Below are 94138 nucleotides of genomic sequence, written 5' to 3'. Positions count from 1 at the left end.
TGGATACCGCGAACAAGTCGCGGCACGTTGGCAGGGATTTGCCAATGGACTTTGTGAGCATGAGTGCTTTTCGTCTTACCCAGTTTGGATACCGCGAACAAGTCGCGGCACGTTGCAGGGAGTGTTCTAAGGGGCTTTGTGAGCAGGAGTGCTTTTCTTCTAACCCGTTGGATACTGCGAACAAGTCGCGTCACGTTGGCAGGGAGTGTGCCAATGGGCTTTGTGAACAGGGGTGCTGTTCGTCTTACCCAGTAGGATGCCGCGAACAAGTTGCGGCACGTTGGCAGAGAGTGTGCAATGGAGACAAGTTGCGACAGGTTGGCGGGAAGAGTGCAAATGGTGCTGTTAGTAGAGTACTTTTATCTAATCCCATTGGTTGTTGCAATCCAGTAGAAACATGTTAGTAGGCGGGATAAGTAAAGATAACCCTTCTTCTACGTGCCGCGACTTGTTCGCGGCATCCAGATTGATCAAACTAAAAACCAAAATGATATAATGCCATAAAAATAGGATTACATGTTAAGTATAGGATATCATGATGCAACTATTCGACGCCCATTTCCATATTATTGATCATCATTTTGCTTTAATTGCGAACCAATCTTACCTTCCTGAAGAATTTACCGTTGATGATTATCTAAACAGGGTAAAACCGTTGTCCATCATAGGAGGGGCTGTAGTATCGGGATCATTTCAAGCTTTTGATCAAACGTATTTAGTCCACGCTTTACGCAGATTAGGGCCTTATTTTGTTGGCGTGACCCAATTACCGGCTACAAGCAACAATGAGGAAATTATCCAGTTGAACAAACAAGGTATTCGAGGAATAAGATTTAATATAAAACGGGGTGGTTCAGAAACGATAAGCCATTTAAAGGATATGGCTTATCGTATTTATGATCTGGCTCAATGGCATGTGGAATTATATGTTGATTCTTCTGATCTTTCCGAACTTACTGAAGTAATTTTCCGATTGCCTGCTGTCAGCATTGATCACCTAGGATTAACAAAAAAAGGGCTGCCTTATTTATTTAAGCTTGTCGAAAAAGGAGTTAAAGTTAAAGCATCAGGCTTTGGACGAGTTGATTTTGAAGTCATTGATGTATTAAAAAAGGTTGCAGCAATTAATCCAGATGCCTTAATGTTTGGTACCGATCTACCTTCTACCAGAGCCCCTGAACCCTTTAATAACACAGACATCGTCCTAATTTTAGACTCTTTTGATGAATCAATGGCCAAAAAAATTTTAATGACGAATGCTTTGGATTTTTATAAGTTGGAAATAAAAGAGGTATCATGATGTTGGATAGGAGTTCTCCGGGATTGCTTCAGTTTCCCGGAGAGATATTAATAGTCGTATAGGTTTGTTTAAGCGGATACTCGTGAAAAACGGGTGATATCGAAAGCTAGTAGCTTAAAGTAGTCATAAGACATATAAAACTCGCCATCATCCCCAACTGAGGTACCCCACGAGTTGCGTATAAATAATAATCCCTTGTGTTTGACGCCATGATTGTCGACTGCAACAGCATTATCATCATACCCAGTGATAACCATTTCATGAGCGGCATCAACATTTTCAGCCCCTTTGATAATTTCTGGAGTTAAAACCCAACTGTCTTTATAAAACCATGTTTTATATTTGCCTACTGCACCGGCAGTGCCCAGATCCGTACGGGGGAGTAATACAGCAAATACCATACGATCCCCAGCATAAAGCGCTTGTTTTACATCATTTAAATTTTTTTCAGGATCATTTTTCTGAAACATATCAGACCAATTGACTTCTTTACCGATGATGGGTTCACTTAGCGCACTGAATTTTTCCGGCTCCATATAGGATTGATGATCGGAGTAAGTGGGGTAATTTTTCATGCCGCCACAACCATATTTCAGCTGTTTTACTTTATTGATGATGCCGTATTGATTGATTTGTTCAATGACATTAACCGCATAGCTACCATCCCAGCCACTTAAGCCATATCCTTGTTTTTCCAAATAGCTCCCTAACTGTAAATTACACAATTGGCTTATGTAATCACCTTTAGTCATTGCGGCATCAATTGCGGCGGTAACTGCAAATGTGACGCAGGTTCCGTGTATCCCTTGATCTAAAACAGGTACATTACTCATTCCTAATGTGACATTATTGGGTATGGAGGAAGTTACTTTATATGAATTTTTCATTGCAAATTGATGCGAATGTGCTAAAGCATCCTGAGCCCGGCTGGCTAGGAGAGCCTTTGCTTCATCAGAAAGTTGCACGTGCAATAATGTGATGGTTTTTTCTTCTGATCCAGGAACTTTTTGTAACGATTTTGTACTCTCTTGTTTTAGTGTTTGTTTCAGAGTTCCTACAATGGAAACATCTTCAGCATAAGCACCGTTAAGAAATAATGAACTGACAGCCAATGCTTGCATTGATTTAATTAAAAATTTTAAATCCATATTGTCATTCCTCAAGTAATAGTGGATGTTGAATTGTTATTCCTGTTGTCTTTAATGTCAACAATAATCCAACTCTTGTGGTAATAGAACCTGGCTTGATGTCCTTCTTAACTTTATTAACCCTAATTGAATGGGTACAATTAAATTAAAATATTTAGGGGTTGATAGGGATATGTCAATTTTAGATAAAATTTTAGGGAAACCTCTTTCTATAAGATCCAAAGGAAAACAGAAATTATCCGTATTAATTGGCGTCCCAGTCCTTGGACTTGATGCATTGTCATCAACGGCCTATGGGCCAGAAGCCGCACTTACAGTGTTATTATTAGCAGGAGTAACCGGATTACACTATTTCTTTACTGTCTCAATTTTTGTCGTTCTTGTCCTTATGTCTTTATATTTTTCTTACATGCAAACCATCGCCGCTTACCCACAAGGAGGTGGCGCATATGTTGTGGCCAGCGATAATCTTGGCAAAAAATATGGAGTGGGGGCGGCGATTTCATTGATATTGGATTATTTATTGAATGTGACTATTGGCATATCCGCAGGTGTTGGGGCCATAGTCTCGGCTATTCCTGAATTACAACCTTATACATTAATTCTATGTCTGGTTGTTCTGTTACTGCTCACGTTAGTTAATTTACGAGGAATTCGTGAAACAGGAATGCTTCTTGTCATACCAGTGATTCTTTTCATCGCATGTATACTCATCACTTTATTTATTGGATTATTCAAGGTATGGATGACCGGTGGCCATCCCCCTCTTGTTCATCAGATACCAAGTACGGTTTCGGACTCTACCCAAACACTAACTTATTGGATGCTGTTAACTGCTTTTGCAAATGGCTTAACTGCGATGACCGGTGTTGAAGCGGTGAGTAATGGCGTACCTTTATTTCGAAAGCCAGCTGTTAAAAATGCACAGTGGACTTTAACATTTATTGTAGTCACACTTGCTGTTTTTTTAATTCTTATTGGCTATTTGTGTCCGGCTTATCATATACAAGCTATGGATCAAGATAAGCCAGGTTACCAAACAATACTTTCACAGTTAGTAGAAGCTGCAGCAGGTAAAGGTATTTTTTATTATATTGCGATTGCCAGTATTTTTGCAGTCCTGGTTAATTCAGCACAAACCAGCTTTTCAGCATTTCCAAGGGTTTGTCGTTTTCTAGCTGAAGACAATTATTTGCCTCATTTTTTTGCTGAGCGGGGCAGACGATTGGTATATTCTGTTGGGATCATCATACTGTCTTTTTTTTCTGGCGTTCTTCTCCTTGTATTTAAAGGAATTACAAATAATCTCATTCCGTTATTTGCAGTGGGCGCATTTAGCGCTTTTCTATTTTCTCAGATTGGTATGGTAAAGTATTGGCTAAGAGATGAAAATCGAAAATCCAGATACAAATTAATAATTAATGCAGCGGGCGCTTTGACTACTGCTATTGCGCTACTTATTATAATAGTAACAAAATTTCTCCAAGGTGCTTGGTTAATCATTTTGCTGGCGCCTCTATTAGGCTACTTAATGCATCGTATTCAGCATCATTATGAAAAAATTGCCTTGGAAATTGAAAAACCCATAAAGATTAATCCCCGCTCCCTAGAAATACCTGTCGTCATTATTCCAATACATGGGTTGGATTTAATGGCAGAGAAGGCCATTCAATTTGGAATGTTGCTTTCAGAAGATATAACTGCTGTCTATATCGATACAGGTAATAATGAGGTTGGGCATTTACAACAACTTTGGCATGAAAAAATAGAACAACCCGCCATAAAATCGGGCAAGAAAAGCCCTCAGTTAAAAATTATAAAATCACCCTACCGGCGCATTTTTTTACCGTTACTGAATTTTGTGAGAAAAGTAAGAAAAGAGAGGAAAAATAGTCTTATTGCCCTTATTATACCCGAGTTGGTTGAACCCAAATGGTATGAGTATTTGCTTCATAATATCCACGCTCCAGGATTACGGGCTTTACTCTTTTTAGAGCGCGATCCTCGTACCATAGTGATAACTGTTCCATGGTACTTACGTGAAAAATAAGGATGAATTGATGAGACAATTTGAAACTTTATTTCAATTGATGAAAAAACCCCTGGTTATTATGCTCTATGCAATTTTGGTTATTTTGGCCTATTATTTTGTAGATAAACCGTTAGCAAACTATTTTTATCAATTGGATCTAAGAACGAATTTACCCTTTTTAGCACTATTGACTGCTTTGGGTAAATGGATTGCTTATGTTGTTTTGTTTTTTTTCGCTGGATTGTATTTTCGGTACATACGTGTAAATGCAGTATATGAAGCGCGCTCTTGGTATTTATTTGGTTGTGTACTTTTAGCGAATTTAGTTATTTTGGTTTTAAAAGTTGCTCTAAGCCGTGCGCGTCCTGAATTGTTATTCTCCCATAATGAATTTGGATTTTATTGGTTTCAATTCAAATCAAATTATTGGTCATTCCCTTCAGGACACACGACAACACTCATTAGTCTGGCCGCAGGATTGGGCGTTCTCTTTCCTCGATATTTCTATGCGTTCCTTGTTGTGGCCCTGTTTATTGCTGCAACAAGAATTTTATTATGGTTTCATTACTTAAGCGATGTATTAAGTGCTTTTTATATAAGTCTGTTGGTTGTAGGATTTTTTACTGAATATCTTAAACGGAAGAATTGGTTCAATAAAATGGATTGTGCTATGCGATAACTAAAACTTTTTAGTGGATGAGTTTTAACAGTATCGATCCAGAATAACCAATCTAGGGAGAGGTTATGACTATAGAGACTGAATTAAAAACTCTGGTTAGCATTTATGCCAGTTATGACAAAGAAAAGAATAATTATCAAAGCGATTTGAATAAAGAAGCACTTTTACGACTGGATGCTGATTTTATTAAATTAATGAATAAATTATTACTTAAAGATGGTCCCGAAAAATCAAAAATAAGAAAAAATTATAAAAGCTTATCTTTATATCTTCATCCGGATTTGATAGATAAATTCAATCCGGAAGTGAAATGGTTAGAAGAAAACCTATCCGAACACCGCAATGATGGATCTTGTTTCAAAACATTGTCGCTTTGTTATGGAAAATTAACCTCTCCCCAAAGTTTTAAACCCATCCAATTTGATGAAATCACAACACGGGAAGATCTTCAAAAATGGCTAGAAAATCTAAGAAACACCTCCAGAACATTTACGGAGCGTAATTTTTATGTAAGTCTTTTAGGTTTACTCGACAAATCGACTGGTTATTTTGATGAGGTAGGAAAAATCAAACCTAAGGGACTAAGAGCATTAATATCATTTCTCCCCATGGTTTTTATCAGTTTTGGAACATTTGTTTTCGCGGAGGAATTATTTGCTGTTTATGCATTGTATTTTGCTTTATTAAAGAGCGGTCAATATTTAGAGGGTAGTGATTCGAAACAATTGCAAAAACTGGGTCATACTTTACAATCAATTAGTATTGTTTCTGCTACAGCGACAACGACATTATTGGCTCGTTTAATGGAACTGACGTTTTGGGCTTCTCGACAATTTTATGAAACGAGTTTGCAAATCGGTTCTACCCTCTTAACTCCTTTACTGTGCGCTCCATCTGATGTAAAAGAAGAAGGTATCGCAGAGGAAAATCTATGTCGTGAATTGATTCTTGCAAGTCAGAACCAGGGTTCAAGCGCGACTTTTAAAACACCTCAATTAAAGATGATTGCAGCACCTATAGAATCGTGTTTGGGGTTGTTAGAACAGCAATTTTTTAGAAATTGGCGAGCCGGAGGTGAAAAGTTTCGTGCTTTAGATGCATTTTTGCTCCGACTACGGGTATTTGATAAAGATGAGGATTTAAAAGTTGATGAAAAAATTGTGAAGGCACACGAAGCTTTAGAAACAATTAAAAAAAATTCTCTTGTTTACACTGAAGGTGGGAAAACTGCTTTAGCAGTAGACCGAGCCTCACGCGTGATCAGTCTTCTGAAAGAAAATTCTGTGACGCAGGCCGAGGGAGGGTATGTTTTTTAAAACAGGAATTGTCTATTTATTTATCAGAATTTCTTGTTCTTAATACGTAGTTATTTCGAGCTAAATTAGAAATAAACCTTGAATTGAGCAGGGAATCTCTGGCAAGATGCGTTAGTTTTGATTATCCAGTGAGGAATTATGAAAATTCTCGTGGCAGTGAAGCGTGTAATCGATCCCTATGTAAAAATAAGGGTGAAATCGGATCTTTCAGGAGTTGAAACACAAAATATTAAAATGGCAATGAATCCATTTGATGAAATTGCTGTAGAAGAAGCCTTACGTTTACGTGAGAAAAACTGGGCAACAGAAGTAATTGCTGTCAGTATAGGTAATGACAGCGCGCAAGAGACCTTACGGCATGCCTTAGCATTAGGAGCCGATAGAGCAATTCTGGTCCGGACTCAGGATTCACTTGAAAGTCTAAGTATTGCAAAGATTTTAAAAAAAATAATCGATGAAGAGAACCCTAATTTGGTCCTGATGGGCAAACAAGCCATTGATGGGGATAACAACCAAACACCCCAAATGTTGGCTGCTTTATTAGATTGGCCACAAGCTACCTATGCTTCCAAGATAGAAACCAAAGACAATCATTTAGATGTCATCCGCGAAATTGATGGGGGTTTAGAGACAATAAGTGTGCATTTACCAGCGGTGATAAGTACTGATTTACGTCTCAATGAACCACGTTATGCCAGTCTTCCCAATATTATGAAAGCGAAAAAGAAACCTCTTGATATCAGGGAATTAGATACTCTTGGATTGTCACTCAAAAAGCACATTGAAGTAGTAAGTATCACCGCACCTACGACACGCAGTGGAGGCGTGATGGTTGAATCGGTGACCGAATTATTAGATAAATTACAGCATGAAGCCAAAGTGCTTGATAAGGGGGAGTAATGAGCACTTTAATACTCGTAGAACATGACAATAAAAAATTACATGCATCCACTCGTAATGTCTTGGCTGCTGCATTGGAATTAGATAATAAGCCGACATTACTTGTTGTGGGGCATCAATGCACTGCAGTTGCAGAACAAGCCGCTACGCTTGCAGGAGCACATGCAGTTCTGTGTGTTGATCATCCTTGTTACGAGCACATTTTAGCAGAGCCTATGTGTGATTTAGTGCTTTCAATGGCACACTCTTATAATGCGATATTAGTTCCTTCCAGTACTTTTGGAAAGAATATAGCTCCGAGAATCGCGGCACTATTGGATGTGGCACAAATTTCTGACGTGATCAAAATTATAGATAAGGACACTTTTGAACATCCAATCTATGCCGGAAATGCTCTGGAAACAGTTCGATCTCTTGACCCAATGAAAGTGTTAACCATTCGCACAACTGCATTTAATCCTATCACTGGAACTCAAGACCCTTGCTGCATTGAAACCATCAATAAAGAATTTAATTCCAATAAAAGTGAATTTATCAATCATGAGTTAAGTAAATCGGAGCGTCCTGATTTAGGAAGTGCAAAAATTATTGTTTCTGGAGGAAGAGGACTGCAAAGTGCCGAGAAGTTTAAGCTAATTGAAGAATTGGCTGATGCACTCGGAGCTGCTGTGGGAGCATCCCGTGCTGCTGTAGACGCGGGTTTTGTTCCTAATGATTATCAGGTGGGGCAAACCGGAAGGATAGTTGCACCAATGCTTTATATTGCTGTAGGAATTTCTGGAGCAGTTCAGCATTTAGCAGGGATGAAGGACTCTAAGATCATTGTTGCAATTAATAAGGATGAAGACGCCCCTATTTTTCAAATTGCTGACTATGGTTTGGTTGGTGATTTATTTGAACTCGTGCCCGAGTTAATAGCACAATTAAAAAACCGATAGAGGGGAGAAAGTATGTTAGTAGGTGTTCCAAAAGAAATTAAACCTCAAGAAAACCGGGTAGGCCTTGTTCCTTCTAGTATTAGGGAAATTATAAGAGTAGGAAGCTCTGCTATAGTAGAAAAAGGTGCTGGTCTGGGGATTGGTATCTCCGATGATGATTATCGACATGCTGGAGCAGAGGTAGTTGATAGTGCGGATGAAGTATTTGCTAAAGCGGATCTCATTGTCAAAGTAAAAGAACCTCAACCCATTGAGTGCAAACGTCTTCGTGAAGGCCAAACCTTATTTACTTATTTGCATTTAGCACCAGATCCTCATCAAGCACGTATGCTGAAAGAGTCTGGGGTAACTGCCATTGCATATGAAACAGTAACTGAGGATGGAGGTGGTTTACCTTTATTGGCTCCGATGTCCCAAGTGGCTGGGCGTATGTCGATTCAGGCTGGAGCACATTGCTTAGAAATGGCTCAAGGTGGGAGTGGGATTTTATTAGGAGGAGTTCCAGGTGTCGCTGCGGCAAATGTGGTTGTTATTGGTGGCGGCGTAGTAGGTACTAATGCGGTACGTATGGCTATGGGTATGGAAGCTCGGGTGACAGTTCTTGATCGATCCTTGCAACGTTTAAATGAGTTGGATTTTCAATTCGGATCAAAAATCAACACCGTTTATTCTACCGCGGATGCAATTGAAAAATATACAACTCGTGCGGATTTGGTTATAGGTGCAGTATTGGTGCCTGGTGCCGCTGCTCCAAAATTAATGACCCGTTCAATGCTCAAATCAATGCGGCCTGGTTCTGTACTGGTGGATGTAGCAATTGACCAAGGTGGATGTTTTGAAACAAGTCGTCCTACAACACACCAGGAACCTACCTATGTTGTTGATAATGTGGTTCATTATTGTGTCGCTAATATGCCTGGCGCTGTACCAAGAACATCTACTTTTGCGTTAAATAATGCCACGCTGCCATTTGTTTTAAGCATCGTTACAAAAGGAGTGAAGCTGGCTTTACTCAACGACCAGCATTTACTGAATGGATTAAACGTTCACCAAGGTAAAATTACCTTTGAAGCCGTTGCTCGTGATCTCGGATATGAGTACACACCTGCAGCAATCGCGTTAGCGGGCAGATAGATCGATTATTCTTTACATTCTATAGCCTAGGGGAAGCTCCCGCAGAACCCTAGGTTTCAAAACGGAATTCTCCAGTCTATTCAAAAGATTTCTTAGACTCAATATTATAGAACTTACATTTCAAAAGGATGTAACGCGAGAATTCGAGCCAATTATTGGTAGAAATTTGTTCTATTTTCTATTCTATATTAATTCAATTCACGTGATAAAAATCTTGTTCCAATCTAAACTGATCATGCTCAGCCAAATAGTATTTTAATACCGTCTCTCTTACCCTCTCCCCCTTAGGATAGAGGGAGAGGGGGGAGCGACTTACATCAGTTCATGCTACTATGACGATAGGGGATCAGAACAAGCTTTCCTCAACAGCAGGAAGTTGTTGCGAATCATTACTTGCATTAAATACGGGAGTGGGATCCTCTTCAGCTGGAACTTCTTTATTACGAAAATACTCAATGATTCCGTTTGCTTGATTAGGACGTGCTAACAAGCCGCTATTTGGATCGATGCGGACTGCTACCACATTTTCCGGTTGTTTTAGGTCATGCTCAGGTTTTCCTTTCAAAGCAACCTTCATAAAATCGATCCATAAAGGTAACGCAAGCCCGGCAGCATATTCATGTAAGGACTTGGGATTATCAAAACCTACCCAGGCAGTCGCTACAAGATCCGAGTTAAATCCAGCAAACCATGAGTCCACTTGATCATTGGTGGTACCCGTCTTACCTGCGATGTCCTGGCGATTAAGTACTCGAGCTGCGCGTGCAGTACCATGCTGGATGACATCTTTCAAAGCAGTATACATTAAAAAGTTAATGTCTTCAGGGATGACGCGTGGGGCAAGCGTGGAGTGATCTACATTACTGTTGCAGTTATTACAAACAATGGTTGGTTTGGCTTGCAATAAAATCTTACCTTCTGTGTCAGTAATCCGATCAATGAGATAGGGTTCGACTTTATAACCGCCGTTTGCAAAAACGGCATAAGCCGCAGCTAAATCCATGGGACTTACTGATAAACTACCTAAAGCTAAAGACAGCCCTTTAGGGAGTGTCTTCTTGTTAAATCCAAAACGTGTCAAAAAATCAATGGTGTAGTTGATACCAATATCATCAAGAATACGAATGGAAACCAAATTTTTGGATTGGACCAGGGCTTGCTTTAAGCGTGTGGGGCCATTGAATTTAAGATTCACATTATGAGGACGCCATAAATTAGGCTGACTTGGATCATCAACGACAATAGGGGCATCATTAATCAAGGTTGCCAGAGTATAGCCATTATTTAAAGCCGCAGCATAAACAAAAGGTTTAAAACTGGAGCCGGGTTGCCGACTTGATTGCGTTGCGCGGTTAAATTTGCTTTTTTGGAAATTAAATCCACCAACCAACACCTCTATCGCACCATTTTTTGGATTGAGTGCGACCATTGCTGATTCAGCTTCAGGAATTTGTGCTAATTCCCAATGATCTTTAGTTGAATGAACATAGATAATATCTCCCACTGCAACAACCTGCATGGCCTTGGAGGGTGATTTTCCTACCCAACCATTTTTAAGTGCAGGCCTTGCCCAAGATAAACCTGACCAAGGGATAAGAATGGTTCGTCCGCTTTGCAAGATAGCTGTTGCTTCTTTTTCTTTTACTTCAGTAACTACTGCTGGCAGAAGATGGTTAAGTTGCGGATATTTTTCCAAATTCTTTTGAATGATCTCTAAGGATTTACTGTCTTTCTCACCGATAGTGGCGACAGGCCCCCGGTAACCATGGCGGTGATCATAAGCAATTAGATTTTTTTCGACTACATCGTTCGCTGTATTTTGTAGATTTCCATCAATGGTGGTGTAAACTTTATAGCCTTTAGTATAGGCATCGGGGCCAAAATTATCATATAGGGACTGACGGATCATTTCAGCAACATAAGGTGCTTTTACCTCGATAGGTGTGCCGTGATACCTTGCAGTGATGGGTTGGTTGATGGCATTTTGGTACTGTTCTTCGTTAATATAATGTTCTTCCAATAAGCGCTCTAATACATGATCCCTCCGTTTTTTCGCTGCCAAGGGATTTGCAATGGGATTTTGTGTTGATGGTGCTTGAGGAAGGCCTGCTATCATGGCCAATTCAGATAAGTTTAATTCTTTGAGCGGCTTGCCAAAATAAACCATAGCCGCTGCACCCACGCCATAAGCACGATTTCCCAAATAAATCCTGTTTAGGTAAAGCTCGAGAATTTTTTCTTTACTCAATTCTCTGTCTATTTTGATGGCCAGCATGATTTCATTAAATTTACGTAAAAAAGTCTTTTTACGACTCAAGAAAAAATTACGAGCGACCTGCATTGTAATGGTACTGCCGCCTTGCGATTTGGTTCCTGTTTTTACCATACGTACAGCCGCACGGCCCAAACCTAAAACATCCACACCAGGATGTTCAAAAAAACGCTGATCTTCAGTGGCAATTAAAGCATGAACCAGCATAGGGGGTATTTCATCATAGGTGACGGGAATTCGCTTTTTTTCACCATATTCTTGAATAAGCAGGCCGTCCTTACTGAAAATTTGTAAAGGCACTTGCAACTGGACTGTTTTCAATGAATCGACATTGGGGAGTTGGCTTTCAAGATAGAGGTATATCAGACTTCCTGCCACAATTAAAACAAAAGACAGGCTCATCAGCGCCCATAGACCTTTACGCCAGAAGTATGCCATTTTCATAGAGTCATAAGCTTTTAAATGAAATTTGGCGGGTATTATACAGTGATTCTTCTCAGGATTGCGAGTTTTGTGCAAAAAAGAAGATAGTTTGAACCTGTTTTTGGTATTTCATCAGAATTTTAAAAAAATCTATGAAACACCAAAAATGCAGATTTGAGAATCAGTCTATTGTCTTTATTCTTTGATCATTTTGGAACGATTGTCTTCGATGTCTTCTTCTGTGGGCAAGGGTTGAGATGTGGAAGTCATCTGTTGGTTAGTTTGTTGGGGAAAAAATCGAGGATTTCCTGTTCTTTGGAGCATATGTAATCCAGCAAATGATCCTAATAAGGGACTATAGGTTGGGAAGCGTCTCGCAAAAGAATCAATTTGAATTTTTTGCAATTGTACTTTCGTTTGCTCTAATTCTTCTTTTGTTTGGGCCAATTCTTCTTTAGTCTTAACTAATTCCCTGGATTGTTCCTCTAGCATAACTTGCTGGGTTTTATTTTTTTGAGTTAATTCCTGGAGGTGGGGCTCTAAATCTGATTGAGAAGCTCTGAGTTGCTCAAATTCTAGTGTGCGTGCTTCTGTCTTTGCATTTTGCGTTTCTAATTTTTGCTTGTAACTCTCTAACTCAAGTTTTAAAGCTTCTTTTTCCGATTCTTCTGACGTTTTTTTTAATTTTTCATTTTGATACTCCAGATAAATTTGCTGTTCCAAACAAATATTGGCAGCAATTTCTTTAAGTTCATCATTTGAATCGTCAGTCGTCATATGAAGGACGAAAAGAACCTCATCAATGAGTAATTGACCTGAGTTACAATATTTACCCCCTACATAACGATCGTTTAATAAACCATTTAAATCTTGGGTCTTCGATCCTTTGGAGTTTGTTAAGGTGACTGTATATTTTGTGTTTTTATATATCGACAATAATTGACGGAAATCAATAAATAACTGAGTTAAATGTTCTTGAAGCCTTTGTAGCTCTTTCTGTTCAAAGGGAATTTTTCTATCGTATTGCTCTTTTAAATAACTAATTTCAGTTAACAAAAAAGACAGGAACTCTTTTCGAGCTTGATATCCTCCAGTACACGCATTAATTCTCCCTTCTAAAAATAAAGCGAAATTGGTCTTTTTGTCTTGTATAATTTCTATAGCGCGTTCGTGAGATTTTTTTTTCCGCAATGTAGGTCCAGTTGAAGCAACAAGTTTGTCTTTAACTTCGATATTGTCTTGGCTGTCATGATAGCGGACTATAACAGTTGCTAATGCATAAATTAACTCTTCTAACCTAGTCATGAAAATCTCCTTTTCAAATCATAAATGCGAAATCCCCTAACAAGTTGGTTTTTCACTATATTAAATGTTTTTGATGAGTGCAAGTTGTAATGACTAAATGTTAATGATGATAAAATATCATCATTTTTTATAATTTTATAAAGCAGAAAACAGTGTAATTTTTTAAGAGGTTACGTTAACATCAATATATGGTCCAAGTGGAGTCTTTTGCATGCAGGGAAGTATCAAGGGAATAAGAAACATGCTTCAATTGTTTCAGCCCAAGCATCGTTCAATTCTCGGAATAGACATCACATCTATGGCTGTTAAAGTCTTAGAAATATCAGGCCAAAACGATTCCCTAGTCATAGAGAATTATGGTCGAGAAGTATTGCCCGCTCATGCGATGGAGGGGAATACCATTAAAGATATTGATGCGGTTTCCCAATGCATTAAAAAAGTAATTGATAGATTACATACGTCGTGCACGCAAGCTGCCCTGGCAGTTCCTGACTCTTCAATAATAAGTAAAGTAATACAAATCAATGAGGGATTAAGTGATGCGGAAATGGAGGAGCTCATTGTCACAGAGGCGGATAAATATATTCCCTATCCCATAGATGAAATTAACCTTGATTTTGAAATCCTGGGTCATTCTGAAAAAAATTCAAATTTGTTAGATATATTAATAGTAGCTTCTCGAGCTGAAAATGTGAATCAGAGGGTTGAAACTGCAACGCGAGCCGGCTTGAATGCTGTAGTGATCGATGTTGAATCTTATGCGGTGGAACGGGCAGCACAACTTTTGGCAAAGGATTTGCCTGCATCTGGTCAGGACAAAACCATTGCCATTATTGATATAGGGGCCTGTTATACGCATTTATTTGTGCTTCATGGAATGAAATTAGTTTATTCTCGGGAAGAAAAATTTGGGGGTAAACAATTAATTGATTCAATCGCAGAACATTATAATATGACATTGGAACAAGCAGTTCTTGCAAAGGAAAGTGCTGATTTACCCGCAGATTATGAAAAAGAAGTTCTGGAACCTTTTAAAGAAGATATTTTACTGCAAATCAAACGAACTTTGCAGTTTTTTTATTCTACAAACCAGGATGGGGATGTAGATCATATTTTATTATCTGGAGGATTAGCCACTTTACCTGGTTTGCTGGATCTCGTCCATGAGCGGTTGGGATTGGGTACCACAATTGCTAATCCATTCCTATACATGACTCCAGGTAAAATGGTGCACTTGGATTCTTTGAATCATGATGCACCATCTCTTTTGGTAGCTTGCGGCTTGGCATTAAGGGATATAAAGTGAGATCATATGACGCAAATTAACCTCCTTCCCTGGCGAGAATTAAAGCGGGAGCAGGAGAAAAAACTGTTTACTACGATGTTATTTGCCTGCGTTGTCATAGCTGGGGTTGTTGTTTTTTTAATTAATTCTTATGCTTCAGGTCTGGTAAGCAATCAAATCACACGTAATCAGATGCTTCAGAAAGAAATAAATGCCTTGAGCGCGCAACTAACGGAAATAAAAAATTTGCAAAAAGAAAGAGAAATGCTGATATCGAGAATGTCTATTGTTCAACATTTACAATCCACGCGAACTTTAATGGTTCATTTATTTGACGAGTTGATTAATGTTTCTCCCTCAGGTATTTACTTAACCCTTGTCGAAGGTAAAAGCGATTTGATTACAGTTTCAGGCTTTACCGAATCGAATACTTTTGTTTCTATATTAATGACTAATATAGAAAATAATGATTGGCTTCATAATCCCGTTTTAAGTGAAATTAAGAAGGAAGAGACAAATAAAGAAAAAAACAAAGATAAAGATAAAAAAGAAGTCATTGCCAATGAATTTAAATTGAATTTTTTACTTGCTCCTCAATTTCAGATCGGGTTAACGCTATGAATGGAATTAACCTGAACGAATTAACTCTGGAAAATGTAGGCCAATGGCCTTTTATAGTAAAAATTTGTGTCTACATCGGTGTCAGCCTATTAATCATTGCTTTAGGTTATTGGCTCATCATAGAAGATAATTTTACTCAATATAATAAATTACAAGGGCAGGAAGCCACCTTGAAAACAGATTTCGAAAACAAACAACGCCAATTGTTTAATTTGCCAGCTTATCGAGTACAACTGCAAGTGATGAAAGAAAAATTTGCACTGATGCTCAAGCAGCTACCAGAAAAAAACCAAATGCCTGGATTATTGGAAGAAATTTCCAAAACTGGGGTCGCTTCAGGCCTAAGATTTGATTTGTTTGCCCCACAACCAGAAGTGGTGCACGATTTTTATGTTGAATTACCAATTAAAATTGCGGTAGTTGGTACTTATTTTCAATTAGCCATGTTTATAAGCAGGGTGGCTCAAATGAACCGAATTGTAACCTTGCATGACTTTACAATTGAAGGGGTGTCTTCCAAAGATCAAAAAGCTGCTTCGGGAGATGAATTAGTGATGAATATCACAGCTAAAATATATCGATATCGCACACAATGATGAACCAAAAACGTAGAATTGGTTGTATTTGTTCGTTAACGTTCTTACTGATCGCATGTTCCGACGGCAATGAGGACCTGGTACGATATATCAAGGAAGTCAAACATAGAAAAACTCGAGATATCGAGCCGATACCTTCATTTACGCCTTTACCTTCATTTATGTTTCCTGATAATGGCAATAGAAGGAACCCATTTAAACCAACAACACAGCCAAAGCAAGAAGTGGATTTGAATGCACCCGATCAAAATAGGCCCAAAGAACCTTTGGAATCGTATCCCCTGGATGCTTTAAAATTTGTGGGAACATTAAATCAGGGTAATGACATATGGGCTTTAATTAAATTGCCTAACTCAGACATTACTCATATACGAATTGGGAATTATATGGGACAAAATTATGGGCGTATTGTGTCTATAAAAAATAATGCAATTCAATTATTAGAAACAACGAAAACTTCAGGGAAGTGGGAAAAGCATTTAACAACAATTGAATTGTACACTGGGAAGTAGGAGAAAAAGTGCGGAGAATAACTGCTTTATTTATATTATTTTGTTTAAGCCTTGGGGTAGCTTTTGCGCAAGCGAACCCTCTGGTTTCTGTTAAAGTCATCCCTTTACCAGAAGATAAGGTGCGAATGGATCTGGTATTTTCGCAACCATTGAAGCAAGAGCCTGCAAGTTTTGTCACCCAGACTCCACCCCGTATCATTCTCGATTTTATTGGCTCCAATTTAGAGTTGCCGGTCAAACAGAAAACAAAAGAAATTAAAGTGGGCTCACTAAGTAAGTATACTGTTGTCGCAGTAGGAAGCCGTGTTCGGGCAATATTGGATTTAAAATATGCGGTTCCCTTTGTAGGCTCAATTTCTGGAAGGGTTTACACCATCATTTTAAATGGCAAAAACAACGAATTATTCAAACCCACAAGTGAGCTTCTCATTACACACCGTAATGTCAGAACACGTTATGAAATCAATCACTTTGATTTTCGAGGTATTGAACGCCAGGGTGGAAGGGCAATTGTCGATATTTCCGATACGAGCGTCCCAGTCGAAGTCGAAGAGCATGGTCAAGAAATTCTCATTAAGTTCTTAAATACCAAAATTCCCCAAGGTTTAAGAAAACGCTTCGACGTTTCTGATTTTCGTAGTCCTGTACAATTTGTTTCTTTTCAACAAGCGGGAAAAAATGCCCACATGACTTTATTGAATCGTGGAGGGTTTGGACAAAATGTTTATCAGGTCAACAAGCAATTCATGATCGATGTCTTACCTTTGACTGCCGAAGAAATACAACAGCAAAAACTAAAAAATAAAGTGTTTTCTGGGAAAAGAATTTCTTTGAATTTTCAGAATATTAGTGTACGGGCTATCTTGCAGTTATTAGCTGATTTTACGGGCCTTAATATTGTGGTAAATGATCAAGTTCAGGGAAATATGACACTTAGATTGAACAATGTACCATGGGATCAAGCCTTAGATATAATTTTAACCACACAAAAATTAGAAAAGCGCCAAACCGGAAATGTAATATTGATTAGTAATGAAGGTGTCTTTGAAAAAATGGAAGCCGATCAATTGGCAAGGCAACAAACAATTAAGAAAAACGAACCTTTACGCTCTGAATTAATTCAAATTAATTATGCAAAAGCAAGCGAGCTTGCGGTTTTAATCAAAGACAAACAAAATTCTTTATTATCGAAAGATGGCACCATAAGTGTGGATCCACGTACTAACACACTTTGGATTAAAGATACTGGAAGCCAAATCGAAGTAGTCCGTGAATTATTAAAAGAGCTGGATGTCCCTGTAAAACAAGTTCTGATTGAAGCTCGTATTGTGGAGGTAACCAAAGATTTCGCTCAAGACTTAGGTATTCGTTGGGGTGTATCTAAACCACCACATTTAAGTGGAACATTATCTGGGGCTAATCAATTAGCCCAAGGTGTAGCTCCTGCAGACGTGACACCATTTACTGATCGATTAAATTTGGATTTGGTTGCTGCTCCTCTAACCGGTGCAAATCCGGCTTCTGTTGGGATTGCTTTGGCTCAATTGGGAGATGGTATTCTGCTTGATTTAGAGCTTTCCGCTTTGGAAAGTGAAGGACTTGCTGAATTGATTTCCAGTCCAAGGCTTATTACCGCAAACCAACAAGCCGCTGTAATTGAGTCAGGACAAGAAATTCCTTATCAGGAATCTACTTCCAGTGGGGCCACAGCAGTAGCATTTAAAAAAGCAGTATTAAGCTTAAGGGTAACTCCTCAAATTACACCTGATGGTAAGGTACTTATGGAGTTGAAGGTTAATCAGGATAGGGCCTTGCCTAACTTAACCTTTAACGGGGTTCCAGCTATTGCAACCAAAGAAATTCAGACAAATGTACTAGTAACAAATGGTCAAACTATAGTACTTGGGGGTATTTACGAACAAGATAAAAGTAAGACAATCACTAGAGTTCCATTTTTTGGCCAATTGCCTGTAGTGGGTAATTTGTTTAAAAACACTCAAATTGGTCTTAGGAATGATGAGTTGCTTATATTTATAACACCAAAGATTATAACCAATTCATTATCCATTACGGCTATAGAGGGGAGAAAACCGATTAGGTTTGATGAAAAATAAATTAATAACCTTTATACTAAGAAAAGATGCGAATTATTCTTTAAGGTTAGTTTAGCAAAATGACTTTATCTCTATTTTTTAATAAGTTATTTGGCTATTTTTTTTGCTGATTGGCTTTATAGGTTGATTTTTGCAGCGTTTTTTATTTATGTAGTTATATAATTTAAATGATTAAGAGTAAATAGTTATAAAATATGTTCATTTGTTGTAGAATAATGGGCGGGAATTTCTAACTGCGAGAAATACAGTTAGGATTGGGCCCCAAATATCACTACTTTGGCTACAGATTAATTTAATTTTCTTGCTAAGTGAGAAGTTATTTCGGACTCAATCTTTAATTAACATGACATTTCAGTTAAAGAGGTATGTAATAAAAAATGAGCATAGTTAAAGTACGAAATATTTTTCTCATCGGACCCATGGGTGCAGGTAAAAGCACTATAGGTCGTGCTTTGGCAAAGGAGCTCAAATTAGAATTTTTTGATTCAGATGAAGTTATAGAAGAACGCGCAGGCGCTGATATATCCTGGATATTTGATATTGAGGGTGAAGAGGGATTCAGAAGGCGCGAACAAAAAGTCATTGAAGAATTAACTCAAAAGACCAATATTGTTCTGGCCACAGGTGGTGGTGTCGTCATTACTCCAGAAAATAGAAATGCACTCGCCGGACGAGGAACTGTAATTTATCTTAAAACCTCATTGCAACAACAATTCGAAAGAACGAAGCGCGATACCAAACGTCCTTTACTGCAGACTAATGACCTAGAGGGACGATTAGAATTATTAAGGGATGAGCGTGAGCCCTTTTACAATGAGTTAGCTGATGTTAGTTTTGAAACAGATAAATTAACTGTCAAAGCTGTTGCTAATAATATTATAAAATACATTTATGGCGAACTTTGAGCAATATGGCCAAATTGATGTTTCCTTAACGGAACATCAATATCCCATTATCATCTGTCGCAATGGCTTGCAAAATCCAAATTTACTGCGAACCATTGTCACATCTTCACAGATTCTAATTGTGACAAATAAAACCATCGCCCCTTTATATTTAGAGCATGTTCAATCTGCTTTTAAGGGGACGCAATGTGATAGTTTGATTTTAGAGGATGGGGAACAGTATAAAAACGAAAAAAGCCTTTATGCTATTTATGATGTATTAATCCAAAAAAAACACCATAGAGATACGACGCTTATCGCTTTGGGCGGCGGTGTGATTGGTGATATCACAGGATTTGCAGCATCAACATATCAGCGTGGAGTAAAATTTGTACAAATCCCCACAACTTTACTGGCACAAATCGATGCTTCTATTGGCGGAAAAACTGGCATTAATCATATTTCTGGTAAAAATATGATTGGTAGCTTTTATCAACCTCAGGCAGTAATTACTGATTTGATGACTTTAGAAACGCTACCCGAAAGAGAGTTTCGAGCTGGTTTGGCAGAGATGATAAAATATGGTCTTCTTTCTGGAGGTGATTTTTATAACACACTCCAGAGGGCACTCCATGAGGGGTTAACGGCCCAGAGTCCTCTGTTAGCCCAATTAATCCTTGAATGCTGCAGGATTAAAGCTCAATATGTAGAAACCGATGAAAAAGAAGCAGGTCAGCGCGCTTTATTGAATCTTGGCCATACATTTGCTCATGCTTTGGAAACCTACACGCATTACAAACAATGGTTACATGGTGAAGCTGTAGCGATAGGGTTATACTGTGCGGCGGTGTTATCCCTGGAAATGCAGTTAGTTGATAAGGAATTTGTATTACAAGTGGAACAGGTATTACAACTGGCGGGGTTACCCCATAAAATTCCAAAAAATATTGATTTGATCCTTTTAAAAGATTTAATGAAATCAGATAAAAAAATAAAAAATCAATGCTTACGTTTCGTTCTGATTAAAAAGGCTGGTGATTGCTATCTGGAAGCTGGAGTAACAGAGAACTGTTTGTATAATGCACTTGATGCAGCTGTAGAGGAGAATAAAAATGAAAGAGGGAATGATTCAGTCTGAAGGAACGGCTGTAATTCAACCAAGGATATTGTTTAAACCTGGATCTTGGTTATCGAAGATTGATTTCATTAATCATTTAATTCTATTCAACAATGTGCTCATTACCGTTCTAGCAGAGAAAGAAGGCGGCAAATCCTCCTTTAATACTTTGCTACAAAGCAATTTAGATCCACAAGTCAAATCGGTTTCAATCACAATGAAACCCTCGTTAAAGCTGGAAGATATTCTTAAAGACTTTGCTCATCAATTGGATCTTGATTCTGAAGAAAATCCTCGATTAAGTTCCCTGGTCAATCAAATTAACGAGCGAAAAGCACATGTATTATTGCTCATAGATGATGCCCAAAATATACCTGAGTCATTCATTAAAGATGCAATGCACGAGATAAAGAATCAAGAAAACTTTAGTTTTTTTCATCTTTGTCTTCTATCTGATTATTCCATTGTTGCAACTCTTAATAATTTGGTAAGTTCCTTTTTTGATAATTTAGTTCATACCATTGAATTGGGTTCTTTAAATGAAAGCGAAACAAGAACTTATGTATTGCAGCGGGCTATGGCAGCACATCTAATTCACAAGCCTTTAACTGATGCCCAATTGAAGCAATTTTATCAATTGACTAAGGGAAATGTTGCAAAAATTAACAGCAACCTGGAGCCTTTCATTTATAATTGCACCAATTCTAAGAAAAAAGAGCCGTCTAAATGGTCAAAAAAATTTGGGATTGCGGCCAGTGTCACTTTGATTGCCGGATTTATTGGTTTTTATTTTGCTCAAAATTATGATTTACTCGCTTTATACCGAATGAAAACAACCTGTCTTAGACAACATGAGGCCGCCAGTCAATTAACAAAACTGGAACCACAACCTGAAATTTTAGTCAGTCAAATTCCTTCTTGGGAAGATTCTTCTACTCGCCAAATAGTCTTCAATTCTTTGCCGAAAAAACAAGTTTTAGGCGATCTTGAAGAGGAGCTGCCCAATAATACTGTGGCAATTATCGATAAGGTGGTTGTAATTCCTAAACTGGAATTGAAAAATCTAGCCCAACAAGAGCCCAGGATACCTGATACGGAAATAAAGCTGCAGAATCCAGAAGCGGATCTCAAACGAGAGTCAAAAGCCGTCGAAATACCCACGCCCAAGCAACATAAAAAAACAAATTCCAAATCAGTACTCAAATCGAATCGATACACAATACAAATAGCCGCAAGCCATAATAAAAAGTATATAGAACGTTTTCAGAAGAGTAATCAAATGCTTGCCAGAAATGCTAAAGTCAGGCATTTCACCAATGCAAAGGGCATTTGGTATGTGCTTACTTTAGGAGAATATGACAATAGAATGGAAGCGCAGCGTAATCTATCAAAATTACCATTGCCATTAAATCAATTAAATCCCTGGGTGCGACCTGTATCAAACTTTGGCTAATTTATATTGATCATTCTTTATCCGAAATTCATTCTTTAAAAGAATTTCAAGGGTGTAATTGGAGATATTAATCAGATTTTCTTTGAATTAAATTTACTTATTTAACAAATACTTGTAATTTATTCATTGAAATACATATTTATAAATAAGTGTCTTTCGAAAATCCCAATTTCTGATTTAAAGGGAGTTACGCAGAATCACTGAGTTTTAATAAGTTGACTCATAAACTAATTCAATTAATGAAATAGTAAAAACAGGGAAGTTTTTATGAGCTGGATGGTTAATGAAGATTGTTATCGTAGAATTCACGAGACTTATCGTGGTTATCGTCTTCATGGCGCATCCGCATATGCATCTTTCCTGTCTGCTTTTCTCATTGCTTTAGGAACAATATTCCTCAAATTTGAATCGACTTCCTGGCAATGGGTATTGCGCAATCGTAAAATATTATTTCCCCATATCGTTCCAGAACTACCTCGTTTTGCGAATCTGATGCGCTATGTGTTACAAGGGATATGGCTTATTAGCATATATCCTCAACGAAAAAAAATATTCGCAATTCATTTTTTACACCGATTCAAATTAATTAAAAAAGCTTATTACAACTGGATTAAGTCTTTGCCTCAAAAAATTGAAGACAATCGGGGGTGGAGAAAAAATGTTAGATTTTTTTATCGATTGAATAAAACCACCCAAAATTTTCTGTTTTGGTTTATAAGCCTGATAGCTATGATATTGGCTGTAGTTTGTATTACTCAGCCTTTTAAACCTGAAGCCCAATTTATATTTCTAATTATTTTATGGTTGACGGCTCTAAGTGTTCGAAATATACCGAAACCTGCAACAATAATCTTTTTGGTCGTTTTGTCATTGTTGGTTTCTTTTCGGTATCTATGGTGGCGTTATACAAATACATTATACTGGGGTGACCTACCCAGTCTTATTTTGGGTTTACTTTTTCTTTTTGCAGAAACATATATTTGGATAATGCTGACCTTTTCCAATATTCAAAGTATTTGGCCATTACACAGAACTCCTATCGCATTACCTGAAGATAGATCAACGTGGCCAACAGTGGATATTATGATAACGACCTACACTGAGGATCTAAACATTATCAGACCCGGAGTATATGCATCTTTAGGTATGGATTGGCCTAAGGAAAAATTAAATATTTATATCTTAGATGATGGGGATAGACAAACCATTAAAGATTTTGCGGAACAGGTAGGTGTACATTATATCGCCCGAAAAACTCATGAGCATGCCAAAGCAGGAAATATCAATCATGCTTTAAAACTGACAAAGGGTGAATATATTGCGTTTTTTGATTGCGATCACATCCCAGTTCGAACTTTTCTGCAAGTCACCCTTGGGTGGTTTTTAAAAGATCCTAAGCTTGCAATATTGCAGACACCGCAGCATTTTTTCTCACCAGATCCCTTTGAGAGAAATTTGGGTATTTATGGCGTTTCTCCTAAAGAAAGCGCTTTATTTTATGGAATAGTCCAAGATGGTAATGATACTTGGAATGCTACTTATTTTTGCGGATCATCGGGTGTCATACGACGAAATACTATTGAAGAAATAGGCGGCATGGCCGTAGAAAGTGTTACCGAAGATTTGGAAACGACCTTGAAGTTACAACGATTAGGGTATAACACAGCCTATCTTCGAATCCCATTAGCCGCAGGTTTGGCTACTGAAAGTTTATCCGTTTTTATAAAACAGCGTATCCGCTGGGCTCGAGGGACAATACAAGTGTTCCGCATGAATAATCCTCTAACGGGTAAAGGACTTACCATCATGCAGCGGCTTTGCTATACCTGTGCTATTCTTTATTTTTTGGCAGGGATTCCCCGTCTCATTTTATTCTCCATGCCTGTTTTTTTTCTGTTATTTAATGTTTATATTATCTACGCATCACCCCTGATGCTTCTATTGTATGCTTTTCCTCATATCGCACACACTTTATTAGCCAGTACGAGTATACAAGGTAAATACAGGCACTTTTTGTGGAATGAAATATATGAAACGGTGGTATCCTGGTATATTGCTGTACCTACAACCTTAGCACTAATCAATCCGAAAAAAGGAGCTTTTAATGTAACTGCCAAAGGGGGATTGATAGAAGAAACTTATATGGATTGGGCTTCTACCCGGCCTTATGTCATTTTATTAATTTTTAACTTTGCAGGCTTGCTTGGAGGTATTTGGCGGTTATCTTATGGTATTTCTGAGGAGATTCCTGGATTAATTATCAGTATGATCTGGATTTTAAATAATCTTATGACTTTGGGTGGCGCTTTTGGTGTTGCCATTGAAGCCAAACAAACACGTAAGTCTCCGCGTGTTAATTTCTCTATGCCTTGCTCGATTATCAATGATCAAGGCTACTCCATTCCATGTACCTTAATCGATTATTCTGATATTGGTGTAGGGGTGGAAATGTTGGAAACCCATCAACTACAAAAAGGTGAAAAGGTTTCCTTAATCCTGTCGCAACTTCAGGAAGATTTTTCTTTTCCATGCGACATTGTTTTCATTTCAAAATCAAAAATAGGATTACGATTAGAAAATTTAAGTTTGAAAGAGAACATAAATTTTATCCAATGTACTTTTGCGAGATCTGATGCCTGGGCAAATTGGCAAAGTGGTTTTGCACCGGATCAACCAAAAGAAACATTTAGAGACATTATTAAAATGGAATTCAATGGGTATCGGAAACTGATTCAATACACACCTTTTTTAATTCGTAATTTTTTAAACTTAATGATTAATTTCTTAGTTTGGATTTTTTCTGTTTTACCCCATCCCATAAAAATAAGCCAGAAAAAAAGGATTTTAGAATGTTAAGAACTGCCGGTTTTATGATTTTTCTCTTAAGCGCAGTGAGCGTATTTGCGCAAGATAACGCGAATATATCTTTGGGCTCCACTCCTAATGCATCTACCACTGGTTCTTTACGTACAGTAAAAATTTATTTTGAAAACTCAAGAAAGAAGAAAAATAAAGTCATTCTTAAGGGTAACTCGACCACAAAAACGATTGAATTTACAATTCGCAAGGATGAAATTGTCACAAAAGCGCAAGTTCATTTATCCTACATACCTTCACCTTCACTACAACCGATAATATCTCAACTTAAATATTATATTAATGAAGAATTATTAGGTGTCATTCCCATTACTGCAAATCAGTTAGGAAAGTTAAATCATTTTGAGCTCACATTAGATCCACGTTACATCGCTGATTATAATCGCTTGACTTTCGAGTTTGTAGACCAACCTATTATTAAATGCCAAGATGTTAATAGTGACACACTCTGGTTAGAGGTAAGTCAATCTAGCGCATTAGAACTGGTGGTTCAAAGCCTTCCTATTAATAATGACTTATCAAGTTTCCCAAGACCTTTCTTTGATTACCTTGATTATGGATTGCTGAAATTGCCCATGGTCTTTGCCGAACAACCCAACATAACACAACTACAAGCCGCAGGTCTCTTAGCCTCATTTTTTGGAAGTAAATCTTTATGGCGAGGGCAGTCCTTCCCCACATATTATAATCAAATACCAAAGAGCAATTTTGTTGTATTTGCAACCAATTCTTCACGTCCAGATTTTCTTAAAAACTATCGGACTGTTGATGCACCAACAATCGAAATCATCAATAATCCAAATAATCCTATGAAAAAGGTATTATTAATACTGGGACGAGATGATAAGGATTTAAATTTGGCTGTTCAAGCAATTGCTCAAGGAAATATTCTTTTTCGTGGTACAAGTGTTCGTGTGAATAAAATAGAATCGCTTGAAAAGAGAAAACCTTACGATGCACCCAATTGGGTTCCAACAAACCGTCCAGTGCAGTTTTCAGAGCTTGAACAATTTAAAGGACAATTAAGAAGTAAAGGGACAATCCCTTATCCAATAGTCCTTTATTTTAATCTACCCCCTGATTTATTTTCGTCCAAAGCTACAGGTGTTCCGGTTCACATGAAATACAGATATTCAATACCTCCTGCTTTGGGCTTTTCTTATGTTACAGTGAACTTGAATGACTATTTTGTGACTGACTATAGATTATCTGCAGAAGGACAAAAAAAGGAACCCCACTTAGAAACTAAATCCATTTCAAAAGGAGGCAGTGAAACCTTCACTATTCCCAACGAAGCATTACAGCCAAGCAACCAATTGCAATTTAGTTTCAATTATGTGACAGAATACTGTGGCAATTTGGCAATAAACAGTGCTGATATTGATAGTACCTCTACAATTGATTTCTCAAATTATTACCATTATATGAAATTGCCTGACTTAAGTGCCTATATTAATTCGGGATTTCCATTTAGTCGGTTCGCTGATTTATCCGAATCTATGGTTTTGATAGATAAAGATCCTGAACCTAAGGAAGTAACCACATTACTCAATGCTCTGGGTAATATTGGTTCTCAAACAGGTTATCCAGCCACAGCTTATACGTTAACAAATGATCCTTCCCTTATAAAAAATAAAGATAAAGATGTTTTAATCATCGGGAGAATTCCGGCAAAATTTTTAGATGAACACAAGTTAAATTTACTCATTGAGCGAACTCAAAGTTGGGTTCGGGAGCCCATGCGGAAAAACGAATTAGGCGGTCCGCCAGAAAACTCAAATACCATCCCTGCGACTTTAACCAGCGTCAGTTCATCCAATCCTGTTGCAGGAATGATTCAAGTCCAATCTCCTTACCACAGTCAGCGCAGTATCATTGCTTTATTAGCCGAAGGTCCTTCTGGATTTGACTTACTCAACAATGCCCTTACTGATCAAGAAAAACAAACGAAGATAAATGGCTCTGTTTCAATATTCAGAAATTCTGGAGTGAATAGCTTACTCGTAGGAGATATTTATCACATAGGATATATACCCTTATGGACACAATTTTGGCTTGTCATTCAAAAATATCCGATAAGTTTGTCTATCGCAGCGTTATTGGTGGCAGTGATTTTTACTTTCATTTTGTGGCGGGTCATTAAAGAAGTAAGGCGACGTCGTTTGAAAGTAAATAATTAGAATAGGACATTAGCGGAACCACATGGAATTGAGCCGTCATATATACAAAGCATGCACTTTGATGTTCTGTACCAATTTGTTATGGACACATGGTGCATTTGCAGCTTTTGGACATAAAAACCATGGAAGCCCCAAGCTCAACTTTTGGGGCCAGAAGAATGTTGATAAACAAATTAATCATTCTCCAGTCAATGCAAAAAAATTTCTTTTCCAACAATTATTTTTGAGTGAGGCCCTTGATCGTTATGATTTATTTTCTCAGATATTAGAACGTCTCGAATGGATTGCCCCAAACGATCCGGAAGTAGTCGCGGCTCGTATCAGGTTTTTAGTTCAAAAGGGAAATTTTGTCCAAGCTGAAACACAGCTCAAAAAATTAAATCAACTGGCTCCTGGATCTGCAATTTATCGTAAAGCCCTTGTCAGTCTCAATTTAGCCAAACCCGTTGGAAAGCAAAAGTTGATACAAACCCGCTTACTTGCCTTAACGAATCATTTCAAAGAAGCAAAACAACAATATGATCTTCTTTTTCACGGTGATTTCCCAACTCCGAAATATGAGTTTGAATATTGGAAGCTTTTATTAAAAATTCCAAAACAAAAGGACTTGGCATTTCAAAAATTACTTGCCTTGTATCGCTATTTAAAGACAGAGAATATTCTCCAAAATAATTTGGAAGCGAACTGGCAAACAGAGTTGGGTAAAACTCTTGCTTCATTACTTGTTGATAAAGGACAAATACTACTTAAAAAAAATAAATTGGCTGAAGCTGAAAAACTTTTTATAGAAGCCAACCAGATAGATAGTAAAAATGCTGATGTGTGGGTGAAGTTTGGTGATTTAGCATATAAAAGGCAAAAATTTACCGAGGCAGAAGGATTATATAGAAAAGCTTTAAAAATAAATGCCTATAATGAATCTGCGATCTCGGGATTAGCTGATATTTATAAACGTAACTCGCCTCAAAAAGCCTTAAATTACTTGGTAAGCTTGCCAACCGACCTGCAAAATGAAGTAAAAAAGCAAATAAATGAATTAAAGGGCTCGATGTTACAAACAAAAGCCGATGTTTTTTTAAAACAAAATAAATTGCAGCAAGCACTGGAATTATACAGAAGCGCTAAAGCGTTTAAACCTGATGATATTTGGGTCAATTATAAAATTGCTAAAATATTATATGATACGGGAAAAAGAGAAGAGGCAGACAAACTATTTCGTGACATTTTGCATATGAAAAGCACTGATCCAAATCATATCTATGTCTATGCAATTTACTTGGCCATTCAAAAGAAAAACAGACAAGCTTTGAAAATGATGCTTGCCATTCCTAAAAACAAATGGAATTCGGATATGCGGCAGTTCGCAAAAAACATCCAAATTCAGGTTGCTCTAACTACAGCGCAAGATATTTGGGATTCTGGTAATAAAGAGAGCGCGAGATCTTACTTGCTACAGCAGCCCAATAACAATCAAATAAAAATGAAATTAGCTGATTGGGATTTTCAGGATAAAAACTACAATGAAGCACTTCAATATTTTAAAGAAGTTCATATTCAAGAGCCAGCAAATTTGGATGCTTCTGTGGGGATGATAGTAACCTTGGTGGCTTTAAAAAGGCTGGATGAAGCCCAAGGACTTTTACTCGCGTATTCGTCTCTTGCAAAACAGATAGAATCTAAAAGACGTATCGATTTGCTCCGTAAAGTTGGCGATGCTTGGGTGGAAATTGGTAATCACAAAAAAGGGTATGCTATTTTACAAACTGCAAAAAAACTTGCAAATTTGCATAAACCAAGTATGGATAATGCGCTAGTATTCCGAGATGCTGCGGAAGTGGAAATAAAATTAAAGCAGAGGAGATTGGCCCAGGAAGATTTTAAAGAAGCAATGGTTCAGAGCGAAATTACCCCTTTTTTCCCCAAGGACACCATCACCTACTCTTATTTAACGAGAAATGATCCAAAAGATGACTGGTTAAAAAAGAGTATTCGAGAAAGAGCTGCATCTTTGTATCGCGATTTAGAAACCAATGTTACTCTGGATTATGACTATTGGTCAGTCGATGGGACACCCGGTTTCTCAGAACTCATCGCAAATGATACTATTTTAAACGCAAGATTTCCTTTATATGATGGCCGTGCATTTGTAAGGAATGATACAGTTTGGATGACAGCAGGGAATTTTACTCCTTATAAAGGGAAATATATTGCTGATTTTGGGACCTGCCCAAATGGTTGTACTAGCGGTTTTTCGCAAACAGCCATTGGAGACAGCATAGCATTGGGGTGGCAAAACGATCATTGGTCTATGGATATAGGCGAGACCCCGCTGGGTTTTCATGTCCCTAATTTTTTGGGCAGCCTCGCCTATAATAATGAGTTTCACCATCTGAATTGGGCTCTTATTGCTTCCCGACGGCCCATGACGAATTCTTTGTTGTCCTTTGCTGGAGCTAAAGATCCCAACACAGGGATTGTCTGGGGAGGAGTCGTATCCGACAACATCATCTTAACTTTAAGTTATGATCGGGGCTGGCCTGTTGGATTCTGGGCGAATATAAGCGGAGGTTATCTGACGGGTAAGAATGTACCCAATAATCAAAGATCCCGTTTCATGGAGGGAGCCTATTTAAAATTGTTGAATAATACCAATCATTACGCATCGATTGGCATATTAAACATGTATTGGCATTATCAAAAAAACCTGGATTTTTATACACTAGGCCAAGGCGGTTATTTCAGCCCTAAAGATTTTGTTGGCTTTATAATGCCCATAAACTACAGGCAACGTAAAGGTAATTTGACATTTGAAGTAGGGGGTACTGGTTCCTGGACTCGAAGTAGAAATGCGGCAAGTCCTAGATACCCGATACCCGAGTTAATTCCTGATACCTTCGAGGATAAAAATGAGACTTTTGGAGCGGGAATAACTCAGGGATGGGGGTATACTTTATTTGCTACTGCAGAATACCGCCTGAGCTCACATTTTATTTTAGGCGGTATCTACGACTTACAAAGAACCCAGTATTATACACCCAGCCACGCATCAATTTATATTCGATATTCGTATGAAGGCTGGCAAGGAGACATGGATATGCCATTAAATCCCATGATTCGTTATGCGGAGTTCAGATAGAGGGAACATAATCCTGGAGATCATCATTGTACTTTTGATGCCACTGAATTTTATAGTTACTGCAAGCGGTTATTTTTTATTTGGGATAGGGGATCCAATGTTGATCTCCTGACAAACGTATAAAATACGTACCATAATAATCCACTACTGTGGCTGCCTCAGTTTCTGAAATTGAGTTGGTTTGGGGCAGATTTCTTGTTAATGCCTGCCAATCAACCTTGGGTTGTTCAAAAACCAAGCCTTTGAGGGTGCGCGATATTAAGTCAGAAATGGCAAGATAACTACTTGGATTATTGAGGATTAAGGGTTTATCCTCGTGTGGGGATTTCATACCGACAAACTTAAGCCCAACTGGAATGTCAGTAATACTCGGGCTTGGAATATCTCTTAATCCAGATATTTGCAATTTATCGCCTGGAAGGTTTGCTCCATGTTCTGGAATAAATAATATGAGTACTTTGCGCTGCGAGTTTTCTAATTCAGCGAAAAGAGTATCAATCTGGTCAAAAAACTTCTGGGCTCTTGCACGGTAGGGTGCAGGGCTTTTATTCATATATAAATTGCCATCATGTAAAGAGATGACATTGAAAAAGGTAATATTTTTGTTATTTTTTGAGGAGTTGGTTTGGTTCATCCATCTTTCAAATAATTGGCCATCATTAGAAATGTTATGTCCGTTGAAACCAATAAGGTCGGGACTAATACCCTCTCGTGAGAGCATGGGTACATTTTGCAAATCTCCGTCTTCGCGGATATCCTGCAGGAAATCTCCAAATATCCCGTCATGATCCATCATCAATTCTGGCTTATATCCAAGTGAAGTTAGATTATTGAATAGGTAACACTCTGGTGAAGCAGGTTGGGTCAAATCCGATTGTGTTGTTTGGCCACAGCTTGAACGCAATAAACGAAGTGCTGCGGGGCCACTATAAGATGTGGCTGAATTAAAATTTTTGAATAAAATATCAAACTTCTTCCACATGGGGTGATTTTCTAATTGAACTGATTTGATATCCGCCCACGCTAATGAGCAAATTTGAATAATAAAAATATCAAAAGATTCGGCTCCAGAGGGTAATGAGCTTGGAAAATCGACACGTAAAGTTTTTTGTTTTTTATAAAAGTCATTTAAAAAATTATTCAAATTGTCATCCGTTGGCGGGGGAATTTCGTGACTACTCACTGGAGAGATTTCAATGGATTGGGGATTCGTTTTTATTTCCTCAGCTTGTTCATGTTGAGGTAATGCAATAGAGGGAGATTTAAGTGTAAGAATATTAAGCCAACAAAGTATGATAACAGTAAATACAGTCACCCTGAGCCATTGAGATAGAAATAAATAACCGACTAATAAAACAAAACTCAATGCAATCAGATTCCAGTTAATGAATCGATTGAGCAACATAAGCAGATATTGGGGACTGAAATCAAATAAGTTGCCCCCTTGATGCATTATGGTGTCAAATCCCGGTAACCAGGTATCATAATACAACAGAATAAGTCCAATGGGGATGGCAATCCAATTTCTGATGCGATGCATTAATAGGGAGGGCAGAGGAAATAATAAATACGCTAAAAATGTCAAATTATATAAAGGATGAAAATTGAGGTATCCATACCAAAGAAACGCAAATTTAAGAATGAAATAAAAATTCCAGGCGCCAAGACCACGCCAATTACCCCAAATATTTGGCGTATTCTCAATGACACAAACATCCTGTTTCACTTCCGTCATGGCAAATTATTCAATTTGAAAGATTCACTATACCATAAAGAAATTATCAGAAATATTCTCCCACTAGAATTCTTAACAATTTAAAACAGAAAGATCACGACTTAAAAATTAATTATTGTTTTTTAATGTTTCGGTAATTTGATCAATCCGCTCCTCAACCGCAGCAAATACTTCTTTGAAGGAGTCAAACAAACCAGGTAAAGAGAGTTTTTTCAGTGAGTATTCTGTAACCCCATTTGGAGTGGTCACTCCTTGCCGCAATTGTGCAAAAGAACGTTCTGATTTTTTTGCCAGTTCTGCAGCACCTAACACAGATTCTAATGCAACTTTCGCAGCAAGCTCTTCAGGAATACCTCTACTTATGGCTGCCCCTTGTAATGCCTCTAGAAAGAGGAAAGCATAAGCTGGAGCACACCCTATAGGCGCTGTTAATGTGTCCAGCATGGTTTCCTCATCGACCCAAAATGCAAGTCCCAAAGTCTGGAATAAATCTTGGACCAATAATTTTTGCTCGTGAGAAATTGATGAATTTGCAAAAAGTGCAGAGGTTCCTTTACAAAATTCTATGGGTGTATTACTCATGGAGCGGACAACCCCTATATGATTAACACCAAGCCATTGAGTCATATTGCTGATGTTGATAATACCCGCTAGGGAAATGATTACAGGAAGTTTTTTTCTTATGGTTTGCGAGATGTCACGACACACGCTTTGCATGAACTGAGGTTTTACTGCAAGAACAATAATATCGGCATCCTCAGCAGCTTGAGCGTTGTTTTGTGCCGATAATATGTTCAATTCCCGCACAAGTAAAGCAGGTTTACTCGAATCACGACTACTTACTTTAATCAAATTTTCAGGGTAGCCGCTGCGAATAAGCCCTCGAATAAAAGCACTTCCTAAATTACCGGCGCCAATGACTGTGATTGAGTTAAATTTGCTCATATTGATCTTTAATTTGAAAACTTGACAAGATATCAATAGCGTATGATTCTTGTCAAGAGTTGCCTTTGTTTTTAGATACTGAACAGTTTAGTTGAGCCAACCATTCTTCCGAATGATATCTTTCGAGCACTCCACCCCGGGTTGATCAAAAGAATTTATATTCCAGATTATTCCTTGCACAAAAATCTTATGTTCGTATAAAGAAATCAATGATCCCAACGATTGAGGTGAACAATCGACTAGGGAGAGGAGATTTATTGGCATTTTTCCTGGAATGTAACTGTGAGGATTGTCATTATTTTTGCCTCCCTGAGTCAATACTTCTCTATGAGCATGGCACATTTTATTAATGACATCCCCTTCAAAGGCATGCACGTTGATTAAATCTGCTGCTATCTTATGGGTTCCTTGACATAAAAGCTGATAATAACTGTGTTGCGCATGATTACCTAAACCGCCCCATATGATAGGACCTGTTGCATAATTAATGCATTGGCCTTGTTTGTTAATCGACTTTCCATTACTTTCCATATCCAGTTGTTGGAGATAGGGAACAAAGTATTGTAAATCTTGGGAATAAGCCATCACCAATAAATTATGTATGTTTAGAAAATTAATATTCCATATCCCTAATAAAGCTATGAGTACCGGCAAATTCTTGGAAAAATTTTCTGTTTGAAAATGCTGGTCCATTTTATAGGCACCAGTAAGAATTTCTGAAAAATGTTCAAAACCAATGGCAATACACGAAATTAAATTGATTGCAGAACAAAATGAAAAACGCCCACCTACCCAATCCCAAATAGGTAGAATAGTACTAAAGCCCATTTCTTCTGCTTTTTTTACATTCGCAGTAACCGCGATAAAGTGTTGATTTAAAGGTTTGTCCTGGTTTATCCAGGATAAAGCTTTTTGTAAATGTTTGTCCTGGTTTATCCAGGATAAAGCTTTTTGTAAATGGGATAAAGTTTCTGGAGTGGTGAAAGATTTTGAGGAAACTATAAATAAGGTAGTTTCCTTATTCAGTTTTGCAGTAGTGCGTACAAAAGCATAGGGATCAATATCTGAAATAAAATGAAAATTTAATTTATCAGTAACCAAATCGCTTAAAGCATGGATACAAAAGAATGGACCTAACATGGAACCGCCGATTCCTATATTCACCACATCAGTAATCGGTTTGCCGGAGTAACCCAGCCATTCACCATTTCGAATTTTTGTAGAAATATCTTTCATGGATTGACGGACACGCACGATCTCAGGAATGACATTATGTTCATTCACCATGATGACTTTGTTCTCTGGAGCACGCAGCGCGGTATGTAACACTGCTCTATTTTCGGTATTATTAATAGTCTTTCCGTCCATCATGTCATTAATATGGTCTTGAAGATGGCATTCAGAGGCAAGTTCCATAAGAGAATCGAGAATTGCGGCATTCATGTGTTGCCCACTATAATCTAAAGAAATATTGTGGGTAGAAATGATATTATTTTTTGTATCGGTTTTTGGATGGATGTCTGTTTTTGCCAATTTTTGAAGTTGTTTCCACGAATTCATTTTTGTAAGATCTGACATTTATATTTCTCTATCTATTATTATTATTTAAAAGCCATTGAGAAAATTTCTTCCCCTCAGGAGAATGCTCTTTTCCTAAATCGACATTCGCTTTAAGAAATCCAAGGACACTGCCGCAATCATAACGTTTACCCTCATAAGGTAAGGCAAGAACAGTCTCTTCTTTGACTAGTTCGTTAATTGCATCAGTTAACTGAATTTCTTTATGCTCCTCTTGAGGCAGTGACCGAATGTGTTTAAAAATACTTGGGTTGAGAACGTATCGTCCCACTATGGCAATATTTGATGCCGCAAGGTGTGGTTTCGGTTTTTCTTCAAGATGATGTACAGATAAAAGATTTTTATCCCAAGGAGCACCCTGAATAATACCATAACATTCCGTAAGTTCTTGAGGAATTTTTTCTACTGCAACAATGCTGTGTCCATATTGATCATGCCTATTAATTAATTGTTGAATCACTGGCGTTGTATGCGTCATTAAATCATCAGCCAGAATTACTGCAAAGGATTCATGACAAATAATTTGTTCCACACATAAAACGGCATGCCCCAAGCCGAGAGGTTTTGCCTGGCGAACATAAAAACATTCCATATCTTTTGGGGTCACCGATTGCACCAGAGATAATAGTTCATGTTTATTATGAAGGTGCAGTTCATTTTCAAGTTGATAGGCGTGATCGAAATGATCTTCTATAGCGCGCTTATTATGACAGGTTACAAAAATCATTTGCCGTATACCGGCAGCATAAGCTTCTTCTACTGCATATTGAATTAAAGGTTTATTCACTACAGTTAACATTTCTTTGGGAGCTGCTTTCGTCGCAGGTAAAAACCGGGTCCCTAAACCTGCGACGGGAAATACTGCTTTACGTATTCGTGGAAATGAAGCATTCATTGTTAATCTATCCATTTAGTAACAATTCATATAGATTTAGCCTTTTATTTAAGTATGCACTTAAAATAATCTGAATTATAGACTTTTTTATCCTGATTAAGGTAAAAAGTAGGGTTAGAATTAAAGGGTTATTCATGTATTTTCTAAATTGGTCCTATGCGAATGGTTTACCAAAATCCATTTCGCGTTTTAAAAGCGATCCTGATGATTTTCAGGTAAATGAGTATTTTAATGAGCCATTTACCGGAGAGGGCGAGCATATTCTCTTAAGAATAGAAAAAACAAACATGACCACTGCGGAGGTCATTCGTTCTTTAGCAAAAATAGTAAATAAGCCTGTGAAGTCAATTGGTTATGCAGGGTTGAAAGACAGACAGGCAAGGACTACTCAATGGTTAAGTATTTATGCGCCCGGCGAACACATTTTAGGTTTAAATGAACTGACAACCTCTGGCTGGCAAGTTTTGGAATGTACTCGCCACAATAAAAAGTTAAAACCTGGATTTTTATCAGGCAATGAATTTGTCATACGTCTACGGGAAATTAGCCATCAAGATGATTTTTTAGATCGTATCCAATCTATTAAAAAACAGGGTGTACCCAATTATTTTGGAGAGCAACGTTTTGGTCATCAGGCTGGCAATTTGTTTCGAGCCGAAGAATTGCTTGTGCAAGGGAAACGATTTAAAGATCCTTTTTTAAAAGGAATGTATTATTCCGCGGCACGTTCATGGATTTTTAATTTAGTTTTATCCCAGCGTGTTTTGGAAAAAAGCTGGAATAGACCTCTAATTGGAGATGTGATGCAGCTTCAAGGCTCCAATAGCATTTTTGTCTTGAATCAAATAAATGATGAAATCATTCAAAGAATCATAAATAAAGATATTTCTCCAGCAAGCCCTTTACCCGGAAAAACCAAAAATAAGGTGAAAGACGAAGCCCTAAAATTAATTAATGAAGTCTATCTTAAGTGGAGACCCTGGGTCGTTGGTTTAGAACAGCATGGATTAAATGAAGATTGGCGTCCCAATATTTTGCATGTGGAGAATTTTTGCTATTCCATTAAAAATGATGTGGCAGAGCTAGCTTTCAGGCTTCCTGCTGGAGCTTATGCTACAGCTGTTCTACGTGAGTTATCACTATATCAAAATGGATAAGACACTTCTATATATTCTAAATTCCAATTGAGGCAGCTGATGGTCTAAAGAAGGAAGTTTGAGGAAAGCGCGTCACAACATACCCACCAGGACTAAAATGCAATCCTGGTGGGTGTGAAATTCATTTATTTACAATAGGTACCAGCCCATGTTTGTTTACAAAATGTTGCAAACTCGGGTTCTGTATGATAAGTGGTATACCACTCAGTCCATAACTTTTGATTTGCAGGCTCTGCATACCAGGCTTCAAATTTTTGTTGATCGTAAGTTACTGGCTCCTTCCATGTTACGGTTGTATCAGCAAAAGCTGAAGATATCATAGAAAAACCACCCACCAAGATGCATGTGGCTAATATTTTTTTAAACATAACTCTCTCCATTTAGTTTATGAAAATCATTTTAAGTGTATTTTAAATATTGCAAAAAAGAAATAAAGATCGATTATTTTGTTATTGTTCATGTAATTGGTTAGAACTTGGCCAATTTTTAAGGTGCTTGATTTAAGGGGTATGATTCCATAGAGCCATTATTGCTAAATACTTATTAGTCACACCAAGTTTTTTGTTGGCGTTTTGTAGATGAAAATTTACTGTGCGCTTACTGATTTTTAATAATTGTGCAATTGTTTCCAAACGAAATCCTTCAGCAGTTAGACTCAAACATTCTAGTTCGCGTTTTGTTAAAGGCACTTTGCCTATATTTTTTTCATTTAACAGCAGCCTTAAAAAATGAAAATAGGTGTGTAAGATGCCGAACCAGGCATCTACCTGATTTTCCCAATTTTTTAAACAATTTTCATTAATTCGCTGATGTAAAACCAAAATGACAAACTCACCTTTTGGACCATGTAAAGGGATGCATAACCCTTTATCTAACCCAAAGATAAGAGACTCTTGTTTCAATCGCCGCACTCTTTTATTTTTAGTTAATCGTAATTGTTCGTTTACGTCCCAAAAAATGGGTAATAAAGATTGTTCTGTGGATTCAAGGGTACGATCAATATCTGCATAACCTTCTTGCAGATAATATTTATGCCACGCGTCAAGGGGTGTGGTTGCCCACTCATAGACCAATTTGCTTCCTGTTTTGGTGTGCTGGTTATAATATGTGAAGGCAAAACTTTTTATATTGATGTGCCAAAAATAGTTTTTTAACAGAGAATTTAGCTCATCGATTGTTTTTACTTCTGCCATTCGTTTTTTTACACACTGCATCATTTCATCCTCAATCACATACCAATTTTGACTTATTGAAAATTTTTTGGATATTAAAATAAGGAATCAAACTATAAAGCCACCTATAGAATTACTTTACTGTTAAATTCTTAGTGAAAGAGCTTTTTAGAATTTGGCTCATTCGAACTCATTTTTATTTAAATACTAAATCGATTGGCTATTGATGTCTTAATAGCCAATCATAATAATGGTTCACATGAAGTTACTGTAAATTGCCATAAAAGGCCGTTAAATTAACGGAACCCGCAGAAATCCCCTTGATTAAAATATGATAATTACCTGAGACCGGTTTTTTAATGTTAAAATATTCATTGCCCAGCGTTAGCACTTTTTTTAAAGTTCCATCTTCATAGCGAACATACAATTGAGCACTATTTCTTGCATTATCTAGATTGTTGGTTACTTGAATGGAAAGAAGATCATATTGATAAGGATAATTATTTAGTACGGGTACATTAATGAGATATCGATGCTCATCCCCTTCACTTAATTTAATGTTATTTACAATGGTTCCATTGGATATTTCTATTTCATCGTTTGTTTGTGGATCATCCACGATGCAATGAGCATCCACACCCACCCCGCGAAAACTGGCGAGAACATCATTCACGGCATAACCAAGATCAGCAGCTGCCTTCGCTACCCCACATGCTGCACTATTGAATGTGGCTTCGGGTTGCCAATATATTTGATTCGCAAGTAAAAAAGTGCCAAAAGCCTTCCTTATATCCCAGTTTGGTGTTGTAGATAAAGTATAAAATGCTTTATTAAATACTCCTGATGTATGGTGGACATTCATGGAGTCGTTGTAATTCCTAGCGTTATCTATAGAGATGCCATCTAGAGTAGGATTCTTAAAATAACGCATTGCAACTTGATTTTTCATGATGGTTGCCCCTCCTAACCAATCATTTTCTTTTCCTGATTGGAAATTCAAATAATACTCAGCTGTTTCTCCGGCCATATCCGAGAATGCCTCATTGATTCCTCCGGACTGGCCTTTGTATAGAAGTCCCGAATTAAATTCAGTGACGCCGTGACTTACCTCATGAGCCATTACATCGATGGCAGTAAAAGGATATGTGTTAACCCCCCCATCTCCAAAAGTCATTTGTTGACCATTCCAGAAAGCACCCTCATAGTTTGTCCCAAAATGTACGCGTACCTGGAATTTGGATTGAAGCGGATTGAGAAGAAACCAATTTCGATACATGTCAAGGACCTGGCCTGCAAAATAATGGGCATCATTTAGGGGAGAATAGGCGCCATTTACAGCTTTTCCATTATTTACCGGTCGGTCTGTAGTACGGGCAGGACACAAAAACTGATAAATAGTTCCTCCTGTGATCTGATGATTCATATCATAGGTGTCTACATCTGCATTGGTCATTTGACAGTTTTCCGAGACATTTAAAATGCCATAGTCTCGACCATAATAATAAGCCCCTGTCTTCTGGTTTCCCCCCGGTCCTTCTGCATCACGTGTGGTGAGGCCATCCCAGGATTTTATGATCTCACCTGTGTGTGCATTAATCATATAGTAAGGTCTTTGCACGTTATAACCTTCTACATTAAACGAAACTAAATAAATCAATTCTGCTTTGTTGTTCTCATTAATACGCACATAAAGCTGTGCGTTTTCATTTTTAACAGAATCATTTTTTTTTAATGAGGTATTCTTTTTCACAATGTTTAAAACTTCTTTAGAATTGATATTAGGTACGGTATCAGGAATGTCTTTCTCAATGTCAATCATCATTTGACCATACCAGTTGTTTTCTACCCCATGCAGTTCAGAGCTCGTTAAAATCGCATTAAAAACCGGAGTTCTTTTATAAAAGAGTTGGTATTTTTTTTTAATTAGCCCATTGGATAATGTAACTTTCCTGGACAATGCGAATTCATAATCATTATTTTTACCAACCAGGGAGTTATTATTTTTTGTTAAATAATGGTTCATATTGTTCTCATCAATATAAACATTGGATGCAGCTTGGGCGCTTATCGAAAATATAAAAGCACTTGAAAAAAAAGAGTAAAATTTTAACTTGTTCATCACTTTCCTTATGTCATTTTAATTAGATTACAAAATGTTCATAAAAATAGTAATTTATTCACTTAAACAAAAAAAACCTGATATTTATTACAGGTTTAGGCTTTAAACCACACATGGTGGATTATTTCAAAGAAAGAAGCTTCCAGAGCGCTGACGTGTCATATTGATGTAAGCCATGAAAAATGTTTTAACAATATATTTGCTAAAATCATTAAATGGGGGGTTAATATAGTTTGCTATGAGATTCATTTATTTATTTGTTCTTAGCTTGGTTTCTATGAATACATGGAGTGCAGATGCTGCTTGCAGTCCTCAAGGTGATTTCAGAAAAACCTACGGATGCATGCCGGTCGTCTTTGTCATTCGCCATGCAGAAGATACCCAAGCTGGCCCTCATGATTTAACGGATGTGGGGCAAAAGCATGCCGAGTTATATATTCAGCTCTTTCAAAACTATATTTGGGGAAATACCCATAGTGTGGGTAAAAACAAGGCCCAGGCTTGTGTATGTCCCCTAGGTAAAATTATAAGTATTAGCAATATAGGAGGGAATGTTTTACCTCCAAATCCCAATTCGAATCCAAGTCCCAATCCCTATAAAACAGTAGTGAAGTTGAGTGAGAAAGGCAATATACCAATTCAAACAGATAATGGTATAAAGCAGTATTGGAGCAGTTTTCAATGGACAGCAGAAGAGAAGCTTAAGCTATTTGATAATATTGGAAATACAGCCCCTTTTTCTGTAGTTATCTCATGGGATAAGCAAGGTTTGAATCCTACAAAAGAAGAGTATGATGGACTCATGCGCTGGCTTAAACCTCCCGAATCTCATATACCTTTTCATGGATTTATACCTTTACTTCAATCTTTTCCGAATACACCATTTAATCAGGACTCTATAGCGTTAGTTCCTCTAAGAACGCATTTATGGGTGTTTTCTGATCAAAATGAACAGGGTAAATTTATCAATGTTAGGTTCTACCAACAAATTTTTTACGCAAAAGATTGTCACAGTAATCCCTCCTTTACACCTACTACATACTCAGAATGTATCGTTCCTCAGCAGCGTAGTTTTTAAAAGCTGGGAAAAGTTGACAATATCGTTGATGGGAGATTTGCAGACCTTGGAATCAATGAGTGCTCTCATTGAGTCGTGCATCTGCATGTTCCACAATTTCTTGCAAATGAGATTTTTTACTCGCTGAACCACCAAATAATCCTAAGGTTTGTGCCTCGCTTACAGTGAATTGAAAATTATATTGGACTTCTTGTTTTAACAAATCCAGCGCTACTAATAATTCAGATCTCGCTACTCGGTAGCTTTTACTCTCATCTGTATACTCATCGCAGTTAATATTTTTTAATTTTGTAATGAGTTTATCAAGTTTAGCGACTTTTATAGAAAGGACAGGGATTTTTGATTTATCAAGCAAATTTTTTTCTTTAATTAAAGCTTTTTTATAATCTTCTACTATTTCTAGCAAACCTTGAACTTCTTTCAAATAATTGTTTTTTAGATTCTCTACTTTTCTCAACTCCCATAGATGAGCAATATTTAAGTTTCCCTCCGCTATGGTGAATTGATGCCCTTTAGCGGGATCATAATATTTACCTAGATAAGTAAGATATTCCCCTGCTGCATAGACTGCATTGAGCCATGGATCACATATTACGGCATTTTTCCCCCAAGTTTTTGGGTCCCTCTTGTCACTATTTTCATCGCGATTTAAAACTAAAAAATAATGATCGCCCCTCATGATTTTGAACACTTCTGCATCAATATGCGGCGCTCGATTTAAGATATAATCGAGCGCGTGCAGGGTGAATTCATAGCAGTTACCTAATGTAAATTTGGATGAAATTTCAATATTGATCTCTAACCATGCTAAATCAGGAACATTTGCTTCCAGAGGGTTAGGATGATGTGCTTGTTCAGAGATAACTTCCCTCATGGCGATAACTGCCTCAAGTAAAGCACTACGTTGATCTATATCAGAGGAACCACTAGAGTTAGCCACGCCATCCTCATGTGTTGTTCCTTTTAAAACTTTTTTGCGCGCATGGTTTTTTGCATTTTGTGCACAAAATAATACTTCACTTAGTTCTGGCATATTATATCCTGCTATTTTAAAGTATTATTTAATTATGGATTAAATTGTTCAAAAATCTAACTTTCTAAATTTAGAAAAAACTGAAAAAAAGATAAAAAAGAACCGATTTCTATGGCCTCTTTTGAATTGTGCTGTTTAAGTTGAATTAGTTTAACAAGTTAAGGTCTAATATGGCCTTCACCCAAAACAACCCACTTATAACTTGATAAAGCATCTAATGACATAGGGCCACGGGCATGCAATTTCTGAGTACTAATTCCTATCTCAGCACCCATTCCAAATTGTGCGCCATCAGTAAAAGCGGTAGACGCATTGACATAAACCGCTGCAGAATCAATATGATCTAGAAAATAATGAATGCTCGCCTGATCTTCAGCGATGATCGCCTCGCTATGCCCGGAACTGTGTTCCATAATGTGAGTCACCGCTTCTTCTAATGCGTTTACCGTTTTGATTGCCATTTTATAAGATAAGAATTCTTGGCAAAAATCACTAGATGTTGCTTTTCTTAATAAATTTTTAGGATAAAAAGATTTAATTGCCTGGTAACTGGGTCTGTCTGCAAAAATTTCAACATGTTTTTCAGCAAGCCGTTCTATGATAAATGGTAAATCATTCAATCGAGCTTTATGAATTACTAATATATCGAGGGCATTGCAAACACTGACTCTTCTTGTTTTGGCATTCTCTATAATGACGCGGCCTTTCTGCTTATCACCGCTTTCATCAAAATAAATATGAACGATACCAGCACCTGTTTCAATAAACGGTATTGTTGTATTTTCACGAACAAAATTGATTAGTGATTGGCTTCCTCTAGGAATACAAACATCAAGGAAATGATTGGCTTTCAAGAGCGTATATACCGCTTCTTTCCCTAATGGTAATAAATAAATAATGGACTCATTGATACCGTGTTGCTGGAGTAATCGATGGATCAATGACACTAAAAACAGATTAGTAGAATAAGCCTCTTTGCCTCCCTTCAAAACACACGCGTTTCCTGTTTTGAAGCATAAAGTAAAAGCATCTAAAGTGACATTGGGGCGCGATTCATAAATAATCGCTATGACACCTAAAGGTACAGAAACCTTCTGAATGATTAATCCATTGGGGAGTTTTCTTTGCTCTAAAATTTTTTTCATTGAATAAGGTAAGGCCGCTACAGTTTCAACATCAGCCGCCATTGCTTCAATCCGTTCTTTAGTTAAGAGCAGCCTGTCATATTTCGGATCTTCTTTATCCATCAACACTAAATCTTTTTTATTTTCGTTCATGATCTCCTGAACGGAATTCCGTATCAGGCTTGCAAGATCCATTAATATTTGATTCTGCTTCCCTTCATCCATAGATCTTAAGCTAAGACTGGATTTTTTTGTCGCTTTAAGTTGATCTGTAATTTCTGCAATCATGTATGTCTCTAAAAAATATGTAAATGATCATAATGAATAAATTCAGGTTTTCCAGATTGTCCTAAATACTCATTTAATTTCACAGAATCATATTTAGCAAGACCAATCCCTATTTTTTCATTATTGGGCGTAAGTATTTCTATCAAATCACCTCGTTTAAAAGTACCTGTGAATTTTTCGATTCCCACGGGTAGAATGCTTATAACCCTTTTATTTTCTTTTATAATATCTACCAAACGGGTATTTATTGTAATTGAGCCAGACTTTTTTTCATTATAAGCAATCCACCTTTTGATATTGGATTTTTTTCTAGTCGGCAGAATAGTGGTACCTGGATTTTCCTCGTTGAGAATACGCAGAATCACAGAAGGTTGATTGATGCTCGCTATATGAGTTGTTATCCCAAGGTGAGACATTTTACGAGCTGTTCCAAGTTTACTAATCATTCCACCTCTGCCATGAAGACTTTTTACAGAAGAAACTTCAGGCCAATTATGGGTAGGGCTGATAATTGGAACCAATTCGGATCCAGTTTCATTTGGATGCTTTGTATAAACGCCTTCAACATTACTCAAGATAATCAATTTATCCGCATTGATCATTGCTGCGATAAGTCCTGATAGCTCATCGTTGTCCGTAAACATCAGTTCTTCAATGGCAACACTGTCATTTTCATTGATTATAGGTAGGATATTTTTCTGGCCTATAATTTCATGAAGCAATCTTGATATATTTAAATAATGGTGTCTCGTTTGGAAATCCTGTTTTGTGAGCAATAATTGAGACGCAAACATATGATGTTTTTTTAACATGGATGCATATACATGCATTAATTCATATTGTCCCAATGAGGCAAGAACTTGCTTTTCCCCTATCGAACAACCATATTGGCGGCCAAGAAATTGAGTAGCTATTTTCCGCCCTGATGCAACGGCACCAGAGCTAACCAATACAACATGATGATTTCCTTTCTGAAGAGTGACAATCTGCTCCACTAAGGAAAGCATAATTGGCTCAAAAGGAGTACCATCCGTTGCTAAGATACTCTGAGTTCCAACTTTAATAACAATTTTCATTATTTACTCATTTTTTAATGAATCTTTTCATTAGAAGCATTCAAGATCTGTTTGTCTTCATCAGTGAACAATTAGTCTATCAAACTGTTATGGAAAAGTAGTTATCTGGTTCACGCATTTTCTTTGCTGTTTGGCGTCTGGTTCTCTTGGATAAATAGGTGTGGATATATGGATAAAAGAGGTCATCGTATTAATAAGCTATTTGTAGAAGTATAGGTGGAGCTCAAAAAAACTAATTCCTATGTATATTGCAGCAGTGAATCTTGTTCCCAAAAATCCACATTTGATGAGGGCATCGACACCCCACCAAAATGACCAATCTTTAGCCGGGCATTTTTTTGTCAGAAAAAAAATTCCTTTTTTTTAAATATGCTATGATTTTATGAGAATAAATCAATAAATAATAATCATGACTGTGGAGAAGGCTGTCGAAAAAAAAGGACCGAAGGGATATCGCATTTTAGTGATGATGCTCAATGTAATATTGGCTTTATTGATATACTGGTTCATCGGCTTTCTCATGGATGACATCAGTAATCAGCCTGGCCCCGATATAACTGAAATTCAAAAGAAATACCAAGATCCGGTATTGGTAAAGCAAAAAGAGAACTATAACAGGCAACTTGAAAAAAGTACGAGCACCATTGACGAATTGCATCAGCAGCAAAATATTTTACAAACGAGCATTAATAGTTATCGAGATACAATGAACCAGCTATTAGATTTACAGAAAGCCAGCATTGAAAAGGGTGTGGCATTTTCTGCTGAATCGCAAAATAATTTACAGAATGTCACTACATTGTATTTGGATTATCAAAAACAATTCCAGGCATTAAATAGTACAATAACCAAAGATAATTTGGAGGTTCAACAAATCCAAAACAAAGTAAAGGAAATTGATGCCCACCTTGCAAAACAAAATGAACAAGCCAATAAGGAATATAATTCTGAATGGGTCAAACACAACTGGGCTATGGCTGGGTTGCAATTACTGGTATTAATACCCTTACTGCTTCTATGTGCATATTTGTTCAAATCTTACAGACATACACTCTATAAACCCATGATTATGGCAGCTGGAATCGCTGTTTTCTTTAAGATATCAGTGGTCATGCATCAGTATTTTCCATCCTATCTATTTAAATATCTATTGATTTTGGCTTTAATCTACATCACCACTGCGGTACTGATTTCAAAGTTACGCATGCTGGCTGCTCCAAAACCAAACTGGCTGCAAAAACAATATCGGGAAGCTTATCAAAAAATGGAATGTCCTATATGCCAGTGTGCTATTAAACCAAGTATTTCCAAATTGTTTATGGCCAATAATAAATATAATACTTCAACGAACGATTACCATTACCTCAATGAGGTCGATTCTTATACTTGCCCAAACTGCGGTGTCAGATTATTTGATACGTGTCCAAATTGCTCTAAATTAAAGTATTCGTTATTAAGTTACTGTGACTGTTGTGGTATAAGAAACACCATTGACAAGGATGAAACAAATCTTATTTTGAATAACTAACACGTTTTTTAATGGTGAGCTGCTTGGATGCCGCGAACAAGTCGCGGCACGTCGATGAAAAAATAATTTTCTGCTCTTTTATAATTTTATGTTGCAGGTGGTTTTAAATACAAGTCGCGGCACGTAGGTGAGGTGCCAATATGCAATAAAAAAATGTTTGTTTGCTCTGTTATAATTTTATTTCACCATTGGTTTCAAATACAAGTCGCGACGGGTAATTCTGAGAGTGGATAAGGTAGGAGCCATCTAAATGTATGATTTCTATTTCTTCCCTTAGAATACCCCTACATCTACGTGTCCCGCGACTTGTTCGCGACATCAAGGGAATGGCAATGTGACAACTGTCTTTACTTATAACATCTTTGTTTAAATGACGAGCTGCTTGGATGCCGCGAACAAGTCGCGGCACGTAGACGAGGGGCAATGAGCTATGAAAAAAAGATTATTTGCTCTTTTACAATTTTATTTCACCGTTGGTTCCTATACAGTCGAGGCACATAGGTGAGATGCAATGGACAATGAAAAAATGATTTGTTGCTCTGTTAGAATGTTACTTCGCCGGTTGGTGTTATAAAAAGTCACGAGGGTAGTAAGGAGAAATGGGGAAAAATAGCTTTTTAAAATAGAAAGACTTGTATTTCCCGCCTTAGAATACCCATTCCTCCACGTGCCGCGACTTGTTCGCGGCATCCAGGGAAATGTCAAGTATTTGCGGTTATCTAATCTCAAAATATTCTAATAAACTGAATAAATCGGGTCCTGCAATATTTAAACAATCACTCTTTTCATTGCATAAGTTTTTTAAAAAAATAAGTTGCTGAAAAAGATTATCGCCTATTTTCTCCCGCAAAATTTTGGAGTCGGAACTATTCATCTCTCTTATTGCTTTCATTGTTTTTATTTTAGATTCCCAATGATTCATTTTTTCTAAATAGAGGGTGTGATGTTTTTGTAGCTCGTTAAGTGCGTTCGATAGGATAACCAGGTGAGATTGAAATGCTACAATCGCATCATATAACTGCGTCATTTTCCCATCTGTACTTAATAAAAAGTTGATATCTTTTACATTGAAAGAAGGAAGTGTTTTAAAATGATAGAACCCAATGAAAACCTCCCAGGGAAGAGTGGCTTTAACTGATTGTTCGCTGCGGTGCTTCTGAAATTGTTCATTACAATTTATAACAAGAGAAATCCACTTTTTGAGTCGAAACAACGAATTCATATTCTCAAGGTTTTTCTGACTTTGAACCTTTATTTGAAGTAAATATAAAGAAAGTAAAGATCCACTTAAAGTGGCCACGAAAATGGTAAATGTTTGCAGTAAGAAAAAGATAACACAAAGAAGCCCCAACAAAAACATGAGGGGTGAACTGAGAAGGGTCTTCTTTATCGAAGATTTGTCAAATTTAGTTAAGGGCAGTAGTGAAAACGACATAGATCAACAAGTAAAATGGGTTTAATGGACTCATAGTGTATATTAATTACTCTCAAATGTATTCTATTAATTGGCTCTGCAGATTATCTTTATCTTTCATAAAATAAACACATTGAGTATTGACATCCCATCATCGCACCTTCTGGATATAAACTATACTTTGATTTAACAGAATGATGTCGTGGTATATCGAATGAATAAAATTGAATCATTAAGGGCCGCTATAAAGCAAGGAAATTTGAATCAATTTAAAAAGCTCATTTCAAGTTTGGACGAGGAAGAGTTTCTCTCGGCTGATGAGAATGGAAATACCCTGGCACATCTTGCCGCAATTTATGATCAACCAGAAATCTTAAGTGTTCTGATTGAAAAAGCAGAAGAAAGTGAAAACCCTTTCTTAAAATCATCCAATAATAACGGATTTACTCCTTTAGAATGTTGTTATTTTTACTCTTCTTATAAAGCACTGCCATTATTGGTGGCAGATTCTCAATTAGGAGCCATAGCTACTGTTGTGCTCTCGAAACAATACGATAAGTTGGCGCATTTATCCCCTGCAAGCTTCCGGCGAGAAAAGATTGGTAAAATTGCCCTTTTTGTAAGTGCCTTGGGAGATACTGAAGCTTTGGAGATTCTATTTAGAATAGCAAGAGATAAAGAAGAAATTCTCCTTTATCAAAGTAAAGACGGATGGTCCGGTGTACATTTCGCTGCTTTTAATAATCATTTAGAAGCGCTTCAAGCTTTTCCCGAAGAGCATGCTACAAAAGTGACTGATGATGGTGACACCCCTCTGATGATTGCTGCTTCACGAGGTAATTTACAGATTATAAAGTACTTGATTCAAAAGGGTGGTGATGTTCATCAAAAAAACAAACATCATGAAAATGCTGTTTTTTTTGCTGCAAAAAATGGACAGATGGAAACACTTCATTTTCTACAGGAAGCAGGCGCTGACTTTTTGGTAATCAACGATAAAGGTGAAAATGCCTTAATGCTCGCTGCCCAAAACGGACATAAAGACAGTGTGTCCCTTTTATTAGACCATGGTGTTCCAGCTGATCTAAAAAGTAAAAATGGAAACACAGCTTTTCAATACGCTCTAGAGAGTTCCCAATTTGAAATTGCAGAATTACTTTTCAAAAAAACCACTACGAATGCAAAAGAGGAGGCGCTTTTTAAAGCCATAATCAAAGGTGATATAGATAGTGTAAGATGGTTGGTTGAACACGGCGTATCCCTGGCAGCAACAACGGAATCCCAATTAACTCCAATATTATTCGCAGCAAGGTTAGGTAAGACACAATTAATCGAGTATTTTTTAGGCATCGAACCTGATCTTATTCAAGCTACCGATAAAGATGGAGATAATTTATTGTTCGTAGCAATCAAAACGCAACGATCTTTACTTGTGATGCATCTGATAGAAAAGGGCTATTTCTCCATCCATGATCATAACAGTAAAGGAAAAACTCCTTTGTTGGTTGCTGCTGAGATGAACTCTGAAACAATTGTCACCTTTTTACACCAAAGTGGAGCAAGCTTGGAGGAGCAGGACAGTGACGGCAATACTGCGCTGCACCTGCTCATTGCTCAAGGGAATTATGGCGAAGCGATGAGTTATATTCATGCTCATAGTCCAAATTTAATATTTACAAAGAATAATAAAGAAGAAATCCCATTACACACAGCCATTCGCTACAAACAAAATTATGAAGTCAAAAAACTCCTTCAATTGGTCGCCTTGAATCCTCAGCAAAAGAAACAGTTACTTGAGGCGAGGGATCATGAGGGTAATACGCCATTATTAATAGCGGTTGCTACCCAGAATGCTGAGGCAATACCCCTACTATTGGGAGCGGGTGCTGATGTACTGGCCAAAAATAATAAAGAGCAATCCGTGCTTACTATTGCACACTTGAATACATTTCCACACGAGACTCTCAAAACATTTTTTGAAGCCTATAATCTGAATTATAAAGAATACCTTTATCGGCGCAGGCTATATTTTATATTTGGCGGACAAAAGTTAAATGAGGTTTTGAAATTTCCAGGTGCAGATGTCCAATTTGGCTCAGGGCTTTTTGATGAAGGGTTAGCAGTGCTAAATGGCTATTTAAAGAAGTTCATCGAGGAGAAACACCCAGAACATGCGGCTCAGTTTAAGCTTTTATTCACGGCTTTGAAAAAACTTGAGCTCAATACGGAAGTAGAGAGCATTTTAGATCAACTGGACAGGGATGGGATGGCTTTTCAAGCTACCGGATTTAAAGGTCATGGGATTCTTGCTACTTTAAAGAATTTAACAGATGGAAATATGAAACTTTTATTAGCTGAACGAGGCGCACGGGTCGGTGGTGCCCCTTTTTTAAATGCCGAAAACAAGAAATTTGCAGCCATCCGCTCACTTACTGTTCCCAGGGAAAAGCGTGAAGAAGTGATAGAGCTTTTAAATCAGGCTAAAAATGCATCTCAATCTCAAGGCATGGATATTCTCTTTAGGCAAATACCCGAGTTGGTGGATGACACATTTCAATTTTCATCCATCTATCAAAAAAAATTTATGGATATTTGCTTTTACAGTAATCCAAAAACAGGTTTGTATGAACAATTTATTGAAATTCTTGGTGAAGTGGCGGGAAGAGCTTTTTACAAAGAATTCGAACTTTATATGAGAGAAAAAGAACTGGACAAGTATAAAGCGTTCTGTGAATCAAATTATCCAGGAAGTGATTCCCGGCATAATCCTATTATTCTCAAAGCAGAAGAACTCATTGACAGAAGAAAGGAAGTCCTTTCGCCGCTGTCTTTTGGCTCGCACGCTTAGCCATGGTTTAGTCGCTGTACTCGTTTAATACCTTAAGAAATTGACTCCCATAGTGGGACAATTTATGTTGCCCTACGCCTGGAACTTGGAGCAACTGTTCTAAACTTTTTGGCTTTGCTTCTGTCATTGCATATAGGGTTGCATCACTAAAAATCATAAAAGACGGTTTATTTTCTTCATCGGCTAATTGGCGTCTCAATCCACGCAGTAATTCAAATAATGGATTATTTTCTGTTTGAACTTGCCGTTGTCCTTTGATTTTCTTTTTAGAAGGCTTGGGATCACTATTGGGTAAGGTCAATGAAATTTTTTCATCGCCTTTTAGCAAAGGAATCGATTTGGGGGTTAGTTTAAGAATATTGAAATGGTTGAGATCTTGTACGCAATATTCTTTGTGAATCAGTTGCCAGGCTAAATGTCTCCAATAATGGACCGATTTGTCCTTGCCAATGCCAAAGGTACTTAGTTGCTCATGACCACATTGTTTTATCTTATCTGACAAACTGCCTCGTAAGACTTCGATGGTATGGGTTAATCCAAAATTCTGGCGTAATCGGTAGATACAAGATAAGAATTTCCGTGCATCTTCTGTTGCATCAGCGGTTATTGGCGGATTATCGCAAACATCACAATATTGACATGCCAACTCATAAGGCTCATCAAAATACCTCAATAATATTTGACGTCGACAATGAGCTGCCTCAGCGAAAGCGAGCATGTGGTTCAATTTATTCAGCTCTACCCTGCGTTGATCTTCCGTAGGATTACTCATAATCCAGGAGCGTAGCCGAGCACTATCTGCTGCATCATAGAGTAAAAGAGCTTGTGCGGGTAACCCATCTCGTCCAGCACGACCAGTTTCCTGATAATAGCCCTCTATATTTTTAGGCAAATCATAGTGAACAATAAAGCGAACATTGGATTTATCAATTCCCATACCAAAAGCAATGGTCGCTACAACGATGTCTATCCGATCATACCGAAATAAAGTTTGTACCTCCCTTCTTTCTTTGTGGGATAGGCCTGCATGATAACCGCGCGATTTAAAACCTAAATCCTGTAATTTTTTGGAAAGCGTTTCAACGCCCGCGCGTGTACTACAATAAATAATGCCAGATTGATGTTCTACGGTTTGCAAAAACTGGTTTAATTGTTTCACTGCATTTGTTTTTAGCGCTACTTTATAATGGATATTGGGTCTGTTAAAGGATGCAATGTATTTTTTGGGAGTGTAATTTAATTTCTCTACTATATCCCGACGTGTTTGTTTGTCTGCCGTAGCAGTAAGCGCCACAATGGGAATTTCTGGAAAATGGTTTTTTAAAAGCCCCAATGCCGAATATTCAGGCCGAAAATCATGCCCCCATTGAGAAATGCAATGGGCCTCATCAATGGCAAATAGGGCGATATGGCATTCTTTTAATCGCTCTAGAAATGAGATGCTTATGAGACGTTCTGGGGCAACATAAAGTAAATCCAATTCATCATGATGCAATTGTTTTAATACATTTTTCGCCTCATCACTCGTTAGGGAAGAATTATAAAACGCAGCGCGGATACCCTGTAATCTAAGAGCACTCACTTGATCTTCCATTAACGCAATTAAGGGAGAAACAACGATACCTACTCCGGATCTTACTAATGCAGGGATTTGATAACAAAGAGATTTTCCTCCGCCGGTAGGCATGAGTACAAGGACGTCATGTCCGGCAATCACATCATGAATGATTTCTTCCTGGGGTGTTCTAAATGAATCAAAACCGAAATATTCTTTGAGTACGGCAAGCGAGCTATTGCGGGTTTCAGGTGCTGCAAAAATTTCCATGGAGTTATTCTTATTTTTATCTCTTTTTACAAGCGCAGAAAACTTGCAATCATATCATCATGGTTTAGAAATAAAAGCATTATCTTTTATATAAAAGCGCAATAATTTTTCAGCCCAATCTTTTGCATAATGAACACCAATCCTTGGTTTTTCCACAATGACAAAGGGCGTTTCGTTTTCTTCCCCGGCGATATAAAAAGTATCACTGGTCAAATCATGTTGGTTCAATTTTTTATCAATATGCATGGCCTTAGACAGTAAACCAGGCCCTTGTGTTCGCCCCTGAATGTTTTTTACAGGTTCTACAGCCCGCAATAATATTGCAGAACCGATACCTTCACTTTCAGTAACAACATTGGTACAGTAATACATCCCATAAATTAAATAGATATAGGCAAATCCTGCAGGCCCAAACATCACTTTTGTTCTTTGAGTAAGGCCTTTAGAAGAATGAGATGCAAGATCATGTTGTCCGAGATAAGCTTCTACCTCGACAATTCTTCCTATATACTGCTGGCCGGATTGATAATGAATGAGGTATTTACCAAGAAGATCTTTGGCAACACAGACAGTATCACGTTCGTAAAATACCCTGGGTAATTTTCTAAGCATATCTCTTTAATGGGTGATAAAAATTCGCAATAATAATACATTTATATAAAATTATATAAATTTTCTAAGGATGGGTTATGAATTTTGAATTCACAGCAGAACATTTAGCCTTCCGTGATATGGCAGCTGATTTTGCACGCGAGAAATTGGCTCCTTTGGCAAATAAATGGGACGAAGAACATTATTTTCCTAAAGACGTTTTACGGGAAGCAGCATCCTTAGGAATGGCCGGTATGATGGCACGCGAGGATATTGGTGGCTCTCAACTCACGCGATTGGACTCTGCTTTGTTATTCGAACAATTAGCTACGGGTTGCGTCAGTACGAGTGCTTATCTTTCGATACATAATATGGTTACCTCTTTAATTGACCAATATGCCAGTCCAGAGTTACGGAGGAAATGGGGCCCTAAATTAATTTCGATGGAGTTATTTGGCAGTTATTGTCTGACGGAACCTGAATCAGGTTCCGATGCTGCTTCATTAAAGACCAGAGCGGTAAAAGACGGTGACTATTATGTCATTAACGGCTCTAAATCCTTTATTTCTGGGGGTTCCGAAAGTGATGTTTACTTATGTATGGTCCGGACAGGCGATGAATCACATGCGGGTATAAGTTGTATACTTATTGATAAAAACGCGCCAGGAATTAGTTACGGCAAACAAGAAAAGAAAATGGGATGGCATAGTCAACCAACCTGCATGGTATTTTTTGAGAATTGTCGTGTACCTATTTCTCATCGTGTTGGCGATGAAGGAATGGGGTTTAAGATTGCATTAAATGCTTTAAATGGAGGTCGAATTAACATAGCCTCCTGCTCTTTAGGAGGAGCGCTTGCCTGTTTACGATTGACCCAGTCTTATATGCACGAGCGGAAACAATTTGATAAACCACTTACCCAAATGCAAGCATTACGTTTTTATTTTGCGGATATGTTAACCGATTATGAAGCCGCTCGATTAATGGTTTATCGAGCAGCAAATGCGATGGATAAAAAAGACCCTCAAGTGCCGTTATATTGTGCCATGGCAAAACGTTTGGCTACTGATGTCGCTTTTCGCATTTGCGATAAGGCCATGCAAATTCATGGGGGTTATGGTTATTTACGGGATTACCAAATTGAGCGTATATTCAGAGACTTAAGAGTGCACCAGATTCTGGAAGGGACAAATGAAATTATGCGTGAAATTGTAGCTAAAGCCACTTTGGACGAAGAGCACTTTTTGTGCTGATAGGATTTTTAATAGTACTCATCCTGAATGCTAGAAAAAAAATTATTTTTTTTTTATCAATGTCAATCAGGTTAGGCATTCACGCATGCTGCACCATAATCCATCGATAAGGAGTAATTGAATGAACTTAATTGAGCAAGATTTGGATAACCACGGTATTTTATATTTAATTCTAAACAGACCAGAAAAATTAAATGCATTAAATTCCGAAGTTTTAGACGCCCTGGAAGAATTCTTTCATCACGCCAAAACCAATCCTAAAGTTAAGGCATTAATGATAACCGGTAATGGTAAAGCTTTTTGCGCAGGTGCAGATATTAATCGACTGGCTGAATGTACTGCCCAAACAGGATATGAATTTGCTTGCCGTGGACAAGAAGTATTCCGCCTTTTGGAAACTTTAGGTAAGCCTTCATTGGCAGCTGTCAATGGATTTGCTTTTGGAGGTGGCTGTGAATTAGCTATTTCTGCAACATTGAGAATCGCTTCAACAAAAGCACAATTTGGACAACCTGAAGTGAAATTGGGTGTTATCCCTGGCTATGGGGGAACCCAGCGACTAGCCCGTTTGATTGGCAAAGGACGCGCTTTAGATTTATGTTTGACGGGACGATTTATTGATGCTGAGACTGCCTTAAACTGGGGGTTAGTGAGTGGGGTAGTTGAACCGGAAGCTTTGCTTGAACATGGAAAATCAATTTTACTTGGAATTATAAATATGGCGCCGCTTGCTATTGCAGCAACTATGGAAGCGATCGATCACGGTTATGATTTGTCATTAACAGATGCTTTGCATTTAGAAGCCATCCATTTTGCCAAAGTTTGTGCCTCTGAAGACAAACAAGAGGGCGTAACTGCCTTTTTAGAGAAACGACCTGCACAGTTTAAAGGACAATAATCATGGTGGATGAGGTACTATTTAGCAAAGAAGCTTCATTGGGTGTTATCACATTAAATAGGCCAAATGCCTTAAATGCACTAACCTTAAATATGATCCTCAAAATGCAAAGACAACTTAGTCTTTGGAAAGAAGATACCACCGTTCATGCAGTGATTTTACGGTCAGTACCCGGAAATGCTTTTTGTGCCGGCGGAGACATTAGGACGCTTTATTATTCGGGACAAGGAAACGATGCAGAGCAGATGCAATTTTTTTGGCATGAATATCGTTTAAACCACTACATTCATCATTTTAGCAAGCCCTATATTTCTTTAATGGATGGCATTGTTATGGGTGGAGGAGTGGGAATTTCCATGCATGGCAGCCATCCTGTTGCAAGTGAGCGTTTCGTGTTTGCCATGCCGGAGACAGGTATAGGCTTTTTTCCCGATATAGGTGCAAGTTATTTATTAACCCGATGCCCAGGAAGTTTAGGTATTTATTTAGGATTAACAGGTAATCGCCTCGGTGCGCAGGACGCTCTGAATGCTGGTTTGGTAAAAAAAGTTGTCTCTTCCGATAAAATGCCTGCATTGTATGATGCTTTAATGAATGAAGATCTATCTACAGATGCTTTTGAGCGTGTCAATCAATGTTTACAGCGCTTTACAGGGTCTTCCGATACAGAAGCGGCGAGTCAAATTAATCCTATTATGGAGGAGTGTTTTAAACACCCCACTGTGGAAACAATCCGGGAATCTTTACAAAAATCCAATACAGAATGGTCTGCTACTACGGATAAGACTTTATCCCATAAATCACCTTTAAGCCTTAAAATCACTCTGGCCCAATTGCAAAAAGCCACAGGATTGTCTTTAGCCGGGTGTTTGCAGATGGACTACACCATAGTAAGACATTTTATGCATCATTCGGATTTTTATGAAGGAGTAAGGGCATTATTGATTGATAAGGATAAAAATCCTCAATGGAATCCAAAAAGCCTGGATTTAGTTACAGAACAGATGGTTCAGGAGTACTTTACTCGCAGCCATCCAGTGCTGGAATTAATAGAATAATAATTATTCCGTAAGGGGGTTGGTGTTGGTTCTAAAAAACCACACCATCCTTTGTGTCTATAACTAGATAAAACTAATATCTTATTGATATGTTTTCTTTGTCGTCGTGTTCATTGTGCTCATGATGTTGTTGGGGAAATTCTGCTTTTTGATGGTCTTTTTTTTCTTGGATACTCTCGGTAAGGGCATTTCCGAATTTGTAAATTCCTGTACCGACTGCGGTGACTCCAACTGAATAAACTGTAGTCTCAATAACGGGCTTAATAAAAAATCCAAAACGTGACATCATTTTTTTCATCCTTTTAATAAAATAAAAACTGCAACGTATGTTTTAAAATTATACATTGCAGTTCTATGATACACTATTTTTGCCCTATGAGATCATTTTTGGATAATAAATGATAATTATGCAAGTTCAGCTTATCTGTTTATTATTTTGGAGAAGCGCTATTATCCTTTTCGCTGGTTTGTTCTTCTACAACTTCCTCGATTCGAGGAGTTGTGGCCTCACTACCACCAAACATACTTTGTCTTGTTCTACCTGGTGACGAAGTCTGAGGTTTTCTAGCAAAAACATTTAATGGCTCAGGTCCCATCGTTTCGTTAATACCAGCAACAAAAGCAAAAATAAGACCAGTTAGCGTCGCGTTTATTGGAACCCTTTTTAAAGACATATTTCCAAAGGATTTTAAAGCGGCTTTTGGATCGCTTGTGAAGCAATAAAATAATTCTTGACATAATTTAACGGTGCTCACATTGTGCAAGCGACCATTGTCTACTCTAAATTGTACTAAGCCATATTCTCTAAGTGAATTAATGGGATGAGTAACCATAGCAGCTGCCATACCACTGAGCATACCAGAAGCAAAATGAGCAGCTCTTTTGTCTTGAATCGGTAAACCACTTGCAATTCGCTCTTCGAGAATACATAAAGCACCGAAATTAAAAATGGCAGAAGCGTATTTAAGTTCAGCGCCTCCTGTCATCAACTTAGTAATATTATAAGGCGTTTTCCAAACGAAATCTTTAGGAAGAAGCCCTGGTACTTTTTGCAAGCTCCCTAAAGTATCTGGTCCATTGGTTACAACAACCTCGCCTAAAGCCATAGTCAAAACATATGGGTAGCTTACGGCAGCGTATTTTCTACCATCTTCTCTGCTGGCTTCATGGATTCCTTCTTCGGTTGATTTGCTGCCGCCTTTGGCTCCAGAAACATAGATAGATCGGCCTAAGGAAGTCGCAGCTCCAGCTTTACCACCGGAATACAAAATACCCATGATGTTAGAAAGTCCAGCGGAGTTTGGGGGAAGAAAAGTTCCGTTTTTGACTAAACTCAGGGACATTGTTTTAACTGGGCTTTGGACAGCAACGATACAAGTGCTGGTGGTGGCTGCAACAGTTAGGAAGTTTGCGCCATTCCAAATTTGTTGGGTGATCGCATCCATTGATGGCATATAAGCCGACACATTACTATATATCCTTCTAACTGCTTGTACCGTCGGCGATGTGGGTGGTTGTACCCCATATTTCATATGGTGTTTCGCCACTTCAAAAGGCATTACCAGCCCAGGAATGGCATAAGTCATTTGTTGTTTAACAACTTCCCAGGTTGCACTGTAAATACTGGGATAGGCCCATACAGGTGCTGGCGGCTTATGTCCTGGCTTTGGTTGCATAGATAAACTTTGTTTCACCACCTCAAATGGACTCCATGCTGCATTATAGAATGTTTGAATATTCCAAATGGGTGTTGTTGGGGCTTTTCTTGTTTGTTGTGTTTGAAGTCTTTGCTTCATGACATCAATTGGAAACATTAATGCGGAAAGATTGGTTAGACTTTGTAAATTCCATATTGGAGTAGGAGTACTCTTTCCAGATTGCTGCATTTGCATCCGGTGTTTCATTAAGTCCATAGGAGCTACCAACCATGAAGCATTGGATACATCGGGCATATTCCAAAAAGATGAAGTGCTAGAAGTTCCAGATTTTGGTGTTTGAGTTTCTTTTTTAGTCTGCATAATTAATTCTTATAAAGTTTGTTGAAAGAATGGAATTAATTATAAAGATCAAAAATTAACTTAACCTTAAGAAATATGAATAAACAGAATAAAAAAAATTCTCAGGGGATAAAATGTAGGCAGGAATTATTCAATATGGTCAAACCTCCAGTTTTTTCTTAAAAATTTTGTTATTTCAATAACCTATTAAAATTTTTAAAATTTTTAAAATTCAAAAATCAAACTTTGTTCTGGAGGATAGTATATATGTTGAATAAAGTGAGCTAATAATAATCAGAAATTATTTTATCCAATCAGTAAGAATTTCTATAACTTTTTGTGCTTGTTCCACACTGGAGATATTAAATTTAGACTTTTGCCAGTATTGATTGTTTCTTTTTTGATAACGTCTGATAGAAAATTTAACAGGTCCATAGTCGTTTTGTGCATTATCCCATTCCTGATACTTGAACATAATTGTCGTCCAGGCTCCTTTACTTAAAACCTTTTTATCTAATTCTTTTACTGTATCAGTCCCATTTTCACTGAATGCAACTGTAATTTCATCTATACTAGCAGTCATTTTGAGCCCTTACTCTTTCAATTGTTCAAGAAAAGCAATAACCATATTTAATTGACGATATGCCATTGCGCTAAAATTTTGAGAGTTTATCTTATTTTATAAACTTACTATAGTATTGAACTGTGTTTTACCTAAAAATAACCCAACGTTGGTCCAGGAAGATTTCACGGACATTCTTTATTGGATGGATTGTAGTTTGCCATTAACAAAAGTCATGGATACGGAGGGTTGATATTGACCCGGTTGATAAATCCAGATCACAGGTTTTTCAGCAGTGGGTACAATTTCATTAATAAAGGTATTATTCACCGTGGAAGGAGAACCACAGGCACTATATACCTTTTGTACTGAATCTCCGGGTTGAATATTTGACCCTTGACACACAGAAACGGCATTACTGCCAGAGCCATTTAATTTTATGGAATGAACTTTTTGATTGACTACATTTACTTCGAGGGATACACCGCCATTCCCAGTAGGTATATTCCATACGCCATAAAAGGCGGTACTTGTTCCGAGATTATTGTAAATGAGCTGTTGCATGGGAATTTTTTGTTGCAGGGGTTGATTTGACTCTTGTTGGCTTATAGGTTGCCCACATGCGGCAATGACTTCATCTGGCGTCATTCCCAAGTTAATATAGGCATGGTTTTGAGGGCAATAATAAGATTGGGTATCAGCGAAAAGACTAAAAGATAAAAGGAGCAAACCAGAACCAAGACTACTGAGGAACGTCAATTTCATAATTTAATCCTGATAACCTTCTGCTTAAATAAATTATAGTCGCTTTTATAAGATTCTCCAGGGCAGGCTTGCGTTAACAAATAAGGTGATAATTTTTAATAAGACCATGATAATGAAAGGAGAAAAATCAAAGCCTGAGATATCAGGAACTATTCTACGGCCTAATTTTAGAAGCGGCTCAGTAAGTAATCGTAAGAAATCAGCCAATGGTCCATACCAATTTGGATTAACAAAACTCATGACCACGCGGATCAATATGGCAAAAAACAAGATATCGCAGGGTTGGATGATTAGGTCCGCGATAATATAAAGAATTATGAAGGCAATGGGAATGATTCCATGAAAAGCAAGCAGACTAATACAAATAATTTTTAATAGTTCAACAAGAACCAGGGTAATGAATGCTGGAATATCATATTGGAACTTCGGTTGATAAGATTGTTTGGTAATCAATTGAATTGGATTCACTATTGGATCGGTAATTTTATGAACAAGCTGGCTTACAGAATGCAGCGAGCTGACCCGTAAATACCGTAGCGCAATGCGAAGCCACAAGCTTAAAATAACCAGTGAAAAAATTAAAGAAACAATAAAAAGTGCTACTGCATTAATACCCGACATTTTTCACCTATCCTCGCATCCAAATCTAAATATTTCCAATTATATCTCTTTGCTTTATTTTTGTCGCTCACCAAATAATCCACGACCAATTCGGACAATCGTCGCCCCCGCTTTAATTGCAGGTATTAAATCATCACTCATACCCATGGAGAGTGTATCCATTTTAAGCCCAAGTTCCAAATTCACTGAATTCATGAGTTGTTTAAGCTGATTAAAAAGCTGATATTGAGACTCTATTCCTCGTATGGGCGGGGGAATAGTCATGAGTCCTCTTAATCTTAAATTGGGGAGTTGGCTCACTGCTGCGGCTAATTTAGATGCCTGGTGTGGCGGAATACCTGATTTCGTTTCCTCCTCAACCAGATTAATTTGCAAACAGATATTGAGTGGAGTCATCTCATATGATCGATGTTCACTCAATTTTTGAGCGATTTTAAAGCGGTTTACACTGTGAACCCAGCTAAATTCGCTCGCAATCCCTTTGGTTTTGTTACTTTGAATTGGGCCGATAAAATGCCATTGAATGGGAAGATCCCTTAAAGCATTGATTTTCTGATGTGCTTCCTGGAAGTAGCTTTCCCCGAAATCAGTGACGCCTAAATGAAATAATTGAGTGATGGATTCGACACTTTGTTGTTTACTGACAGCGAGCAATAGAGTACTGCCAGGTTTTCTATTACATTCCAATTCAGTCTGTAAGATTAATTGCTTTATGTCATTTAAATTTTGATAAAGATTCATAGATTAAAAACAAGATATGGAAAACTTCAACAATATCAAAAGAAACAATGTTTGCCGAGCTTTACTTAGTGAGCTAATCTAATAGCATTATATTTTAAAAATTGGGTATCTGTGTCCATTGCCAGGTTACAGAGTATTGCCCAATCCTATTGAATATTAAGGATGAGTGTAGCAATGGATATCGCAGAACTATTGGCCTTTTCAGTAAAAAATAAGTCATCGGACTTACACCTATCTGCAGGTTTGCCTCCAATGATTCGTGTCGATGGTGATTTACGGAAAATTAATTTACCTGCCTTGGAACATAAAGAAGTGATAAAAACCATTTATGATGTAATGAATGACAGGCAAAGAAAAGAATTTGAAGAGTTTTTGGAGACAGATTTTTCATTTGAAATACCTAATCTTGCTCGCTTCAGGGTCAATGTATTTAATCAGGCAAGAGGGGCTGCTGCAGTTTTTCGTACCATTCCTTCTGAAATTTTGAGTATGAGTGATTTGGGATTGCCTGCTATTTTTGAAGAAATGGCCAGTTATCCTAAAGGATTGGTACTGATAACCGGACCAACAGGTTCCGGAAAAAGTACCACTTTGGCAGCTGTCATCGATTACATCAACTCCAATCGTTATGATCACATTTTAACTGTAGAAGATCCGATAGAATTCGTACACCAGAGTAAAAAATGCCTGTTGAATCAGAGGGAGGTTCATCGAGACACATTAAGCTTTAATGCGGCTTTACGTTCTGCGTTGCGCGAAGACCCCGATGTGATTTTAGTAGGGGAGTTACGGGATTTGGAAACAATTCGTTTGGCTATGACTGCCGCAGAAACAGGACATTTAGTATTTGGCACTTTGCATACAAATTCAGCTACTAAAACAATTAACCGGATTATTGACGTATTTCCCGCTGAGGAAAAATCGATGATTCGTTCTATGTTGTCTGAGTCATTACAAGCAGTTGTAGCCCAAACTTTATTGAAAAAAAACGGCGGAGGCCGTGTGGCTGCATTGGAAATTATGATTTGCACAGGAGCGATACGCAATTTAATTCGTGAAGATAAAGTGGCACAAATGTATTCTTCAATTCAAACAGGACAAGGTAAAGGAATGCAAACGTTGGATCAGCATTTAACCGAATTAGTGAAAAAAAATCTGATTACCTCTTATGTAGCCCGCGAAGTGGCCATAGATAAATCGATATTCTAGGCAGCTCTCCATTTAGGAGAGCTCCAAAACTAGTTGCTAGGCTCTTTTCTGTAATTCAATTAATTGAGGAATGCCTATTTCGGCAAGAGCGAGCATGTTGTTTAATTCATCACGGTTAAAATGTTTGTCTTCAGCAGTTCCCTGAATTTCAATGAAATGTCCTGCTTCATTCATGACGACATTCATATCTGTTTCGGCAAGAACGTCTTCCGCATAATCCAAATCAAGAACGGCTTGTCCACGATAAAGACCAACAGAAATCGCTGCGATATAGTTAAAGGCTGGCATCTTACGAATTTTCTCTCGCTCAACCATCCAAGTGATTGCATCTTTTAAGGCAACACAAGCACCAGTAATGGCTGCTGTTCTGGTTCCGCCATCCGCTTGAATGACATCACAGTCTAAAGTAATTGTATTTTCGCCTAAGAATTTTAAATCAACACAAGCTCTTAGAGAGCGGCCAATAAGACGTTGAATTTCCATCGTTCTGCCGCCTTGCTTGCCTTTGCTTGCTTCACGTTCAGTACGGCTATGTGTTGCGCGAGGTAGCATACCATACTCAGCAGTAATCCAACCTTGATTTTTTCCTTTTATAAAACGGGGAACTCCGTCTGTTACTGAGGCATTACATAAAACTTTAGTTTGTCCAAATTCAACGAGGACAGAACCCTCTGCATGCTTTGTATAATTTCTTGTTATTTGAACAGAACGTAATTGATTGGCTTCGCGGTTACTGGGGCGCATTAGAAAATCCTCGCTAAAAAATAGAAATTATAACGCGTTACTGGTAGAGATGCATCCAAAAGTGTAGGTGAGAAGCTAATTTACATTAGAATAATGGTTTGTGAACCTGTAGAGATTCAGACCTGCTTAATATTAAGTGAAGTAAAATTACTGAATAACATCAAAGGTAGCCACTCTTCCTCTTGGTTCCGGGTAGTAATTGGTGAAAAGCATGGACTGAAAAAAGAATTTAGTGTATAATTTGTGGCCATATTTCCAAATTTTAAGGTAGCTACAATGAAGTCAAGGTTAGAAGAATTTTTGCCGAGAGTTGAAGATATTCCTACTACTAAAAAAGACAGCCACCGTGCTGACTGGTTTATAGCTCATGCAAAATTGGGATTTTTTGCGACCCAAGAAACTGCAAAATTAGCAAGTTCAAATCGAGATCTCTATATTCAAAATTATAAAAAAAATGCGCGCATGGATTGGATCCAAAATCACATCAAAGTAATCGATGAACTGAATGAATCACGAGCTCAACTCCCAGATACACCGCTTCAAGACTCTCAGTTAGACGGGGTATTAGGTTTTAGATAATAGAACTTAGGACAGCCTATGGCAACGAGGCTGTCCCCTGATTGCCTATTACCATAGTCATATAATAAAGATTTAGAGAATGCGTTCCCATCGACCACTATTGGGTATTTTGTAAAAACAGCACAACAATCCTCAATGGCCACTCATTCCTGTTTTTCAAAAACGATGCAAATAATTCATGCAGGTCAAGGTTTAATGGAAGGTAGTTAAAAGTGTAATTCGCGAGATCTGCGGGTCATATCTTCAGTACGCTTATGGATATGTCTGAAAAAGAGTACTTTTATTAAATCGGGACAATAAGAAACAACTCATTTCTCACTGAGTATGAAGATGTAGGTATTCTGGGAAACGATTTAATACGAGATTGCTAATTCAGAAGGCTAATCTCTGTCCAATTTCTTGAAATTGGGGTATATTCGCCGCAAGGTTTAATCATTGGTGTTGATATGCTTCAAAGTATGACTGCTTTTTCACGAGTTCAGAAACAAGTTGAAGAAGGACATTTTTGTTGGGAAATTAAATCAGTGAATCATCGATATTTGGATGTTTCATTTCGTTTACCTGAATCATTCCGGTTTATAGAGCCTCAACTGCGCCTTTTGTTGCGAGACAAAATTAATCGCGGAAAACTGGAATGTCAGCTGAAATATCAAGACACAAGTTCTGATAATCAGTCTATGCTTATTAATATAGGCATGGTTAATGCATTAGTAAATTTGAGTGAGAAGCTATCCGCATCCCACCATTTGCCCAATGACTTAGGTGTTAGCCGCATTTTATCCTGGCCTGGTGTCATGCAGGCAAGCATGCCTGATGTGGAGATATTAGGAGAACATGCACTGCATTTATTTAATGAGGCGATTGAACAGTTAAGCCAAATGCGTGTTAATGAAGGATCTGCCTTAACAAAACACATTGAGGGACGATTAAGTGATTTAAGCCAACAAATCACAAAGGCACGATCAATAGTATTAAAACAATCAGAACAAATTAAAGACAAGCTAATGACTCGACTTCACGCTGTTAAAATTGAGGTTCCGGAGTCACGCGTAGAGCAAGAAATTGCTTTGATATTGACTCGGATGGATGTTAATGAGGAACTAGATAGATTAGAAACTCATGTTCATGAGGTGAGTCGGACGTTAAATTGCGATAAAATAGCAGGAAGACGCTTGGATTTTTTGATGCAAGAATTAAATAGGGAGGCGAATACGCTAAGCTCTAAATCTGACTCTGTTGAACTAACCCAGAGTGCTGTGGAAATGAAAGTTTTAATTGAGCAAATGCGTGAGCAAATTCAAAATATTGAGTGAGTATTATTGTGGGTGATTATACAGGTAATTTATTCATTGTTGCAGCACCTTCTGGGGGAGGCAAAACAAGTTTAGTAAAAAAAATAGTTGAAACTCTGGAAGACATTGAAGTATCCGTGTCGCATACTACACGAAAAATGAGACCTGGAGAATTGCATGGAGTGGACTACTATTTTATCAATGAGGAAGAATTTCTCAATATGGTTAATGATTGCTCTTTTTTGGAGCATGCTCGAGTTTTTAATCATCTATACGGTACGTCGATAGAGCAAATTACAAAACGTTTGCAGAATGGCATCGATGTGGTCTTGGATATAGATTGGCAAGGAGCAGAGCAAATAAGACGTTCTTTTCCAGAGGCGGTGAGTATTTTTATTGTACCCCCCTCATTGGACGTTTTAAAACAACGGCTATTAAACCGAAAGCAAGACAAAGATGAAGTAATTAGCGATCGGATGAAAAAGGCCCAGGATGAGTTAAGCCATTATTCAGAGTTTGATTATTTAATCGTTAATGATAATTTTGAAAAAGCGGCGATAGAATTAGGAGCGATTGTGATTGCAAACCGCTTACGTATTGAGCGGCAATCAAATAAACAAGCGAAATTGCTTTCTTTCTTGTTGTCATCGCAGTAAAATGTAAGGTTTTGCTATGCTATTGGAGAATAAAATATGGCGCGAGTTACAGTTGAAGATTGTTTAAAAAACGTTGCAAATCGATTTGAACTGGTTATGGTAGCGACAAAAAGGGCACGCCAAATCGCTGTAAGAGGCGATCAGCCCATGGTTGAATGGGAGAATGACAAGCCCACAGTAGTTGCCTTGCGTGAAATAGCAGAAGGATTAATTACGCCAGAAATTCTGGATAAAGAATAATTTTTAGAAAGAACTGTTTATAATTCTATATATAAGCTCCAATGCAAAAAAGCATATTGAAATTGTAAACAGTTCTTAGGAAAAGTTTACCTGTAGCATGGGTGAAGCGCAGCAGAACTCAGGTTTTTGAGTGACAAAATTTCCCGGATTTCTTTACACTTCACCCAGCAAAAGGACAGTGATATATTCGGGTATACCGTAATATCGGGTGAGTTATGGTTATGGGGTGTGGTCATGTTAGATACTAGGGAGTACTGCGTGAGCTACTTTAAGGAGCTCGATGAAGAGCTGAAATGCTATCTTGAGCAGTCGCAAATAGAAAAATGTTACCAGGCCTATTTGGTTGCTGAAAACGCACATTTAGGGCAGATGCGCCGTTCTGGCGAGCCTTATATTACCCATCCTGTTGCAGCAGCCCTGATTCTTGCTCGAATGCGTCTTGACTACCAAACCATTATGGCAACCTTACTCCATGACGTAGTTGAGGATACCTCAGTAAGCAAAGAAGATCTAACGCGTCAATTTGGTGAAGAAATAACCTCTCTGGTGGACGGAGTCACCAAACTGACTAAAATTAAATTTGAATCAAAAGCAGAAGCCCAGGCAGAAAATTTTCGTAAAATGGTCTTGGCTATGGTGAAAGATATTCGTGTCATCATCGTAAAGCTTGCTGATCGTTTACACAATATGAAAACTTTGGGCTCTATGCCTTATGCAAAACGTCGACGTATCGCGGTCGAAACTTTGGAAATATATGCCCCCATAGCAAACCGGTTAGGAATGCACTCCATTTATGTAGGTCTTGAAGATCTGGGATTTCAAGCTTTGTATCCCATGCGTTATAAAGCCATTAAATCCGCTGTAGAAAAATCTCGCGGCAATCGACGGGAATTGACGCAAACTATTGAACGGGATTTGCAATTAGCCTTAGCGCAATTGAATATCCCTTATGAACAAGTATTTGGCAGACAGAAGCATTTATACAGTATTTATAAAAAAATGCGTCAGAAAAAAGCTTCATTTACCGAGATTACGGATGTTTTTGCTTTTCGTGTCATTACTGAAGATATTGATTCATGTTATCGCATTTTAGGCGCACTCCATTGCACTTATAAACCGGTTCCGCAACGGTTTAAAGATTATATTGGCATACCAAAGGCGAATGGTTACCAATCCTTGCACACCACCTTATTTGGCCCTTTTGGGGTTCCTCTTGAAGTGCAAATTCGAACTCGTGATATGGATAAAGTGGCTGATAATGGTGTTGCTGCACACTGGATTTATAAATCTTCAGGCCTTGAAGTCAATGAAGCACAGTTACGTGCCAGGGAGTGGGTGCAAAGTTTATTGGAAATGCAGCGTAGTACAGGAAATTCATTGGAATTTATTGAAAACGTTAAAATCGATTTATTTCCAGATGAAGTCTATGTGTTTACCCCTAAGGGACACATTATGGAATTGCCAAAAGGGGCAACCCCTGTGGATTTTGCCTATTCAGTCCATTCGGGCGTGGGTAACACTTGTGTCGCGGCTAAAGTAAACCGTAAACTGGTTCCTTTAAGTATTCCTTTATCTAACGGGCAAACTGTAGAGATTATTACCGCCCAAGGGGCCCATCCAAACCCTGCCTGGTTAAATTTTGTAGTGACTGGAAAAGCACGATCAAATATACGTCATTTCCTGAAAAGCCAACAAAATTCTGAATCAATCAGTTTAGGTAAACGATTGTTGGAGCAATCACTAAATGAATTATCGAGCGACTATGCCAAAATACCACCAGAATCCATTCAGGCACTTTTAAGCGACTTACATTTTAAAGCCATGGATGATTTACTTTATGCCATAGGTATAGGAAATCAAATGGCAATGGTAATCGCTAAAAGACTGGTCGTATCACAAGATTTAAATGAACTGGATAAAGGCATTAAAACACGCCCATTAGCAATTAAAGGAACAGAAGGAATGGTTGTGCATTTTGGTGAATGCTGTCAACCCATCCCTGGTGATAATATTGTTGGAAAATTCCAGCAAGGTAGAGGAATTATCGTTCATAGCAGTGATTGTTCCACTTTAAAAACATCCCGAAGTAATCCTGAACAATTTGTGGCCTTACGTTGGGATGAAAAAGTGGAGGGTGAGTATTGGGTCGATATTACAGTGGATGTTATTAACGAGCGGGGTGTATTGGCTGCACTGGCAACAGCGATTGCTGAATCAGGCTCAAACATAGGTAATATCAATGTCGATCCCAGAGATGGACGTCACAATGCAGTGACATTTTCAATTAGCGTTATTGATAGGACCCATTTAGCTCGTGTCATGCGTCGATTACGAGCGAATAAAGTGGTCATGCGTCTGTATCGAAAAAAACAAGGGGATAATTAATGCAACCAATTAATACCAAATTGGCTCCAGAGGCTATTGGAACCTATTCTCAAGCCATTCAATGCGGCAATACTGTTTATCTATCAGGGCAAATACCACTGGATCCAGCCACCATGCAAATATGCAGTGACGATATAAAATTGCAGATTACCCAGGTTTTGGAGAACTTATCAGCAGTTTGTGAGGCAGCTGGCGGTAGTTTGGCACACATTGCAAAGTTAAATGTTTATCTCACCGATTTACGTCATTTTCCCTTAATTAATGAAGCAATGAGTCGTTATTTTGCTTCACCTTATCCAGCAAGGGCTGCGATTGGTGTTTCCGAGTTACCTCGTGGTGCTCAGGTAGAAATGGATGGTATAATGGTTTTGTCTTCAAAGTAATTTAAAAACGGCGGCCTGGGCCATACAAAAGCAGTATCCCCGGGGAACCCATGACATAATAGGGTTTCAGTACTGCTTCCCCCAGGTTAATTGTTCACAGTTAGAGTTAGTGTATGAGTATTATTTCCCTCCATGGCGTCTCTCTTAATATTGCAGGAAATCAGTTACTGGATAATGCTGATTGGCAAATCCATTCCCAGGATCGAATAGCCTTAGTGGGACGAAATGGCGCAGGTAAGTCCACTTTACTTAAACTCTTGATGGGAAATATCCTTCCTGACAGTGGTCAATTCAATAAGCTATCAGGGCTGCGTGTTGCAGGCCTGACTCAAGATGTTCCTGTTAGCGAGGGAGAATCTGTTTATCATTTTCTTGTAAAAAGCCTTGGTCAGGTAGGAGAGGTTTTATCCCGTTTTCATGAATTATCCCAATCCGGTGATTTGGAAAAATTAGCAGCTTGCCAACAACAAATGGATAATTTACATGCTTGGGATAAATTGCCGGAAATTGAATCCATGGCGAGTCGTTTAGGGATTGCTACCCATGAGCGCATGAATAATTTATCCGGTGGCATGAAAAGACGGGTATTGCTCGGAGCTGCACTGGTAGCAAGTCCAGACTTATTACTCCTGGACGAACCGACAAACCATTTAGATATTGACGCAATAGAGTGGTTGGAAGCTTATCTCAAAAACTTCAAGGGCGCTGTACTTTTAGTAACCCATGATAGAGAATTTTTAGCCCAGGTTTCCAATAAAATTGTTGAAATAGATAGGGGAAAACTGTACCAGCACGAGTGTAGTTATGAAACTTATCTGGACAGAAGGGAATCCATACGGCTGAGTGAACAGAGACAGAATGATTTGTTTGATAAAAAATTAGCTGAAGAAGAGGCTTGGATACGTACAGGAATCAAAGCCCGTCGGACTCGGAATGAGGGTCGTGTTCGGGCACTTAAGGCTTTGCGTGAAGAGTATAAGGCACGCCGAAATCAACTGGGCAAGGTTAAATCATTTACTCTTGATGTAAGCCGCTCCGGTTCTTTAGTAATTGAAGCAAAAAATATTGATTATCAGTTGGAAAATAAATCGATCCTGCGTGATTTTTCACTCTTGGTCACAAGGGGTGACAAACTGGGAATCATTGGGCCGAATGGATGTGGTAAAACGACTCTGGTACGCCTGTTGCTAGGAGAGTTGCAGCCTGATTCAGGGCAGATAAAACTTGGTACTTCTTTGAGTGTTGCTTATTTTGATCAATTGCGCCGTCATTTGCTTGAAGATCAAACGGTCATGTTTAATGTAGGGGATGGTGCAGATTATGTCACCATCAATGGAAAGCAAAAACATGTCGCCAGTTATCTGCGGGAGTTTTTATTCTCCCCTGACCGTTTTAATGTGCCCGTATCAGTGCTTTCAGGTGGAGAAAAAAACAGATTATTACTTGCTAAACTTTTTGCCAAACCCGTTAATCTTTTAGTAATGGATGAGCCTACTAATGATTTGGATATTGAAACTTTGGAACTCCTTGAAGGGATGCTCGCTGAATACCCAGGAACCCTGATATTAATCAGCCACGACAGAGCTTTTATCAATCAAGTTGTGACCAGTGTTCTTGTCTATGAAGAACCAGGCGAGTTTCATGAGTATGTAGGAGGTTATGATGAATATAAAATGCAAAAGAAACAACAACAGCGTGAGCAGGTAGCGAAAGTACCCATTGTAAAGCGAACGGTGACAGCCAATAAGCTAAGTTTTAATGAGCAAAGGGAATTGGCTCAATTACCCCAGAAAATTGAGCAATTGGAAGAAAAAATTGGACAATTGCAATTACAAATGGCCGAGCCACAATTTTATCAACAAGATGCACAAATGATCACGAAAATAAATCAAGGTCTTGCTGAAGACGAGGCTTTGTTAGCGCAACTGTACACACGATGGGAAGCATTGGAAGACATTGAAAAAAGGAACAAGTAAATGTTACTGACACTGGCTTTGGTTGTTCTTGTTAGTTCTATTGTTGTTTTCTTTTCTGAAGAATTTATCAAAGCCTTTAAAAAACTTTTTGCCATTAAAGGAGTCAAACTGTTTCTGCCTCTGTTTGCAGCTTCATGGATTATTTACAATTTCAGTTTTTGGTTTCTATGGGCAATTTTTTACACACGGGAAATTTTACATGATGTGTTAAATTTTTTAATAAGTATCCTGCCTTTTCAAAAAGGGGCAGAATCGGTGACGTTAGTGTTCATGTTGACTTTTCTTTCTGTTGTCCCAACCTTACTTTTAGATGTCTGGTTACGAAGAAAAAACTTTAGAGGGTATCAGCATCCTTATGCACTTAGCAGCTTAATTTTTATACTGTCTGTTTTTCTTTTAGTAATTCTATAATCAATGTAAAGAAATGTAATTATTTTGTAAAGAAAAAATCATTTTCTTAATAAAACCTTAAGTTTTGACTCATATACTCCTCGCCATAAGTTCGGATTAAATAAAAAAAAAGGAGAATAAAGTGTACCAAAATCATCACCATCATAATCACCATACTGGTCATAATCCCCATGTTCACGTATCCACCCCAAGTCCTTACGTGCAAGTAGGCTCCAGACCCTATTATGGGAATACTTACGGGACTACTTACACGACTTACGGACATAATCATCATCACAGTCGAAGAGGTTTCTTTGCGGTCGGATTTCTCGTTCTTCTTCCAGTTTTATTGCTTATTCTTCTTTCCACGACTACAGTCGGGGTTACTACCGCTACCGTAACTTCGGCTGGGGCCGCTGGAGCAAGTGCTGCAGGAGCAATCGGCTTTGGTATTTCCACTCTTGGAATTGGTGCTCTCCTGATGTATGGTGCTGTCGGTTTAGCATATTTGTACTCAGGTGCTAAAGAATGCTACAAAGGTGAAAAAAATGTGCTCGATATGCTTAAGTCACGCATTGTCAATGAAAATCAAGAGGGATTGAGTTTCAAAGGCGTTATAAAATCAATGGGTGCCATAATCTGGTCTCCGTTTTTACTTATAGGTGGATTAGCAGGTGTGGGTGCTAAAGTCATAGTGAATGCTTGTTGTGGTTCGAAAAAACCATGCTGTCAAAGTGAAAGTCACCTTCAGATGTCAATGGTAGAGTCTTACTCTAAACTGGGTACTCCTCAATCTACGAGAGATCATAAACCATCAGCCCCACCAATGCATACTAAAGGAATTTTTAGACAACCTACAGAGGCTAGTGACAGTGGCTATCTTTTAGATTCTCAAAACAGTTTTAATAGTGAATATCCTCACCTAAGTGCACTCATGTCTGGACAACGGCAATAAAATAAAGGAAAAAGGTTTTGAGTTCGAATCAGTCGAACTCAAAACCAAATTAAATTGCTAATGCCAAACAACCCCAACTCCTGGCTAACCGAATCAATTGCCCGCGCATGTTGCGGAAATCCCCACTGAAAACCAGTACAACATAAATTATTTACTCTTAATCTGGAATGGAATATATCATCGATAAATTACCCATGTTTTCATGCTTTAGGATGATGAATCTTATTATTCCATGTATAATAACGGCAATTTATTTTCAGGTTGCTCCATGAATAAGCAAGATTTTTACTTTGATTTACCTCAAGAATTGATTGCCCAGTATCCTTTGCCGCATCGAAGCGATTCACGTCTATTAGTTTATAATCGACAAAACGAGGGTTATGGCCATTATCAATTTAGAGAAATCGCAGATTTTTTAAATCCTGGCGATTTGTTGGTCATGAATAATTCCAAAGTGATTCCTGCAAGGCTATATGGGCATAAAACTACAGGTGGGAAAGTAGAACTATTAGTCGAGCGCATCACAAGTGAATATACTTTTTTAGCACACATAAGGGCCAGTAAAGCACTAAAGCCAGGCTCTATCATTCAATTAGAGCAACATAAAGAAATCGAAATTTTAGAGCGACAAGATGACTTGTTCGTATGTAAGGCCGATATACAAGTTTTAGAATTATTAAATGGAATTGGACATATCCCTTTACCTCCATACATTAATAGAAATGATGAAAATCTGGATCATGATCGTTATCAAACAGTATATGCAAAATACGAAGGCTCCGTTGCAGCACCTACAGCTGGATTGCACTTTGATGAAGCTGTATTAAAAAGTATCCAGGCAAGAGGTGTTTCCGTAGCTTATCTCACTTTGCATGTGGGTGCTGGAACGTTTAGACCGGTACGTTGTGACGACATTAAAGATCATAAAATGCATCGCGAACACTTTACTATAAGCCCCGAATTATGTACCGCTGTACAGGCGGCTAAGGCTTCAGGAAATCGCGTTATCGCCATTGGAACAACCGCTTTGCGCAGCCTTGAAAGTGCAGCCCAGGATGGCGTGCTGACAGCATGTAGCAGGGATACGGATATTTTTATTTATCCTGGATATGAGTTTAAAATTTGTGATGGTCTGATGACTAATTTTCACTTGCCTGAATCTACATTGCTCATGCTGGTTTCCGCTTTTATTGGACATAAGCAAGCTATGGCGCTTTATCAAGAAGCAATTGAAAAAAAATATCGATTTTTTAGTTACGGTGACACCAGTTTATTGCTGTAGAAAAGGAGCTCTTGAATGTTGACTGCAGTACACAATTTTATACCGGTTTTAACTTCAGAGGCAGGTTTGTGCCTGACAAAGGAAAATTGGCAAGAAGCAAAAGTTACCGCAACTTCCTATTCTATGGAACAGCTGTTGTATAAGCCAGGTCGTGAAGTACTCGAGAATATCGTTGCTTTAACTGAATATCTCGCTTGTCCTGGAGAACTGATAATTAATGCAATGTCTCTGGTAAGCAATAAAGAAAAACGATATGTCCTTAAGTCGCCCTTTGATGGATCAAAAAGTACTTTCACGGTAGAAGAGTTAGTCCATCTTATCCATCATTTAAATCCCAAGGCCGTTTTATTACCTCCAAACATCACCCGCGATTTTCCTCGGATTTGGGACAATTGGAATGAAAACATTGAACCCTTTATCCATGTAGCTGACGTAGAAAAAAGTGGCATTCCTAAACATCATGGCGTTTATTTTAATATTTTAAAGGAAGTGGATTGGGAACAATTAGATCGATGGTCCCATCTCAACCGTTATGTTGTAGGAAATTTTGATCCCCAGCAAATTCTAGATTTTCAAAATAACGGTATTTCTCTTATTGAGACCGATGCGCCCTCACAAGAAGCGATGCTGGGGAGAGTATACAGTCGTGAAGGAACCCTGGATCTCACGGAACCAAAAACCGAAATGCAATTTGCAACCATAGACGCAGAGTGTGTTTGTCCTACTTGTTCTCAACAATTGACGCGAGCCTATTTGCATCATCTTTTCGCGCATACCCCGTTATTATGTCAGCGTTTTTTAATTCAGCATAATGTATTTTATACGCAGAGTTTCATGACATTGGGTGAAATCAAAGAAATAAGAACCTTAAAGAGTATTTGACAGTAATACATAGACCATATAGGATTACTGACAATCTGATGGCGCGGGGTGTCGTGATACACGGCTGAGAAATACCCGTAGAACTTGATCTGGATCATACCAGCGTAAGAACGCCTAAATCTGCATTCAAAAAGTCTTAGACTCTCTTTATTGAGTTTAAGGAGTCGTGTTGATTTATTGAATCTTTGAATGCTGAAATGAATCCTGTCTGGTCTTATTCTCGATATCTTAGCCATCCTTTTATTACTTCATGTTAAGGAGCTAAGGTATGAGCACATTATCAACAAGAACGACTTTATTACTCAATTGGTATGCAAATCCATACCATACACCCATCTTTGTTGCCCAATCATTAGGTTATTTTCAGCAAGAAGGAATTAAGCTAGCCATTCTTGAACCTACTGATCCCAGTGATGTAACTGAAATTGTTGGAATGGGACATGTAGATTTTGGTGTTAAAGCCATGATCCATACACTGGCTGCGCGTGCAAAAGGCTATCCAGTAACCTCCATTGGCACCTTGCTGGATGAACCACCTACAGGTCTAATCGCGCTTAAATCCAGTGGTATCCACTCATTTCAAGATATAGTAGGCAAACGGGTAGGGTACATTGGTGAGTTTGGTAAAATCATCATTGATAATTTGGCACAATTAGCAGGTATTAATCCTACGAGTTATGAAACAGTTCGTATTGGAATGAATGTGACTGATGCGATTTGCCGGGACCTCATTGACACTGGAATTGGATTTATCAATTTTCAAAAAGTGGAATTGGAGCATTTACGGGGTGATACTGTATTTCTGCGTTTGGATCAACTCGCGGGTTTAGGTTGCTGCTGTTTTTGTTCAATCCAATTTATCGTACCAGAACGCATGTTAAAAAATCCTGAAATGATACAAGCTTTTCTTAAAGCCACACAACGTGGTGCTGCTTTTACTACCGAAAATCCAGACGAAGCATATGAACTTTTATGTCGCGCCAAACCACAATTGCGCACACCCATGTACCATACAATATTCATCCGCAGCTTACCATTTTTCTCACGTACTCTTTTCAATGTGGAACGTGATTGGGCTAAAGTAGGTCAGTTTGGAAAGCATTTAGGGATTATTGATGATTCTTTTGCCGTAGCATCATGTTATACCAATGAGTTTTTGCCAAAGGTACCTCATTCTGATTTGGAACCCATTGCCTGTTGTTTGGGTAATTAGTCCCCCTGGTAGGTTTGGTTTTAGCCCACATTAAATCAAACAATATGAAATTTAATTTAGAAAATTTTTTTATTGGCCTTGGTCCAACCTACTGGACTAATTGAGTATTGAAAATGAAAAAAGCTGCTGTAGTTGGTGCTGGAATAATGGGAAGTTTGTTGTCTATGCGCTTGCATCATGAAGGGTGGCAGGTGACATTATTCGAAGCGGAAAGCTCTTTTAATAACTGCAGTCATGCAGCCGCTGGTCTTTTGGCGCCCATGTCGGAGCTTGATAAAGCGGACAAAGTGATATCGCTTTTGGGAACTAAATCGGTGGATGTTTTGTGGCCATCTATTTTGAATCAAATCTCCGAACCAATATATTTTCACCAAAAAGGATGTCTTGTGGTGCACCATCCCCATGATAAAGCAGAATGGAGACATTTTAGTTCCAGGATTATCAAGCAGTTAAATACTTCCTGCTATCAATTGTTGGCTCAAGAGGAACTGGGAAATTTAGAACCTGAATTGAAACAATTCGATAAGGCTTATTATTTCCCAAAAGAAGCTCAGATTGATAGTCAGGCCTTTTTGCTTTCCCTGAAAAAATACCTCATACAAAAAGGTATTATTTGGCGGGAAAATACCTTGGTTACGTCAATTTATCCCGGAAAAATTAAAGCAGCTAAGGAGACTTTCATTTTTGATTTTGTTTTTGATTGCAGGGGTTTGGGAGCCAAAGAGTTTTTTCCCCAGTTACGCGGGTTACGTGGTGAACTTATTTGGTTACATGCACCAGATGTCCACTTACAACGTCCCATTAGACTATTGCATCCAAGATACCATATTTATATTGCACCTCGTCCTGATTCCAATTATCTCATCGGCGCGAGTGAATTAGAAACAGAGGACATCAGTTCCATTTCAGTACGTACTACGCTTGAATTATTAACGGCTGCTTATTATGTGCATCGTGGGTTTGCTGAGGCACGTATGTTAAAAACCATTACGCATACTCGTCCTACTTTAGCGCATCATCAACCCCGTATTAAATTTACTCAGAAATTGATAGCAGTAAATGGCCTATATCGTCATGGATTTCTCATTGCTCCCGCCTTAGCAGAAGAAGTTCTTCGCGGAATGATAAGCAATCATAAAGATCTTGAATATCCTGAACTTTGGGAGGCATATGTATGATAATTTTTATTAATGAACAACCAGTAAAGATGGATTCTGCTTGTACGCTCAAAGAGCTGCTCGAAAAAAGGGAGTACATTGGGGCGCATGTAGCGATTGCGATTAATAACCAGTTCATTCCGAAATCGAATTTTTCCCACACCATCTTGTGTGAAGGGGATCGAATCGATCTGATTGTGCCGATGCAAGGAGGATAGTTTGTGTGGTATTTGGCAGATAAAAGTTTAACCAGCCGTTTGCTTTTGGGAACAGCTGGATACCCATCCCTGGAGATAATGACGAAAGCCATTCAATCCTCAAAAACAAACATCATTACCGTATCTTTAAAACGTCAAATGCCCCATGAGCCAGGAGATCATTTATTCTGGCAAACCATGCAATCTTTAAACTGTCATTTACTTCCGAATACTGCAGGTTGCCGGGATGCGCAAAGTGCAGTGACAACTGCTGAAATGGCGCGAGAACTTTTTCAAACTTCATGGATTAAATTGGAAGTTATCGGCGATGATTTTAGTCTGCAACCTGATCCGTTTGAATTATTGCGTGCGGCAAAAGAATTGGTAAAGCGGGGATTTGAAGTTTTCCCCTATTGCACAGATGATTTGGTTTTATGCCAACGTTTGGTAGACAGCGGTTGCCGGATTTTAATGCCTTGGGCGGCTCCTATAGGTTCTGGAAGGGGATTACTTAATCCTTATGCCTTGGAGACGTTGCGTCAGCGGTTGTCCAATGTGACCTTAATTGTAGATGCTGGAATTGGCGCACCTTCCCATGCCGCACGAATTTTAGAATTAGGTTTTGATGCGGTACTGCTCAATAGTGCCGTAGCTTCTGCTAATCATCCAGTCATGATGGCCGAAGCATTCGCTCATGCAGTCAGCGCTGGACGAAGTGCATTTGAAGCTGGTCTTATGCCTGTGCGAAATACAGCACAGTCTTGTACTCCGCTAATTGATACACCTTTTTGGCACCAGGACAGTGGTTTATGAACAATGTTTGGACCAATACTGTCAATGAAACAGACAAAAAAATTTTTGCCGGTTTAGGCTTAACGTTACTCTGGGAACGATTTGATGCTATAGAGCAACAACCTGCTGCAATGAAGTTAAGTGATAAAATTTCTGGGGATGATTTGCAGATTTTAAACCATTATTCAGGTCCTGTTGTATTGGATTTTAACTTATCCAGTCAAGAGAAGGAGAAAATAGGGGGAAACCTGAAGCAGGGATTTTCTTTTGCAGATATTTTGGTCTTAGATACTTCAGAAGCTGGGTTGATTTTACATCGAACAATTCTATCACATTACGCCATGCAAGAAGCTGCACAAGAACTAATACATCTCGGTGTCCAAAGTGTTCTTATTTTAGAAACATATGCGCAGGGATCGAATTGGATATATTCTTATTGGACAAATGGAACTACTTCTTTTTGGTTAAACCAAAAATGGTTTTCCAATTCCAAATACTCCAATTTTCGTTCTCTTCTTCCATCAGCAATCACAGCAACATTAGCTCTTGGGTATTTGCTTCAAGATGCGCTTATTGTTGCAGCGATGTATACATCTCAAACAACTAGAAATTTTGAAAAATACGCGTGTTTTCCTGAGGATGAATTGGATTTGCCTTATCTTTCAGAGAAGCCCTTGTATGATGAGCCTCAAACTTTTAAACGGTGTCATCGATTGGGTCTTTATCCTGTCGTAGATAGCTTTGAGTGGATTGAAATGCTATTAAAGCTTGGCGTTAAAACCCTTCAATTACGCAAAAAAGAAAATTCCAAATATTTACAAGATGAAATTAAACAGAGTATCGCTTTAGCTAAAAAATATCATGCCACGTTATTTATTAATGATTATTGGGAACTTGCTTTAGATTTAAAAGCAGAGGCAGTGCATCTTGGCCAATCCGATTTGGACACCGCAGATGTTGAAGCAATGAGAAAACAGGGTTTGCTGCTTGGGGTGAGTACACATTGTTACTCTGAAGTGGCAAGAACCCATACTTTAGGTCCTTCCTATATTGCCATCGGGCCTATTTTTCCGACAACAAGTAAAAAAATGCCGTTTAGTGCGCAAGGTATTGAATCATTAAAACGTTGGAGGCGTACACTAAATTACCCTTTGGTAGCAATTGGTGGCATTAATTTAGAACGCATGCCTGAGGTCGTTGCGACAGGTGTCCAGGGGGTTGCGATGATTTCTGCCATCACCCAGGCAATCGATCCTGCCTTGGCCACTCTAAATCTTTTAAATTTTATCAAAAAGTGATTTAAATATGACGGATACCTTTGAATTAAGTCGTTATACTCAGCAAATCAAACTTGCAGAAATTGGTGTAGCAGGGCAAGAAAAATTATTCCAGGCACGGGTGTTGTGTGTGGGAGCTGGCGGCATTAGCGCAACACTTCTTCCTTACCTTGCTGGAGCAGGGATAGGAACAATTGGCATTATCGATGATGATTCCATTGAAGAAAGTAATCTGCATCGGCAAATTCTCTATCAAGAAAAGGACATCAAAAAGTCAAAAGCAACTCTTGCAAAACTCAAATTACAAGCTCTGAACTCAACAATTAAGATAACCGCTCATGAGTGCCGTTTAACCGCTGAGAATGCACAAGAGATTATTCGCCAATATGATCTGGTGGCAGATTGTTCTGATAATTTCTATACCCGTTATTTAGCTCATGAAATATGCTATCGCTTGGATAAGCCTTATTTTTATGCAAGCGCTTACCAGTTTAAAGGACATTGTGCATTATTTTATGGAAAACAAAATCCTTGTTTACAATGCATATTTCCCGTGATTCCCCCTACCGTTGCTAATTGCCAGAATGGAGCGGTTCTAGGTACTCTTCCTGGATTATTGGGCATTATTCAAGCAACCGAAATAATCAAATGGATTACCCATGCGGGGATTTCTCTGCTGAACCGTTTACTTTGTATTGATTTGATTCCTCTGGAAATGAAGCAGGTTCATTTATTTAAAAATGAAGAATGTCAATTTTGCATCCACGGTAATCCCATTGAGGATAAACTCCTTAAGCGGTTTCATGAAACGCCTGAAATGCACTTTCATACTGTAACCTCTAAAGATTTTTTCATCTTTCTAGAAGAAAATCCCAAAACATTATTGTTGGATGTCAGAACAGTTGCTGAGCATCATCAAATAAATTTGGGTGGTAAATTAATTCCCCTGGATGAATTACCCGATCGTTTAAATGAATTGGACTCTTCCCGCCCACATTTGATTTATTGTCAATCAGGACAAAGAAGTAAACAGGCATATATGATTTTAAAAAAAGCTGGGTTTTGCTCTTTGTACCACTTGGATCATGGGATACAGTCCTTTGAGGTTACTCCAACATGAATGGAGCATTTCCTTGAAAAGGGTACAGACTATTCACCGGATGAAACCCATGAGGGTTTTTTTGTTGTAAGGTAACATTTAATCCGCAAATAAAAATTGGAGTTCAAAATTAAAGCGAATAATAGGGAAACTGTTTTAATTTACGCTTTGATTCATTTACCTTAAGAGCAAATCACTATATGATGTCACGCGATTATTAATCGAAGATTAAAGGAGACAATATGAGTTTTTTTATTAACGATGCTTTGGCTGCAGCGGGTAATACGGCAGCGCCTCAGGCAGATGGTACTTTTTCGCTCATTATGATCGCCGCTATTTTTGTATTGTTCTATTTTATGCTTATTAGACCTCAAAACAAAAGAGCAAAAGAACATCGTGAATTAATAAATCGTTTAAAGAAAGGGGACGAGATAATTACTTCTGGCGGGATATTAGCGAAAGTAATTAGTCTTGATGACCAATACATCAAGGTCAGTCTTGCAGAAGGCATTGAAATTAATTTACAAAGAGGCGCGGTAAGCACAGTTTTGCCCAAAGGCACTTTGAAATCGCTTTAAGATAGTCATAGGGACACGGAAATGCAGAATAGATATCCTCTATGGAAAAACCTGATGCTGATTATTATTGCAGTCGTCGGATTTATTTACGCCATACCCAATATGTATACAGAAAATCCTGTAGTGCAAATTTCATCTGAAGCTGCGGTGGATTACGATGTATTAAAAAACCAGGTAGAAAGTATCTTAAAAAAAGATAATCTTCCTTATAAATCAATTATCGTCCAGAGTGGGGGAGTAGAAGTTGTTTTCTCATCTACTGACTCGCAACTATTGGCTCGTGATAACATCAAAAATGCTTTGGGATCTCAGTATACTGTCGCGCTCAATTTAGCACCCTCTACACCACAATGGTTGGATTCCATTCGTGCTGCCCCAATGAAACAAGGACTCGATTTACGAGGCGGGGTACACTTTTTGTTAGAGGTGGATGTTGATAGTGTCATCAGTCGCCGTTACGAAGGGTTGATGAAAAACATTAGCCAGGAACTGCGTGAACTCGGAATTCGTTATACTGGCATTCGCTATATTGCAGAGAAAGGCGTTGATTTACGTTTTCGCGATAGTGAAACTACAGATAATGCTTATTTTGGTTTAAAGGAAAAAATTCCCAATCTGGTTTTTGTAAAAAATAAAAACGCCAATGAAATCATGATCTCCATTTCTCCTGTCGAATTGAACAGCATGCGTCAAAATACAATTGAACAAACCATGAGTATTTTGCGCAATCGGGTCAATGAGTTAGGCGTTGGTGAAGCTGTCGTGCAACAGCAAGGAGCAACGCGTGTTGCAGTTGATTTACCTGGAATCCAAGATGCAGCCCGTGCCAAACAAATTCTTGGTGGTACCGCTACGTTACAGTTCTATTTGGTGGATCAAGATAATGATGCGCAAATTGCAAAACAAACAGGAGCTATTCCCGTCAATGATAAATTATTGATGATGGAAGGGCGGCCCATTCTCTTGAAAAGGCAAGTTGTATTAAGCGGGGATTCCATTACCTCTGCGGTTTCAAGTTATGACCAGCAATCTGCAACCCCAGCAGTACAAATACAGCTTGGCGGGGGCGGAGAGAGTCTGTTTACCAAAGTAACCCGTGAAAATATTGGCAAACGTATGGCTATTGTCTATGTGGAAACAAAAAATTCCATCCAAACTATTAATGGTGTGGAAAAGAGAGTAACCCATAGAGAGGAGCGTGTGATTAGTGCCCCGGTTATTCAAAATGCTTTAGGGAATAATTTCCAAATCACTGGTCTTACTGACAGCAAGGAAGCAAGTAATTTAGCATTGCTTTTAAGAGCTGGAGCCTTGCCTGCTGCGATATACCCAATTGAAGAGCGCACAGTAGGCCCAACATTAGGTAAGGAAAATATCCGCAGAGGGATTATTTCATTAGAAGTGGGAATGGGTTTAATTCTAATCTTGATGCTGGTTTATTATCGTTTTTTTGGATTAATAGCCAATATCGCCTTATTGCTTAACCTGGTTCTACTTTGTGCTTTGTTGTCTCTCATTGATGCAACGCTCACGCTTCCTGGTATCGCCGGAATTGTGTTGACTGTGGGTATGGCCGTCGATGCCAACGTCCTTATCTATGAGCGTATCCGAGAAGAATTGCGTCATGGATTATCTCCCCAAGCCGCGATTTATGCAGGCTATGAGCGTGCCTTTGCAACAATTCTTGACGCAAACGTGACCACGTTAATCGTAGCTATCATTCTGTTTGCTGTGGGTACGGGACCGGTGCGTGGATTTGCAGTAACACTGTCTTTAGGGTTATTAACCTCTATGTTAACAGGCATCACTTACACCCGAGGGATTGTCAATTGGTATTATGGTGGTAGGACTGTTAAGAAATTATCTATTGGTATTTAAGGCGAGGTTTTGATGGAATTTTTTAATCCAAATTCAAGTGTAGACTTTATGGGGGCGCGTCGCTGGACAGCGATGTTCTCCATATTAATTTTTGTTCTTTCCATAGGCGCTTTAGCAATTCATGGTCTGAAGTGGGGACTGGATTTTACAGGTGGAACCCAAATAGAAGTGACTTATCCTTCTGCTGCTGACTTGCCTGCTATTAGAGAGAGCCTAAATAAAGCGGGGTTCAAAGAAGCTCAAGTTGTAAGCTATGGAACTTCTAAAGATGTGTTGATTAGTATCGCGCCCCGGGAAGATAAAGAACAGACCCGCTTGGTTGATCAAGTCATGAGCGCGCTTCCAGGTGCTGTAAAACAAAGAGTCGATTTTGTAGGTCCGCAGGTTGGACAAGAACTGGCGACAAAAGGGGCTCTTGCCGTTGTTGTTTCTTTACTTGCAACAATGATTTATATCGCCATGCGTTTTGAATACCGTTTGGCTGTTAGTTCTGCTGTAGCTTTAGTTCATGACCCTGTATTGATTCTAGGTGTGTTTGCTTTCTTTGGTATTGAATTTGATCTGAAAGCCCTTGCTGGTTTATTAGCCGTAATTGGCTATTCCTTAAATGACACGATCGTCGTTTTTGATAGGGTACGCGAAAATTTTGTGAAGATTCGTCGGGCAAGCTCCATTGAAATCATGAATATTTCAATAAACCAAACTCTATCTCGTACCATCATGACATCCATGTTGACCCTATTTGTTGTCGTTGCCTTATTTGTTTATGGAGGCGAAGCAATACATGGGTTTTCTCTGGCTTTGATTATTGGAATTATCATCGGAACGTATTCTTCCATCTATGTTGCCGGAGCATTAGCTGTAGCAATGGGGCTGGATAGAAAAGATTTTATGCCAAGCCAAAGGAAAGAAGTGGATAGCCTTCCCTAATCGCAGGCCGGGGGAAAAAGTTCAGCCAGGCTTTCTCTGCAGCTGCCCTATCTGATGTGAATTAGGGCAGCTGCCAGTAATATAAGAGAATTTATTTAAGTTAGTTTGTTGTTATTCTCATCATCATGCTCATTCGATTCAAGCAAGGAATGAACATCGGAAGTGAATGCTTTTTTGGTTGAAGAAGACCAGAGATTAAATTCGTTTACCGCTAAGTTCGTTTGCAATGGCTCCGCTTTATTCGGGATGAAAACTTGGCATAAATCCACAGGCTCCGCTAAAACAAGCGTGCCATCTTGAACTGAATCCAGAGCATATTCAAAATGGTGTATCCCACCATAGACCAATAAAATCTTTGTAACTCCGGTATTATCTGCAGCAGATTTCGAAAAAATAATCGCTTCTTTTTCACGTTGCATGCGAAATCTTTGTTCAATATTTGGAAGCGTTCGGTAATTACCATTTAATGCTCGAATCTCTTGTGCTAAGGTCTGTGATGTTTCTAAGGAAGCAGAAGGGTAAAGCACATCTATAAGGCCAAGATATAAGAGTAGGGGAGCCCCGTGTTTTTCCCTCAAGAGGTTTTTTTGCTCCGGTGATAGTTCATCAAATGATTTATTAAAGGTTCCTTTACTGAAATTGCGCCTGATCCTCTGTGTGGTTTCATTTTCAAGATCAATTTGCTCTGATGACCATAGTTCACTAAGTCCTTCATGGACTACGATATGTTCCGGATGGGTAAGAATATACTGAGCCACAGCAAACTGAGATGCAGCAATTTCTTCTTCACAATTTTCCGACTCAAACTGTTTGTTATTCTGTCCTGACAGTTGGTAGGTCCACCAATCCAGAGCAACAGGACTGTGCTGCATTTTTACGTGAGTGATAGTGATTTTTTTCGAAGAATCTGGGGAGACTACATTACCAGGCATTATTAAAAGTCCTAATTTCATATTAAGTAAAGTATAGCAAAAACGCCAACATACCTGGTTAATTCAAGCCCAGCTATAGAATCACTCCTAACCAGGCTTTGTTCTAATTAATAATACGTTGAACTAGACCAATGAAAAACTTCCTGAATTCTCTTCATCCTTCTGAGTTTCTTTCTTCTCCGATTCTTGTCGAATTTCAGTAGCCTCATGGAATTTTGTGCGTATTGATAATTGTTTCTTCAATTCATCTAGCACTTCAGGAGGAATTTGCATGGGTTTATCACTGCTTTTTATTTCTTCTCCTTCAATGCGGATTTCACCTTCCTCAGTAATTTCCAAAATTTTCCTGGTACATCCTTCTGGTAATGTATTTTCCGGTAGCAACTGAATGGGTATTCCCGCGATAATCGTCGCCCCATCTACAATCCGAATTCCGTCAATTCGAGCAAGCTCAGGTGTTTTACTGTAGTAATTGCCGATTAGAGAACAGATTGACCACAGTAGGTTGTAAGCCACATCAAAAGGAAGACCGACCCCAATACCAATACCTTGGCCTAGATAGCCTGCTGCTGTTCCTATGATATGCGCCAAACTGATGGTACAAAATGAAGTAAGAAGTTTCGTTGCAATTACAGGTGCAAACAGCGCAACACCTGTAGTACCTGCTGGACTAAAAATCAATAATGTACTGCCAACAAGTGCTGTCAGTTGCACCCTGGGGCTAATTGCACTTGTCGAGTTACTGACGCCTTCAGCTAAAACAACGCCCATTGTTGCACCGACATAGGCAAAAGTAGTGCCGAAGAAAGGTTGTGTGAGCGAGATTACAGGGAATTTTGAAAACTGATCTTTATCTTCTTTTTTGTGGCACATCTCTTTTAAAAAATCTGTAAATTCTTTCCATTCTTTCTCTGTAAAAGGCTTAATCCCATCTTTTACCAATGCTGCATTGGCATGCTCAAGAGCATGGGGTGTTTTAACCAGTCGATCTGCGGTGATATAGCAGGTTTCTTTGTCTTCATCATCCAGAAAATTTTCGGCCGTGATCCCAAAGTTATCTTCAATCATTCGATATAAGGCGGAATTCCGTTTTGAACTACCAATTTGATTTTGAATATACAAACTGGCAGCAAGCATGAATCGCACTGCAATAATGTAGGCTTGTTTTTGTGCAGGAGTTTTAATGTCCTCTTCATCCTGTAAATGAATTTTAAGCACTGCTTTAACTTTTTCAAGGAATGAAATTTGTTTGTTTCTACTGAGGACATCGGTCCCACCAAAAAAGATGGGTGTGCCTATCATTGAAGGTTTTGCATTCAAATCGACATGCTTTTCTGCTTGGTAATCTTTTCGTAAGGTGTCAAACTTTGAGATACGTCCAGGTGTAAGAATAAAGTGCATAATGTTCCCCCATCCATTGGCATTCTTTATAGGTATAATTCCTTTTGTATATTTTATCTTACTTCGTAATTGTATAAATGCAATCTTATTTGATTATTTTTTACTAAATTGATCCATTTTGGTTGATGTTTTTATAATATTTAATGAATAAGTTTTTGAAATGATGCATTTTTTTAAGATTGTGTTACTTTTAATAAAATATCTTGAGTTCTTGTATTTTCAAAGGGTGTGGGTAGTGAAACTTGGGTGATACGAAAATCAAACCTGGATTGTACCAAAAGTGTTCTCCCTAATTATCTTTTACTTCACTCAAGCTGTATTTTTTATAGGAAAAAAGGTGATTGAATTGATAAATGAGATAAAAAATGTCAGTTTCATGGAGAGGCTCAAACATATGTTTCTGCTTCTCCGTATGTTCCACTGGACTAAAGCTGTCTTTGTCATGTTGGGGTTTTGCTATACACCGACACCTGGATTCTTTATACCTGCTTTGTTGGCTTCCCTTGCTTTTTGCCTTATCTCCAGTGCGGTATACATTTACAACGACATTGAAGACAGAACGGAAGACAGCCTACATCCTCATAAACGCCATAGACCTTTAGCAAGCGGACGTGTGTCCTTATCCGAAGCAGTTTTTATGCTCTTTTTATTGCTTATTACCGGGCTGACTCTGGGTTGGTTTATTTCTAAGAAATTAGCAATCATTTTATGCATTTATTTGGTGATCAATATCGCTTATAACCATCTTTTTAAACTGATCCCCATTGTTGATGTGCTTTGTATCGCAGCAGGATTTTTATTGCGTGTCTTAGCAGGAACCCTGGGAATTGGATTACCCATTTCTTCCTGGTTAATTGTTGCGGCCACCTTATTAAGCCTTTTTATTGCTTTAAATAAACGCCGAATGGAAATGAGATTGGGACTGAAGCATGCGACACGCAAAGTATTAAAGAAATATAATCCTTTTGTTTTGCATTGGCTCATAGTCGTTATAGGTTTTGTCACCTTCATTACTTATATTTTTTACATTGTTTATGCCCGGGATGAATCCTTTTACTTCATGTTAACTGTTCCTTTTGCAGCAATTGCATTATGGCGTTTTGGCTGGCTTGCAAAACAAGATAACGAAAATGATGATCCTGTCATTGTCTTTTTAAGTGATAGATTGTCTCGTATTAATCTTTGGTGTTTTGTGGTGTTAACTTTTATGGCATTGGCTCAATGAAATCTGGTTTTAGGTGGTATGACAGCCTCCTAATTCTATTGTTCTTTTATTTATTGGTTCTCCAGATACAAGCCATTTGGTCGTTTACCATTGACGACATGTACATCTCTTTACGATATGCCAGGAATTGGGCTGCAGGTGAGGGGATAGTCTGGAATTTACATGCTCCGCGAGTGGAGGGCTATTCCAATTTTAGTTTTGTTGTATTAGGTTTAGTCACCATCCTTCTAAAAGGTAATCCTGTTCTCGTACTCAAATGGGCTGGATTATTGGGATTAATTCTTACTTGTTATTTCCTTTATTTAATTAGTCGATTCTGGCTTCCAAAACGTAAATCATTACTTCCTTGTATTGCGCTGTTATTTTATAAAGGTCAGATCATCTGGGCAACGAGCGGATTAGAAACTGCAGTTTATGAATCTTTAATCTGCGGATCCTTATATTTTTGTTTGAGGGGGATGGGCTACAATCTGTCACCTCGTTCACGTGGTCATTCCTTAAACGTCTATTTTGTTGCCTCTGGTATCTTCCTTACTTTAGCAGGTATGACCCGGCCAGAAGCGCCTGCAATCATGATGTTGTTTTTTATACTGATCTGTTGGGATAGACCAATAAAAGAAAGTCGACATTATTGGCAGGGAGTTGCGTTTTTTTGTTTCACCTTGATTTTATTTTATGGTCCTTACTTGATTTGGCGTTTGGCCTATTTCGGATTTTTATTTCCCAATTCAGTATATTGTAAAGGTCTGTTCCAATCTTATTCACTTTCTTTAGACATCCATTACCTCAAATTAATTTGGCCCTTGATTATTTTAGCCCTACCTGCGTTATGGAAAGCCAAAGACAAACGTCATAATTTTTTATGGGTACCGAGTGTCATTTATCTTATTCTTTTGATTGATTCTGATCCTGTTGTTGCATTTTATAATCGACTTTTTTTACCAGCTTTTACGCTACTTTTACCTTTAATGACGCAAGGTCTCTATATATTATTGCATTCGATAAGAAAAAAAGAAGATACTTTATTTGCATTGATGTTCAATATAAGTTTTTATCTCATCCTATTTATCTTTATTCCAGCAATGAGTTTGAAAGAGTATCGCTATTTCAGCCAAAATCCAATAAAAGGTGAGGAATTACGTGGTAGAGTGGTTGATTGGTTAAATCTTCATGCATCGAGTAAAGATTGGGTGGTCCTTGCCGACAGCGGCTTAATCCCTTATGCGAGCCCTTTAAATTTTATTGATTCATACTGTTTGAATAATTTGGAAATGGCGCATTACCCAGCAAAATATCGATACGAGCTATTTTGTAAAAACATCTTTAATCTACAGCCAGCCTTTATCATTTTAACTTCCCTTGTAGAAAAAGGATGGGCAGTATATACACCTAGTGATGTTTGTTTAAAACAAAAGATACATAAAAACAATCAATACCACTTAATTAAAACTTTTGTAACGGCACCATCTGATTCCAGTTATCATTACGAAATCTATGAGCGTTCATCGATTGTACCCCGGCAATGACACCAGCTTGGGGCATTAAAGGTTTACCTCTGTAATTCTTTTTTTAGGTGAGATAGATTCAAACATAGTGTACTATCTCATGATAAGTAAGATAAGTATAATGAGTGAAGGATCCTTAGTATGATACATAAAGTGTCAATATTTTTACAAAAAATGCATAAAAAATTACCAGTTTTGCTGTGTGATATTTCGGCAATTCCCATTGCTTGGTATGCAGCATACTGGTTGCGTTACAACATGCATCCTTTCCCCAAAATATTGACATCAACCCATTCTCTGATAGGTTTGACTTTAATCACAGTGATTCAGGTTTTCTGTTTTTTTTATTTCAGAACATACCGGGGATTGTGGCGCTTTTTCTCATTAAATGATGTGGTACGAATTATAAAAGCTACTATATCCGCCACAGTGTTGGGTATACCTGTTTTATATCTTGCTTCCATCTTGACTGGGCTTCCACGCTCGGTATTTCCTTTGTATTGCATGATCCTCATTACTCTGCTTTGTAGTTATAGATTGTTAAGAAGGATGTATTGGGATCATCAGGCCAGAGGATATCAATCGCCTAATATAAGAAGAGTATTGATCATTGGCGCCGGGATGGCTGGCGAAGGCCTGGTTCGTGATTTAAAACGTTCGAACCAGTATAAAACTGTGGGATTTATTGATGATAACCTGACAAAGAGGGGTTTAGAAGTCCATGGTATACCAGTTTTAGGAACGACGAACCAAATCCCTGAACGGGTGAAGGAATACAAAATTGATTTGATTTTCATTGCAATTCCTTCAGCAAGCTCTTCAGTAATGCGGCATATTGTCACCAGTTGCGAAGAAAGCAAAATTCCATTTAGGACACTTCCAAGTCTTAATGCTCTTGCTTCAGGGAGAGTAGAAGTGAATGCCTTAAGGCCAGTTAATATTGAAGATTTGCTGGGCAGGGATCAAATCAATTTGCAATGGGATCGGCTCACAGCAGGCATCGCTGGCAAAAGGGTATTGGTTACCGGGGGCGGCGGTTCAATTGGCTCAGAGTTATGCCGACAAATTTTAGCGCTTAGACCTAACAGTTTGGCAATTGTTGAAAACAGCGAATTTAATTTATATCAAATCGGACTCGAGTTAAAACAAAGTTTTCCAGAAATTCCACTGGAACTTAGATTAATAAGTGTGACCGACGAAGTGGCAATAAACCATCTTTTTACAGAATTTTTACCTGAAATTGTGTTTCATGCAGCTGCTTACAAACATGTTCCGCTATTGCAAAACCAAATCCGGATTGCGGTAATTAATAATGTCCTAGGAACTCAAACAGTTGCGAAGGCTAGTGTTGCAGTCAATGTCGAAAAATTTATTTTGATTTCCACAGATAAAGCGGTCAATCCTACCAATATTATGGGTACGACGAAGCGTGTGGCAGAAATCTATTGTCAGAACCTCAATGGAAGGGTGAAGACCCAATTCATTACGGTTCGCTTCGGAAATGTTTTAGGCTCAGCGGGAAGCGTCGTGCCTTTATTCCAAAAACAATTACAAAGTGGCGGGCCAATTAAAGTGACTCATCCTGAGATGCAACGGTATTTTATGACAATTCCAGAGGCATGCCAGCTGATTTTACAGGCAATGGTGAATGGACGAGGCGGTGAAATTTTTGTATTGGATATGGGCGAACCCGTTAAAATTACTTATTTGGCAGAACAAATGATACGTTTGGCTGGTAAAGAGCCTGGAAAAGACATTATGATTGAATACACCGGATTACGCCCAGGAGAAAAGTTGTTTGAAGAGCTGTTTCATGAATCCGAGCAATTGGCCTCTACAGAGCATGAAAAATTATTCAAAGCAAAATTTCGTGAACTCAATTGGGAAGATTTAATTCAAACGATGAGGTTGTTAAACACAGCCTGTGAAGACAATCAGGAAGATGAGTTATTTATTCTGCTGAAGAGTTTGGTACCAGAATTAAATACTGCGAATATGGCTATGGCCTAATAGTTTTTTAAATGATTAGGCTTCTTAAGTGAAAAGAGGTTTTTAAATGGTTTCTTACGACGATTTCGCAAAAGTGGATTTACGCTCAGGGACAGTGGTAAAAGTTGAAGAGTTTCCACGAACTAATAAACCTGCCTATAAAGTTTGGGTAGATTTTGGTAAAGATATAGGTATCTTACAAACATCAGCACAAGTGACGGTTCATTATACTCCTGAAAGTTTAGTTGGACGTTCTGTTGTAGGGTGTATTAATCTAGGTGAAAAAAACATTGCAGGGTTTGTTTCGCAATTTCTATTGGTTGGTTTCTCTGATGAGAATGGGGCTATTTGTTTGATAACCACCCAGCCTCCAGTACCCAATGGTCAAAAGCTGCATTAACCTCTATCCTAAAATTCTCTTATAAATAATTATCTGAATACTTATGAACCCAGGTTATGATTCATCACCTGGGTTATATGCAATTAAACCGGGGGGAATAGATCTTGAAACTTAACCCGGGTTTTCACATGCAGGACTTTTTTCCTATTTTTGGATAAGTCAAAAAGCTTGTAAATGATGATAGGAACAATGAAACTTACCATGCCTATGTAAAAAGCAAGTTTATAAGTAGGATCTTTATTTAATACCAGGAAAAACAAGGCAATACACATCAGGATAATTGCAAGAATTCCAGTGTAAGGCGAGTAGGGGGTCACATAGCGAAGATTCGCTGTAGTATAGCCTGCCTGGTATAACCGATTTCTAAAGCGGATTTGTGCGGTACATAAAGATATCCAGGCAAGAGAGCCTGTAAATCCAGAGACTAGAAGCAGGGCAATATAAAGCTGAGTTTGCCCAAAAAAGTAGCCTACTCCAAGCAAAATCCATATGAAAATCAAAGTAGCAATCACTGCATTTTGGGGTACCGAATTATGGTTGAACTTTGCAAAAGTATGCGGCGCCATTCCATCCCGCGCTAAAGCGTTTAAGGCGCGAACTGTCCCATAAAATCCGGAGTTGGCGCAAGATAATGTCGCGCTTAAAGTCACGAAACTGGTTACTGCGCCTGCCCACTTTAAATTGTAGAAATTTAATGCATCTGCAAATACGGAGTTAGACAAACCCGCTTTTTGCCAAGGAAAAATGAGTACCAGGCAAAATACTGGAATGATGTAGATAAAAAGTATTCTCAGGGTGACATTGCGAATTGCATGAGGAATCATTCGCGCAGGATTTTCAGATTCTCCCGCGGCAAGACCAATAATCTCAGAGCCTTGGTAGTTCACCAGCAGAAGCACCATGGCAGTGAGTAAGGCCATAGTTCCATTGGGAAGAAGTCCTCCATCGCCTAAAATGTACCTGCTGCCAATGAAACCATGGGACTCTGGCCCCTGAATTAAGCCAAAGAATATTAAAACGGCTAAGATGACAAAACCTAATAGAGCCAAAATCTTAATTAAAGCCAGCCAAAATTCAATTTCACCAAATGTATCGACTTTGGCGAGGTTAATATAGGTAATCAGGAAACCAAAACAAACGGCCCAGACATAGCCATTTACTCCAGTGAACATCTCCATAATGATGCCCCCGGCAACGCATTCGGCGGGAATATAGGCAACCCAGCTGATCCAATAAGACCACCCGACGCCACAGGCCACAGAAGGGGATATGAAATCCGCTGTATAGGTGACAAAGGAGCCTGAAATAGGAATTGCTACAGCAAGTTCACCCATGCAGAGCATCGTGAGAAAAATAATCAATCCACCCAAGATATAAGCTAGAAAAACAGCTGGACCAACAAGATTGATCACCTCTCCTGTTCCTAAAAAGTAACCTGAGCCGATAATTCCCCCCAAGGCAATCAGTTGCACATGGCGGTCTTTCAATCTTCGACTATAACCACTGTCTTTAATGGGTTTATCTTTATCTGTCTTGCTCACGGGCTGTTTGTTTCTCACAGGTTGTCATATTTTTGGGTGACGCTATGTTATATTCATCTGCAATATTTTAAAACTATTCTGAATTAAAAAAGCAGAAATATTTTACCTATTTATACTAAATTTTTTTTTAAAGGAATATAAAAAATTCCAAAGCAACGTATTATAAAGGAATTTTTATCAGTTTGGACATAAATTCGCTAAATTAACAAAAATATTTACAAAAGATACCCTCGCTGCTCATTTTTACAAGATTTAATTACATAAATATCATATAATGGTTTGTTTTTTTTCACTAAAATCGAGCAACGTTTTTTTCCCCAAAGATTTTGTTCCCAATAAGTTGCATCATCATCTAACTTAAGTATACTTTTTCTAGAGCCGCTGTAGCTCAGTCGGTAGAGCAGTTGATTCGTAATCAAAAGGTCCGCAGTTCGATTCTGCGCAGCGGCATAGTAGAATCAAGGAGTTAGTGCAAGTTTAAATTTAAATTTTTTTGCGTGTCGAATATGTGTCGAAGATTGGAGTTAAGTCTAAAAGGATTTTAACAATGTTTTCAGAGATTGCTAAAAAACTAAATAATTGCATGGTTTGGGTTCTAACCCTATCGGTCTCCTTTTTACTAATAATGCTCGGCTTACTAATATTTGCATATTCTTACGTTATTTTTACTTCAAAGTATATCGATACAAAATTTTCAGTTGGTTATTTCTCTGCTCAAATAAGCAATTTCCAAGACCAAATAACAAATGCAACAAAAGCAAATACTCAGCTTTCACTCCGGAATAAACAGTTATTAGATAGAATAGAGAAATTTTATGTATCAACTGGATCAAGCAACGCTGTTTCAGGTAATTATTCTCAGGAAGAAATTATAGGAATAAAAGAGTTGGTTCAAAATCAAATAAATTTATTAGATAGTCAAAAAAGTAATTTAGATAGTATTAATAGAAATTTATATGAATTTAAAGAACAAATTATGGACAAGCAAGCAGAAAATAAATAAAGCAAGCGTAGGACATTCTGATTTAACATTCCGGGGTTTGTTAGATTGATTATTAAAAAAATATCCCAACCTACTTGCTTCTTCTTATCCCTGTTTTAGCCCCCCCTATTTTGCATTTAAATTATCATCCATTTATTAAAAATATGTATATTCTTAATTTGGTGGCTATTACATACATGTCCCATAAATTGAGCCTCCTGATTTCATACAATGTGAATTAACTCCACAATCAGTATCAAATTGGCATGTGTTACCATAAGAGTGATTTATATCCATAGGGCTATATACTGGTTGGGTATCATAGCTATTACCAGGATTCATTCCTCCGGCACATATACCATATAACTGTCCGCTTCCTTTTAAACAATGACTTCCGACATCGCAGTCAGTATCAAAAGAACATGAAAAGCTAATGGAGCTGTATAACAAAAATGGAAGATAAATAAATTTAGATATACGCATGTTAATTCCTTTTAGACATAATATATATTATAGTTTTGTTTAAAATTAAGTCATTTTTAGCTGTTCTTGGTATTTTAGGCCGGGCTAATGAACCTCTACAATTAACTAGGAATGAGTTTAGTAAATCTCGGTGGTACAAATGGAACAAGTGGAACAACCGCATATTTACTCGGTTAGAAACGTTCCACAATCAAATTTGAAGGTGGAACGGGTGGGACAATTAATAGTCGTCAGACCAAACTTTCTCAGTGAAAATATAACATCTAGGAATACCAACTCCTTTAATCCTTCGTTTTTGAGAGGCTTTGCCGTCATTCCCTGGGATTATCCAACCAGCATTAATAAGCACTTTATTCACCATTTTAGGTTCGAATCCTTGGCAAATCTCCTTTCTATAAACTTCGGATAAAACCATAAAGATTCGAAAACCTTCGTCATCAGTTCGATAAAAACCAGCCCGGTTATAAAGGCGTTCACTATTGGGATGATTTTCGTTTTCAAACCGACTTGCTCCTTCTTTCTCAAAGAAGGCACGAACTTGCGATAGTATGGCTCGATCTTCTCTATTACCATGCTCTCCAAAATCCTCTAGCCAAGCGTTAAAACACTTTTCAGCTGCTTGACAGGCTGTGCCTCGTTTCCATCCAGTTAATTCAAAATGGCTCGCTATTTCACCAGCCATAGCAACCAAAGCAAAGCGTCTAGCTACACGTTGAATTTGACCAGAATGCTCAGGCTTGGTGACCTTAGTTACAAATTGTTGGATTTTATTAGCTAGTAGGGGGATCAGTTCAGCGCGATGATTCACAATTTTATGAAGCCATGCTAGCCCAACTGCTCCATGGTATTGACTGGCAGCTTCTTTTAAAGAGAGTGACATGGAGGCTGGGTTTATATGATCATGTAACTGTTCAAATAATCCCATCTGGGCACCTGCATCGGCTTCAATATCTGCCAATCGAATTTCTTGACCTGCATTGCATCGCTGACCAGCTTTGGCCATTAATGAGGTTAACGACTCCTCGCCAGCCGATAAAAAGAGCAATGACCAACGCATGGATTG

General features: G+C 38.2%; 80 protein-coding genes, 1 tRNA gene and 1 riboswitch (1 of these 82 cut by a window edge). Of the genes, 53 read left to right on the top strand and 28 right to left on the bottom strand.

Annotation, left to right across the window (positions count from 1 at the left end; genetic code table 11):
* On the top strand, positions 1–404 hold a 404-nt coding region (locus tag BU07_RS17480; RefSeq protein WP_211249051.1), incomplete at its 5' end, for a hypothetical protein.
* 131 nt (positions 405–535) lie between these two features.
* A complete protein-coding gene (locus BU07_RS0116090; protein ID WP_031567857.1) occupies positions 536–1300 on the top strand; it encodes an amidohydrolase family protein in 765 nt (254 codons plus the stop codon).
* Positions 1301–1368: 68 nt separating this feature from the next.
* Here BU07_RS0116090 and BU07_RS0116085 read toward each other — a convergent pair whose 3' ends face one another.
* Positions 1369–2448: a C1 family peptidase gene (locus BU07_RS0116085; protein ID WP_031567855.1), complete on the bottom strand. Its 1080-nt coding sequence runs from the start codon at positions 2446–2448 to the stop codon at positions 1369–1371.
* A 172-nt stretch (positions 2449–2620) separates the two neighbouring features.
* On the opposite strand from BU07_RS0116085, the gene BU07_RS0116080 reads away from it, so the two are divergent.
* From BU07_RS0116080 to ald, 6 genes are all read left to right on the top strand, one after another.
* On the top strand, positions 2621–4498 hold the full coding sequence (locus BU07_RS0116080; RefSeq protein WP_031567853.1) for an APC family permease: 1878 nt from the start codon (positions 2621–2623) through the stop codon (positions 4496–4498).
* Positions 4499–4508: 10 nt separating this feature from the next.
* Complete coding sequence (locus tag BU07_RS0116075) at positions 4509–5159, top strand: phosphatase PAP2 family protein (protein ID WP_031567851.1); 651 nt, start codon at positions 4509–4511, stop codon at positions 5157–5159.
* Positions 5160–5224: 65 nt separating this feature from the next.
* Positions 5225–6475 (top strand): hypothetical protein, encoded by a 1251-nt coding sequence (locus BU07_RS0116070; RefSeq protein ID WP_051635634.1) that lies wholly within the window; start codon positions 5225–5227, stop codon positions 6473–6475.
* A gap of 138 nt (positions 6476–6613) precedes the next feature.
* Positions 6614–7375: an electron transfer flavoprotein subunit beta/FixA family protein gene (locus tag BU07_RS0116065; RefSeq protein WP_031567847.1), complete on the top strand. Its 762-nt coding sequence runs from the start codon at positions 6614–6616 to the stop codon at positions 7373–7375.
* Positions 7375–8313 carry an electron transfer flavoprotein subunit alpha/FixB family protein gene (locus BU07_RS0116060; RefSeq protein ID WP_031567844.1) on the top strand — a complete coding sequence of 313 codons (939 nt, stop codon included), beginning with the start codon at positions 7375–7377 and terminating at the stop codon, positions 8311–8313. Before BU07_RS0116065 ends, BU07_RS0116060 begins: the two co-directional genes overlap by 1 nt.
* A gap of 12 nt (positions 8314–8325) precedes the next feature.
* The gene (ald, locus tag BU07_RS0116055; protein WP_031567842.1) at positions 8326–9447 is read left to right on the top strand and encodes an alanine dehydrogenase; all 1122 of its coding nucleotides are present in this window, start codon (positions 8326–8328) and stop codon (positions 9445–9447) included.
* 346 nt (positions 9448–9793) lie between these two features.
* Here ald and BU07_RS0116050 read toward each other — a convergent pair whose 3' ends face one another.
* Positions 9794–12163 carry a penicillin-binding protein 1A gene (locus tag BU07_RS0116050; protein WP_031567840.1) on the bottom strand — a complete coding sequence of 790 codons (2370 nt, stop codon included), beginning with the start codon at positions 12161–12163 and terminating at the stop codon, positions 9794–9796.
* A gap of 174 nt (positions 12164–12337) precedes the next feature.
* Positions 12338–13447, bottom strand: coding sequence for a hypothetical protein (locus BU07_RS0116045; RefSeq protein ID WP_051635633.1), 1110 nt, complete (start codon positions 13445–13447; stop codon positions 12338–12340).
* A gap of 241 nt (positions 13448–13688) precedes the next feature.
* Here BU07_RS0116045 and pilM point away from each other — a divergent pair, with 241 nt between their 5' ends.
* The 11 genes from pilM to bcsC all read left to right on the top strand — a co-directional run bounded on the left by pilM (position 13689) and on the right by bcsC (position 30222).
* Positions 13689–14753, top strand: coding sequence for a type IV pilus assembly protein PilM (pilM, locus tag BU07_RS0116040; RefSeq protein ID WP_031567837.1), 1065 nt, complete (start codon positions 13689–13691; stop codon positions 14751–14753).
* A 6-nt stretch (positions 14754–14759) separates the two neighbouring features.
* Positions 14760–15353 (top strand): PilN domain-containing protein, encoded by a 594-nt coding sequence (locus BU07_RS0116035; RefSeq protein ID WP_031567835.1) that lies wholly within the window; start codon positions 14760–14762, stop codon positions 15351–15353.
* Complete coding sequence (locus BU07_RS0116030; RefSeq protein ID WP_031567833.1) at positions 15350–15949, top strand: type IV pilus inner membrane component PilO; 600 nt, start codon at positions 15350–15352, stop codon at positions 15947–15949. The genes BU07_RS0116035 and BU07_RS0116030 overlap by 4 nt, the downstream gene beginning before the upstream one ends.
* Complete coding sequence (locus BU07_RS0116025; RefSeq protein WP_031567831.1) at positions 15946–16461, top strand: pilus assembly protein PilP; 516 nt, start codon at positions 15946–15948, stop codon at positions 16459–16461. Before BU07_RS0116030 ends, BU07_RS0116025 begins: the two co-directional genes overlap by 4 nt.
* An 8-nt stretch (positions 16462–16469) precedes the next feature.
* The gene (locus tag BU07_RS0116020; protein WP_031567829.1) at positions 16470–18575 is read left to right on the top strand and encodes a type IV pilus secretin PilQ; all 2106 of its coding nucleotides are present in this window, start codon (positions 16470–16472) and stop codon (positions 18573–18575) included.
* A 377-nt stretch (positions 18576–18952) separates the two neighbouring features.
* Positions 18953–19480 carry a shikimate kinase AroK gene (gene aroK / locus BU07_RS0116015; protein ID WP_010653139.1) on the top strand — a complete coding sequence of 176 codons (528 nt, stop codon included), beginning with the start codon at positions 18953–18955 and terminating at the stop codon, positions 19478–19480.
* Positions 19467–20597 carry a 3-dehydroquinate synthase gene (gene aroB / locus BU07_RS0116010; protein ID WP_031567827.1) on the top strand — a complete coding sequence of 377 codons (1131 nt, stop codon included), beginning with the start codon at positions 19467–19469 and terminating at the stop codon, positions 20595–20597. Before aroK ends, aroB begins: the two co-directional genes overlap by 14 nt.
* Complete coding sequence (locus tag BU07_RS0116005) at positions 20572–22029, top strand: SPOR domain-containing protein (protein WP_031567825.1); 1458 nt, start codon at positions 20572–20574, stop codon at positions 22027–22029. Before aroB ends, BU07_RS0116005 begins: the two co-directional genes overlap by 26 nt.
* Before the next feature lie 267 nt (positions 22030–22296).
* A complete protein-coding gene (gene bcsA, locus BU07_RS0116000; protein ID WP_051635632.1) occupies positions 22297–24885 on the top strand; it encodes a UDP-forming cellulose synthase catalytic subunit in 2589 nt (862 codons plus the stop codon).
* Entirely contained in the window at positions 24879–27086 is a 2208-nt protein-coding gene (gene bcsB / locus BU07_RS0115995) for a cellulose biosynthesis cyclic di-GMP-binding regulatory protein BcsB (protein ID WP_051635631.1), read from the top strand. Before bcsA ends, bcsB begins: the two co-directional genes overlap by 7 nt.
* 61 nt (positions 27087–27147) lie before the next feature.
* Positions 27148–30222 carry a cellulose synthase complex outer membrane protein BcsC gene (gene bcsC / locus BU07_RS0115990; protein WP_051635630.1) on the top strand — a complete coding sequence of 1025 codons (3075 nt, stop codon included), beginning with the start codon at positions 27148–27150 and terminating at the stop codon, positions 30220–30222.
* A 76-nt stretch (positions 30223–30298) separates the two neighbouring features.
* Here the strand turns inward: bcsC and bcsG are convergent, their stop codons facing one another.
* From bcsG to galU, 4 genes are all read right to left on the bottom strand, one after another.
* A complete protein-coding gene (gene bcsG, locus BU07_RS0115985) occupies positions 30299–31957 on the bottom strand; it encodes a cellulose biosynthesis protein BcsG (protein WP_031567815.1) in 1659 nt (552 codons plus the stop codon).
* A 108-nt stretch (positions 31958–32065) separates the two neighbouring features.
* A complete protein-coding gene (gene proC, locus BU07_RS0115980) occupies positions 32066–32902 on the bottom strand; it encodes a pyrroline-5-carboxylate reductase (protein ID WP_031567812.1) in 837 nt (278 codons plus the stop codon).
* Between the two features lie 87 nt (positions 32903–32989).
* Positions 32990–34480 (bottom strand): glucose-6-phosphate isomerase, encoded by a 1491-nt coding sequence (gene pgi / locus BU07_RS0115975; RefSeq protein ID WP_031567811.1) that lies wholly within the window; start codon positions 34478–34480, stop codon positions 32990–32992.
* Between the two features lie 10 nt (positions 34481–34490).
* Positions 34491–35375, bottom strand: a complete 885-nt coding sequence (galU, locus tag BU07_RS0115970; protein ID WP_031567808.1) for a UTP--glucose-1-phosphate uridylyltransferase GalU — start codon at positions 35373–35375, stop codon at positions 34491–34493.
* A 134-nt stretch (positions 35376–35509) separates the two neighbouring features.
* On the opposite strand from galU, the gene truD reads away from it, so the two are divergent.
* Positions 35510–36532, top strand: a complete 1023-nt coding sequence (truD, locus tag BU07_RS0115965; protein ID WP_031567806.1) for a tRNA pseudouridine(13) synthase TruD — start codon at positions 35510–35512, stop codon at positions 36530–36532.
* A gap of 125 nt (positions 36533–36657) precedes the next feature.
* Here truD and BU07_RS0115960 read toward each other — a convergent pair whose 3' ends face one another.
* The 3 genes from BU07_RS0115960 to BU07_RS0115950 form a co-directional block, all read right to left on the bottom strand.
* Complete coding sequence (locus BU07_RS0115960; RefSeq protein WP_031567804.1) at positions 36658–36900, bottom strand: hypothetical protein; 243 nt, start codon at positions 36898–36900, stop codon at positions 36658–36660.
* A gap of 132 nt (positions 36901–37032) precedes the next feature.
* The gene (locus BU07_RS0115955; RefSeq protein ID WP_031567802.1) at positions 37033–37749 is read right to left on the bottom strand and encodes a helix-turn-helix transcriptional regulator; all 717 of its coding nucleotides are present in this window, start codon (positions 37747–37749) and stop codon (positions 37033–37035) included.
* 220 nt (positions 37750–37969) lie between these two features.
* On the bottom strand, positions 37970–39823 hold the full coding sequence (locus BU07_RS0115950) for a M4 family metallopeptidase (protein ID WP_031567801.1): 1854 nt from the start codon (positions 39821–39823) through the stop codon (positions 37970–37972).
* A 277-nt stretch (positions 39824–40100) separates the two neighbouring features.
* Here BU07_RS0115950 and BU07_RS0115945 point away from each other — a divergent pair, with 277 nt between their 5' ends.
* Positions 40101–40901 (top strand): hypothetical protein, encoded by an 801-nt coding sequence (locus tag BU07_RS0115945; RefSeq protein WP_242601898.1) that lies wholly within the window; start codon positions 40101–40103, stop codon positions 40899–40901.
* Between the two features lie 52 nt (positions 40902–40953).
* On the opposite strand, the gene BU07_RS17100 is transcribed toward BU07_RS0115945, so the two are convergent.
* From BU07_RS17100 to proB, 3 genes are all read right to left on the bottom strand, one after another.
* Positions 40954–41934 (bottom strand): hypothetical protein, encoded by a 981-nt coding sequence (locus BU07_RS17100; RefSeq protein ID WP_031567796.1) that lies wholly within the window; start codon positions 41932–41934, stop codon positions 40954–40956.
* 158 nt (positions 41935–42092) lie between these two features.
* On the bottom strand, positions 42093–43346 hold the full coding sequence (locus BU07_RS0115935) for a glutamate-5-semialdehyde dehydrogenase (RefSeq protein WP_031567794.1): 1254 nt from the start codon (positions 43344–43346) through the stop codon (positions 42093–42095).
* A gap of 8 nt (positions 43347–43354) precedes the next feature.
* Positions 43355–44422: a glutamate 5-kinase gene (gene proB / locus BU07_RS0115930; protein WP_031567792.1), complete on the bottom strand. Its 1068-nt coding sequence runs from the start codon at positions 44420–44422 to the stop codon at positions 43355–43357.
* 409 nt (positions 44423–44831) lie between these two features.
* On the opposite strand from proB, the gene BU07_RS0115920 reads away from it, so the two are divergent.
* On the top strand, positions 44832–45950 hold the full coding sequence (locus BU07_RS0115920) for a zinc ribbon domain-containing protein (RefSeq protein WP_031567790.1): 1119 nt from the start codon (positions 44832–44834) through the stop codon (positions 45948–45950).
* A 715-nt stretch (positions 45951–46665) separates the two neighbouring features.
* On the opposite strand, the gene BU07_RS0115915 is transcribed toward BU07_RS0115920, so the two are convergent.
* Complete coding sequence (locus BU07_RS0115915; RefSeq protein WP_133134477.1) at positions 46666–47172, bottom strand: hypothetical protein; 507 nt, start codon at positions 47170–47172, stop codon at positions 46666–46668.
* Positions 47173–47578: 406 nt separating this feature from the next.
* Between BU07_RS0115915 and BU07_RS0115910 the strand changes: the two genes are divergently transcribed.
* Positions 47579–50212 carry an ankyrin repeat domain-containing protein gene (locus BU07_RS0115910; protein WP_031567786.1) on the top strand — a complete coding sequence of 878 codons (2634 nt, stop codon included), beginning with the start codon at positions 47579–47581 and terminating at the stop codon, positions 50210–50212.
* Between the two features lie 7 nt (positions 50213–50219).
* Here BU07_RS0115910 and recQ read toward each other — a convergent pair whose 3' ends face one another.
* Entirely contained in the window at positions 50220–52037 is a 1818-nt protein-coding gene (gene recQ, locus BU07_RS0115905; RefSeq protein WP_031567784.1) for a DNA helicase RecQ, read from the bottom strand.
* A gap of 57 nt (positions 52038–52094) precedes the next feature.
* Positions 52095–52649, bottom strand: a complete 555-nt coding sequence (locus BU07_RS0115900) for a DNA-3-methyladenine glycosylase (RefSeq protein ID WP_031567782.1) — start codon at positions 52647–52649, stop codon at positions 52095–52097.
* A gap of 77 nt (positions 52650–52726) precedes the next feature.
* Here BU07_RS0115900 and BU07_RS0115895 point away from each other — a divergent pair, with 77 nt between their 5' ends.
* From BU07_RS0115895 to BU07_RS0115885, 3 genes are all read left to right on the top strand, one after another.
* Entirely contained in the window at positions 52727–53881 is a 1155-nt protein-coding gene (locus BU07_RS0115895; protein ID WP_031567780.1) for an acyl-CoA dehydrogenase family protein, read from the top strand.
* A 121-nt stretch (positions 53882–54002) separates the two neighbouring features.
* Positions 54003–54779 (top strand): enoyl-CoA hydratase/isomerase family protein, encoded by a 777-nt coding sequence (locus BU07_RS0115890; protein WP_031567779.1) that lies wholly within the window; start codon positions 54003–54005, stop codon positions 54777–54779.
* A gap of 2 nt (positions 54780–54781) precedes the next feature.
* Positions 54782–55837, top strand: coding sequence for an enoyl-CoA hydratase/isomerase family protein (locus BU07_RS0115885; RefSeq protein ID WP_031567777.1), 1056 nt, complete (start codon positions 54782–54784; stop codon positions 55835–55837).
* Positions 55838–55910: 73 nt separating this feature from the next.
* On the opposite strand, the gene BU07_RS0115880 is transcribed toward BU07_RS0115885, so the two are convergent.
* The 6 genes from BU07_RS0115880 to BU07_RS0115855 form a co-directional block, all read right to left on the bottom strand.
* Positions 55911–56126: a hypothetical protein gene (locus BU07_RS0115880; RefSeq protein ID WP_031567774.1), complete on the bottom strand. Its 216-nt coding sequence runs from the start codon at positions 56124–56126 to the stop codon at positions 55911–55913.
* Positions 56127–56268: 142 nt separating this feature from the next.
* Positions 56269–57855 (bottom strand): hypothetical protein, encoded by a 1587-nt coding sequence (locus BU07_RS0115875; protein WP_031567772.1) that lies wholly within the window; start codon positions 57853–57855, stop codon positions 56269–56271.
* Positions 57856–58135: 280 nt separating this feature from the next.
* Positions 58136–58417 (bottom strand): hypothetical protein, encoded by a 282-nt coding sequence (locus BU07_RS0115870; protein ID WP_031567771.1) that lies wholly within the window; start codon positions 58415–58417, stop codon positions 58136–58138.
* A 177-nt stretch (positions 58418–58594) separates the two neighbouring features.
* Entirely contained in the window at positions 58595–59161 is a 567-nt protein-coding gene (locus BU07_RS0115865) for a DUF2845 domain-containing protein (protein WP_031567768.1), read from the bottom strand.
* Between the two features lie 45 nt (positions 59162–59206).
* Entirely contained in the window at positions 59207–59782 is a 576-nt protein-coding gene (locus BU07_RS0115860; RefSeq protein ID WP_031567766.1) for a YggT family protein, read from the bottom strand.
* A gap of 54 nt (positions 59783–59836) precedes the next feature.
* Complete coding sequence (locus tag BU07_RS0115855; RefSeq protein ID WP_031567765.1) at positions 59837–60523, bottom strand: YggS family pyridoxal phosphate-dependent enzyme; 687 nt, start codon at positions 60521–60523, stop codon at positions 59837–59839.
* Positions 60524–60697: 174 nt separating this feature from the next.
* Between BU07_RS0115855 and BU07_RS0115850 the strand changes: the two genes are divergently transcribed.
* Positions 60698–61732 (top strand): type IV pilus twitching motility protein PilT, encoded by a 1035-nt coding sequence (locus BU07_RS0115850; RefSeq protein WP_031567763.1) that lies wholly within the window; start codon positions 60698–60700, stop codon positions 61730–61732.
* 36 nt (positions 61733–61768) lie between these two features.
* Here the strand turns inward: BU07_RS0115850 and rph are convergent, their stop codons facing one another.
* Positions 61769–62476: a ribonuclease PH gene (rph, locus tag BU07_RS0115845; protein WP_031567761.1), complete on the bottom strand. Its 708-nt coding sequence runs from the start codon at positions 62474–62476 to the stop codon at positions 61769–61771.
* A gap of 276 nt (positions 62477–62752) precedes the next feature.
* On the opposite strand from rph, the gene BU07_RS0115840 reads away from it, so the two are divergent.
* From BU07_RS0115840 to secF, 20 genes are all read left to right on the top strand, one after another.
* The gene (locus BU07_RS0115840) at positions 62753–63055 is read left to right on the top strand and encodes a hypothetical protein (RefSeq protein ID WP_031567760.1); all 303 of its coding nucleotides are present in this window, start codon (positions 62753–62755) and stop codon (positions 63053–63055) included.
* A 446-nt stretch (positions 63056–63501) separates the two neighbouring features.
* Complete coding sequence (locus BU07_RS0115835; RefSeq protein ID WP_031567758.1) at positions 63502–64368, top strand: YicC/YloC family endoribonuclease; 867 nt, start codon at positions 63502–63504, stop codon at positions 64366–64368.
* Positions 64369–64373: 5 nt separating this feature from the next.
* On the top strand, positions 64374–65003 hold the full coding sequence (gene gmk, locus BU07_RS0115830; protein WP_031567757.1) for a guanylate kinase: 630 nt from the start codon (positions 64374–64376) through the stop codon (positions 65001–65003).
* Positions 65004–65039: 36 nt separating this feature from the next.
* On the top strand, positions 65040–65243 hold the full coding sequence (rpoZ, locus tag BU07_RS0115825) for a DNA-directed RNA polymerase subunit omega (protein ID WP_010653170.1): 204 nt from the start codon (positions 65040–65042) through the stop codon (positions 65241–65243).
* A gap of 258 nt (positions 65244–65501) precedes the next feature.
* Positions 65502–67628: a bifunctional GTP diphosphokinase/guanosine-3',5'-bis pyrophosphate 3'-pyrophosphohydrolase gene (spoT, locus tag BU07_RS0115820; RefSeq protein WP_031567754.1), complete on the top strand. Its 2127-nt coding sequence runs from the start codon at positions 65502–65504 to the stop codon at positions 67626–67628.
* Positions 67628–68011 carry a RidA family protein gene (locus BU07_RS0115815; protein ID WP_031567753.1) on the top strand — a complete coding sequence of 128 codons (384 nt, stop codon included), beginning with the start codon at positions 67628–67630 and terminating at the stop codon, positions 68009–68011. The genes spoT and BU07_RS0115815 overlap by 1 nt, the downstream gene beginning before the upstream one ends.
* 113 nt (positions 68012–68124) lie before the next feature.
* Positions 68125–69987, top strand: coding sequence for an ATP-binding cassette domain-containing protein (locus BU07_RS0115810; protein ID WP_031567750.1), 1863 nt, complete (start codon positions 68125–68127; stop codon positions 69985–69987).
* Positions 69988–70398, top strand: coding sequence for a hypothetical protein (locus BU07_RS0115805; protein ID WP_031567748.1), 411 nt, complete (start codon positions 69988–69990; stop codon positions 70396–70398).
* Positions 70399–70519: 121 nt separating this feature from the next.
* A complete protein-coding gene (locus BU07_RS0115800) occupies positions 70520–71332 on the top strand; it encodes a hypothetical protein (protein ID WP_051635629.1) in 813 nt (270 codons plus the stop codon).
* 268 nt (positions 71333–71600) lie between these two features.
* Complete coding sequence (gene queA, locus BU07_RS0115795) at positions 71601–72614, top strand: tRNA preQ1(34) S-adenosylmethionine ribosyltransferase-isomerase QueA (protein WP_031567744.1); 1014 nt, start codon at positions 71601–71603, stop codon at positions 72612–72614.
* Positions 72615–72629: 15 nt separating this feature from the next.
* Complete coding sequence (locus tag BU07_RS0115790; protein WP_051635628.1) at positions 72630–73496, top strand: tRNA-guanine transglycosylase; 867 nt, start codon at positions 72630–72632, stop codon at positions 73494–73496.
* 34 nt (positions 73497–73530) lie between these two features.
* A riboswitch (TPP riboswitch) is annotated at positions 73531–73624 on the top strand.
* 140 nt (positions 73625–73764) lie between these two features.
* Positions 73765–74709 carry an ABC transporter substrate-binding protein gene (locus tag BU07_RS0115785; protein WP_031567739.1) on the top strand — a complete coding sequence of 315 codons (945 nt, stop codon included), beginning with the start codon at positions 73765–73767 and terminating at the stop codon, positions 74707–74709.
* Positions 74710–74822: 113 nt separating this feature from the next.
* The gene (locus BU07_RS0115780) at positions 74823–75887 is read left to right on the top strand and encodes an FAD-dependent oxidoreductase (RefSeq protein WP_031567737.1); all 1065 of its coding nucleotides are present in this window, start codon (positions 74823–74825) and stop codon (positions 75885–75887) included.
* Positions 75884–76084 carry a sulfur carrier protein ThiS gene (thiS, locus tag BU07_RS0115775; protein WP_031567735.1) on the top strand — a complete coding sequence of 67 codons (201 nt, stop codon included), beginning with the start codon at positions 75884–75886 and terminating at the stop codon, positions 76082–76084. The genes BU07_RS0115780 and thiS overlap by 4 nt, the downstream gene beginning before the upstream one ends.
* A gap of 3 nt (positions 76085–76087) precedes the next feature.
* Positions 76088–76876 (top strand): thiazole synthase, encoded by a 789-nt coding sequence (locus BU07_RS0115770; RefSeq protein WP_031567733.1) that lies wholly within the window; start codon positions 76088–76090, stop codon positions 76874–76876.
* On the top strand, positions 76873–78153 hold the full coding sequence (gene thiE, locus BU07_RS0115765; RefSeq protein WP_031567731.1) for a thiamine phosphate synthase: 1281 nt from the start codon (positions 76873–76875) through the stop codon (positions 78151–78153). Before BU07_RS0115770 ends, thiE begins: the two co-directional genes overlap by 4 nt.
* Positions 78154–78160: 7 nt before the next feature.
* Entirely contained in the window at positions 78161–79252 is a 1092-nt protein-coding gene (locus BU07_RS0115760; protein ID WP_031567729.1) for a HesA/MoeB/ThiF family protein, read from the top strand.
* A 221-nt stretch (positions 79253–79473) separates the two neighbouring features.
* Positions 79474–79809 carry a preprotein translocase subunit YajC gene (gene yajC / locus BU07_RS0115755; protein WP_031567727.1) on the top strand — a complete coding sequence of 112 codons (336 nt, stop codon included), beginning with the start codon at positions 79474–79476 and terminating at the stop codon, positions 79807–79809.
* Positions 79810–79830: 21 nt separating this feature from the next.
* Positions 79831–81687, top strand: coding sequence for a protein translocase subunit SecD (gene secD / locus BU07_RS0115750; protein WP_031567725.1), 1857 nt, complete (start codon positions 79831–79833; stop codon positions 81685–81687).
* A gap of 12 nt (positions 81688–81699) precedes the next feature.
* The gene (gene secF, locus BU07_RS0115745; RefSeq protein ID WP_031567724.1) at positions 81700–82617 is read left to right on the top strand and encodes a protein translocase subunit SecF; all 918 of its coding nucleotides are present in this window, start codon (positions 81700–81702) and stop codon (positions 82615–82617) included.
* Between the two features lie 95 nt (positions 82618–82712).
* On the opposite strand, the gene BU07_RS0115740 is transcribed toward secF, so the two are convergent.
* Positions 82713–83549, bottom strand: coding sequence for a hypothetical protein (locus tag BU07_RS0115740; RefSeq protein WP_031567722.1), 837 nt, complete (start codon positions 83547–83549; stop codon positions 82713–82715).
* A gap of 123 nt (positions 83550–83672) precedes the next feature.
* Positions 83673–84950 (bottom strand): hypothetical protein, encoded by a 1278-nt coding sequence (locus tag BU07_RS0115735; RefSeq protein ID WP_031567721.1) that lies wholly within the window; start codon positions 84948–84950, stop codon positions 83673–83675.
* 337 nt (positions 84951–85287) lie between these two features.
* Here BU07_RS0115735 and BU07_RS0115730 point away from each other — a divergent pair, with 337 nt between their 5' ends.
* From BU07_RS0115730 to BU07_RS0115715, 4 genes are all read left to right on the top strand, one after another.
* A complete protein-coding gene (locus tag BU07_RS0115730; RefSeq protein ID WP_031567718.1) occupies positions 85288–86175 on the top strand; it encodes a decaprenyl-phosphate phosphoribosyltransferase in 888 nt (295 codons plus the stop codon).
* On the top strand, positions 86172–87701 hold the full coding sequence (locus tag BU07_RS0115725; protein WP_031567716.1) for a protein LphB: 1530 nt from the start codon (positions 86172–86174) through the stop codon (positions 87699–87701). The genes BU07_RS0115730 and BU07_RS0115725 overlap by 4 nt, the downstream gene beginning before the upstream one ends.
* Positions 87702–87821: 120 nt before the next feature.
* Positions 87822–89690: a polysaccharide biosynthesis protein gene (locus tag BU07_RS0115720; protein ID WP_031567714.1), complete on the top strand. Its 1869-nt coding sequence runs from the start codon at positions 87822–87824 to the stop codon at positions 89688–89690.
* A gap of 46 nt (positions 89691–89736) precedes the next feature.
* A complete protein-coding gene (locus BU07_RS0115715) occupies positions 89737–90069 on the top strand; it encodes a tRNA-binding protein (protein ID WP_031567713.1) in 333 nt (110 codons plus the stop codon).
* Positions 90070–90152: 83 nt separating this feature from the next.
* On the opposite strand, the gene BU07_RS0115710 is transcribed toward BU07_RS0115715, so the two are convergent.
* Positions 90153–91628: an amino acid permease gene (locus BU07_RS0115710; RefSeq protein ID WP_035899179.1), complete on the bottom strand. Its 1476-nt coding sequence runs from the start codon at positions 91626–91628 to the stop codon at positions 90153–90155.
* A 359-nt stretch (positions 91629–91987) separates the two neighbouring features.
* On the opposite strand from BU07_RS0115710, the gene BU07_RS0115705 reads away from it, so the two are divergent.
* Together BU07_RS0115705 and BU07_RS0115700 are read left to right on the top strand one after the other, a co-directional pair.
* Positions 91988–92060 (top strand) — tRNA-Thr (locus BU07_RS0115705).
* Between the two features lie 97 nt (positions 92061–92157).
* Positions 92158–92613, top strand: coding sequence for a hypothetical protein (locus BU07_RS0115700; protein WP_031567709.1), 456 nt, complete (start codon positions 92158–92160; stop codon positions 92611–92613).
* A 168-nt stretch (positions 92614–92781) separates the two neighbouring features.
* Here the strand turns inward: BU07_RS0115700 and BU07_RS0115695 are convergent, their stop codons facing one another.
* Together BU07_RS0115695 and BU07_RS0115690 are read right to left on the bottom strand one after the other, a co-directional pair.
* Positions 92782–93075: a hypothetical protein gene (locus BU07_RS0115695; protein ID WP_031567706.1), complete on the bottom strand. Its 294-nt coding sequence runs from the start codon at positions 93073–93075 to the stop codon at positions 92782–92784.
* A 220-nt stretch (positions 93076–93295) separates the two neighbouring features.
* On the bottom strand, positions 93296–94138 hold the end of the coding sequence (locus BU07_RS0115690; RefSeq protein WP_031567704.1) for a DUF927 domain-containing protein. 912 nt of this gene lie beyond the right edge of the window; 843 of the gene's 1755 nt are visible here — the last part of the coding sequence; its start codon lies off the right edge, out of view; its stop codon occupies positions 93296–93298.

The organism is Legionella wadsworthii DSM 21896 = ATCC 33877, assembly GCF_000701265.1.
Lineage (GTDB): Bacteria > Pseudomonadota > Gammaproteobacteria > Legionellales > Legionellaceae > Legionella > Legionella wadsworthii.
The sequence above is the reverse complement of the archived record's forward strand: the minus strand, read 5'-3'. Positions and strand labels throughout refer to the sequence as shown.

Bases quoted from the DNA above. Each gene is read 5' to 3' on its own strand.
- BU07_RS0115805 (WP_031567748.1), top strand. From the start codon at position 69,988: ATGTTACTGACACTGGCTTTGGTTGTTCTTGTTAGTTCTATTGTTGTT.
- BU07_RS0115915 (WP_133134477.1), bottom strand. From the start codon at position 47,172: ATGAATTCGTTGTTTCGACTCAAAAAGTGGATTTCTCTTGTTATAAAT.
- BU07_RS0115760 (WP_031567729.1), top strand. From the start codon at position 78,161: ATGACGGATACCTTTGAATTAAGTCGTTATACTCAGCAAATCAAACTT.
- BU07_RS0115840 (WP_031567760.1), top strand. From the start codon at position 62,753: ATGAAGTCAAGGTTAGAAGAATTTTTGCCGAGAGTTGAAGATATTCCT.
- BU07_RS0115865 (WP_031567768.1), bottom strand. From the start codon at position 59,161: ATGAAATTGACGTTCCTCAGTAGTCTTGGTTCTGGTTTGCTCCTTTTA.
- queA (WP_031567744.1), top strand. From the start codon at position 71,601: ATGAATAAGCAAGATTTTTACTTTGATTTACCTCAAGAATTGATTGCC.
- rpoZ (WP_010653170.1), top strand. From the start codon at position 65,040: ATGGCGCGAGTTACAGTTGAAGATTGTTTAAAAAACGTTGCAAATCGA.
- ald (WP_031567842.1), top strand. From the start codon at position 8,326: ATGTTAGTAGGTGTTCCAAAAGAAATTAAACCTCAAGAAAACCGGGTA.
- secD (WP_031567725.1), top strand. From the start codon at position 79,831: ATGCAGAATAGATATCCTCTATGGAAAAACCTGATGCTGATTATTATT.
- bcsG (WP_031567815.1), bottom strand. From the start codon at position 31,957: ATGACGGAAGTGAAACAGGATGTTTGTGTCATTGAGAATACGCCAAAT.
- BU07_RS0115740 (WP_031567722.1), bottom strand. From the start codon at position 83,549: ATGCCTGGTAATGTAGTCTCCCCAGATTCTTCGAAAAAAATCACTATC.
- BU07_RS0115780 (WP_031567737.1), top strand. From the start codon at position 74,823: ATGAAAAAAGCTGCTGTAGTTGGTGCTGGAATAATGGGAAGTTTGTTG.
- BU07_RS0116070 (WP_051635634.1), top strand. From the start codon at position 5,225: ATGACTATAGAGACTGAATTAAAAACTCTGGTTAGCATTTATGCCAGT.
- bcsA (WP_051635632.1), top strand. From the start codon at position 22,297: ATGAGCTGGATGGTTAATGAAGATTGTTATCGTAGAATTCACGAGACT.
- bcsB (WP_051635631.1), top strand. From the start codon at position 24,879: ATGTTAAGAACTGCCGGTTTTATGATTTTTCTCTTAAGCGCAGTGAGC.
- thiE (WP_031567731.1), top strand. From the start codon at position 76,873: ATGAACAATGTTTGGACCAATACTGTCAATGAAACAGACAAAAAAATT.
- BU07_RS0115900 (WP_031567782.1), bottom strand. From the start codon at position 52,649: ATGCTTAGAAAATTACCCAGGGTATTTTACGAACGTGATACTGTCTGT.
- aroK (WP_010653139.1), top strand. From the start codon at position 18,953: ATGAGCATAGTTAAAGTACGAAATATTTTTCTCATCGGACCCATGGGT.
- BU07_RS0115910 (WP_031567786.1), top strand. From the start codon at position 47,579: ATGAATAAAATTGAATCATTAAGGGCCGCTATAAAGCAAGGAAATTTG.
- BU07_RS0116065 (WP_031567847.1), top strand. From the start codon at position 6,614: ATGAAAATTCTCGTGGCAGTGAAGCGTGTAATCGATCCCTATGTAAAA.
- BU07_RS0116060 (WP_031567844.1), top strand. From the start codon at position 7,375: ATGAGCACTTTAATACTCGTAGAACATGACAATAAAAAATTACATGCA.
- BU07_RS0115725 (WP_031567716.1), top strand. From the start codon at position 86,172: ATGAAATCTGGTTTTAGGTGGTATGACAGCCTCCTAATTCTATTGTTC.
- pilM (WP_031567837.1), top strand. From the start codon at position 13,689: ATGCTTCAATTGTTTCAGCCCAAGCATCGTTCAATTCTCGGAATAGAC.
- BU07_RS0115810 (WP_031567750.1), top strand. From the start codon at position 68,125: ATGAGTATTATTTCCCTCCATGGCGTCTCTCTTAATATTGCAGGAAAT.
- BU07_RS0116045 (WP_051635633.1), bottom strand. From the start codon at position 13,447: ATGACTAGGTTAGAAGAGTTAATTTATGCATTAGCAACTGTTATAGTC.
- BU07_RS0116005 (WP_031567825.1), top strand. From the start codon at position 20,572: ATGAAAGAGGGAATGATTCAGTCTGAAGGAACGGCTGTAATTCAACCA.
- BU07_RS0115870 (WP_031567771.1), bottom strand. From the start codon at position 58,417: ATGACTGCTAGTATAGATGAAATTACAGTTGCATTCAGTGAAAATGGG.
- BU07_RS0115960 (WP_031567804.1), bottom strand. From the start codon at position 36,900: ATGTTTAAAAAAATATTAGCCACATGCATCTTGGTGGGTGGTTTTTCT.
- yajC (WP_031567727.1), top strand. From the start codon at position 79,474: ATGAGTTTTTTTATTAACGATGCTTTGGCTGCAGCGGGTAATACGGCA.
- BU07_RS0115720 (WP_031567714.1), top strand. From the start codon at position 87,822: ATGATACATAAAGTGTCAATATTTTTACAAAAAATGCATAAAAAATTA.
- BU07_RS0116075 (WP_031567851.1), top strand. From the start codon at position 4,509: ATGAGACAATTTGAAACTTTATTTCAATTGATGAAAAAACCCCTGGTT.
- bcsC (WP_051635630.1), top strand. From the start codon at position 27,148: ATGTTCTGTACCAATTTGTTATGGACACATGGTGCATTTGCAGCTTTT.
- BU07_RS0115895 (WP_031567780.1), top strand. From the start codon at position 52,727: ATGAATTTTGAATTCACAGCAGAACATTTAGCCTTCCGTGATATGGCA.
- BU07_RS0115835 (WP_031567758.1), top strand. From the start codon at position 63,502: ATGCTTCAAAGTATGACTGCTTTTTCACGAGTTCAGAAACAAGTTGAA.
- secF (WP_031567724.1), top strand. From the start codon at position 81,700: ATGGAATTTTTTAATCCAAATTCAAGTGTAGACTTTATGGGGGCGCGT.
- BU07_RS0115735 (WP_031567721.1), bottom strand. From the start codon at position 84,950: ATGCACTTTATTCTTACACCTGGACGTATCTCAAAGTTTGACACCTTA.
- recQ (WP_031567784.1), bottom strand. From the start codon at position 52,037: ATGGAAATTTTTGCAGCACCTGAAACCCGCAATAGCTCGCTTGCCGTA.
- BU07_RS0115880 (WP_031567774.1), bottom strand. From the start codon at position 56,126: ATGATGTCACGTTTTGGATTTTTTATTAAGCCCGTTATTGAGACTACA.
- BU07_RS0115785 (WP_031567739.1), top strand. From the start codon at position 73,765: ATGAGCACATTATCAACAAGAACGACTTTATTACTCAATTGGTATGCA.
- proC (WP_031567812.1), bottom strand. From the start codon at position 32,902: ATGAGCAAATTTAACTCAATCACAGTCATTGGCGCCGGTAATTTAGGA.
- BU07_RS0116085 (WP_031567855.1), bottom strand. From the start codon at position 2,448: ATGGATTTAAAATTTTTAATTAAATCAATGCAAGCATTGGCTGTCAGT.
- BU07_RS0115860 (WP_031567766.1), bottom strand. From the start codon at position 59,782: ATGTCGGGTATTAATGCAGTAGCACTTTTTATTGTTTCTTTAATTTTT.
- BU07_RS0115700 (WP_031567709.1), top strand. From the start codon at position 92,158: ATGTTTTCAGAGATTGCTAAAAAACTAAATAATTGCATGGTTTGGGTT.
- BU07_RS0115855 (WP_031567765.1), bottom strand. From the start codon at position 60,523: ATGAATCTTTATCAAAATTTAAATGACATAAAGCAATTAATCTTACAG.
- rph (WP_031567761.1), bottom strand. From the start codon at position 62,476: ATGCGCCCCAGTAACCGCGAAGCCAATCAATTACGTTCTGTTCAAATA.
- BU07_RS0115945 (WP_242601898.1), top strand. From the start codon at position 40,101: ATGAATACATGGAGTGCAGATGCTGCTTGCAGTCCTCAAGGTGATTTC.
- BU07_RS0115920 (WP_031567790.1), top strand. From the start codon at position 44,832: ATGACTGTGGAGAAGGCTGTCGAAAAAAAAGGACCGAAGGGATATCGC.
- BU07_RS0115695 (WP_031567706.1), bottom strand. From the start codon at position 93,075: ATGCGTATATCTAAATTTATTTATCTTCCATTTTTGTTATACAGCTCC.
- BU07_RS0116030 (WP_031567833.1), top strand. From the start codon at position 15,350: ATGAATGGAATTAACCTGAACGAATTAACTCTGGAAAATGTAGGCCAA.
- thiS (WP_031567735.1), top strand. From the start codon at position 75,884: ATGATAATTTTTATTAATGAACAACCAGTAAAGATGGATTCTGCTTGT.
- galU (WP_031567808.1), bottom strand. From the start codon at position 35,375: ATGAATGCTTCATTTCCACGAATACGTAAAGCAGTATTTCCCGTCGCA.
- BU07_RS0116080 (WP_031567853.1), top strand. From the start codon at position 2,621: ATGTCAATTTTAGATAAAATTTTAGGGAAACCTCTTTCTATAAGATCC.
- BU07_RS0115890 (WP_031567779.1), top strand. From the start codon at position 54,003: ATGAACTTAATTGAGCAAGATTTGGATAACCACGGTATTTTATATTTA.
- BU07_RS0115715 (WP_031567713.1), top strand. From the start codon at position 89,737: ATGGTTTCTTACGACGATTTCGCAAAAGTGGATTTACGCTCAGGGACA.
- truD (WP_031567806.1), top strand. From the start codon at position 35,510: ATGTATTTTCTAAATTGGTCCTATGCGAATGGTTTACCAAAATCCATT.
- BU07_RS17100 (WP_031567796.1), bottom strand. From the start codon at position 41,934: ATGCCAGAACTAAGTGAAGTATTATTTTGTGCACAAAATGCAAAAAAC.
- aroB (WP_031567827.1), top strand. From the start codon at position 19,467: ATGGCGAACTTTGAGCAATATGGCCAAATTGATGTTTCCTTAACGGAA.
- BU07_RS0116050 (WP_031567840.1), bottom strand. From the start codon at position 12,163: ATGAAAATGGCATACTTCTGGCGTAAAGGTCTATGGGCGCTGATGAGC.
- BU07_RS0116035 (WP_031567835.1), top strand. From the start codon at position 14,760: ATGACGCAAATTAACCTCCTTCCCTGGCGAGAATTAAAGCGGGAGCAG.
- BU07_RS0115950 (WP_031567801.1), bottom strand. From the start codon at position 39,823: ATGAACAAGTTAAAATTTTACTCTTTTTTTTCAAGTGCTTTTATATTT.
- BU07_RS0115790 (WP_051635628.1), top strand. From the start codon at position 72,630: ATGTTGACTGCAGTACACAATTTTATACCGGTTTTAACTTCAGAGGCA.
- BU07_RS0115955 (WP_031567802.1), bottom strand. From the start codon at position 37,749: ATGATGCAGTGTGTAAAAAAACGAATGGCAGAAGTAAAAACAATCGAT.
- BU07_RS0115935 (WP_031567794.1), bottom strand. From the start codon at position 43,346: ATGATTGCAGAAATTACAGATCAACTTAAAGCGACAAAAAAATCCAGT.
- BU07_RS0115885 (WP_031567777.1), top strand. From the start codon at position 54,782: ATGGTGGATGAGGTACTATTTAGCAAAGAAGCTTCATTGGGTGTTATC.
- pgi (WP_031567811.1), bottom strand. From the start codon at position 34,480: ATGTCAGATCTTACAAAAATGAATTCGTGGAAACAACTTCAAAAATTG.
- BU07_RS0116090 (WP_031567857.1), top strand. From the start codon at position 536: ATGATGCAACTATTCGACGCCCATTTCCATATTATTGATCATCATTTT.
- BU07_RS0115875 (WP_031567772.1), bottom strand. From the start codon at position 57,855: ATGCAGACTAAAAAAGAAACTCAAACACCAAAATCTGGAACTTCTAGC.
- BU07_RS0115850 (WP_031567763.1), top strand. From the start codon at position 60,698: ATGGATATCGCAGAACTATTGGCCTTTTCAGTAAAAAATAAGTCATCG.
- proB (WP_031567792.1), bottom strand. From the start codon at position 44,422: ATGAAAATTGTTATTAAAGTTGGAACTCAGAGTATCTTAGCAACGGAT.
- BU07_RS0116025 (WP_031567831.1), top strand. From the start codon at position 15,946: ATGATGAACCAAAAACGTAGAATTGGTTGTATTTGTTCGTTAACGTTC.
- BU07_RS0115815 (WP_031567753.1), top strand. From the start codon at position 67,628: ATGCAACCAATTAATACCAAATTGGCTCCAGAGGCTATTGGAACCTAT.